Annotated in this window: 95 protein-coding genes and 11 pseudogenes (2 of these 106 only partly in view); 57 read left to right on the top strand and 49 right to left on the bottom strand. The window is 63.1% G+C overall.

Features of this window, described 5'->3' with window-relative positions; all coding sequences use genetic code 11:
• Both exaA and AB4N42_RS17460 read left to right on the top strand, forming a co-directional pair.
• Nucleotides 1-1542, top strand: the 3' portion of a protein-coding gene (gene exaA / locus AB4N42_RS17465) for a quinoprotein ethanol dehydrogenase (protein WP_407684405.1). It extends 315 nt beyond the left edge of the window; 1542 of the gene's 1857 nt are visible here — the last part of the coding sequence; its start codon lies off the left edge, out of view; the stop codon is at nucleotides 1540-1542.
• A 149-nt stretch (nucleotides 1543-1691) separates the two neighbouring features.
• A complete protein-coding gene (locus AB4N42_RS17460) occupies nucleotides 1692-2336 on the top strand; it encodes a pentapeptide repeat-containing protein (protein ID WP_258647092.1) in 645 nt (214 codons plus the stop codon).
• Between the two features lie 146 nt (nucleotides 2337-2482).
• Here AB4N42_RS17460 and AB4N42_RS17455 read toward each other — a convergent pair whose 3' ends face one another.
• Both AB4N42_RS17455 and AB4N42_RS17450 read right to left on the bottom strand, forming a co-directional pair.
• Nucleotides 2483-3121 (bottom strand): response regulator, encoded by a 639-nt coding sequence (locus AB4N42_RS17455; protein WP_030140753.1) that lies wholly within the window; start codon nucleotides 3119-3121, stop codon nucleotides 2483-2485.
• The gene (locus AB4N42_RS17450) at nucleotides 3118-4374 is read right to left on the bottom strand and encodes a HAMP domain-containing sensor histidine kinase (protein ID WP_030140752.1); all 1257 of its coding nucleotides are present in this window, start codon (nucleotides 4372-4374) and stop codon (nucleotides 3118-3120) included. The genes AB4N42_RS17455 and AB4N42_RS17450 overlap by 4 nt, the downstream gene beginning before the upstream one ends.
• Before the next feature lie 362 nt (nucleotides 4375-4736).
• Here AB4N42_RS17450 and AB4N42_RS17445 point away from each other — a divergent pair, with 362 nt between their 5' ends.
• The 6 genes from AB4N42_RS17445 to AB4N42_RS17420 all read left to right on the top strand — a co-directional run bounded on the left by AB4N42_RS17445 (nucleotide 4737) and on the right by AB4N42_RS17420 (nucleotide 9923).
• Entirely contained in the window at nucleotides 4737-5903 is a 1167-nt protein-coding gene (locus tag AB4N42_RS17445; protein WP_030140750.1) for an ABC transporter substrate-binding protein, read from the top strand.
• 26 nt (nucleotides 5904-5929) lie between these two features.
• On the top strand, nucleotides 5930-6919 hold the full coding sequence (locus AB4N42_RS17440; RefSeq protein ID WP_249874727.1) for a YVTN family beta-propeller repeat protein: 990 nt from the start codon (nucleotides 5930-5932) through the stop codon (nucleotides 6917-6919).
• Complete coding sequence (locus AB4N42_RS17435) at nucleotides 6916-7647, top strand: ABC transporter ATP-binding protein (protein WP_460115054.1); 732 nt, start codon at nucleotides 6916-6918, stop codon at nucleotides 7645-7647. Before AB4N42_RS17440 ends, AB4N42_RS17435 begins: the two co-directional genes overlap by 4 nt.
• The gene (locus tag AB4N42_RS17430) at nucleotides 7644-8435 is read left to right on the top strand and encodes an ABC transporter permease (protein ID WP_460115053.1); all 792 of its coding nucleotides are present in this window, start codon (nucleotides 7644-7646) and stop codon (nucleotides 8433-8435) included. The genes AB4N42_RS17435 and AB4N42_RS17430 overlap by 4 nt, the downstream gene beginning before the upstream one ends.
• 234 nt (nucleotides 8436-8669) lie before the next feature.
• On the top strand, nucleotides 8670-9203 hold the full coding sequence (locus AB4N42_RS17425; protein WP_431145470.1) for a PQQ-dependent catabolism-associated CXXCW motif protein: 534 nt from the start codon (nucleotides 8670-8672) through the stop codon (nucleotides 9201-9203).
• A 54-nt stretch (nucleotides 9204-9257) separates the two neighbouring features.
• Nucleotides 9258-9923: a response regulator transcription factor gene (locus tag AB4N42_RS17420; RefSeq protein ID WP_039588789.1), complete on the top strand. Its 666-nt coding sequence runs from the start codon at nucleotides 9258-9260 to the stop codon at nucleotides 9921-9923.
• Nucleotides 9924-10093: 170 nt separating this feature from the next.
• Here AB4N42_RS17420 and nahK read toward each other — a convergent pair.
• From nahK to AB4N42_RS17400, 4 genes and pseudogenes are all read right to left on the bottom strand, one after another.
• Nucleotides 10094-12737, bottom strand: a pseudogene (nahK, locus tag AB4N42_RS17415) (hybrid sensor histidine kinase/response regulator NahK/ErcS').
• Nucleotides 12667-13830 (bottom strand): nitric oxide-sensing protein NosP, encoded by a 1164-nt coding sequence (gene nosP / locus AB4N42_RS17410; protein WP_030140744.1) that lies wholly within the window; start codon nucleotides 13828-13830, stop codon nucleotides 12667-12669. Before nosP ends, nahK begins: the two are co-directional and overlap by 71 nt.
• Nucleotides 13831-14167: 337 nt before the next feature.
• On the bottom strand, nucleotides 14168-15352 hold the full coding sequence (locus tag AB4N42_RS17405) for a porin (protein ID WP_030140743.1): 1185 nt from the start codon (nucleotides 15350-15352) through the stop codon (nucleotides 14168-14170).
• 365 nt (nucleotides 15353-15717) lie between these two features.
• Nucleotides 15718-16992 (bottom strand): glucarate dehydratase family protein, encoded by a 1275-nt coding sequence (locus AB4N42_RS17400; protein WP_431145468.1) that lies wholly within the window; start codon nucleotides 16990-16992, stop codon nucleotides 15718-15720.
• Nucleotides 16993-17088: 96 nt separating this feature from the next.
• Here AB4N42_RS17400 and AB4N42_RS17395 point away from each other — a divergent pair, with 96 nt between their 5' ends.
• A complete protein-coding gene (locus tag AB4N42_RS17395) occupies nucleotides 17089-17985 on the top strand; it encodes a LysR family transcriptional regulator (protein ID WP_407684411.1) in 897 nt (298 codons plus the stop codon).
• 65 nt (nucleotides 17986-18050) lie between these two features.
• Here the strand turns inward: AB4N42_RS17395 and AB4N42_RS17390 are convergent, their stop codons facing one another.
• Nucleotides 18051-18953, bottom strand: a complete 903-nt coding sequence (locus tag AB4N42_RS17390) for an ADP-ribosylglycohydrolase family protein (RefSeq protein WP_030140740.1) — start codon at nucleotides 18951-18953, stop codon at nucleotides 18051-18053.
• Between the two features lie 218 nt (nucleotides 18954-19171).
• Between AB4N42_RS17390 and AB4N42_RS17385 the strand changes: the two genes are divergently transcribed.
• Nucleotides 19172-19606, top strand: coding sequence for a nuclear transport factor 2 family protein (locus AB4N42_RS17385; RefSeq protein ID WP_217859520.1), 435 nt, complete (start codon nucleotides 19172-19174; stop codon nucleotides 19604-19606).
• Between the two features lie 207 nt (nucleotides 19607-19813).
• Here AB4N42_RS17385 and AB4N42_RS17380 read toward each other — a convergent pair whose 3' ends face one another.
• Nucleotides 19814-20737 (bottom strand): LysR family transcriptional regulator, encoded by a 924-nt coding sequence (locus AB4N42_RS17380; RefSeq protein ID WP_460115052.1) that lies wholly within the window; start codon nucleotides 20735-20737, stop codon nucleotides 19814-19816.
• Nucleotides 20738-20863: 126 nt separating this feature from the next.
• Between AB4N42_RS17380 and AB4N42_RS17375 the strand changes: the two genes are divergently transcribed.
• Together AB4N42_RS17375 and AB4N42_RS17370 are read left to right on the top strand one after the other, a co-directional pair.
• Complete coding sequence (locus AB4N42_RS17375; RefSeq protein ID WP_030140737.1) at nucleotides 20864-21070, top strand: tautomerase family protein; 207 nt, start codon at nucleotides 20864-20866, stop codon at nucleotides 21068-21070.
• A 309-nt stretch (nucleotides 21071-21379) separates the two neighbouring features.
• Nucleotides 21380-22114, top strand: coding sequence for an SDR family NAD(P)-dependent oxidoreductase (locus tag AB4N42_RS17370; RefSeq protein WP_460115051.1), 735 nt, complete (start codon nucleotides 21380-21382; stop codon nucleotides 22112-22114).
• Nucleotides 22115-22166: 52 nt separating this feature from the next.
• Here AB4N42_RS17370 and AB4N42_RS17365 read toward each other — a convergent pair whose 3' ends face one another.
• On the bottom strand, nucleotides 22167-24308 hold the full coding sequence (locus AB4N42_RS17365; protein ID WP_460115050.1) for a TonB-dependent siderophore receptor: 2142 nt from the start codon (nucleotides 24306-24308) through the stop codon (nucleotides 22167-22169).
• 78 nt (nucleotides 24309-24386) lie between these two features.
• Nucleotides 24387-25799, bottom strand: a complete 1413-nt coding sequence (locus tag AB4N42_RS17360) for an aminotransferase-like domain-containing protein (protein WP_460115049.1) — start codon at nucleotides 25797-25799, stop codon at nucleotides 24387-24389.
• 134 nt (nucleotides 25800-25933) lie between these two features.
• Between AB4N42_RS17360 and AB4N42_RS17355 the strand changes: the two genes are divergently transcribed.
• The 15 genes and pseudogenes from AB4N42_RS17355 to AB4N42_RS17285 all read left to right on the top strand — a co-directional run bounded on the left by AB4N42_RS17355 (nucleotide 25934) and on the right by AB4N42_RS17285 (nucleotide 40833).
• Nucleotides 25934-27100: an MFS transporter gene (locus AB4N42_RS17355; protein ID WP_198796443.1), complete on the top strand. Its 1167-nt coding sequence runs from the start codon at nucleotides 25934-25936 to the stop codon at nucleotides 27098-27100.
• Between the two features lie 215 nt (nucleotides 27101-27315).
• Nucleotides 27316-27987, top strand: coding sequence for a GntR family transcriptional regulator (locus AB4N42_RS17350; protein WP_030140732.1), 672 nt, complete (start codon nucleotides 27316-27318; stop codon nucleotides 27985-27987).
• Between the two features lie 108 nt (nucleotides 27988-28095).
• Nucleotides 28096-29028 (top strand): 4-hydroxyproline epimerase, encoded by a 933-nt coding sequence (locus AB4N42_RS17345; RefSeq protein ID WP_030140731.1) that lies wholly within the window; start codon nucleotides 28096-28098, stop codon nucleotides 29026-29028.
• The gene (locus tag AB4N42_RS17340) at nucleotides 29025-30140 is read left to right on the top strand and encodes an NAD(P)/FAD-dependent oxidoreductase (RefSeq protein ID WP_258647127.1); all 1116 of its coding nucleotides are present in this window, start codon (nucleotides 29025-29027) and stop codon (nucleotides 30138-30140) included. Before AB4N42_RS17345 ends, AB4N42_RS17340 begins: the two co-directional genes overlap by 4 nt.
• Before the next feature lie 158 nt (nucleotides 30141-30298).
• Complete coding sequence (locus AB4N42_RS17335; protein WP_407684415.1) at nucleotides 30299-30535, top strand: 2Fe-2S iron-sulfur cluster-binding protein; 237 nt, start codon at nucleotides 30299-30301, stop codon at nucleotides 30533-30535.
• Complete coding sequence (locus tag AB4N42_RS17330) at nucleotides 30532-31788, top strand: FAD-dependent oxidoreductase (protein WP_460115048.1); 1257 nt, start codon at nucleotides 30532-30534, stop codon at nucleotides 31786-31788. Before AB4N42_RS17335 ends, AB4N42_RS17330 begins: the two co-directional genes overlap by 4 nt.
• Before the next feature lie 384 nt (nucleotides 31789-32172).
• Nucleotides 32173-32922 carry an AraC family transcriptional regulator gene (locus AB4N42_RS17325; RefSeq protein WP_460115047.1) on the top strand — a complete coding sequence of 250 codons (750 nt, stop codon included), beginning with the start codon at nucleotides 32173-32175 and terminating at the stop codon, nucleotides 32920-32922.
• A gap of 230 nt (nucleotides 32923-33152) precedes the next feature.
• Nucleotides 33153-33971, top strand: coding sequence for an ABC transporter substrate-binding protein (locus AB4N42_RS17320; protein ID WP_030140726.1), 819 nt, complete (start codon nucleotides 33153-33155; stop codon nucleotides 33969-33971).
• A gap of 10 nt (nucleotides 33972-33981) precedes the next feature.
• Nucleotides 33982-35760 carry a cis-3-hydroxy-L-proline dehydratase gene (gene lhpI / locus AB4N42_RS17315; RefSeq protein WP_460115046.1) on the top strand — a complete coding sequence of 593 codons (1779 nt, stop codon included), beginning with the start codon at nucleotides 33982-33984 and terminating at the stop codon, nucleotides 35758-35760.
• A pseudogene (locus AB4N42_RS17310) lies at nucleotides 35753-36420 on the top strand (amino acid ABC transporter permease). Before lhpI ends, AB4N42_RS17310 begins: the two are co-directional and overlap by 8 nt.
• 12 nt (nucleotides 36421-36432) lie before the next feature.
• Entirely contained in the window at nucleotides 36433-37083 is a 651-nt protein-coding gene (locus tag AB4N42_RS17305) for an amino acid ABC transporter permease (RefSeq protein ID WP_217859530.1), read from the top strand.
• Nucleotides 37076-37798 carry an amino acid ABC transporter ATP-binding protein gene (locus AB4N42_RS17300; protein WP_030140722.1) on the top strand — a complete coding sequence of 241 codons (723 nt, stop codon included), beginning with the start codon at nucleotides 37076-37078 and terminating at the stop codon, nucleotides 37796-37798. The genes AB4N42_RS17305 and AB4N42_RS17300 overlap by 8 nt, the downstream gene beginning before the upstream one ends.
• Nucleotides 37799-37931: 133 nt before the next feature.
• Entirely contained in the window at nucleotides 37932-38960 is a 1029-nt protein-coding gene (locus AB4N42_RS17295; protein WP_198796434.1) for a trans-3-hydroxy-L-proline dehydratase, read from the top strand.
• 171 nt (nucleotides 38961-39131) lie between these two features.
• Complete coding sequence (locus AB4N42_RS17290) at nucleotides 39132-40049, top strand: dihydrodipicolinate synthase family protein (RefSeq protein WP_030140720.1); 918 nt, start codon at nucleotides 39132-39134, stop codon at nucleotides 40047-40049.
• Between the two features lie 229 nt (nucleotides 40050-40278).
• Entirely contained in the window at nucleotides 40279-40833 is a 555-nt protein-coding gene (locus AB4N42_RS17285) for a DinB family protein (protein ID WP_030140719.1), read from the top strand.
• Between the two features lie 61 nt (nucleotides 40834-40894).
• Here the strand turns inward: AB4N42_RS17285 and AB4N42_RS17280 are convergent, their stop codons facing one another.
• The 5 genes from AB4N42_RS17280 to AB4N42_RS17260 form a co-directional block, all read right to left on the bottom strand.
• Nucleotides 40895-41959: a 2,3-butanediol dehydrogenase gene (locus AB4N42_RS17280; protein WP_236010302.1), complete on the bottom strand. Its 1065-nt coding sequence runs from the start codon at nucleotides 41957-41959 to the stop codon at nucleotides 40895-40897.
• Between the two features lie 84 nt (nucleotides 41960-42043).
• On the bottom strand, nucleotides 42044-43156 hold the full coding sequence (locus AB4N42_RS17275; protein WP_460115045.1) for an acetoin dehydrogenase dihydrolipoyllysine-residue acetyltransferase subunit: 1113 nt from the start codon (nucleotides 43154-43156) through the stop codon (nucleotides 42044-42046).
• Complete coding sequence (locus tag AB4N42_RS17270) at nucleotides 43156-44172, bottom strand: alpha-ketoacid dehydrogenase subunit beta (protein WP_039588736.1); 1017 nt, start codon at nucleotides 44170-44172, stop codon at nucleotides 43156-43158. Before AB4N42_RS17270 ends, AB4N42_RS17275 begins: the two co-directional genes overlap by 1 nt.
• Nucleotides 44173-44206: 34 nt before the next feature.
• Entirely contained in the window at nucleotides 44207-45184 is a 978-nt protein-coding gene (locus AB4N42_RS17265; protein WP_030140715.1) for a thiamine pyrophosphate-dependent dehydrogenase E1 component subunit alpha, read from the bottom strand.
• A 2-nt stretch (nucleotides 45185-45186) separates the two neighbouring features.
• A complete protein-coding gene (locus tag AB4N42_RS17260) occupies nucleotides 45187-46260 on the bottom strand; it encodes an ATP-NAD kinase family protein (protein WP_198796432.1) in 1074 nt (357 codons plus the stop codon).
• A gap of 342 nt (nucleotides 46261-46602) precedes the next feature.
• Between AB4N42_RS17260 and AB4N42_RS17255 the strand changes: the two genes are divergently transcribed.
• Complete coding sequence (locus AB4N42_RS17255) at nucleotides 46603-48468, top strand: sigma-54-dependent Fis family transcriptional regulator (protein ID WP_407683291.1); 1866 nt, start codon at nucleotides 46603-46605, stop codon at nucleotides 48466-48468.
• 4 nt (nucleotides 48469-48472) lie between these two features.
• On the opposite strand, the gene AB4N42_RS17250 is transcribed toward AB4N42_RS17255, so the two are convergent.
• From AB4N42_RS17250 to AB4N42_RS17240, 3 genes and pseudogenes are all read right to left on the bottom strand, one after another.
• Nucleotides 48473-48766, bottom strand: a complete 294-nt coding sequence (locus tag AB4N42_RS17250) for a hypothetical protein (RefSeq protein ID WP_407683303.1) — start codon at nucleotides 48764-48766, stop codon at nucleotides 48473-48475.
• A 441-nt stretch (nucleotides 48767-49207) separates the two neighbouring features.
• A pseudogene (locus AB4N42_RS17245) lies at nucleotides 49208-50420 on the bottom strand (cytochrome c biogenesis protein DipZ).
• Between the two features lie 167 nt (nucleotides 50421-50587).
• The gene (locus tag AB4N42_RS17240; protein WP_030140710.1) at nucleotides 50588-50851 is read right to left on the bottom strand and encodes a DUF2790 domain-containing protein; all 264 of its coding nucleotides are present in this window, start codon (nucleotides 50849-50851) and stop codon (nucleotides 50588-50590) included.
• 225 nt (nucleotides 50852-51076) lie between these two features.
• Between AB4N42_RS17240 and AB4N42_RS17235 the strand changes: the two genes are divergently transcribed.
• The 8 genes and pseudogenes from AB4N42_RS17235 to AB4N42_RS17200 form a co-directional block, all read left to right on the top strand.
• Complete coding sequence (locus AB4N42_RS17235; protein ID WP_030140709.1) at nucleotides 51077-51817, top strand: response regulator; 741 nt, start codon at nucleotides 51077-51079, stop codon at nucleotides 51815-51817.
• Nucleotides 51814-53130: an ATP-binding protein gene (locus tag AB4N42_RS17230; RefSeq protein ID WP_030140708.1), complete on the top strand. Its 1317-nt coding sequence runs from the start codon at nucleotides 51814-51816 to the stop codon at nucleotides 53128-53130. The genes AB4N42_RS17235 and AB4N42_RS17230 overlap by 4 nt, the downstream gene beginning before the upstream one ends.
• Nucleotides 53131-53405: 275 nt before the next feature.
• The gene (locus tag AB4N42_RS17225; protein ID WP_030140707.1) at nucleotides 53406-54044 is read left to right on the top strand and encodes a ferric reductase-like transmembrane domain-containing protein; all 639 of its coding nucleotides are present in this window, start codon (nucleotides 53406-53408) and stop codon (nucleotides 54042-54044) included.
• Nucleotides 54045-54060: 16 nt separating this feature from the next.
• Nucleotides 54061-54579: an HvfX family Cu-binding RiPP maturation protein gene (locus tag AB4N42_RS17220; protein WP_030140706.1), complete on the top strand. Its 519-nt coding sequence runs from the start codon at nucleotides 54061-54063 to the stop codon at nucleotides 54577-54579.
• Nucleotides 54580-54680: 101 nt separating this feature from the next.
• The gene (locus AB4N42_RS17215; protein WP_460115044.1) at nucleotides 54681-56480 is read left to right on the top strand and encodes a thiamine pyrophosphate-requiring protein; all 1800 of its coding nucleotides are present in this window, start codon (nucleotides 54681-54683) and stop codon (nucleotides 56478-56480) included.
• A gap of 2 nt (nucleotides 56481-56482) precedes the next feature.
• Complete coding sequence (locus tag AB4N42_RS17210) at nucleotides 56483-57157, top strand: DUF2238 domain-containing protein (protein ID WP_030140704.1); 675 nt, start codon at nucleotides 56483-56485, stop codon at nucleotides 57155-57157.
• 126 nt (nucleotides 57158-57283) lie between these two features.
• Entirely contained in the window at nucleotides 57284-59857 is a 2574-nt protein-coding gene (locus AB4N42_RS17205; RefSeq protein WP_460115043.1) for a bifunctional diguanylate cyclase/phosphodiesterase, read from the top strand.
• A 703-nt stretch (nucleotides 59858-60560) separates the two neighbouring features.
• Nucleotides 60561-60687: pseudogene (locus AB4N42_RS17200) on the top strand (DUF6124 family protein); the annotation flags it as partial.
• 393 nt (nucleotides 60688-61080) lie between these two features.
• Here AB4N42_RS17200 and AB4N42_RS17195 read toward each other — a convergent pair.
• On the bottom strand, nucleotides 61081-61521 hold the full coding sequence (locus tag AB4N42_RS17195) for a carboxymuconolactone decarboxylase family protein (protein WP_198796426.1): 441 nt from the start codon (nucleotides 61519-61521) through the stop codon (nucleotides 61081-61083).
• 166 nt (nucleotides 61522-61687) lie between these two features.
• Between AB4N42_RS17195 and pdxR the strand changes: the two are divergent.
• From pdxR to AB4N42_RS17180, 3 genes and pseudogenes are all read left to right on the top strand, one after another.
• A pseudogene (gene pdxR / locus AB4N42_RS17190) lies at nucleotides 61688-63123 on the top strand (MocR-like pyridoxine biosynthesis transcription factor PdxR).
• 112 nt (nucleotides 63124-63235) lie between these two features.
• Nucleotides 63236-63529, top strand: a complete 294-nt coding sequence (locus AB4N42_RS17185) for a putative quinol monooxygenase (RefSeq protein WP_030140700.1) — start codon at nucleotides 63236-63238, stop codon at nucleotides 63527-63529.
• Between the two features lie 143 nt (nucleotides 63530-63672).
• The gene (locus tag AB4N42_RS17180; protein ID WP_030140699.1) at nucleotides 63673-64077 is read left to right on the top strand and encodes a cupin domain-containing protein; all 405 of its coding nucleotides are present in this window, start codon (nucleotides 63673-63675) and stop codon (nucleotides 64075-64077) included.
• Nucleotides 64078-64215: 138 nt separating this feature from the next.
• Here AB4N42_RS17180 and AB4N42_RS17175 read toward each other — a convergent pair.
• The 5 genes and pseudogenes from AB4N42_RS17175 to AB4N42_RS17155 all read right to left on the bottom strand — a co-directional run bounded on the left by AB4N42_RS17175 (nucleotide 64216) and on the right by AB4N42_RS17155 (nucleotide 70028).
• Nucleotides 64216-65674 (bottom strand): annotated as a pseudogene (locus tag AB4N42_RS17175) (amidase).
• A gap of 17 nt (nucleotides 65675-65691) precedes the next feature.
• Entirely contained in the window at nucleotides 65692-66945 is a 1254-nt protein-coding gene (locus tag AB4N42_RS17170; protein WP_460115042.1) for an MFS transporter, read from the bottom strand.
• A 10-nt stretch (nucleotides 66946-66955) separates the two neighbouring features.
• Nucleotides 66956-67889, bottom strand: a pseudogene (locus AB4N42_RS17165) (SphA family protein).
• Between the two features lie 71 nt (nucleotides 67890-67960).
• A complete protein-coding gene (locus tag AB4N42_RS17160; protein ID WP_431145456.1) occupies nucleotides 67961-68926 on the bottom strand; it encodes a helix-turn-helix domain-containing protein in 966 nt (321 codons plus the stop codon).
• 99 nt (nucleotides 68927-69025) lie between these two features.
• A pseudogene (locus AB4N42_RS17155) lies at nucleotides 69026-70028 on the bottom strand (ABC transporter substrate-binding protein).
• Between the two features lie 210 nt (nucleotides 70029-70238).
• Between AB4N42_RS17155 and AB4N42_RS17150 the strand changes: the two are divergent.
• On the top strand, nucleotides 70239-71258 hold the full coding sequence (locus AB4N42_RS17150; protein WP_407683302.1) for a GlxA family transcriptional regulator: 1020 nt from the start codon (nucleotides 70239-70241) through the stop codon (nucleotides 71256-71258).
• A gap of 19 nt (nucleotides 71259-71277) precedes the next feature.
• On the opposite strand, the gene AB4N42_RS17145 is transcribed toward AB4N42_RS17150, so the two are convergent.
• The gene (locus tag AB4N42_RS17145) at nucleotides 71278-72219 is read right to left on the bottom strand and encodes a LysR family transcriptional regulator (RefSeq protein ID WP_407683278.1); all 942 of its coding nucleotides are present in this window, start codon (nucleotides 72217-72219) and stop codon (nucleotides 71278-71280) included.
• A gap of 324 nt (nucleotides 72220-72543) precedes the next feature.
• Between AB4N42_RS17145 and AB4N42_RS17140 the strand changes: the two are divergent.
• The 4 genes and pseudogenes from AB4N42_RS17140 to AB4N42_RS17125 all read left to right on the top strand — a co-directional run.
• Nucleotides 72544-73146 (top strand): annotated as a pseudogene (locus tag AB4N42_RS17140) (histidine kinase dimerization/phospho-acceptor domain-containing protein); the annotation flags it as partial.
• A 62-nt stretch (nucleotides 73147-73208) separates the two neighbouring features.
• Nucleotides 73209-73682 carry a sensor histidine kinase gene (locus AB4N42_RS17135; RefSeq protein ID WP_460116403.1) on the top strand — a complete coding sequence of 158 codons (474 nt, stop codon included), beginning with the start codon at nucleotides 73209-73211 and terminating at the stop codon, nucleotides 73680-73682.
• 19 nt (nucleotides 73683-73701) lie between these two features.
• Nucleotides 73702-74352 carry a response regulator transcription factor gene (locus AB4N42_RS17130; protein ID WP_217859543.1) on the top strand — a complete coding sequence of 217 codons (651 nt, stop codon included), beginning with the start codon at nucleotides 73702-73704 and terminating at the stop codon, nucleotides 74350-74352.
• A 100-nt stretch (nucleotides 74353-74452) separates the two neighbouring features.
• Complete coding sequence (locus AB4N42_RS17125) at nucleotides 74453-74827, top strand: response regulator transcription factor (protein WP_198796420.1); 375 nt, start codon at nucleotides 74453-74455, stop codon at nucleotides 74825-74827.
• Nucleotides 74828-75013: 186 nt separating this feature from the next.
• On the opposite strand, the pseudogene AB4N42_RS17120 reads toward AB4N42_RS17125, so the two are convergent.
• The 4 genes and pseudogenes from AB4N42_RS17120 to AB4N42_RS17105 all read right to left on the bottom strand — a co-directional run bounded on the left by AB4N42_RS17120 (nucleotide 75014) and on the right by AB4N42_RS17105 (nucleotide 79624).
• Nucleotides 75014-77453, bottom strand: a pseudogene (locus AB4N42_RS17120) (TonB-dependent siderophore receptor).
• Between the two features lie 68 nt (nucleotides 77454-77521).
• Nucleotides 77522-78469: a FecR domain-containing protein gene (locus tag AB4N42_RS17115; RefSeq protein WP_198796418.1), complete on the bottom strand. Its 948-nt coding sequence runs from the start codon at nucleotides 78467-78469 to the stop codon at nucleotides 77522-77524.
• The gene (locus tag AB4N42_RS17110; protein ID WP_030140686.1) at nucleotides 78466-78975 is read right to left on the bottom strand and encodes a sigma-70 family RNA polymerase sigma factor; all 510 of its coding nucleotides are present in this window, start codon (nucleotides 78973-78975) and stop codon (nucleotides 78466-78468) included. Before AB4N42_RS17110 ends, AB4N42_RS17115 begins: the two co-directional genes overlap by 4 nt.
• 127 nt (nucleotides 78976-79102) lie before the next feature.
• Nucleotides 79103-79624 carry an SgcJ/EcaC family oxidoreductase gene (locus AB4N42_RS17105; RefSeq protein WP_030140685.1) on the bottom strand — a complete coding sequence of 174 codons (522 nt, stop codon included), beginning with the start codon at nucleotides 79622-79624 and terminating at the stop codon, nucleotides 79103-79105.
• A 172-nt stretch (nucleotides 79625-79796) separates the two neighbouring features.
• Here AB4N42_RS17105 and AB4N42_RS17100 point away from each other — a divergent pair, with 172 nt between their 5' ends.
• The 4 genes from AB4N42_RS17100 to AB4N42_RS17085 are packed head-to-tail and all read left to right on the top strand — an operon-like array spanning nucleotide 79797 to nucleotide 84428.
• Nucleotides 79797-80981 carry a sensor histidine kinase gene (locus AB4N42_RS17100; protein WP_431145454.1) on the top strand — a complete coding sequence of 395 codons (1185 nt, stop codon included), beginning with the start codon at nucleotides 79797-79799 and terminating at the stop codon, nucleotides 80979-80981.
• Entirely contained in the window at nucleotides 80978-81646 is a 669-nt protein-coding gene (locus AB4N42_RS17095) for a response regulator (RefSeq protein ID WP_198796416.1), read from the top strand. Before AB4N42_RS17100 ends, AB4N42_RS17095 begins: the two co-directional genes overlap by 4 nt.
• Nucleotides 81643-83955: an ATP-binding protein gene (locus AB4N42_RS17090; protein WP_217859548.1), complete on the top strand. Its 2313-nt coding sequence runs from the start codon at nucleotides 81643-81645 to the stop codon at nucleotides 83953-83955. The genes AB4N42_RS17095 and AB4N42_RS17090 overlap by 4 nt, the downstream gene beginning before the upstream one ends.
• Entirely contained in the window at nucleotides 83952-84428 is a 477-nt protein-coding gene (locus AB4N42_RS17085; RefSeq protein WP_030140681.1) for a response regulator, read from the top strand. Before AB4N42_RS17090 ends, AB4N42_RS17085 begins: the two co-directional genes overlap by 4 nt.
• Here AB4N42_RS17085 and AB4N42_RS17080 read toward each other — a convergent pair.
• The 5 genes from AB4N42_RS17080 to AB4N42_RS17060 all read right to left on the bottom strand — a co-directional run bounded on the left by AB4N42_RS17080 (nucleotide 84421) and on the right by AB4N42_RS17060 (nucleotide 90972).
• Nucleotides 84421-85245, bottom strand: a complete 825-nt coding sequence (locus tag AB4N42_RS17080; RefSeq protein WP_198796415.1) for an energy transducer TonB — start codon at nucleotides 85243-85245, stop codon at nucleotides 84421-84423. The two genes, AB4N42_RS17085 and AB4N42_RS17080, sit on opposite strands and share 8 nt — an antisense overlap.
• Nucleotides 85242-85688 carry a protein TolR gene (gene tolR, locus AB4N42_RS17075; RefSeq protein WP_460115041.1) on the bottom strand — a complete coding sequence of 149 codons (447 nt, stop codon included), beginning with the start codon at nucleotides 85686-85688 and terminating at the stop codon, nucleotides 85242-85244. The genes AB4N42_RS17080 and tolR overlap by 4 nt, the downstream gene beginning before the upstream one ends.
• Nucleotides 85689-85701: 13 nt before the next feature.
• Nucleotides 85702-86409, bottom strand: a complete 708-nt coding sequence (gene tolQ, locus AB4N42_RS17070) for a protein TolQ (protein ID WP_431145452.1) — start codon at nucleotides 86407-86409, stop codon at nucleotides 85702-85704.
• A gap of 64 nt (nucleotides 86410-86473) precedes the next feature.
• Nucleotides 86474-88327 (bottom strand): phytase, encoded by a 1854-nt coding sequence (locus AB4N42_RS17065; RefSeq protein ID WP_258650991.1) that lies wholly within the window; start codon nucleotides 88325-88327, stop codon nucleotides 86474-86476.
• A gap of 122 nt (nucleotides 88328-88449) precedes the next feature.
• Nucleotides 88450-90972 carry a TonB-dependent receptor gene (locus AB4N42_RS17060; RefSeq protein WP_460115040.1) on the bottom strand — a complete coding sequence of 841 codons (2523 nt, stop codon included), beginning with the start codon at nucleotides 90970-90972 and terminating at the stop codon, nucleotides 88450-88452.
• A 444-nt stretch (nucleotides 90973-91416) separates the two neighbouring features.
• On the opposite strand from AB4N42_RS17060, the gene AB4N42_RS17055 reads away from it, so the two are divergent.
• Nucleotides 91417-92331 (top strand): GGDEF domain-containing protein, encoded by a 915-nt coding sequence (locus AB4N42_RS17055; RefSeq protein WP_460115039.1) that lies wholly within the window; start codon nucleotides 91417-91419, stop codon nucleotides 92329-92331.
• Nucleotides 92332-92340: 9 nt separating this feature from the next.
• Entirely contained in the window at nucleotides 92341-93378 is a 1038-nt protein-coding gene (locus AB4N42_RS17050) for an AraC family transcriptional regulator ligand-binding domain-containing protein (protein WP_460115038.1), read from the top strand.
• A gap of 167 nt (nucleotides 93379-93545) precedes the next feature.
• On the opposite strand, the gene AB4N42_RS17045 is transcribed toward AB4N42_RS17050, so the two are convergent.
• From AB4N42_RS17045 to nirB, 3 genes are all read right to left on the bottom strand, one after another.
• Nucleotides 93546-93986 carry a CBS domain-containing protein gene (locus tag AB4N42_RS17045; protein WP_407683268.1) on the bottom strand — a complete coding sequence of 147 codons (441 nt, stop codon included), beginning with the start codon at nucleotides 93984-93986 and terminating at the stop codon, nucleotides 93546-93548.
• 158 nt (nucleotides 93987-94144) lie between these two features.
• A complete protein-coding gene (gene nirD / locus AB4N42_RS17040) occupies nucleotides 94145-94516 on the bottom strand; it encodes a nitrite reductase small subunit NirD (protein WP_030140672.1) in 372 nt (123 codons plus the stop codon).
• On the bottom strand, nucleotides 94516-97077 hold the full coding sequence (gene nirB / locus AB4N42_RS17035; protein WP_323155519.1) for a nitrite reductase large subunit NirB: 2562 nt from the start codon (nucleotides 97075-97077) through the stop codon (nucleotides 94516-94518). Before nirB ends, nirD begins: the two co-directional genes overlap by 1 nt.
• A gap of 560 nt (nucleotides 97078-97637) precedes the next feature.
• Between nirB and AB4N42_RS17030 the strand changes: the two genes are divergently transcribed.
• A complete protein-coding gene (locus tag AB4N42_RS17030; protein ID WP_030140670.1) occupies nucleotides 97638-98051 on the top strand; it encodes a CBS domain-containing protein in 414 nt (137 codons plus the stop codon).
• A gap of 29 nt (nucleotides 98052-98080) precedes the next feature.
• Nucleotides 98081-99064 carry an SDR family oxidoreductase gene (locus tag AB4N42_RS17025; protein ID WP_460115037.1) on the top strand — a complete coding sequence of 328 codons (984 nt, stop codon included), beginning with the start codon at nucleotides 98081-98083 and terminating at the stop codon, nucleotides 99062-99064.
• On the opposite strand, the gene AB4N42_RS17020 is transcribed toward AB4N42_RS17025, so the two are convergent.
• From AB4N42_RS17020 to AB4N42_RS17010, 3 genes are all read right to left on the bottom strand, one after another.
• Nucleotides 99053-100654 (bottom strand): alpha-amylase family protein, encoded by a 1602-nt coding sequence (locus AB4N42_RS17020; protein ID WP_460115036.1) that lies wholly within the window; start codon nucleotides 100652-100654, stop codon nucleotides 99053-99055. The genes AB4N42_RS17025 and AB4N42_RS17020 overlap by 12 nt on opposite strands.
• Before the next feature lie 10 nt (nucleotides 100655-100664).
• Nucleotides 100665-102191 (bottom strand): alpha-amylase family glycosyl hydrolase, encoded by a 1527-nt coding sequence (locus AB4N42_RS17015; RefSeq protein ID WP_460115035.1) that lies wholly within the window; start codon nucleotides 102189-102191, stop codon nucleotides 100665-100667.
• A 254-nt stretch (nucleotides 102192-102445) separates the two neighbouring features.
• Nucleotides 102446-103075 (bottom strand): TetR/AcrR family transcriptional regulator, encoded by a 630-nt coding sequence (locus tag AB4N42_RS17010; protein ID WP_030140667.1) that lies wholly within the window; start codon nucleotides 103073-103075, stop codon nucleotides 102446-102448.
• A gap of 86 nt (nucleotides 103076-103161) precedes the next feature.
• Here AB4N42_RS17010 and AB4N42_RS17005 point away from each other — a divergent pair, with 86 nt between their 5' ends.
• Complete coding sequence (locus AB4N42_RS17005; protein WP_198796406.1) at nucleotides 103162-103794, top strand: NAD(P)H-dependent oxidoreductase; 633 nt, start codon at nucleotides 103162-103164, stop codon at nucleotides 103792-103794.
• On the opposite strand, the gene AB4N42_RS17000 is transcribed toward AB4N42_RS17005, so the two are convergent.
• A complete protein-coding gene (locus tag AB4N42_RS17000) occupies nucleotides 103795-105357 on the bottom strand; it encodes a L,D-transpeptidase family protein (RefSeq protein WP_460115034.1) in 1563 nt (520 codons plus the stop codon).
• Nucleotides 105358-105519: 162 nt separating this feature from the next.
• On the opposite strand from AB4N42_RS17000, the gene AB4N42_RS16995 reads away from it, so the two are divergent.
• The 4 genes from AB4N42_RS16995 to AB4N42_RS16980 all read left to right on the top strand — a co-directional run bounded on the left by AB4N42_RS16995 (nucleotide 105520) and on the right by AB4N42_RS16980 (nucleotide 108900).
• On the top strand, nucleotides 105520-106200 hold the full coding sequence (locus tag AB4N42_RS16995; protein ID WP_198796539.1) for a murein L,D-transpeptidase catalytic domain family protein: 681 nt from the start codon (nucleotides 105520-105522) through the stop codon (nucleotides 106198-106200).
• A gap of 103 nt (nucleotides 106201-106303) precedes the next feature.
• Entirely contained in the window at nucleotides 106304-107257 is a 954-nt protein-coding gene (locus AB4N42_RS16990; protein WP_460115033.1) for a class I SAM-dependent methyltransferase, read from the top strand.
• A gap of 139 nt (nucleotides 107258-107396) precedes the next feature.
• Nucleotides 107397-108071, top strand: coding sequence for an MFS transporter (locus AB4N42_RS16985; protein ID WP_460115032.1), 675 nt, complete (start codon nucleotides 107397-107399; stop codon nucleotides 108069-108071).
• Nucleotides 108001-108900, top strand: a complete 900-nt coding sequence (locus tag AB4N42_RS16980; protein ID WP_460115031.1) for an MFS transporter — start codon at nucleotides 108001-108003, stop codon at nucleotides 108898-108900. The genes AB4N42_RS16985 and AB4N42_RS16980 overlap by 71 nt, the downstream gene beginning before the upstream one ends.
• Nucleotides 108901-109035: 135 nt before the next feature.
• On the opposite strand, the pseudogene AB4N42_RS16975 reads toward AB4N42_RS16980, so the two are convergent.
• From AB4N42_RS16975 to AB4N42_RS16940, 8 genes and pseudogenes are all read right to left on the bottom strand, one after another.
• Nucleotides 109036-109637 (bottom strand): annotated as a pseudogene (locus AB4N42_RS16975) (LysE family translocator).
• A 54-nt stretch (nucleotides 109638-109691) separates the two neighbouring features.
• Nucleotides 109692-110528, bottom strand: coding sequence for an AraC family transcriptional regulator (locus AB4N42_RS16970; RefSeq protein ID WP_030140659.1), 837 nt, complete (start codon nucleotides 110526-110528; stop codon nucleotides 109692-109694).
• 132 nt (nucleotides 110529-110660) lie between these two features.
• Complete coding sequence (locus tag AB4N42_RS16965; protein WP_198796400.1) at nucleotides 110661-111086, bottom strand: GlcG/HbpS family heme-binding protein; 426 nt, start codon at nucleotides 111084-111086, stop codon at nucleotides 110661-110663.
• A gap of 67 nt (nucleotides 111087-111153) precedes the next feature.
• Complete coding sequence (locus tag AB4N42_RS16960; RefSeq protein ID WP_437127683.1) at nucleotides 111154-111930, bottom strand: ABC transporter substrate-binding protein; 777 nt, start codon at nucleotides 111928-111930, stop codon at nucleotides 111154-111156.
• Between the two features lie 147 nt (nucleotides 111931-112077).
• The gene (locus AB4N42_RS16955) at nucleotides 112078-112428 is read right to left on the bottom strand and encodes a RidA family protein (RefSeq protein ID WP_198796398.1); all 351 of its coding nucleotides are present in this window, start codon (nucleotides 112426-112428) and stop codon (nucleotides 112078-112080) included.
• Nucleotides 112425-113798 carry an FAD/NAD(P)-dependent oxidoreductase gene (locus tag AB4N42_RS16950; protein ID WP_198796397.1) on the bottom strand — a complete coding sequence of 458 codons (1374 nt, stop codon included), beginning with the start codon at nucleotides 113796-113798 and terminating at the stop codon, nucleotides 112425-112427. Before AB4N42_RS16950 ends, AB4N42_RS16955 begins: the two co-directional genes overlap by 4 nt.
• A complete protein-coding gene (locus AB4N42_RS16945) occupies nucleotides 113791-114120 on the bottom strand; it encodes a (2Fe-2S)-binding protein (RefSeq protein ID WP_334597717.1) in 330 nt (109 codons plus the stop codon). The genes AB4N42_RS16950 and AB4N42_RS16945 overlap by 8 nt, the downstream gene beginning before the upstream one ends.
• On the bottom strand, nucleotides 114110-114190 hold the end of the coding sequence (locus AB4N42_RS16940; RefSeq protein ID WP_460115030.1) for an NAD(P)/FAD-dependent oxidoreductase. It continues 1044 nt past the right edge of the window; the window shows 81 of its 1125 coding nt (coding positions 1045-1125); the start codon falls outside the window, past its right edge; its stop codon occupies nucleotides 114110-114112. Before AB4N42_RS16940 ends, AB4N42_RS16945 begins: the two co-directional genes overlap by 11 nt.

Here is a 114190-nt window from a genome sequence, read left to right as displayed (position 1 = left end):
TATTCGCGGGTGTTCGCGCTGGATGCCAAGACCGGCAAGCGCCTGTGGACCTACAACCACCGCCTGCCGGACAACATCCGCCCGTGCTGCGACGTGGTCAACCGCGGCGCGGCCATCTATGGCGACAAGATCTACTTCGGCACCTTGGATGCCCGCGTCGTCGCCTTGGACAAGAACACCGGCAAGGTGGTGTGGAACAAGAAGTTCGGCGACCACGCCGGCGGCTACACCATGACCGGCGCCCCGGTGCTGATCAAGGACAAGACCAGCGGCAAGGTCCTGCTGATCCACGGCAGTTCCGGCGATGAGTTCGGCGTGGTTGGGCAACTGTTCGCCCGTGATCCGGACACTGGCGAAGAAGTCTGGATGCGCCCGTTTGTCGAAGGCCACATGGGCCGCCTCAACGGCAAGGACAGCACCCCGACCGGCGACGTGAAGGCGCCGTCCTGGCCTGACGACAAGACCACCGAGACCGGCAAGGTCGAAGCCTGGAGCCACGGCGGTGGCGCACCTTGGCAGAGCGCCAGTTTCGATGCCGAGACCAACACCATCATCGTCGGCGCGGGCAACCCCGGCCCTTGGAACACCTGGGCGCGCACGGCCAAGGACGGCAATCCGCATGACTACGACAGCCTCTACACCTCCGGCCAGGTGGGTGTCGATCCAAGCACCGGTGAAGTGAAATGGTTCTACCAGCACACGCCGAACGACGCCTGGGACTTCTCCGGCAACAACGAGCTGGTGCTGTTCGACTACAAGGACAAGGACGGCAAGGTGGTCAAGGCCACCGCCCACGCCGACCGCAACGGCTTCTTCTATGTGGTGGATCGCAATAACGGCAAGTTGCAGAACGCCTTCCCCTTCGTCGACAACATCACCTGGGCCAGCCACATCGACCTGAAGACCGGTCGGCCGGTGGAAAATCCCGGCCAGCGCCCAGCCAAGCCGCTGCCGGGAGAAACCAAGGGCAAGCCGGTGGAAGTCTCGCCGCCGTTCCTCGGCGGCAAGAACTGGAACCCCATGGCCTACAGCCAGGACACCGGCCTGTTCTACGTACCGGGCAACCAATGGAAAGAGGAGTACTGGACCGAGGAAGTCAGCTATAAAAAAGGCTCCGCCTACCTGGGCATGGGTTTCCGGATCAAGCGCATGTATGACGATCACGTCGGCAGCCTGCGAGCCATGAATCCCACCACCGGCAAGGTGGTGTGGGAGCACAAGGAGCCGCTGCCGCTGTGGGCCGGCGTGCTGGCAACCAAGGGCAACCTGGTGTTCACCGGCACCGGCGACGGTTTCTTCAAGGCCTTCGATGCGAAAACCGGCAAGGAGCTGTGGAAGTTCCAGACCGGCAGCGGCATCGTCTCCCCGCCCATCACCTGGGAGCAGGACGGCGAGCAGTACATCGGCGTGACCGTCGGCTACGGCGGCGCCGTGCCGTTGTGGGGCGGCGACATGGCCGAACTGACCAAGCCCGTGGCCCAGGGTGGTTCGTTCTGGGTGTTCAAGATTCCGAGTTGGGATAAGGCCACGGCGCAGAAATAACCCTGACCCACCTGGGCCCCAACCCACACCACCACCCCATGTGGGAGCGAGCTTGCTCGCGATAGCGCAATGTCAGTCAACATCAATGCCGGCTGGACCACCGCCATCGCGAGCAAGCTCGCTCCCACAGTTAACACCGAGTTCCTGCCATGAAATTTTTGCCATTACTGCTTCTGTTCATCGGCGCCGTTGCCCATGCCGATGACCCCGACACCGCTCTGACAATCAACGGCTGCACCATCGCCGAATCCAGCCAATGCCCCGGCGCCAACCTGCGGGGCGCCAAGCTCGCCAACCAGGACCTGCGCAAGATGAACCTCGCCGGCGCAGACCTGCGCGATGCCGACCTGCGCCACGCGCGGCTGGACCTGGCCAATCTCGAGAAAGCGCAGCTACAGGGCGCCAATCTCAATCGAGCCAGCCTGCAACAAAGCAATCTGCGCCTGGCGGACTTCAGCGGTGCCACGCTGAAGGCTATCCAGGGCTGGGGCCTGTTTGCCCAGGGTGCGCAGTTCCAGCAGGCCGACCTGACGGCGGCCTATCTTCAGTTCGCGCGGTTGTCCGGCGCCCGACTGCACGACGCCAACCTGCAGGCCGCCGACCTGGAAATGGCCTGGCTGAGCAAGGCCGACCTCAAGGGCGCTGATCTGCGCGATGCCAATCTGCAAGAGGTCAAGCTGGGTGAAAGTAATCTGGAGCAGGCCAACCTGATGGGCTCGCGGCAGCACTATGGGAATTTCCAGGATGCGAATATGCAGGGGTGTGTCGGGTGCCCGACTTCTTGGGAGCGCTGAACGCCCCGTGGCGAGGGGATTTATCCCCGCTGGGCTGCGAAGCAGCCCTAAAACCCGACAACTCGGTATGCCAGGTAGATCTAGGGGCCGCTTCGCGCCCCAGCGGGGATAAATCCCCTCGCCACAATTATCTTCATCGCCTGCTTTCACCCCGCCACCCGCACCACCCCCATATCAATCCCCAGATGCACCAACTCAGCATGGGAACTGACCTGCAACTTGCTCTTGAGCAACGTCAGGTGGTTGGAAACGGTCTTGGCGCTGATGCACAGCCGTTCGGCAATGGTTCGCGCGGGGGTGCCCTTGGCGAGCATGACGAAAATCTCCAGCTCGCGTTGGGTCATCGATTGCAGGCGCGGATCGCTGTCGTGGCGGGTGGTCGCGCAAGCCAATTGCGTCGCCAGGGCCTGTTCGATATAGGCATGACCGGCCAACACCCGCCGCACCGCTTCCACCAATACTTGCGGTGCCGAATTCTTCGTCAGGTAACCTGCCGCGCCGGCCTCCAGCGCCTGGCGAACCAATGGCAATTCATCGTGCATGCTGAAAAACAACACCCGCAGTTGCGGCAGGCGCTGCCGCAGGCGCCGGGTGGTTTCCAGCCCGCTGATGCCCGGCAGCCCGAAGTCCATGATCACCAGGTTCGGTACCTGCTCCTGCACCTGGCTCAACGCCTCTTCACCCGAAGCGGCTTCGCGAACCTGCAGCTCCGGCATCATTGCTCGCAACAGGCTGGCGTAGCCTTGCCGGACCACGGCGTGGTCATCCACCAACAAAATGTTCATGACGCCTCCAGGGGAATGTTCAAGTCCAGCGCCCAACCCGCGCCGGGCCGGCTCATGACCCGCAGCTCACCGCCGAGGCTGCGGGCCCGTTCGGCCATCGAATGCAAGCCCACGCCGGCCCGGGCGGGCTGCTGGGCACCGCAACCGTTATCGCGCACCCATAGCCGCAGGCGACCGGCGCGGTGCTGCATGCGGATGCGTACCTGGCTGGCGTCGGCATGCCGGGCGATGTTGGTCAGCGCCTCCTGCAACAGGCGGTACAGGTGGGCTTTGTCCGGCCCGGCCAATGCCGGTAGCGCGCCATCGACCCGCAACTGACAGGCGATGCCGTGGTTGTCCTGCCATTGCCGGGCCAACAGCTCGATGGCCTCGCCCAGCGGCAGATGCTGGAGCACGACGGGGTACAAATCGTTGACCAAGGCGCGAAAACCTTGCTGCAAATGATCGCAGTGTTCTTCCAGTTCGCTGGCGGTCTGCTCCAGCGCAGGCGGCTGGTGGATCACCAGCCGCAGCAGGCAGGCCCGCGCTCGAATGCCTGCCACGTACTGGCCCAAATCGTCGTGCAGGGTTTGCGCGAGGGACCTGCGCTCCTGCTCTTGCACAGCCAGCAATGCCTGGGTCAGCCGAGCATTGTCCGCCCGGGTCTGGGCCAGGGCGGCAGTCATCCGATTGAAATGCTCCGCCAACCGCTGGGCCTCCGAAATGCCTGCTGCCCGCAGGTTCACCTGCAGATCCCCGGCGGACACCTGATGCAGCGCCTGCAGCAATTCGTCCAGCAAGCGCATGCCCCGGCGCACCGCCCAACGAATCGCCAGCAAGCTGAGCAGCAAGGCCATCGCGCAAACGCCGAGCAGTTGCACCAGGGAATCGAGGATCTCATCCACTTCATCCACGGGGTCAACGGCGATCCAGGCCCGACGTCCGTCCTGCAATTCAACGACCTGGGCGGCAGGACCATCGGCCAACAGTCGACGCCCCAACCAAGCGTTCAAGCCAGGCTCTTGCGCTGGCGAATTTTCCCCGGGTGCCGACCAGCGCACCCGTACATGACGCAGGCTGCCAGTCAGCCTCGATTGGAGGCTGGCCGGGTCGCGCTGGGCGGTCTCGCGCAGGTAATGCACCACCGACTCGGCCGATTGCAGTTCCCGTCGCACATCCGCCGTGGCCTGGTGCAACAGCAGGGTTGCACAGGCCAGGGTGACCAGGGCGAAGAACGCCGTGACCCAGAGGTTGATTCGCCAGAGGGCTGACATGGCTAGTGCTCCGCCCCCTGACTCACGCCGATCCCCCGTGGGAGCGAGCTTGCTCGCGATAGCGGTGGGTCAGCCGGCCTCAATATTGAATGTGCCGCCATCATCGCGAGCAAGCTCGCTCCCACAGGGGTCGGGGCACGCCAATCCACTCCGATCAAACTCAGGATCAGTAACAACGGCAACAGCAGCGTCTTGAAAACTCGCATGCCTGTCCGCTCCCTGATGAATGACGATACAGGGCATCCTAAAACCCCGGCGCCTGGGGCGAGCTACTACCTTGGTACTGCCCCGGCGGTACTTTCTGCATATTTCCCCGGGACCACGGCCTTCCTATGCTGGCGCTACCTGCAATGGAGGACGTCATGCGCCGGCTTGTCAGTTACGCCCTGGTTTACCTGTTGGCTGCGGCGACCGCCCAGGCAGGCGACGCCGTGCCGTTGCAGGTGCGCATCGGCTACCTCGGCTACCGGCCCGACCCTGGCCCGCTGTTGTCCAACGTCATCGCCGAACCCTCCGATGCCGGGCTGCGCGGCGCCGAACTGGCGATCATCGACAGCAACAGCACCGGACGATTTCTCAAGCACGACTACCGCCTCGAAAGTGCCAACGTCGACAGCCCCCAGGCATTGCTGGAGGCCGCCCGTGCCCAGCATGCGCAAGGCCTGCGTCTGTTCGTGGTGAATGCGCCGGGCGAAAGCCTGCGCCAGCTCAGTGCCGCCCTCCCCGACAGCCTGCTTTTCAACGCTGGCAGCCCTGATGACAGCCTGCGCACCACCGAATGCCCGGGCAACGTCTTGCACACCCTGCCCGACCGCTCGACCCTCGCCGATGCCCTGATCCAATTCAGTGTCGTGCGCAAATGGCAGCGGGCCTTGCTGATCGTCGGCCAGACACCCGAAGACCAGGCCTACGCCGCCGCATTGCGCCGGGCCATGAAGCGCTTCGGCATGAAGATCGTCGCCGAGAAGGCCTGGCAGTTCGACAACGACCAGCGCCGCAGCGCCCAGGCCGACATGCCGCTGTTCACCCAGACCGCGGAATACGACGTGGTGCTGGTGGCCGACGAGCGCGGCGACTTCGGCGAATACGTGCCCTACCAGACCTGGTATCCGCGCCCGGTGGCCGGCACCCAAGGGCTGACGCCCACCGGTTGGCACAAGACGGTCGAGACCTACGGCGCGGCGCAACTGCAAAAACGCTTCGAAGCCTTGGCCGGGCGCTGGATGAACGACCGCGACTTCGCCGCCTGGATCGCCGTGCGCAGCATCGCCGCCGCCGTCAGCAAGTTGCGCCAGGACGACCCGTTCGCGATTCGCCAACTGGCCCTCGGCGATCAGTTGCCGCTGGATGGATTCAAGGGCCGCAAGCTCAGCTATCGCCCCTGGAACGGCCAGTTGCGCCAACCGATTCCCCTGGTTCAGCCGCGAGCCTTGGTCAGCACCTCGCCCCAGGACGGTTTCCTGCATCCGTCCAACGAAATGGACAGCCTGGGCTTCGACCAACCCGAAGTGAGCTGTCGCTACCCCTGATCGATAACAACAATAAGGAAAACGCCATGCGCCGCCCCCTGCTCAACCCGGCTCTGCTTTGCCAAGCCCTCGCCCTGGGCGCCTCGCTGCTCCTTGCCGGTCCCGCTGCGGCCAGCATTGCCTGGGTCTCCAATGAAAAAGACAACAGCCTCAGCCTGATCGATCTGCAGAGCCTTGAAGTCGTCGAAACCTTGCCGGTCGGCCAACGCCCCCGGGGCCTGTTGCTGTCCCATGACAACCGCCTGTTGTACATCTGCGCCAGCGATTCGGACCGGGTCCAGGTGATGGACGTCGCCACCCGCAAGATCATCAAGGAGCTGCCGTCCGGCAAGGACCCGGAACAATTCGCCCTGCACCCCAACGATCGCTGGCTCTATGTTTCCAACGAAGACGATGCCCTGGTCACGGTGATCGACACCCAGACCTCCGAAGTGCTGGGCCAGATTGGCGTGGGCGTCGAGCCCGAAGGCATGGCCGTCAGCCCCGACGGCAAGTGGGCGGTCAACACCAGCGAGACCACCAACATGCTGCACTGGATCGACACCAGCACCCAAACGTTGGCGGACAACACCTTGGTCGATCAACGGCCGCGCTTCGTCGAGTTCAATCGCGACGGCACGCAGCTCTGGGCCTCGGCGGAAATCGGCGGCACCTTGACTATCCTCGACGTTGCCACGCGCCAAGTCCTGAAAACCCTGACCTTCCAGATCAAGGGCGTGCATCCGGACAAGGTACAACCGGTGGGCATCAAGCTCAGCGCCGACGGCAAGCTGGCGTTCGTCGCCCTGGGCCCGGCCAACCATGTCGCGGTGATCGACGCGAAGACCTTCGAAGTGCTGGATTACCTGTTGGTGGGCCGGCGCGTCTGGCAACTGGCGTTCACCCCGGACCAGAAGCAATTGCTGGCGACCAATGGCGTCAGCGGCGATGTCTCGGTCATCGACGTCCAGAGCCGCAAGGTGCTCAAGTCGGTGAAAGTCGGACGCTATCCCTGGGGCGTGGTGGTGACGCCATGAACGCCTTGGAGGTCAGCGACCTGGGCTTCGCCTACGGCGCCCGGGAGGCCTTGCGCCAGATCCATTTCAGCGTGCCCGCCGGACACTTCGCCGCGCTCCTCGGGCCCAACGGCGCGGGGAAGTCGACGCTGATAGCCCTGCTGACGCGCCTGTATGACGTGCAGCGCGGCGAGATCCGGGTCGGCGGCCATTCGCTGCGCACGTCACCGCGCCAGGCCTTGCGCCAGCTGGGCGTAGTGTTCCAGCAAAGCACGCTGGACCTGGACCTGAGCGTCGAACAGAACCTGCGCTATCACCTCGCGCTGCACGGTGTGTCACGCCGCCAGGGCTGCGCGCGGGTCGACGCCGAGCTGGCCCGCCAACAATTGACGGAACGGCGCCACGAGCGCGTGCGCAACCTCAACGGCGGGCATCGGCGCCGGGTGGAAATCGCCCGCGCCCTGCTCCACGAGCCGCGCCTGTTGTTGCTGGACGAGCCGAGCGTCGGCCTTGATCCCGCCAGCCGCCAGGCCCTGGGGCAGCATATTCGCCAGTTGTGCAACGAACACGGCATCAGCGTGCTCTGGACCACTCACTTGCTCGACGAAGTGCAGCCCAGCGATGACCTGCTGATCGTGCATCAGGGCCGGCTCGTCGCCAGCGGTCGGGCCGAGGACGTGAGCGAGGAACACGGCGGCAGCCTCGGCTCGGCGTTCCATCGTTTGACCGCCTCGGGAGTCGCCGCATGAATGCTTATTGGCAATGTTTCAGTGGCATCGTGATGCGCGAATGGCTGCGCTTCGTCTTGCAGCGCACGCGGTTGCTCAGTGCACTGGTGCGACCGTTGTTGTGGCTGCTGGTGTTTGCCGCCGGCTTTCGGGCGGCGCTGGGCATCGCCATCATCGCGCCCTACGACACCTACATCCCCTACGAGGTATACATCGTGCCGGGGCTGGCCTGCATGATCCTGCTGTTCAATGGCATGCAGGGTTCGCTGTCGATGGTGTACGACCGGGAAATGGGCAGCATGCGCGTGTTGCTGACCAGCCCCCTGCCCCGGGCCTTTCTACTGGCGAGCAAGTTGCTCGCGACCTCGCTGATTTCCTTGTTGCAGGTCTACGCCTTCCTCGCCATTGCCTGGCTCTACGGCGTCCAGCCTCCGGCGATGGGCCTGCTGCTGGTATTGCCGGCCCTGTTGTTGGTGGCGCTGATGCTCAGCGCCCTGGGCCTGTTGTTGTCCAATGCGATCCGGCAACTGGAGAATTTCGCCGGGGTGATGAATTTCGTCATCTTCCCGATGTTTTTCCTGTCTTCGGCGCTGTATCCGCTGTGGAAAATGCTCGAGGCCAGCCCGTGGTTGTACTGGTTGTGCGCGGTGAACCCCTTCACCCATGGCGTGGAACTGGTGCGGTTCGCCTTGTACGGGCAATTCAACCTGCTGGCGATGACCGTGTGTGTGGGGTTGACGCTGGTGTTCGCGCTGCTGGCGGTGTGGACGTTCAATCCGCAGCATGCGGCGTTGCGCAAGGCTAGCTGAACGGTCCAGCACACAGGGCCCCTGTGGGAGCGAGCTTGCTCGCGATAGCGGTGGACCAGACACATCAATGCTGACTGAACCACCGCTATCGCGAGCAAGCTCGCTCCCACACGGCAATGTGCGGGTCTTCAGGCCGGAAATTACTACTTTAGTACCGGTTTTCCTGTCTATGGTCGCATTCACAAGACCTCGACCCTGGCATGTAATGGGCGCATAACAAAAAGGATAAATCCCATGCCCCGTTTGCTGGCGATCGTCTTGCTGGGCCTGGCGCTGAATGTCGCTCAGGCCGACACCGCGCTGTTTTCCCCACAGGGTTATCGCATTACCCAATACCGCAGCCCGACGCCCGCCTCCGCCGACGGCGCGCAAACCCTCGACACCGAATCCTTGCAGCGCCTGCTCGGGCAAACACCCGCCCCGGTGTTGATCGACGTCTACCGACGTCCCTGGGTCCAGGGGCGTTTCATCGACACCGAGCCCCACGCCAACCTTCCCGGCAGCCTGTGGCTGGCCAACACGGGCGATGGCGAACTGGATGCAACCTGGCAGGACTACTTCAGTTTCCACCTGCGCAAGGCCACCGCCGGACGCATGGATCAACCACTGGTCTTTTACTGCCGCTCCGATTGCTGGTTGAGCTGGAACGCGGTAAAACGCGCCGCGACCATGGGCTATAAACATTTGTACTGGTACCGCGACGGCCTCGACGCCTGGGAGGCGGCCAACCTGCCCCTGCAAGCCGCCCGCCCCGAACCTTTTCCCTGATGTGAGCGACCTGCGTGCAACTGCCCCAACACGACAATAACGAGGTGAATGGCCATGTATAAAATCCTGATAGCCGACGATCACCCACTGTTTCGCGAAGCCATCCACAACGTCATCAGCGACGGTTTTGCCGGCAGCGAGGTGATGGAAACCGCCGACCTGGACAGCGCCCTGGCGCTGACCCGCGAACACGACGACCTGGACCTGATCCTGCTGGACCTGAACATGCCCGGCATGCACGGCCTCAATGGCCTGATCAACCTGCGCAACGAGGCGCCGACCATCCCGGTGGTGATCGTTTCCGCCGAGCAGGACAAGCAGATCGTCCTGCAGGCCATTACCTATGGCGCGGTGGGCTTCATCACCAAGTCTTCGCCGCGCTCACAAATGACCGACGCCATCGAGCAGATCCTCAATGGCAACGTGTACCTGCCGCCTGACATCATCCGCACCCAGAAGAGCCCGACGGGCCGGCGCCTGAACGAAACCCCGGCGTTCCCGCCCGAACTGCTCCAGGCCCTGACGCGCAAGCAATTGCTGGTGCTCGAACGCATGACCAAGGGCGAATCGAACAAGCAGATCGCCTACACGCTGGACATCGCCGAAACCACGGTCAAGGCCCACGTCTCGGCGATCCTGCGCAAGCTCAACGTGCATAACCGGGTGCAGGCGATTCTCAGTGCGGGGGATATCGATTTCGGGGCGTACTTGCGCCGGTAGCTGGCTACCCGCGCTCCGTGGCGAAAAGAGATCAACTGTGGCGAGGGGATTTATCCCCGCTGGGCTGCGAAGCAGCCCCCTGGATCTTTCTGTGGAACCGAGTAATCCGGAATTAGGGCCGCTTCGCGCCCCAGCGGGGATGAATCCCCTCGCCACAAAAGCGGTTCGACTCATCGGCTGGTTGTTTGGCCCAGCAAGTGACTCATCGCAATCTTCAACTTCATTGGCCGTACCGGCTTGTGCATCAGCGTGTGGCCAAGCTCGCGGATCTGCTGCTTGAGTTCGTTGCTGTAATTGGCCGTGATCATCATCGCGGGAATCGGTGAGGTTCGGCAGGCGTTGATCCGCGCCACGGCATCGACGCCGTTCTGGTCGTGATCCAGGTGGTAGTCGGCAATCAACAGGTCCGCGTCGGCACGATAATCGTCCACCTGCCGCGCGAGGTCCTGTTCCGACAATGCCGTCACCACCCGGCAGCCCCAACCTTCCAGCAAAGTGCGCATGCCGGCGCAGATCGCCGCGTCGTTGTCCAGTACCCAGATCCGCGCCCCACGCAGGCGTTCGAGCATCGGCTCGCTCATGTCCAGGCACGGCAGTGGCTTGGGCGCGGTGGCGCTGAGGGGGACTTCGATGGCGAATACCGAGCCTTTGCCCGGCCATGAACGAACCTGGATGCGATGCCCGAGGATCCCGGCGATCTTCTCGACAATCGCCAACCCCAGGCCCAAGCCACGATCCTGGTCCGGACGCTGGACGTCACCGCGCTTGAACTCTTGGAAAATCTCCTCCAGGCGATCCTGGGCGATGCCGATGCCGGAGTCCCAGACTTCGATCGACACACGATTGCCGTGGCGCCGGCATCCCAACAGTACTCGCCCGTTCGGGGTGTAGCGCAGCGCGTTGCTCAGCAGGTTGCGCAGGATCCGCGCCAACAGTTGGATATCGCTGCGCACCAGCACCGAGCAAGGTATGAATCGCAACTCCAGACCCTCGCTGCGAGCCACTTGGCGATATTCGGCTGCCAGGTTGTCGAGCAATTCGCACAACGCGAACGGCGCTACATCGGCCTTGATCACACCGGCATCGAGCTTGGAAATATCCACCAGCGTGCCCAACAGATTTTCCACGTCCTGCAGGGAATTGCTGACGTTGCGCACCAGTTGCGCGTTCGCCACCGGCTCGCGGCGTTCGAGCAAGGCGCTGGTGAACAGCCGCGCCGCGTTCAATGGTTGCAACAGGTCATGGCTGACCGCCGCGAGGAATTTGGTTTTCGACAGGTTGGCCCGCTCGGCTTCACGCTTGGCTTCGCGCAGGCGCAGTTCCACCCGGCTGCGCTCGTCGATTTCCCGTAGCAACTGGTCGTTGAGGGTGGTCAGTTCTGCGGTGCGCTCCTGCACCCGCTGTTCCAGGTTCTGATAAGCCTGGTGCAACGCCTCGGCGGTGCGACGGCGCTCGGTGATGTCGCGGATCAGCACAAAGATGCCCACCACCTCGCCGTTGGCCAGCCGGTTGGGCACGTAGGAGCGCAGCATGTAGCGCTCCTGGTTGTTGATGTTGGTCTCGGCGAATTCGAAGGTCACACTCTCGCCAGCCAACGCCCGGGCCACGTAGGCCTCCAGGCGCTGGTAATGCTGTTCGCTGTGGGCTTCGCGCAGGCTCTGGCCGAGCATCACGCCGCGGGGCCAGCAATACCACTGCTCGTAGACCTTGTTGGTGAATTCATAGACCAGATCGGCATTGAGGTAGGCGATCAGCGCCGAGCACGTGGTCGGTGATCAGGCGGATCCAGCGCTCGCTCTCGCTCAACGCCTCGGCGTGCTGGTAACGCTCGGTGATGTCGGTGAAGGTGTTGACGTAGCCACCGGTGGGCAGCGGATGGGTGCGGATCTCCAGGACGCGGCCATCAGAGAGGCGCTGCTCGCATTCCTGGATCAGCCGGCCATTGCCGTCGCGACTGGCCGGCGTCAGCAGTTGCAATTCACTGTCGCCGATCACCTCGTTGAACGGTCGATGGGCCGCCACCGGCGCCAGGCCGCTGAGCTCCAGGAAGCGCCGGTTCCACAGCTCCAGGACGCCTTGGGCGTTGACCATCGCCACGCCCTGGGACAGGTTGTCCACGGCGCGTTGCAACAGATGGGATTTCTGCGCGACGGCCTGTTCGCGGCGCACGGTTTCGCTGAGTTTGACGTCGGTGATGTCGGTGAACAGGATCACACGCCCGCCTTCCTGGGTCGGCCGTTCGCTGACCTGCAGCCAGCGCCCGTTCTGCAAGCGATACAGCACCGGCTCGTCTGGCTGGCCGCGGGTTTCTTCGCTGAACAAACCATTGGCGGTCATCAACCGCTTGACCTCGCCAAGGCGCATCCCCGCAATGATCCGCACGCGGCTGTGGGCCCAGAACGCCTTGAAACGGCTGTTGAACAGAACGATGCGTTGCTGCTCGTCGAACAGCACGAATGCATCGGAAATGCTTTCGATCGCATCGATCAGGTGCCGATGGGCCGTTTCCGCCCGCAACCGTGCTTCGCCGAGCAAATGATTGCCGGCCTTGAGCTCGGCCATGGCCTGGTTCAACGCATCGGTACGTTCACGCACCTGCTCGGCCAGCACCACCGAATGCTGGAACGCGGCATACGGGTCGCTGCCGCGGGTCACGCCGGATTCCACCCGTTCGATCAGTGCGTCGTTGATGCGCCGCAGTTTGTGGTTTTCATGCTGCAGGGCGGCGAGCTGCGCCTGCAGCTCAGCGATGGCCGGGGACGCGATGGCGGGCAATGGCAACTCCGGTGAACGTCTGGTTGATGTGCATGCCATTGAACTGTTCTCCATAGGTGTTGAACCCCATCACCCGATGTTCACGCAAAAATTGGCCGATCTGCTCCAGGCCGTCGCGCCCTTCCAACTCCAGGCGCCGCAGGAAACAGTCGCAGCCGATGGTCAGCAACAGATCGCCGAGGCGCGCCTGCAAGCCGTCGAACAGGTCTTGCAGGTTGTGCAGCAACGGCCCCGGATCCATGGCGGTCAGGACGATGCCGTTCTCCACCGCACAATAAAAACTCAGGCTCAGGTCCGGATGGACCTGCTGGATCGCTCGGACGTAGTACTGGTCGTTGATCCGCACCGCCAAGGGGTGCGCGGCGAATACCCGATAGTCCAGGGCACTCACCGGGACGCCGATGTGCCGCGCGTATTCCTCCGCGGCAGGCTCGGCGTTGAGTTCGTAGACCCGCCGCGAGGCGCTGTCGGCGCCGGTCACCACCAGTTTCTCTTGCCGGGGCAGGATGTGGTGGGTGGTGAACACCTCGAATTCCAGCCAGGTATTGATCAGCACTACCACCGCTGCGCCGCTGTGGAACTGGCCTTCAAAGTAAACGTGGGTGTGGGTCAGGTAGTTGTCATCGCCGGCCGAACCGCCGAAATGCGGGATGTCCCCCAGGGCGGCGCTCAAGGCTGCCAGCACCATTTCCTCACGGCTGGACAGGCCGTCCAGCAGGGTCAAGGCGAAACTGTGACCCTTGATTGGCGCCAAGGCGTTGCTGCGACAACCGCTCGCCAGCCGCTCGACCATCTGCTGGGCGTCGATCAGGCTGAAGTGCTCCATCTCGCCGATCAGTTCGGCGGCGATGGAGAAATGCCGGTGGTCGAAACCCACCGCCGTCACGCAATTGCGGCCGTAGCCTTGCGGGGTGATTTCCCCGGCGCTGGTGCAGCCCACCAGGCGAATCCCGCCAAAGCTCCGGGCCAACGCCTGGGCGAGGTCTGGCAAATGGTATTCGGCGGAACAGAAAAACAGCACGAACCCCAGGTACGGGTGCAACAACTGTCGCGCCAGTTCCTGGGCCACTTGTTCGACGTCCGTTGCCTGGGACATGGCGCTGACCACACCCTCGCTCTGGGCCTGCTGCATCTGCGCCTCCGACGGTGCGTGATAGAGCCTTGAGTGTACGAATCCGCGCCCTGCCCACGAATGCTACTTGGGTAGCGGGTGGGCACTTCCATGGGAGGAGAACCGTGACGGCCCCGGCCGCGATGCGCACGGTCGGGGCCGCCACGAAAACCTAAGACATGTTCGAGACCGCTTTTGTGGCGAGGGGATTTATCCCCGCTGGGCTGCGCAGCAGCCCCCGGACCTTTGTGTGGAACCGAGTAATCAGGGATTAGGGCCGCTTCGCGCCCCAGCGGGGCGGTGCGACGTTTCGCTAAATCCCCTCGCCACAGGGGTCATTGCAACCCGATCGATCGGATTACCAGGTCAACACCGCCCCCACCGCAAAGGTGTCGGTGTCTTCGTTCTGCGCGCTGGTGTCATGGCCATCGATTTCGAACTGGTTGTATTCGGCCACGAGCTTGAGGTTGTCGTTGATGTCATGGAACAACGCGATACCGCGTGTCTCGTAATCGGCGCCGCTGCCGACCACGCCGTTGCCGTCGTCCTCGGTCTTGCCGTAGGACAACGCCAAACGATTTTTGCCCAGTTTGTAGGAGCCCTGCAGCAGGTAGCCCTTGCTGTCGACATTGCGCAAGGTGGCTTCGCCGGCATTGTTGGTGAAGAACGGGTTGATGCCCTTGGCCTGGAACCCCGAGCCGGTGAGCGACAGCCCGCCCATCTTCGCCTGCACCCCATAACCCAGGCCTTTGGACGTCACCGACTCGACGTTGGAATCGGTGTTGTCGGAGGTCTGGTAGCTGCCGTTGAGCCAGCTGTAGATCTTCGCCCCGGCCAAGTCGAATTGGTAAGTGATCTCGCTCTCGGTGCGTGGGTTTTCCTGATAGGCCTTGCCGGTGGCGCTGCTGTCGTTGGTGTCCACCGGGTCCATGATACCCACCGCCACGCGCAGCCCTTCCATCACCGGGGTGCGATAGGTGATCTGTGACGTCGGGAACGGGTACGGATAACCGCTGCCGATATTGCCGAACGACACGCCGCCACCGTCCACCAGGCCCAGGGTGTCGCTGACCTGGCCGTAACCGGCGAGCAGCTCGTCAAGCAGGATGTTGGAACGGGCGAACAGGCCAAAGTCCTTGCCGATCAGCACCTCGCCCCACTCCGGGTTGGCGACGGTGCCGTAGAACTGCCGCACATCGATGGCGGTGTCGGTGCCGTTGGTTTCACTGTCGTTGATGGTCACCCAGAACGAGGCACGGGCGCCGAGCTTCAGGTCATCGACCTGCTTGCCCATGTTGAAGCCCAGGTAGTTGGGCAAGAAACCCATCTTGACCCGTGCCTGACGCCGGTCGAACTGATCCCCGGCGCGGTCCACGTCGCTGTTGACGTAGAAGGCGTTGATGTAGCCGTCGGTGGAAAAGGTCGTCTGGTCCTTGTCGTACAGCATGATTTCGGCGTGGGCCCAGGGCATCGAGCCGAGGGTCGAGAGGCCGGCGATGACCGCAGGCAAAAAACGCAGGCAGGTATTTTTATTGTTGTGCATGGCGCGCTCCGCAACAGGGGACGGGATGTCGGAGGCGATTATCGAAAGGCGCCAGGGCGCGTCATACGCTGCCTTGGGGGTGATTGGCGGCTGCTTTGGCAGCGCAGGCCCGGCGCGGCAGTTTTGGCGTAAGACCCCGATGCCGCCGGGCGCGGTACTTTGGGTGTGGGCCGGTGGGTGGGTTGGGGATGGTGCTGAGTATGACCAACTTGTGGCGAGGGGATTTAGCGAAACGTCGCACCGCCCCGCTGGGGCGCGAAGCGGCCCTAAAACCTGACAACTCGGTACATCAGGACAATCCAAGGGGCTGCTGCGCAGCCCAGCGGGGATAAATCCCCTCGCCACAACGGCCCCTCGCCTTCGGATCAGAACCTCGGCTTGACTGTCTTCCAATCCGGCCGATAGCGCCGCATCTGCCGCACGTCATCACGCTGGCGAATGCCGCAACTGAGGAACTGCTCATGCAGCTTGCCCAGTTGATCCCGGTCCAATTCCAGGCCAAGGCCCGGCGCCCGGGTGATCTTCACGCAGCCGTCGACAAATGGCAGCTTGCCACCCTTGATCACCTCTTCATCCGGTTCCTGCCACGGGTAATGGGTGTCGCAGGCGTAATCCAGGTTCGGCACCGATGCCGCCACGTGCGCCATGGCCATGAGGCTGATGCCCAGGTGCGAATTGGAGTGCATCGATACGCCGAGGCCAAAGGTGTCGCACATTTTCGCCAGCACCTGGGTGTCCCGCAGCCCGCCCCAATAATGATGGTCGGCCAGGACAATCTGCACGCTGTCCTGGGCCACGCTGCGGCGGAACTCGTCGAAATCGGTGACCACCATGTTGGTCGCCAGCGGCAGCCCCGTACGCTTGTGCAGCTCGGCCATGCCCTCCAGCCCAGGTGTCGGGTCTTCGTAGTACTGCAAGTCGTCCCCCAGCAACTCGGCCATGCGGATTGACGTCTCCAGCGACCAGTTGCCATTGGGGTCGATGCGCAGCGGCAGCCCGGGGAACGCCTGTTTCAGCGCCTTGATGCAAGCGACTTCATGCTCCGGCTCCAGGGCGCCGGCCTTGAGCTTGATGCTCTTGAACCCGTACTCCTCGATCATCCGCCGCGCCTGGGCGACGATCTGCTGCTCGTTCAGCGCTTCCCCCCAACTGTCCGCCGGGTACGGCGAATCGATGTGCTCGGCGTACTTGAAAAACAGATAGGCACTGAACGGCACCTCATCGCGAATCGCACCGCCCAGCAGATCCACCAGCGGCACGTTCAGGTAATGCGCTTGCAGGTCCAGGCAGGCCACCTCGAACGCCGAATAGGCATTACTGACGGCTTTACTCGCATGGGAGCCCGGCGCCAATTCCGCCCCGGCAACGCTGGCCGGTTTATGGGCCGCAACGGTGGCCTGGACGATGGCCCGCAATTGGTTGAGGTTGAACGGATCCATGCCGATCAATTGGTTCTGGACCTGCTGCTGGATCGCCAGGGCCGGCGCATCGCCGTAGCTCTCGCCGAGGCCGATGTAGCCGTTGTCGCTTTCAATCTCGATGATCGAGCGCAGCGCAAAGGGTTCATGGATGCCACTGGCGTTGAGCAACGGTGGGTCGCGAAAGGCAATGGGGGTCACGGTGACGCGTTTGATTTTCATGCACGGGCTCCGGAAGGTCTCCACGCCGATGATGGACGCCGCCGATTGTTCCCGTCTAATCTAACTTGGCACTTGATTGATACCGGAATTGAATCAATGTTTGAATTGGCCCAACTGCGTTGCTTCACCACCGTAGCGACGGAACTCAACTTCCGCCGCGCCGCCGAACGCCTGAACATGACCCAGCCACCCTTGAGCCGGCAGATCCAATTGCTGGAGCATCACTTGGGTGTCGAACTGTTCACCCGCAGCACCCGCAGCGTCGCCCTTACTGCCGCCGGGCGGGCGTTTTTCATCGAGGCGCAGAACCTGCTGCAACAGGCGCAGCAGGCCGCCGTGGCCGCCAAGCGCTTTGCCCAGGGCGATATCGGCTCCGTCACCATCAGCTTCGTCGGCAGCGCGGTGTATGAATTCCTGCCCAAGGTCATCGCCGAGGCGCGGCTCAAGCAACCGCAGGTAAAGATTGTCCTGTCGGAGATGAATACCTACCAGCAACACGAAGCCCTGCGCGCCCGGCGCATCGACCTGGGCGTCGTCCGCTCGCCCCTGCTGGAAACCGGCTACGCCACCGAATGCCTGGTGCGCGAACCGTTTGTCCTGGCGGTGCCTGCCGGTCATCCACTGGCCGACGCCGAGACCGTCAGCGTGCAGGACCTGGATGGACAGCCGTTCCTGATGTACTCCCATTCCGCCTACCCACCTTTCAACGAACTGCTCACCGGCATGCTCCGCTCGGCCCGGGTCGCCCCGCAGTTCGTGCAATGGCTCGGCTCCTCGCTGACCATCCTGGCGCTGGTCAACGCCGGCATGGGCCTGGCGCTGGTGCCGCGTTGCGCAACCAGCGTTGTGTTCCGGCAGGTGGTGTTTCGTGAGATCGATTTGGGTGAAGGGGTGCAGAGCGAGTTGCACCTGGTGTGGCGGGAGGACAATGACAATCCGGCGTTTACGATGTTGCTGGAGGGGATTCGCGGGGCGGTTCGGGAAGGAATGTGAAAGCGGAGCCAGGTGCTTGCGCTACCGGCTGACTCCGCACCAGGTCCATGGACTCGAAATGAAGCTCAAGCCTTGTGGTGAAGCGCATCGGCCATGGTTTCAATCTCCTGTCGCATCCACAGCTTCTGCAACCAATCGGAGGGAATAGCCTGTATTCCATAAAAAGCCCCGGCCAACTGCCCGACGATGGCTGCGGTGGTATCCGCGTCATCGCCCAGGTTCGCAGCTGCCAGCACTGCCTCAGCGAAACTGTCCGTGTGGTAAAAGCACCACAACGCCGCTTCCAGGGAAGCGACCGAGTAGCCAGTGCCTGACACTTCACTGCGAGCCTTTCCCCGATACGTCCCTTGAGCGAGCGCAATCACCTTGGCCTCGGTCAGATGTTCGGACGACACTCGCAACACATCCGTCTTTGAATCACCGCTCAATGCGTTGCCGATGACGTCCGCCAGCACTTGGCAACACTCCACCGCCTCTGCCGCCCCATGAGTGGTACGCGAACTCAGCGCGGCGAATTCGCGGATACGGTTGCGATCCGGATAAAAGAACAGCACAACCGGTGCCAGGCGCATGAGCGAGCCATTACCAGCCGTTTGAGGATCGGTGTTGCCCGCGAATGGGTCGCGATAGGACTGATAGTGCTCCAGTGCGTCGCGAACGGTCATGCCGATGTCAAAGCACGCGCCCGTCGAACTCAGGTAACCCCAATGCCACCAGTTGAGGTATCGCCCCATCTGGTCAGCCGCATCAAAACCACGCTTTTGCAGCAGACTTTCCGCCAGACACAGCGCCATGGAGGTGTCATCGGTCCATTGGCCAGGCTGGAGATTGAAAGGACCGCCACCGACCATGTCGGTTACCGGTGGAAAGGTATTTCGTGGCTTGAACTCAACAGTCGTGCCAACGGCGTCGCCACATGCCAAGCCCAGCAGGCATCCGCGATAGCGGTCTGAAAGTGTCGGGGCCATTCTGATTCCTTCCGTTTCGATTTTGTCCGCGTCCAAACAGCGCACAGTCGGCGGAATGATAACGGCTGGGCGCGTTCAGGAAACCTGGTCGCAATCTTCTCTATCAAATTTGTGCCCCGCTTCCACTTGGCTATTCCCGCGCATCACTACAAGTTGTACGATGACCGACGAGCCTAGGTGCTCGAACTCCTGATACTTACAAAAACAAGGAAAGACCCATGAAAAAAGCATCATTGCTGATCGGTTTCGTTTGCCTGTTCAGCGGCTACGTAGCCGCCGCGCCCGCATCGGCTGAGAAGGAAGTGGCCGAAGCTGTCGACCACCTGACCCAGGCCATGCTGCACAAGGACATCCCCCAGCTCCAGGCCTTGGCCGCCGAGAACCTGACCTACGGCCACTCCAGCGGCAACATCCAGGACAAGAAAGCCTTCATCAACGACATCGAGACCGGCAAGAGCGCATTCAAGACCCTTGAAATGCAGAACCAGAAAATCACCGTCTCAGGCGACGTAGCCATGGTTCGCAACCACTTCTCCGCCCAGGCGCTCAAGGGCACCGAGGTGGTCCCGACCGAAATCGAGAACTTCCAGATCTGGCAGAAGCAGAAGAATGGCAAGTGGCTGCTGATTGGTCGGCAGGCGTTTCGGTTTTGACCTGAGAATCTCCATGGGCACTCAGCTGACGTGAGGTCGCTGGGATTCATTGTGGCGAGGGGATTTAGCGAAACGTCGCACCGCCCCGCTGGGCTGCGCAGCAGCCCTGGAAATGACAGCTCGATATGCCGGATGAACGCATAGCTGCTGTTAGGGCCGCTTCGCAGCCCAGCGGGGATAAATCCCCTCGCCACAGATTTGAATCAGTCAATCCGCCGCCCACTGTTGCCGATGTTCCAACAGGAAATCCACAAACGCCCGCACCCGCTGCGGCACGTACCGGCCGTGGGGATATAGCAATGTGAACGGCCGCGAGCGCCCTGCGAACGGCGCGAGCACTTCCACTAGTCGCCCGTCCGCCAATTCCTGTTCGACGATAAATCGGTAGGTCTGGAACAGCCCAGCGCCATGCTTGGCCAGCGTCACCCCGCCCAGCACATCGTCGGAGCAGCAATACCCGCCCTGCCCGAACACTTCCTTCTCCTTGCCCTCGACATTGAACAACCAGGAAATCCGACGACCACTGCTGGGCAGTTCGAACTGGATGCACTCGTGCAGGTCCAGGTCTTCCAGCGTTTGCGGTGTGCCGACCCTGCGCAGGTAATCCGGGGACGCGACCACCGCCAGCTTCGCGTCTTCCAGCAACCGGGCAATCATCGAGGAATCCGGCTGGGCCCGCACCCGTATCGCCAAGTCATAGCCCTCAGCAACGAAATCGATATTACGGTTGCTCAGGTGAACGTCCACGCTGACCTGCGGATAAAGCGCGCGAAATGCTGGCAGCAACGGCAGGATCCGGTGATGGCCGTAGGTGGTGGGCACACTGATGCGCAGTTGCCCGGACGGCACCGATTGCGCGCCCATGACTTCCTGCTGCGCTTCGACCAGTTGCGTCAGCGCCTGGCGACATTGCTCGAAAAAGGTCCGGCCGGCATCGGTCAGGCGAATGCTGCGGGTGGTGCGCACGAAAAGCCGCGACCCCAGGCGTTCCTCCAAGCGAAAGATCGAACGGCTGACCGCTGCCGGAGTGACACCCGCTACCTGGGCCGCCGCCGTGAAACTGCCCGCCTCGGCCGCCAGGCAGAACAGTTCGATACTGCCTAACTGCAAGTCTTCAAAGTGACGCTTCATGATTCATTACACCGCGTATTAACTGAAGATTCCCGATGCCTGTTTATCAGGCCGTGGCGTATAAATACAGTGGCCCTCGATTGCGCGGAGTCTTTCCTGCGCACATTTCGTCAACTGGAGTGCAACATGCCTTTCGTCAATGTTCGTATCACCCGCGACGGCGTCACCCGCGAGCAGAAAGCCCAAGTCATTTCCGAAATCACCGAAACCCTGCAACGCGTGCTGGGCAAGGACCCGCACCTGACCCATATCGTGATCGAGGAAGTCGACACGGATAACTGGGGGTATGCGGGCATGACGACGACGGAGTACCGAAGTAAACCCAAGGAGTGACACTTCGCCTTGCCGAGCCCGGTCCGAATGACCGGGCTTTTTTCTGCCTGCCAACCTGCGGCCTCTGTGGGAGCGAGCTTGCTCGCGATAGCGGCAGGTCAGCCGGCTCACATATGGCTGATTAAATGCCATCGCGAGCAAGCTCGCTCCCACAAGGAGTTGTGTGGATTCGATGGATTGATTACACCAAGTATCAACTCAAGTACCAGAACCCCCATTTATCAAACCCAGGCGCATCAATAACCTGATCACAACCAACGCCCAGACAGGCGCAGCGGTTCCAACTCAACGTGATCAGGAGTCAACATTATGAGCAATCAGAAAACCGTCATCATCACCGGCGCTTCCAGCGGCATCGGCCTTGGCCTGGTCAAGGCGTTCCTGGCCCGCGGCTACAACGTGGTGGGCAATGCCCGCTCCCAGTCCGGCCTGGACGATGCAGCTGGCCAGCTCGGTCATCCGGCGAGCTTCGTCGGCGTGGCCGGTGACATTGCCGATCCGGCGACGTCGACCGCCCTTGTCGGCAAAGCCATCGAGGCGTTCGGCGCGGTGGATGGGCTGGTCAACAACGCCGGTTTCTTCCTGCCCAAACCCTTCGTCGAATACAGCCCCCAGGACCTGGAATCGCTGCTCGACACCAACCTCAAGGGCCTCGTCTACGCCAGCCAGGCCGCTGCCGCGCACATGATCAGCCGCCAACAGGGATTCATCATCAACATCTCCGCCTCGGTGGCCCTGCAACCGAACATCCAGGTGCCGGCAGCGCTGCCCGTGCTGATCAAGGGCGGCGTCAACCAGATGACCCGCGCCCTGGCGCTGGAATTGTCGCCCCATAACATCAAGGTCAACGCCGTGGCGCCCGGCATCATCGACACGCCGATGCATGACCCGGCACACCGGGACTTCCTCAACAACCTGGCACCTGCCGGCCGGGTGGGCACCATCGACGAGATCGCCGAAGCCGTGTTGTACCTGGCGGGTGCCGATTTCACGACTGGGGCGATCCTGCCGGTGGACGGCGGCATGAGCACCGGCAAGTGGTAAAAAACAAAACCCCGAAGGCAGGACCTTCGGGGTTTTTCATGCAGCCTTGAATCTACAGCGTGTAGGAGATGCCTGCCTGCACCGTCCGCGGAGCGCCCGGGTAGGCGTAGACGCCACCAAACGCGCCCTCTTCGTAATCGGCGTCGAACAGGTTCTTCAGGTCGAGGTTGAGGCGGATGCGCTCGTTGACCTTGTAGTAACCGAGCAGGTCGACGACGGTGTAGTCGTCCATGGTGAAGGTCGTCGCCGCCGTGTTGCCAGCCCGCTCATCGACATATTTCGCACCGAGTCCCACGCCTAGCCCTTTCAAACCGCCATCCTGGAACTCATAGACGTTCAACAGGCTGAAGCTGTTCCTCGGCACGTTGAGCAAGCGAGTGCCGGTGGGGATGTTGACGTCCTTGGTCACTTCGGCGTCCACATAGGCGTAGCCACCGATGACGCGCCACTCCGGCGTCAGGTTGCCCGCCACGTTCAAGTCGAAACCACGGCTGCGCACTTCGCCAGCGGCGACGTTGAAGGTCGAGTCCAGCGGATCGGGTGTCAGCACGTTGCGTTTTTCGATCTGGTACACCGCCGCATCGACGCTCAGCTGACGATCCAGGGCTTCCCACTTGACGCCCATTTCGTAGGACTTGCCTTCTTCCGGCTTGAATCCACCCCCCTCGCGGCGGGCGCCGTTATTGGGTTTGAACGAGCGGGCGGTGTTGGCGTAGACGGCCACCGTGTCGGTCAGGTCGTAGATCACGCCCAGGCGCGGGGTGACCGCGTTGTCGGTGACTTCCCAGTTCCGGCTGCCGGGGCGTGCCTGAGGCACAAAACTTTCATACTCATGCTCGAACCGCTCGAAACGCGCACCGGCCAGCACCTTCAAACGCTCGGTCAGCGCCACCTGGTCCTGGACGAATACACCGAAGGTCTTGAGATTTTCCTCGTCATCGGTCGGCGTGCGGGTCAACGCCGGGCGCGGCTGGCCATACACCGGATCGAAGATGTCGATCGGATAGGCGCCGGTGCCGGCGGCGGAGCGTCGGATGATCGACTTGTAGTCGTAGTCTTCGTACTCGACCCCGGTCAGCAGGGTGTGCTCGAACCCACCCGTGGAAAAATGCCCGGTGAGGTTGAGCTGGGTATCACGGTCGGTCCATTCCAGCTTGCGGTAGTTGAAGTTGCGGCCCAGGGTGCGCCCGTCGGCGGCGATGCCGTTGCCCTCCACCGCGTTGCCCTGCAAGGTGCCGTCTAGCCACTGGGTGCCACCGGCCAGGGTCCAGTCGTCGTTGAGCATGTGCTCGAAACGCACCTGCAGCATGTTGTTGTCGTTGTGCAGCTTGCCGGCGTCTTTTTCACCGAAGAACGTATCGCGGGACGCGGTGCCGCGCTGGCCGGCGTAATGCGTCAGCCCACGGTCCAGCGGCGCATTGTTGCGCATGAAGTCGCCTTCGAACGTCAGGCGCGTGGTGTCGTTGACCTGCCAACTGAGCACGGGAGCGACGCCATAACGCTCGGTCTCGACGTGATCGCGGAACGTATCGCCGCCCTCGCCCACCACATTCAGGCGATACGCCAGGCGGCCTTCTTCATCCAGCGGACCCGACGTATCCAGGGTGCCGCGGCGCATGCCCTGGTCGCTGACCTGGCTGCCCAAGGTCACCGTGCGTTCGGCCAACGGTTGCTTGGACACCACGTTGAACGTGCCGCCCGGGTCGCCACGGCCATAAAGCATGGTCGCCGGGCCACGCAGCACTTCCAGGCGCTCGATGGTGTTGGCATCGGGCATGTTCGGGTAACCCCGGTTGATCGGGAAACCGTTGCGGTAGAACTCACCCGTGGTAAAGCCGCGCACGGTAAACGTGGTCAGGCCCTGGCCGCCGAAATTGTTACCCCGGCCGACGCCGCCGGCGTAATCGAGAGCGTCTTGCAGGCGCGTGGCGCTGAGGTCTTCGACGACGTCGCGGGACACGACCGAAATCGACTGCGGGGTTTCATGGATCGCGGTGTCGGTACGCGTGGCGCTGGCCGAACGGGTCGCGTGATAGCCCTTCACGGGGCCCTGTGCAGTTTCGAAGTCCGAGCTGCCGACGATGTCGGTGGCCTGCAACTCCAGTGGCGCCCTGGCCGCCGTGCCGGGTTCTTCTGCCCAAGTGGAAATGGAATAAGCCTGGAGCACACACAATGAAACGAGTATCCGACGCATCGACACACAATCCTGACGAAAGAACGCCGGCCCCCGGGGCCGGCAAGAATGTGTCGCGAAAGATACAGTAACTCATTTCTATTTGATATCTATTCCCATTAGCACCGCCGTTCCAACTGTGGACTCTTGGCCGATCTGCCTGAAAAATGCCTGGGCCCGCACGTCCTGGGTAAACGCGACGTTGAGCCGCAGCCAGTCACACGCCTGCCCTTCCGGCAGGAATGTGGAACCCTGGGACAGTTGGATCTGCAACTGCTCGGCAATTTGCCGCACCCGTTCGGCCGGCACATGCCGGGGCCGGGCCCAGACGAAGAGTCCTCCACTCGGCTCGGCAAACACCTCCCAGTGAGCCGGATCAAGCAGGCGCAACGTGCTCGCCATCTGCTTGTTCAAGCGCACGCGCAAGCGCTGGAGCAGCTTGCGGTAGGCACCGTTGGCCAGCAGCGTCGCCACGACGTTTTCCGCCAGCAATGAACAGCCGATGCCGGTCACCATCTTGACTTCAGCCAGGCGCTTGATGACTTCGGGCTGCGCGACCACGTAGCCGATGCGCAACGAGCTGGACAAGGTCTTGGAAAAACTCGCCAGGTAGATCACCCGGTCCAAGGCGTCGAGGGATGCCAGGCGCGACGTCGGGCCGTTCTGGAAATCGGCGTAGATGTCATCCTCGATGAGCCGGAAGTCATGCAGCGTCGCCAGTTGCAACAGGCGATAGGCAACGCTGGGGGCGAGGCTGGTGCCGGTGGGGTTCTGGTACATGCTGTTGATGAAGAAATAGGCCGGTTTGTGTACGCCGAGCAAGCGTTCCAGGCTGGCGATATCAGGGCCTTGTGCGGTCCTGGGCACCGCCAGGGTCTTGACCCCGTGCAGCTTCAGCAGGTTGAACAGGTTGTAGTAACCGGGGCTTTCCACCAGCACCAGGTCGCCAGGCTTGAGGAGCGTGCGTACCAACAGGTCCAGGCCGTGGCTCGCGCCCTGGGTGGTGAGGATCTGCAGCGGGTCGACGTGAATGTCGATCAGGCCCAGGCGCTTCTGGATGTGCAGGCGCAGGTGAGCCGAACCCAGCGGCGTGCTGTAGTTGAACAGTGCCTGATTGTCGCTGCGCACCACTTGGCGGATCGCCTGGCCCAGGTCGGTGTCGTCGCGCCATGCGTCCGGCAACCAGCCACACCCCAGCTTGAGGTGCGTCGATTCGTTATCGAACAACCGCCAGCCTACCGCGTCGTCGATGTCCGGCGCCGAAGCCACGGGCATCTGCTGGGCCACGAAAAATCCCGAACCATGCCGGGACTCCAAGACGCCGCTGGCGACCAATTGGTCGTAGGCCTTGATCACGCTCGACAGGCTCAAGCCGTTTTCAGTCGCCAGTTGGCGGATCGACGGCATGCGGGCACCCGGGCGGATGCCATGGGTGTTTATCCACTCCGTCAGACTGGCAACCAGTTGCCGGACCAACGAACCCGTGGCGTTGCGATCGATGTTCAGGTCCATGGCGCGGGCTCTCGGCTAAGTGTTTTCGAATTTTCGGCGAACAGTTAACCATAAAAGCCCCGCGTCTGTTCCTTGTTTGCTCTCGGCCCCACCGGGATAGTCCATCCAGACTCCACACCCTCAAGGAACCCCTCTTGGACATACAGCAACGACACTCATGGGGATTGGCGTTCGGTCTTTGCCTGATCACCCTTGCCGTCAATCTCCAGGCGCCGCTGTATACCACCTATGCGCAGCTTTCCGGTTACGGCGCGGGCGCCACCGCAGTGGCATTTTCCGGTTATGTATTGGGCGTGTTGCCCGTGCTGCTGGCGTTCGGCGGACTGGCCGACCGGGTGGGCCGCAAACCCTTGATCGTGACGGCGCTCTGCCTGTCGATGCTGGCGACGTTGATCACGGTGATCTGGCCGAACCTGATCGCACTGGGCGTGGCGCGCCTGATGATGGGCATCGGCACCGGCTTGGCTTCGGCGACGTCCACCGCCTACATGGTGGAACTGATGCCGACATGCGATGCCAGGTCACCGGCCAACCGGGTCACGGCCAGCACCTCCCTGGGTTTCGGCCTGGGCGCGGCGTTGACCAGCCTCTTCCTGTTCCTCCACCACAGCGTCACGCCGGGCAGTTTCTGGTTGCAGTTGGCGTTGGCTGCCCTGGCGATCATCGTGGTTGCGCGACTGCCGGACCCCGCCCCCAGAATCAAGCACGCAGCGATGTTGCGCCTGCCGTTGTTCCCGGCCGGCAGCCTGCCCTACAGTTTTTCCATGCTGCTGGCCTGGGCGACTTCCGGGCTGGTGATCGCCATCCTGCCATCGGTGCTTGCCGCCCATGACTTGCAACGCTGGTCCGGCCTGTCGACCTTTACCGTCATCAGTTGTGGGCTGATCTTCCAGCCTTGGGTGAAACGCATGCAACCGGCCAGGGCCACGGGATTGGGGTTGTTGGTCTTGCCATTGAGCTACGCGCTGCTTGCCTGGGGCGCGAGCCAGGGTTCGCTGGCCGCCGTGTTGCTCGGTGCGCTGGGCGCCAGCAGTGCGTGCTACGGCTTTTTGTACCTGGGTGGATTGTCGGCGATCACCGCCATGGCCGGTGCGCAAAAAGCCCGGGTCAGCGCGGGATTCTTCCTGTTTGCCTATGTCGGGTTCAGTATCCCGGTCGTGGTGACCGGGTGGCTGGTCGACCGTTTCGGCGCTGACGTGGCGCTCGCGGTGTTTGGCCTGGCACTGCTGGCAGGCGCAACGATCACCGGGCTGCGCATCGTCCGGACAGAGGCCTTTGTCGCCCAACCTTCCCCCAGCTGACAAAGTACCTTGTGGCGAGGGGATTTATCCCCGCTGGGGCTGCGGAGCGGCCCCCAACCAGACAACTCCATATGCCAATAAGGCTGAGGTCGGTGCTTTTGGGGCTGCTGCGCAGCCCAGCGGGGATAAATCCCCTCGCCACAACGGCATGTCACTCGACATCGCGATAGCCGGGTCGTATACCATATCCCCATCTCAGCCAAACGACCGCCGCCGTGACCTTATCCAAGTTCAACCTGCCCGACCTGGGCAACACCCCGTCCACTTCGGAAATCATCACCCGTCACCTGCGCGACGCCATCGTGGCCGGGCATTTCGCCGAGGACGAGCCGATTCGCCAGGATGACATCGCCCGCCAGTTCAACGTCAGCAAGATCCCTGTGCGCGAAGCGCTCAAGCGCCTGGAAGCCGAGGGCTTGGTGATGTTCCAGCGCAATCGCGGGGCGATGGTCACGCGGATTTCCGAGGCGGAACTGGCGCAGATGTTCGAGGTGCGGATGCTGCTGGAGGACAAGGTATTGCGCTTGGCGATTCCCAACATGACCGAAGCCACCTTCGCCCGTGCCGAAAGCATCTGCCAGGAGTTCATCGGCGAGGACGACGTCGGTCGCTGGGCCGAGCTGAACTGGCAATTGCACGCCTGTCTCTATGAGCCCGCGCAACGGCCGTTCATGGTGAGCCTGATCCGCTCGGTCCACGACAAGCTCGAGCGTTACCTGCGTATGCAGATGAGCCTGTCCGCCGGCAAGGAGCGCGCCGACCATGAACACCGCGAGATTCTCGACGCCTGCCGCGCCAGGGATGTGGAGCGCGCGGTGAAATTGCTGGACGAACACATTGCCGGCGTCTGCAAGACCCTGTTCGAGTATTTGCCGTCGAGCCGGTGATTTCTTGGGACTGTGCTGATTTCGTCATCACCGACGGATAAATCCATCAAGCCGCCGGCCCCGGCGCGCGCCACGCTTGTGTCCACTTATCTGAATGGACGTGGCGCCATGAAACGTATCACCGTGATCGACTCCCACACCGGCGGCGAACCGACCCGACTGGTGACCGATGGCTTTCCCGACCTGGGCCAGGGCAGCATGGCCGAGCGCAGGCAGCGCCTGGCCGAGCAGCACGACGCCTGGCGCACCGCGTGCGTGTTGGAACCCCGCGGCAGCGATGTGCTGGTGGGCGCGTTGCTGTGCGAACCGGTGGATCCGGCCGCCTGTGCCGGCGTGATTTTCTTCAACAACAGCGGCTACCTGGGCATGTGCGGCCACGGCACCATCGGCCTGGTCGCCTCGTTGGCCCATCTGGGCCGGATCGGCCCCGGCGTGCACAGCATCGAGACGCCGGTGGGCACGGTGCAAGCGACATTGCATGAGGATCGCTCGGTCAGCGTGCGCAACGTGCCTTCCTATCGCTATCGCAAGGCCCTGCGCCTCGAAGTGCCGGGCATCGAGCCGGTGACCGGCGATGTGGCGTGGGGCGGCAATTGGTTCTTCCTGATCGCCGATCATGGCCAGCGTGTGGCGGGCGACAACCTCGACGCACTCACCGCCTACACCTTCGCCGTGCAACAGGCCTTGGAACAACAGGGTTTTCGCGGCGAGGATGGCGGGCTGATCGATCATATCGAGCTGTTCGCCGACGATCCCCAGGCCGACAGCCGCAATTTCGTGCTCTGCCCTGGCAAGGCCTACGACCGTTCTCCCTGCGGCACCGGCACCAGCGCCAAACTGGCGTGCCTGGCGGCCGACGGTAAACTGCAACCCGGACAGATCTGGCGCCAGGCCAGTGTCATCGGCAGCGAATTCGAAGGGTCGTACGAGCGTTCGGGCGAGCGCATCGTGCCGACCATTCGCGGCCGGGCCTACATCAGCGCTGAAAGCACATTGATTATCGAGCCGGACGATCCCTTCGCCTGGGGCATCCGTCCGTGAGCGAAGGCCATGTCGCAGACGTGATCGTCATTGGCGCCGGTATCATCGGCGCGGCCTGCGCCCGCAGCCTGGCTCAGCGCGGTTTGCAGGTGCTGGTGCTGGACGCTGGCTGGCACGGTGCAACGGCGGCCGGCATGGGCCACCTGCTGGTGCTTGATGACAACCCGGCGGAGCTGGCCTTGAGTCAATATTCCCTGCGACGCTGGCGAGAGTTGGCGCCTGCGCTGCCCGATGCCTGTGCCTGGCGCAACAACGGCACTTTATGGCTGGCGGCCAATGCCGAGGAAATGGCCGTCGCCCACAGCAAATACCTGAACCTGATGGCCCATGGCGAGGCCTGTGAACTGATTGGCCGCGCCACCTTGCAGCAGCGCGAACCGGAACTGCGGGCGGGCCTGGAAGGGGGGCTGCTGATCAAGGGCGACGGCATTCTCTACGCCCCCGCCGCCGCCCGCTGGATGCTCGATCACGTCAATATCAGCCAGCAACGCGCCGAGGCCAGCGAAGTGGACGGCCGCCGCGTGCGCCTCGCCGACGGGCGTTGGCTCAGCGCCGAAGCCGTCGTGCTTGCCAACGGCATCCAGGCCACCGAGCTGTGCCCGGAACTGCCGATCGAGCCCAAGAAGGGCCATCTGTTGATCACCGATCGCTACCCCGCCACCGTCACGCACACCCTGGTTGAGCTGGGTTATGTCACCAGTGCCCACAACGCCAGCGGGCCGTCGGTGGCATGCAACATCCAACCGCGCCCGACCGGACAACTGTTCATCGGCGCTTCGCGGCAGTTCGGCAGCGTCGATCCAGCGGTGGAAGGCTGGATGCTGGCGAAGATGCTCAAGCGCGCCGTGGACTACATGCCTGGCCTGGCGCACCTCAACGGCATCCGCGCCTGGACCGGTTTTCGCGCGGCGAGCCCCGACGGCTTGCCGCTGGTGGGGCAACACCCGCAGCGCAAAGGCCTGTGGCTTGCGGTGGGCCATGAAGGGCTCGGCGTCACGACCGCACCGGCCACCGCTGACCTGCTGGTTGCCCAGCTCTTCAATGAAACGGCACCGCTGGCCGCGCAACCTTACCTGCCGCAGCGCTTCTTGGGAGAACCGGCCCATGCCTGAAGCCCTGCATATATCCCCTGTGGCGAGGGAGCTTGCTCCCGCTGGTCTGCGCAGCAGACCCAAAACAGGGCCGCTTCGCGCCCCAGCGGGAGCAAGCTCCCTCGCCACGGGATCGGTGCATCTTCTTGAGATCCGCTTGGCCAGGGAGTATCAGCCCCATGCCTGACGTATTCCTGGATGGCCGCCAGCTCTCGGTGGCCGATGGCACCACCGTTGCAGCCGCGTTAGCGTTGGGCGCCGACGGTTGCAGCCGCACCTCGGTCAGCGGCCAACGCAGGGCTCCGCTGTGCGGCATGGGTATCTGCCAGGAATGCCGGGTGATGATCGACGGCCGCCTCCGCCTGGCCTGCCAGACCTTGTGCCGCGACGGCATGCACGTGGACACCCGACCATGACCGAATTTGCCGGCATCCTTATTATCGGCGCCGGGCCCGCCGGCATGGCTGCGGCCCTGGCCGCAGCCAGCAGCGGCGCACGCATCGTGCTGCTGGACGACAATCCGAACCCTGGCGGACAGATCTGGCGCGATGGACCCCACGCCCACTTGCCGGCCGAGGCGCGACACATGCGAGAGCGCTTGCGCGCCTGCGCCAACGTGCACTGCCACGCAGAGACCCGGGTCATTGCGATCGCCGGCGACAAGACCTTGCTGGTGGAAAATGCCGAGCAGGGTTGGCTGATCGCTTATGACCGCCTGATCCTGTGCACCGGTGCCCGGGAATTGCTGCTGCCCTTCCCCGGCTGGACGCTGCCCGGTGTAACCGGTGCCGGCGGCTTGCAAGCACTGATCAAGGGCGGCCTGCCGGTGAGCAACGAGCGACTGGTGATTGTCGGCAGCGGTCCACTGTTGTTGGCGAGCGCAGCCACGGCAAGACGTCACGGGGCCCAAGTGCTGCGGATCGCCGAGCAGGCCAGCCGCACCGCAGTTGCCGGATTCGCTGCGCAACTGCCCCGCTGGCCGGGCAAGTTATGGCAATCCTTCGGCCTGCTCGATGCTCACTACCGCACCGGCAGCCATGTGCTGGAAGCCTTGGGAGGGGACAAGCTCGAAGGCGTGCGTCTGCTGCAACAAGGCAAGACGGTGGAGTTGGCCTGCGACCGTTTGGCCTGTGGGTTCGGGCTGATCCCCAATACCCAGCTGGGTCAGGCGCTGGGGTGCGCGCTCGACGGACAGGCGCTTGCGGTTGATGAACGCCAGGCCACCACGCGGGACGACCATTACGCCGCTGGCGAATGCACCGGTTTTGGCGGCAGTGAACTGGCCTTGGTTGAAGGCGCCATTGCTGGTCATGCCGCCGTGGGGAATACCGCTGCAGCCGAGCGCCTTTGGCCTGGCCGTGCGCGATGGCAGGGTTTCGCGCGGGCATTGAACAAGGCCTTCGCCCTGGACGGCCGTTTGAAAAGCATGGCGCGGAGCGATACGTTGGTCTGTCGCTGTGAGGATGTTCCTTACGGCGCCTTGGCCGGCCACGGAAACTGGCGTGAAGCCAAACTGGCCAGCCGCTGCGGCATGGGCGCCTGCCAGGGCCGGGTGTGCGGCGCCGCCCTGCAATACCTGCTCGGCTGGACACCACCCACACCCCGCCCGCCCTTCAGCCCGGCGCGAATCGAAACCTTGCTGAACCTGGAAGAAACCCCGCCGGCTTGAATCCACAGAGGCTTTTCTGTGGGAGCGGGCTTGCTCGCGAAAGCGTCGGCACATCCAGCATCGATGCAAGCTGACCCACCACTTTCGCGAGCAGGCTCGCTCCCACAGGGATTTGAGGCGGACTTTTGAACTTTGCAGGCATCGCAGACCCCATGTGGGAGCGAGCTTGCTCGCGAATGCGTCGGCACATCTGGCATTGATGCAAGCTGACCCACCACTTTCGCGAGCAGGCTCGCTCCCACAGGGATTTGAGGCGGACTTTTGAACTTTGCAGGCACCGCAGACCCCATGTGGGAGCGAGCTTGCTCGCGATGGCGGCGTGACAGACAGCACATTTTCGACTGACACTGCGCCATCGCTCCCACACAAAAGACGACGCCGGCCATGCACCCCTCGCTCACCTCCCTCGCCCCCTGCGACATGGACACCCTGCTACGCAGCCTGCAAGCCATCGCGCCGTTGCTCGATACCCTCTCCGACACCGTGTTTTTCATCAAGGACAACCAAGCCCGCTACGCCTTCGTCAACCAGACCCTCGCCCGGCGTTGCGGCTTCAAGCACTGCGGTGACCTTGTGGGCCTCACCGCCGAGCAGGTATTCCCCGAACGCTTCGGCCCGCTGTACACCGAACAGGATCGACGCGTGCTCGCCAGCGGACGGGAGCTGGCCGATCAGCTCGAATTGCACCTTTATTACGGCAACCAGCCGGTGTGGTGCCTGACCCACAAGCTCGCCTTGCGCGAGCCATCGGGCCGGATCGTTGGCCTGGCCGGGATCTCCCGTGATTTGCAATCGCCACAAGCCAGCCATCCAGCCTTCCAGAAACTGGCGGCGGTGGATGCGCATATCAAGCTGCACTTCGCCCGTCCCATCAGCCTGGCGGAACTCACCGCCATTGCCGGCTTGTCGGTGGCGCAATTGGAGCGGCACTGCAAGCGCATCTTCCAACTCACACCCCGCCAGATGATTCACAAGGCGCGCCTGGAGGAAGCCTCGCGACTGTTACTGGAGCAGGATTTACCCATCACCGAAATTGCCCTGCGCTGCGGCTACACCGATCACAGTGCGTTTAGCCGCCAGTTCCGCGCGCTGACGAGCCTTTCCCCCAGCCAGTACCGAGAAAACCAGCGCTGACGTTGTTCCTTTACAGGGCAGCCTCCCACTCACTGCTCCCATCTGTAACACCGTCATTCAGCCCCGCTCGCCTGGCACCACGGGCGCAGTTCCAACAATCGCCCAAATATCAAAGCCTTACCTGAAACCGAGCTTGCAACATAAAACAGGCACGTCGATTGCTTATCTAATATCGTATACGAAATCCTCAATACGATATCTCACCGCATTTATTCGACAGCGAGGCCTTTATGAAAAACCGTGCATTAGCCGCAGCCCTCAGCGTTGTCCTCTTTCCCCTGATTGCCCTTCCCGCCCATGCCGACAAGCTCGACGACATCATCGGCTCGGGCAAGCTGCGTTGCGCCGTCACACTGGATTTTCCGCCCATGGGCTTTCGTGATGAAAGCAACAAGCCGGCGGGGTTCGACGTCGACTATTGCAACGACCTGGCGAAAATCCTTGGCGTAGACGCCGAAGTGGTGGAAACACCGTTCTCCGACCGCATCCCCGCGCTGCTTTCCGGCCGCGCCGATGTCATCGTTGCCTCCACGTCCGACACCCTGGAGCGGGCCAAGACCGTCGGCCTGACCGTGCCCTACTTCGCCTTCCAGATGGTGGTATTGACCCGCGACGACACCGGCATCAACAGCTACGCCGACCTCAAGGGCAAGAAACTCGGCAACACCAGCAGCACCTACGAAGCGATCGCCCTGGAGAAGGACCAGAAGAGTTGGGGCAGCGGCAGTTTCCGTGCCTACCAATCCCAGAACGACACACTGCTGGCCGTGGCCCAAGGGCACATCGATGCCACCGTGGTCACCAACACCGTCGCCGCCGCCACCATCAAGTCGGGCAAATACAAGGGGCTGAAAATCGCCGGTAATGCACCTTACGTCATCGACTACGTGTCCCTCGGCGCCAAGCGCAGCGAGTATGGCCTCATCAACTACCTCAACCTGTTCGTCAACCAGCAAGTGCGCACCGGTCGGTACAACGAGCTGTTCGTCAAATGGGTCGGCACGGAAATCCCACCGGCCAACCTCACCGTGCCGCAGGTCTACTACTGAGGAGCGCGGTATGCCAAGCACGCCTATCTGCTTGCAAGGTCGTAGCCTGGTGGAGGGTGCCGCCCAGGGCACCCTGCTGTTCGCCGACGTTGGCCTGAGCTTTTGGGGCGGAGTCGATCCGGCCTCGGGCGAAGTCATCGATCGCCATCACCCCCTCAGCGGCCAGCGCCTTTCGGGTCGGGTGTTGGCGATTCCCAGCGGACGCGGTTCCTGCACCGGCAGCAGCGTGCTGATGGAGCTCATCAGCAACGGCCATGCGCCCGCCGCCCTGGTGCTGGCCGAGGCCGATGAAATCCTTGTTCTAGGCGTGCTGGTGGCCGAGGTGATTTTCCAACGCTCGCTGCCAGTGTTGTGCATCGGCCGCGAGGCATTCGAGGGCTTGCGAGGTCAAGGATTCGCGCGCATCGAGGGAAGCTGCCTGACGTTGTCCGGGCGCCGGCCCAACGATCAATGGTACGCGGCGGATATCCCCTCGCAACCGCTCGCACCCTCCACCGTCCGTCTGAACGAACGGGACCAGGCGTTGCTGGACGGTGCGTACGGCAAGGCTGCAAAAGTGGCAATGGGAATCGTCCTGCGCATGGCCGAGATTCAGGGCGCCGATGAACTGCTGGACATCACCCAGGCGCACATCGACGGCTGCATCTATACCGGCCCGGCCAGCCTGCGGTTTGCCGAACAGTTGGTGCAGTGGGGGGCGAAAGTGAGCGTGCCCACGACACTCAATTCGATTTCCGTGGACCAACGTCGCTGGCGCGAATTGGGTGTCGACCCGGCATTGGGCGAACCCGCCAGCGCCCTGGGCGACGCTTATATGGCCATGGGCGCGCAGTTGAGCTTCACCTGCGCGCCCTACCTGCTGGACACCGCACCCACCGTCGGCGAGCAGATCGTCTGGGCCGAATCCAACGCAGTGGTCTACGCCAACAGCGTGCTAGGTGCCCGAACGCAGAAGTACCCGGATTTTCTCGACATCTGCATCGCCCTGTGTGGCCGCGCGCCGTTGGCCGGTTGTCATCTCGATGATCAGCGCAAGGCCGGGCTGATCGTCAAAGTCCCCAGGCTCGATTCAATGGATGACAGCTTCTACCCGCTGCTGGGCTATCACATCGGCAGCCTGACGGGCCGACGCATCCCGCTGATCCAGGGGCTGGAAAACACCACGCCCAACCTCGACGACCTGAAGGCTTTTGGCGCGGCGTTCGCCACCACCAGCGCGGCGCCGCTGTTCCACATCGCCGGGGTGACGCCGGAGGCCATGGACCCGGCCGCGGTGCTGGATCGCGACGCCGTGTTACCCACGGAAACCGTCGACATGGCGGGATTGCTCGCCAGCTGGCGCGAGCTCAACAGCGCCCGGCACAGGCACGTGGACGTGGTGTCCCTGGGCAATCCGCACTTTTCCCTCAGTGAATTCGCCGCCTTGGCAGGATTGTGTGCGGGACGGATCAAACACCCCGACGTGGTCCTCGCGATCACCTGCGGCCGGGCCGTGCTGGAGCAGGCGTGCCAGGCCGGGTACCTGGAGGCGATCCAGGCCTTCGGCGCAACGCTGGTTACCGACACCTGCTGGTGCATGCTGGGCGAGCCGGTGATCCCGCCGGCCGCTACCACCTTGATGACCAACTCCGGCAAATACGCGCACTACGCACCAGGCCTGGTGGGACGTGGCGTGCATTTTGCCAGTTTGGCCGAATGCGTCGAGGCCGCCTGCACCGCCACGGCCAGCGGCGAGCCACCGCAATGGCTGCAACCCTCCGCGGCCAAGGGGAACCCGAGCCATGTTTGACTACACGTTCCAATGGCGCCCGGCGCTACGCGCCCTGCCCGATATGCTCGCTGCGGCGCCTGGGTCACTTTCGAGACCGCCGCGTTGTCGATGATCTTCGGCGTGCTGATCGCCCTGGTCCTGACGGTGATGCGCCAGGCACGTCATCCGCTGCTACGCGGTGTCGGCAACGGCTGGGTATCGATCGCCCGTAACACGCCATCGTTGTTCCAGATCTACATCCTCTACTTCGGCCTCGGCTCCCTCGGGCTGCACGTCAGTTCATGGTTCGCCCTGCTGGCCGGCATTACCTTCAACAACGCCGGCTACCTGGCGGAGAACTTTCGCGGCGGCCTCAAGGCCGTGCCGGGCACGCAGATGCGCGCCGCTCGCTCCTTGGGCATGAGCGCGTTCCAGGCCTACCGGATGATCATCGTCCCGCAACTGCTGCGCATCGTTTTCTACCCGCTGACCAACCAGATGGTCTGGGCGGTGCTGATGACGTCCCTCGGCGTGGTGGTCGGCCTGAACAACGACCTCACCGGGGTGACGCAGGAATACAACGTCAAGACATTCCGCACCTTCGAATATTTCGCCCTCGCGGCGGTGCTCTATTACCTGATCGCCAAGCTGATCGTCGGGCTGGCCCGACTGTTGTCCTGGCGCTTGTTTCGTTATTGAGGAGGGCTGGTCATGTTTTCTACAAGCCTTACCGTCAACGACCTGTTGTATCTGCTCGAAGGTGCCTGGGTCACGGTGCAGTTGACCGCCTGGTCGATCCTGCTCGGCACCCTCGCCGGCTTGCTGTTCGGCCTGTTGCGGGCGCTGTTGCCCCGGGCGAGCCTGCCGCTCGCGTGGGTGTTGGATGCGTTTCGCAGCGTGCCGCTGCTGATCCAGTTCGTGCTGTTCAACTCCCTGAAGAGCATCGTCGGCCTGGACCTCAGTGCCTTTGCCGTCGGTTGCATCGTGCTCGGCGTCTACGCCGCCGCGTATTTCACCGAGATCGTCCGGGGTGGCGTGCTGGCGGTGCCGCTGAGCACCCGGCGGGCCAGCCGGTCATTGGGACTGAGCTATTTGCAGGACCTGCGTTTCATCGTCCTGCCGATTGCCACCCGCGTTGCCTTTCCCGGTTGGCTGAACCTGGTCCTCGGGGTGATGAAAGACACCGCGCTGGTGATGTGGATCGGCATCGTCGAGCTGCTGCGGGCTTCGCAAACCATCGTCACGCGTATTCAGGAACCCCTGCTGGTGCTGTGCATCGCGGGCCTCATCTACTACGTCATGAGCCTGGTGGTCGCCCGCCTCGGCGCTAGCCTGGAAAGAAGGTGGCAGGAAAATGATTGAGATCGAAAACGTGCATAAATCCTTCGGCAACCTCGAAGTGGTCAAGGGCGTCAGCCTGACGGTGGACAAGGGCGAGGTCGTGTCGATCATCGGTGGCTCCGGTTCCGGTAAATCGACCCTGCTGATGTGCATCAACGGCCTGGAGCCGATCCAGAAAGGCAGCATCCGCGTAGACGGCGTGGAGGTCCACGACAGCGCCACCGACCTCAACCGGCTGCGGCAGAAAATCGGCATCGTCTTCCAGCAATGGAACGCCTTCCCCCACCTGACCGTGCTGGAAAACGTCATGCTGGCGCCGCGCAAGGTGCTGGGCAAGAGCAAGCAGGACGCCGAGGCGCTGGCGGTCAGGCAGCTCGAGCACGTGGGCCTCGGGGACAAGCTCAAGGCCTTCCCCGGCAAGCTCTCCGGCGGACAGCAGCAGCGCATGGCCATCGCCCGGGCGCTGGCGATGTCGCCGGACTACATGCTGTTCGACGAAGCCACCTCGGCCCTCGATCCGCAACTGGTCGGCGAAGTGCTCGACACCATGCGCATGCTCGCCGAAGACGGCATGACCATGGTCCTGGTGACCCACGAGATCCGCTTCGCCCGGGACGTGTCCGACCGGGTGGCGTTCTTCTGCAATGGGCGGGTCCATGAGATCGGGCCGCCGGACCAAGTGATTGGCAATCCGGTGCAGCCGGAGACGGCGGTGTTCCTTAAATCGGTGAAATAGCCGATGGCCTCATCGCGAGCAAGCTCGCTCCCACACTGTTTCGTGTGCACCACAAAACCCTTTGTGGGAGCGAGCTTGCTCCGGGCGGCGATCCGACGATGAGGCCCAACCAGACAACACAAGGATTTGACCCATGCGCTCATCCAGAATCATCCACATAGTCAGCTGCCACGCCGAAGGCGAAGTCGGCGATGTCATCGTCGGCGGCGTCGCCCCGCCACCCGGTGATACGGTCTGGGACCAGTCCCGCTGGATCGCCCAGGACCAGACCCTGCGCAACTTCGTCCTCAACGAACCCCGGGGCGGGGTGTTCCGTCACGTCAACCTGCTGGTGCCGGCCAAGGACCCGCGGGCACAGATGGCCTGGATCATCATGGAGCCCGCCGACACCCCACCGATGTCCGGCTCCAACTCGCTGTGCGTCGCCACCGTGCTGCTGGACAGCGGCATCCTGCCGATGACCGAACCGCAGACGCGATTGGTCCTGGAGGCACCGGGCGGCTTGATCGAAGCCGTGGCCGACTGCCGCGACGGCAAGGTGCAACGGGTCGAGATCAAGAACGTCCCGTCGTTTGCCGACCGCCTCGATGCCTGGATCGAAGTCGAGGGCCTGGGCTCGCTGCAAGTGGACACCGCCTATGGTGGCGACAGTTTTGTCATCGTCGACGCCCAGCGCCTGGGCTTTGCCATTCGCCCTGACGAAGCCGCCGACCTGGTGGCCTTGGGACTGAAAATCACCCGGGCCGCCAACGAACAACTGGGCTTCGTTCATCCGCTGAATCCCGACTGGTCGCACATCTCGTTCTGCCAGGTCGCCGCGCCCATTGTCCGGGAGAACGGCATCGCCACCGGGGCCAACGCTGTCGTCATCCAGCCCGGCAAGATCGACCGTTCCCCCACTGGCACCGGTTGCTCGGCACGCATGGCGGTACTGCACGCCAAGGGCCTGATGCAGGTGGGCGAGCGTTTTGTCGGCCGCTCGATCATTGGCTCCGAATTCCACTGCCGGATCGACTCACTGACCGACGTGGCCGGCCGCCCGGCGATCTACCCGTGCATCGCCGGGCGAGCGTGGATCACCGGCACGCACCAATTGCTGCTCGACCCGGCCGATCCATGGCCCCAGGGCTATCGGCTCTCGGATACCTGGCCCGGCGCATGACTTTTACCCACAACCCTCCGTGGCGAGGGGATTTATCCCCGCTGGGCTGCGCAGCAGCCCCCTGGCCCTGACTGACACACCTAATTGCCTATACCGGGGCCGCTTCGCGCCCCAACGGGGCGATGTGACGTTTCGCTAAATCCCCTCGCCACAAACCAAAAGGAGACACCCATGAGCAAACGCATCAACTGGAGCGGCGTATTCCCCGCCGTCACTACCCAATTCAACGATGACTTTTCCATCAACCTGGAAAAAACCCACCAAGTCATTTCCAACGTCATTCGCGATGGCGTGTCGGGCCTGGTGGTCTGCGGCTCGGTGGGGGAAAACACCTCCCTGAGCGCCGAGGAAAAAATCGCCGTGACCGAAGTCGCGGTGGACGCCTCCCGGGGCCGGGTGCCGGTGATCTGCGGCGTGGCCGAGTTCACCAGTGTGCAAGCCGCCAAGGTTGCCAACGCCGTGCGCAAGGTCGGTGTCGACGGCGTGATGCTGATGCCGGCGCTGGTCTACGGCTCCAAGCCGTTCGAGACCGCCGAGCATTTCCGCTACGTCGCCCGGCATGCCGACGTGCCGCTGATGGTCTACAACAACCCGCCGATCTACAAGAACGACGTCACCCCGGACATTCTCATCTCGCTGGCCGACTGCGATAACGTGGTGTGTTTCAAGGATTCGTCCGGCGACACCCGCCGATTTATCGACGTGCGCAATGAAGTCGGCGATCGCTTCGTGCTGTTCGCCGGTCTTGACGATGTGGTGCTCGAAAGCCTGGCCGTGGGCGCCGAAGGTTGGGTGTCTGGCATGTCCAACGTGTTCCCCAAGGAAGGTGAAACCATCTTCCGCCTGGCCCACGCCGGACGTTTCGCCGAAGCCATGCCGATCTACGAATGGCTGATGCCAATCCTGCACCTCGACGCCCGCGCCGACCTGGTGCAGTGCATCAAGCTGTGCGAAGCCATCGCCGGCCGCGGCAGCGCCCTCACCCGCCCACCGCGCCTGGCCCTGCCGGAAGAAGACCGGGTGTATGTGGAGCAGATCATGGCCAAGGCGCTGGCCAACCGGCCGATGCTGCCGGATGTGGGGCTTTAAGCTCGGGCGCAGAGGTTCGGGCATGTAAGAAATCCTGTGGAAGCGAGCTTGCTCGCGATAGCGGTTGTCCAGCTTGCATCCCTATTGGATGTCCCGACGCTATCGCGAGCAAGCTCGCTCCCACATGGGGTTGTGGTGCAAACGCGGGACCAACCGACCAGCAACACGGCGCCATCGCCAGTCTTTGCTACGCTTCCCCCGGCGAAACGACGCGCACGGGAGGCGTCCCATGAATTATTTCCTGGCCCAGGCCCTGAACAACCAATGGGCCAACCACAGGCTGCTGGACGCCTGCGCGCAGTTGAATACGGTGGAATACGAGGCCTACCGCACCAGTTTCTTTCCCTCCATCCAGGCCACGTTGTGCCATATCCTCGAAGTCGACCGTTATTACCTCACCGCCCTGGAAGGTGACGTGGCGGGTCAGGAACAGGATTTTTCCGCGACGCTCGCATTCGCCCAACTCAGGGAAAGCCAGGACCGCACCGACCGGCAGCTGGCGACATTCTGCGAAAACCTGAGGCACGAGGACCTCGCCCGTGCCGTTGATCTGCTGCGCGCCGACGGCCGGGTTCGCGAACGGATCGACCGTTTGCTGCTGCACCTGTTCGAGCACCAGATCCATCACCGCGGCCAGGTCCACACCATGCTCAGCGCCACCCACATCGACCCGCCGCAGCTCGACGAGTTTTTTCTCGATTGCGATCGAGCGTTTCGTCGACAAGAGGAAGCGCTGCTGCAGCTGGATGAAACCCGCGTCTGGCGGGACTATCGAGCCGACTGAAAAAACGAAAAAATGCGATGGTCGCTGCCGACCATCGCCAAATCGCCCACCTCAGGCGCTCTCAGATCCGTGCGGGTGACACGATGATCTTCACGTTGTGTTCCTTGTTGTTCACCAACTCCTCGAAGCCCTGCCCGACGATCTCTTCCAACTGGATACGCCCGGTCACCAGCGGCGAGATGTCCAGGCGTCCATCAGCGATGAAGGCAATCACGTCGGCGAACTCACCGTTGTAGGCCAGCGCGCCAAGCACTTGCTTCTCGGTGGAAACCAGCTCGAAGAAGTTGAATTCGCTGGGCTCTTCGAAGATGCCCACCAACACGCATTTGCCGGCCTTGCGGATTAGGTCGATGGCGAACTTGGCGGTGTGCTTGTTGCCGATGCACTCGAAGCTGACATCGGCGCCCAGACCACCGGTCAGGCGCCGAACCTCAGCCAGGGCGTCACATTCATTCGGATCGAGCACATGGCTGGCCCCGACTTCCAGGGCCTTGGCCTTGCGTGCGCCGGACATCTCCAGAGCAATGACCTGGGCCGCGCCGGCCGCCTTGGCGCACATGATCGTGCACAGGCCGATGGTCCCGGCCCCCACCACGACGACGTTCTGGCCCAACAGGCTGCCCGCTTTTTTCACCGCGTGCATGCCCACCGCCAGCGGTTCGATCAACGCGCCAGCCTCGGCGGGAAAATTGGCTGGCAGTTTGTAGAGCAAATTCGCCGGGACGTTGACCAACTCGGCGAACGCGCCGTTGTTCATCAGCCCGGTAAAGGCCAGGTTCTCGCAAATGTTGTAGAGCCCATGGGTGCAGTAATAGCAGGTGCCGCAATGTTGACAGGCATCGGCGGCCACCGGCTCGCCGACGCTGAAGCCTTCGACGCCCTCGCCCAGCTCGACGATTTCGCCGCAGAACTCATGGCCGAGGATGCACTGGCCCTTGATCCCGGTCAGCGGGTGTGGCGCCTCCACCGGGATGAACACCGGCCCGGCCACGTATTCGTGCAGGTCGGAGCCGCAGATGCCGCACCATTGCACGCGGATCTGCACCCAACCGGCGGGCGGCGATACCGGCAGCGGCACGTCTTCGACGCGGATGTCGTTGCGGCCGTGCCAGACGGCGGCGCGCATGCTGCGGGTCGGCTTGATTGAAACGTTCATAGCGTTGCCTCCAGATATTTTTGTAGGGCGACGGTTCAATCGCCGCCCGCTGGGTCAGTGGTGTCCGATGAATTCAAGGATCAATCGATTGACCTGCTCGGCCGCTTCCATCTGCACCATGTGGCCCTGGCCAGGCAGCACTTCGACCTGGGCACTCAACCCTTCGGCGTGGGCCGCCGGGATGATCGCGTCGTCGCTACCCCAGATGACCAGCGTCGGGACGTGACCGGCCTGCACGACTTCGCGCAGGTCCGCCTGCTGGCGGCCGTCCTTGAACAGGCTCCCTGCCAGTTGGCGCAGGGCCGCGTCCACGCCTTCCAGGCGCTTGTACTTGAGCATGTCGTCGAGCATTTGCCGGTTGACCAGCTCGGCATTCGAGAACAGTTGCACCAGCTGCGGCTTGAGCGCATTGCGGTTGGCCGCGTCGACGAAACCTTGCAAGTAGCTGCCGTTGATCTCCGCACCGAGGCCGGCGCTGCCAATCAAAGTCAGGGAGCGGAACCGTTGCGGCATCAAGCGCGCGGCATTCAGCGACACCGCCCCGCCCATGGAATGCCCCACCACATGAGCCGTGTTGACGTCCAGGTGATCGAGCAACGCCAGCACCACGCCGCTCAGCTCGTCCAGGTCGCCGCGCTGCAGGGCCTTCGACGATTCGCCATGGCCCGGCAGGTCCAGGGCAATCACCCGACGCCCGGCGGCCAGCGCTTCGTGGTTGAACAGCCAGTTGTTCAGGTCACCGCCAAAACCGTGCACCAGCACCAGCGGCGTACCGCCCTCGCCGCGCTCGAAATAGCGGATCACCCGGCCGTCCACCTCGACTTTCTGTGGTTTCGGGCCACTGTCCTCATCAGCCGCGTCGCCGGGCACGAAGCTGGATTGGAACTGCTCGATGACCGCGTCGATCTCGGCATCGCTGGCCTCGCCTTCGACGACGATGCCGAGCAAGGCGCCAACCGCCAGGGTTTCATCCTGGCGAGCCACTTGCCGGCGCAACACACCGGAAAACGGCGCCTCGACGCTGCTGGAGATCTTGTCGGTCTCGACGTCCATCACCTCATCACCCTTGGTGATGGCCTGGCCCTCCTCCTTGAGCCAGGCATCGACCCGGCCCTCGGTCATCGACAAGCCCCACTTGGGCATGGTCAGGGTAAAAATCTGGCTCATCAGCGCTTGCTCCACTCGATCACGTTGAGCACGGCTTGTTCGATTTTGGCCGCGTCAGGGATGTACAGGTCTTCCAGGGAATCGGAGAACGGCACCGGCGTGTGCGGCGCGGTCACCATTTCGATCGGTGCCTTGAGCGCGCCGAAGGCTTTTTGCGCCACCAGCGCCGAGATGTCGGTGGCCATGGAACAGCGCGGGTTGGCCTCGTCGATCACCACCAGGCGTCCGGTCTTCTCGACACTTTCCAGGATGCTGTCCTCGTCCAGCGGACTGGTGGTGCGCAGGTCGATGACTTCACAATCGATGCCACGTCCGGCCAGGTTGCGCGCCGCATCCATCGCCGTATTGACCAGTCGCCCGTAGGACACCAGGGTCACGTCCTTGCCATCGCGCAGGAAGTTGGCCTCGCCGAACGGCACGGTGTAGAGCTCTTCCGGCACCTCGCCCTGCATGCTGTAGAGCAATTTGTGCTCGCAGAAGATCACCGGGTCGTTGTCGCGGATCGCCTGGATCAACAGGCCCTTGGCGTCGTAGGGCGATGACGGGCAGACCACTTTCAAGCCCGGGATATGCGTCCACAACGAGGTGAGCATTTGTGAATGCTGGGCCGCGGCGCGCAGGCCGGCGCCGACCATGGTGCGGATGACCAGGGGCGTGGAGGCCTTGCCGCCGAACATGTAGCGGAATTTCGCCGCCTGGTTGAGGATCTGGTCCAGGCAGCAGCCGGCGAAGTCGACGAACATCAGTTCGCACACTGGCCGCACGCCGCAGGTGGCGGCGCCGACCGCTGCGCCGACATAACCGATTTCCGACAACGGCGTGTCCAGCACGCGCCCCGGGAATTGATCGTAAAGTCCCTTGGTGACGCCGAGCACGCCGCCCCAGGCATCGTTCTCACCGGGTGCGCCAGCGCCACCGGCCACGTCTTCGCCCATGATGAACACGCTGGAGTCGCGACGCATTTCCTGGGCCAGGGCTTCGTTGATTGCCTGCTGATAGCTGATTTTTCTCGCCATGATGGGATTCTCTCTTGTTGTTTTATAGGGGCGTTCAGGGGTAGCTGACGTAGACATCGGTCAGCAGGTCGGACGCCGCCGGCTTGGGATCGGACTTGGCCTTGTACACGGCGTTTTCAATCAGCATCTCCACTTCCTTGTCGATCTGGTCCAGCTGCTCGACCGTGAGCAGCCCGGCCCGGGTGGTACGGTCGCGGAACTGCATCAGGCAGTCCTGGTTTTCGCGGAAATGCTTGACCTCGTCGGGTGCGCGATACGTCTGGGCGTCGCCCTCGAAATGGCCGTAGTAACGGGTCAGCTTGACCTCGATCAGTGACGGTCCTTCCCCGGCACGGGCGCGTTCGACGGCAGCCCCGGCGGCTTCATGGACGGCGAAGAAGTCGAAGCCATCGACGGTTACGCCGGGCATGCCGAAGCCGGCGGCGCGGTCGGCGATGTGGTCGCAGGCCACCGACCAATTGGAGGCAGTGGCCTCTGCGTAACCATTGTTTTCGGCGATGAACAGGCACGGCAGGTTCCACACCGAGGCCATGTTCATGGCTTCGAACACCGCGCCCTCGTTGGAGCCGCCGTCGCCGAAAAACACCACGGCGACGCTGTCGGTGCCCTTGAGCCGCGCCGCGAGGGCTGCGCCGACCACTAGTGGCGCACCGGCGCCGACGATGCCGTTGGCGCCGAGCATGCCTTTCTCGAAATCGGCGATGTGCATCGAGCCGCCCTTGCCTTGGCAGACCCCGGTTTTCTTGCCGTAGATCTCGGCCATCATCCCGTACACATCCACGCCCTTGGCGATGCAATGACCGTGGCCACGGTGGTTGGAGGCGATGCAATCGTCGTCCCCGAGGTGCGCCATGACGCCGGCGGCCGAGGCTTCTTCGCCGGCATACAAGTGGACGAAACCAGGGATTTCGCCTGTGGCGAACTCCACGTGCAGGCGCTCTTCGAAGGCGCGGATGGTGCGCATGACCTGATAGGCGTGCAGCAATTGATCATGGGTGAGCGATGTCGACATTTTTATTCTCCAGGCGTGTCTTCTTGAAGGTTCAAGGGGTGTTGCGGGTGCTCGCGGCCAATGGCCAACAAGCGTTGTTGCGCGGCGTAGGTGAGCACCGCGTTGACGTCGATGCTCAGCGGGCCGCCGGCATCGAGGGTGACCGTGAGCCGGTCATGGGCGTTGAATTCGATTTCCCGCTCGCCATCCAGGGCCAACGTGCCGGCGGACAGCGACAGACCGTGGGCGACGCCGGGTTCCAAAGGACCGGCGGCGAGCACGCCGCAGCCTTGCAGCAAGCCTGGTGCGAGCGGCACCAGCAGCGCCTCGGGAGAGTGCGGGTCCAGGCGCATCCAGGCACCGCCTGGCGCCTGGCGTGACACCGGGAACCACAAGCCGCACAGGGCCGACAAACCGATGGATTGCGGTTCGGCGAAGGTCACGAAGACTTCGGCGAGGTCCTGGGCCCGACTGATCGCCCGGGCACCGACGAAACGCAGCGGCGACACGGCAACGTCCACCAGGGCCACTTCACGCAAGCCACGTGCGGCATCGCAGACCAGCAAGCGCTTGTTGCGGCGCAAACCGATTTCGTCCGGGATGCGGCCGCAGGCGTACAACCCGCCGGCCAGCCCGGCACTGGTGGCTTCGCGTAGCTCGGGGAAGGCATTGTTGGTGCCGGTGGAAAGGGTCAAGAGAGGAATGTCGCCGACTTCGGCGGCGACCGCCTTGTGGGTGCCGTCGCCGCCGAGCACGGCGATCAACGCCACCTCGCGCTCGGCCATCAGCCGGGCGGCGCGGCGGGTGTCTTCGACGGTCTGGCGCAGGGTCAGGTCGAGAAACTCCAGGGCCGGCCAGTGGCTGCTGCGGGCCTGGCGGCTGTGGCTGTTCTTCAGCACAGCGGCGGCCATGCCGATCATGTCGGTGGGCATCAGCACCTGTTCGATGCCGGTGGCGCCGAACGCGGCCAACAGGCGCTGGATCACCGAGACCTTGTCGGTGCTGGAAAACAATCCGGCATTGGCGGTCAGGCGCCGCACGTCACGACCCGACGCAGGGTTGGCAATGATGCCGACGGTGAGCGGACGGCGGCTCATGGCGCCACCGTGGCGGGAACGATCAACGGGCTTGGCGGGCAAGTCATAGGCACCTCTTTTTATTATTGGAAGCCCAACGGGATGGGTCCAAGGCCTAGAGCAAGGCCGGTGCCAATTACCGGAAAGTCGACGCAAAGCCGCGAGTCAGAGCGCTCGCCGCGGTCCATTGGAAGCCTTGCCCACGAGCCCGGTGAGACGCCACATGCCAGCCTGCACGACGAAACCGCGAGACGCTGAGACGTCGCGTCTCACTTCCAGGCCTGCGCTCCGCCGGGCTTGTCTGCGCCCGGCGATCAGCGCTTAATGTGCCGACAACGACAAGAAGCTGAACCGGAGGCCCCTATGCTTTCCGCTCACTCCCGGGCGCATGTGGATTGCGTCAGCCGCGTGCTGAAGAACGCCGCCCGACTGCCGCAATTGCCGGTGCCGGATCTGATCCTCGACTCCTGGCGCCGGTCCATGGAGCAACATCACCTGGACCCCGGCTCGCTGCAGGGCCCGCGGATCCTGTCCCACGACGTGCTCAAGCAGTGCCGCGAGCGTTCGGAACTGTTTCTCAATATCGCCAGCGACGAAGTGGCGCGCCTGCATGGCCGGGTGCGCGACGCCGACTATTGCGTGCTGCTGACCGATGCCCAGGGCCAGACCATCGACTACCGGGTGGAAACCACCCTTCGCAATGACTGCCGCAAGGCCGGGCTCTACCTGGGCACGTGCTGGTCGGAAGGCGAAGAAGGCACTTGCGGCGTTGCGGCGGTGCTCACGGCCAAGACGGCGGTGACGGTGCACAAGCGCGATCACTTCCGCGCGGCATTCATTGGCCTGACCTGCTCCGCCGCGCCGGTCTTCGATCCACAAGGGGAATTGCTCGGGGTGCTGGACGTCTCGGCGGTGCGTTCGCCGGATGATCGCCGCTCCCAGCACCTGATCCGGCAAATGGTGGTGCAGAGCGCCCGGGAAATCGAACAGGCATTTTTCATGAGCAGCGCCCAGGGTTACTGGGTGCTTCGGGCCCATCGCAACGCCGGGTACGTCGACAGCCAGCCGGATTTCCTGCTGGCCTGGGACGACGATGGCTGCCTGCAAGCCCTGAACCCGGCGGCGCGCCAGTTCTTGATGCAGCGTTACGGCCAGTTGCCTCAGCACATCAGCCAGATCTTCGACGCCCAATTGCTGCACCGCGCCCGTGACGAAAGCCTCTATCCGCTCGATGTCGATTTGCATGGGCGCTTGAGCGCGCCACGGCGCCGGGCCACGCCTCGCCAGCGCGCCGCGATGACGCCGACCGAACTCGATCCACGCCTCGCCGACAGCCTGACCCTGGCGGTGCGGGTCAAGGATCGCAACCTGCCGGTGCTGATCCAGGGCGAGACCGGTTCCGGCAAGGAAGTCTTTGCCCGCCAGTTGCACCAGGGCAGCCAGCGCCGCGACCGGCCTTTCGTGGCCTTGAACTGCGCGGCCATACCGGAAAGCCTGATCGAGAGCGAGTTGTTCGGTTATGTGGCCGGTGCCTTTACCGGCGCTTCGGCCAAGGGTATGCAGGGCCTGTTGCAGCAGGCCGATGGCGGCACGCTGTTCCTCGACGAAATCGGTGACATGCCCCTGGCCTTGCAAACCCGCCTGTTGCGAGTACTCGCCGAAGGCGAAGTGGCGCCGTTGGGGGCCTCACGGCGCAAGGCCGTGGACATCCAGGTGATCTGCGCGACCCACCGCGACCTGGAAACCCTGGTGGCCGCCGGCGAGTTTCGCGAGGACCTGTACTTCCGCCTCGGCGGCGCCCGTTTCCAACTGCCACCCCTGCGCGAACGCACCGACCGATTGGCGTTGATCAATCGCATTCTGGAAGAAGAGTCAGCACTGTGCGGCGGTGCGGTGCACCTGAGCGGCACGGCGCTGGAATGCCTGCTGGGTTATCACTGGCCGGGCAATGTCCGCCAGTTGCGGCATGTGCTGCGCTATGCCTGCGCGGTCTGCGAGGCCAGCGTCATCCAGCTCAGCCACTTGCCCGAGTCATTGCACAGCGCGACTACCGTCGATCATGGGCCGGAGCCCAGCGCCAGTCCTGAACGCCAGGCGTTGCTGGACGCCCTGGTGCGCCATCGCTGGAAACCCACCCCGGCGGCGCGAGCCCTGGGCATTTCCCGGGCAACACTGTATCGACGGGTGCATCAGCATGGCATCGAAATGCCCGGCCGGAGTCCGGGCTGAAGGCTTATCGTCGCGCCAGCTCATGGCGCACGCATTGCTCGTAGTAGGTCTGCTTGACCGCCACCGGCTTTAGCCGCGAAGTGCTGTTGTAGGTCTGTTCGGTAATGCCCAGGGCGGTCATGCGCATCCAGGGCCGCGGAAACTTGCGCACCTGCAACTTCTTGCGTGCCCCGTACAGGCTGACCCCGGACAGCTTCGACGCCTGGGCGCCCGCCGCAATGTCCGAACCCCAGCGACACACCGACTGCTGGTTGGCCGTCAGCGCCCTGGCTTGGGCTTCAAGCGAAACGGCGGCCATGAGCATGGCCGCCGCGATCCAGATAGAAACACGCATAGGTTTGTCGTCCAACTTTCTGAAATGAAAGGAGTTTGACGCCAGTATTAGGAGCAAGGGGCCAGCATTTCCATGCCATTCATCAGCTCATGCGCTTATCTAGAAACGCTTTCACATATATGCATTAACATCATGAAAATTAAGAGTTTCATACAGTCGGTAGGAGCTGGCGAAGCCTGCGATCTTTTGATCTTTCGCTTGGGACTCAAGTGTCTGGAGAAAGATCGCAGCCTCGTTTCACGCCATCTTTTGTGGCGAGGGGATTTAGCGAAACGTCGCACCGCCCCGCTGGGCTGCGCCGCAGCCCCTGGATCCATGGATACACCGAGTTGTCAGGTTTAGGGCCGCTTCGCGACCCAGCGGGGATAAATCCCCTCGCCACAGCAAGCTCCCCTCGCCACGGGATCATTGGGCGGATTTTGCTTCTTGCAGCAATTGCTGGATCACCTGCTCCTGCTCGCCATACCGCCCTTCGCCAAAATGGCTGTAGCGCACTTGCCCCTTGGCATCGACGAAGTAATGGGCCGGCCAGTACTGGTTGTTGAAAGCGCGCCAGATTGCATATTGGTTGTCGATGGCCACCGGGTACTGGATGTCCAACTTGCGCACCTGCTCGCGCACGTTGTCGATGATCTTCTCGTAGCCGTATTCCGGGGTGTGGACGCCGATGACCACCAGACCGTCCTTCGCGTATTTCTTCGCCCACTCGTTCACATACGGCAGCGTGTGCTGGCAGTTGATGCAGTCGTAGGTCCAGAAATCCACCAGCACCACCTTGCCCCGCAACGACTCGCTGCTCAGCGGCGGCGAGTTGAGCCATTGCACCGCGCCGTCCAGCGCAGGCATGGCGCCTTGGGATTCGAGCGTTGGCATAGTGCTCGCGCCGGCCTTGCTCACTACATAGTCGATGGCCTTGGGCACGTTCTCCAGCAGGCTTTTTTCCAGGCTGGCCGACTGTTGCGACGACGTCGCGGCCAGTAACCGGTCATCCGCCCCGGTGCCAATTGCCACGGCGGCCAGCAACACCAGCGCCCCGGTGGCGCGGCGCAGCCAGGCGGTGATCGGCAGCGAGAGTTTCAATCGACCGACCAAGCCGCGGCCGGCGAGGATCAAGGTTCCCAGTGACAAGGCACTGCCCAGGCCGTAGGCGAGCAACAAAAGGCTGGTCTGGGCGCTGGCGCCTTGCAGCATCGCCCCGGTCAGGATCACGCCAAGGACAGGGCCGGCGCACGGCGCCCAGAGCAATCCGGTGGCGACGCCGATCAACACCGACGCCACAGGCCCACTCATCCGCCCGGCGCCGAGCATCAAGACGATTGCCCAGGCTGACCAGCGGCCGCGCCAACCAAGTGCCCACCCGGCTGAACATCAGCGACAAGGCAAACAGCACCATCACCACCAGGGCGACTTGTCGTCCGGCAACGCTGGCACGCAGCACCCATTCGCTGCTGACCACAGCCAGGCTGGACACGGCGGCGAAGGTCAATACCATGCCTCCCAGCGTCAACAACACCGAGCTGCGCGATTGATTGGCCCGGGCGAACAGGAACGGCACCACGGGAAGAATACAAGGGCTGAGGATCGTCAGGATCCCGCCGAGAAATGCGATCAGAAGCATGGCAACACCTCAAATTAAAGGCTGGCGGAGAACCCGTGGCGAGGGAGCTTGCTCCCGCTGGGCGCGGAGCGCCCCCTTCGTATCTGCCTGACACACCGAATGGTCAGTGCTTTCTTGGAGCCGCTCCGCGACCTAGCGGGAGCAAGCTCCCTCGCCACGAGAAAAGGTCAATTCTGGTTGCTGCAGTTATCTGAAAACTTGCGGTAGTCCAGCTCCTGTTCATGCCCCGCCGAATCCAGGTAGGTCATGCGGGCATTCACTACGCCACAGGCCGGTTGCGGGTCTTCGCTCAGGGACAGCACTTTGCGTACATCCAGGTGGGTGCCATAGCTGTAGGTGTGCGGCTGGACGGTGCTTTCGGCCCGGGCCGACAGGGTGCAGACGTTCAGTGCGGCGAACAGGCAGGCGGCGTAGATGGCTTTGGTGTTCATGGCGGTGTCCTCGATTCAATGGATGTTTGTTCAGAGGCAGGTCGTGTTGCCTCGATGGATGCCATTGAATGCCGCCCAGGTATCACGCCTGTATCGAACCGAGTGGCTTTTTGCATCGCTGTGTATCCGCCGCGCGCCAGATACACTGCAATACAAACCGTCCCAGGCCAGGCCGGCTGCTGGCTGTAGACTCACCCACAACAAAACGCCAAGGGGCAGAACACCATGGATCATGTCGATCATGTGTTAATCGTGGATGACGATCGCGAGATCAGGGAACTGGTAGGCAACTACCTGAAAAAGAACGGCCTGCGCACCACCGTCGTGGCGGATGGCCGGCAAATGCGTGCATTCCTGGACACCACTCCGGTGGACCTGATCGTGCTGGACATCATGATGCCCGGCGACGATGGCCTGGTGTTGTGCCGCGAATTGCGCGCCGGCAAGCACAAGGCCACGCCGGTCTTGATGCTGACCGCTCGCAACGACGAGACCGACCGCATCATCGGCCTGGAAATGGGCGCCGACGATTACCTGGTCAAGCCCTTCGCCGCCCGCGAATTGCTGGCCCGGATCAACGCCGTGCTGCGGCGCACGCGCATGTTGCCGCCCAACCTGGTGGTTACCGAGAGCGGGCGCCTGCTGGCGTTTGGCCGCTGGCGGCTGGATACCACGGCCCGGCACCTGCTGGACAGCGATGGAACCATGGTGGCCTTGAGCGGCGCCGAGTACCGGTTGTTGCGGGTATTCCTCGACCATCCGCAGCGGGTGCTCAACCGCGACCAGTTGCTGAACCTGACCCAGGGCCGCGACGCCGACCTGTTCGACCGCTCCATCGACTTGCTGGTGAGTCGCCTGCGCCAGCGCCTGTTGGACGATGCTCGCGAGCCGGCGTACATCAAGACCGTGCGCAGCGAAGGTTATGTGTTCTCGCTGCCGGTGGAGATCCTCGAGGCCTCGGTATGAGTTTGCCCCTGCGTTGGCCGCGCACCCTCGCCTCGCGCCTGTCGCTGATCTTCCTGATCGGCCTGGTCCTGGCCCAGGGTTTGTCGTTCGGCGTCCAGTACTACGAACGCTACGAAAGCGCCAAGAACACCATGCTCGGCAACCTGGAGACCGACGTCTCGACATCGGTGGCGATCCTTGATCGCCTGCCTGCCGCGGAACGCCCCGCGTGGCTGCCAAAGCTTGCGCGGCGCAACTACGGCTACGTGCTCGACGAAGGCCAGCCTGGCGTGCCGATGCTTCCCGACAACGCGCCGATATCGGTCAGTTCGCTCCAGGAAGCCTTGGGCGAATCCTATGCGCTGACCTTCAACCAGATCCCAGGCCCAAAGATGCACTACCAGGCGCACCTGCGCCTGAAGGACGGCAACCCGCTGACCATCGACGTGCGTCCTGCCATGGCGCCGCTTTCACCTTGGCTGCCGATGGTCTTGCTCGGGCAACTGGCGCTGTTGATCGGCTGCACCTGGCTGGCCGTGCGCATCGCCGTCAGCCCCCTCACCCGACTGGCGCAGGCGGTGGAAACCCTCGACCCCAACGCACATGGCGTACGCCTGGACGAAAAAGGCCCGACCGAAGTGGTGCACGCGGCCAAGGCCTTCAATGCCATGCAGGACCGCATCGCCGCCTATCTGAAGGAGCGCATGCACCTGTTGGCCGCGATTTCCCATGATTTACAGACGCCCATCACCCGCATGAAGCTGCGGGCCGAGTTCATGGACGATGGAATAGAAAAAGACAAGCTCTACAGCGACCTGGGCGAAATGGAGCATCTGGTGCGTGAAGGCGTGGCCTACGCCCGCAGTATCCACGGTGCCACCGAAGCCAGTTGCCGGATCAGCTTGGATGCGTTCCTTGACAGCCTGGTGTTCGACTATCAGGACACCGGGCAGGATGTGCAATTGTCTGGCAAGAACGCCGCCGTCATCGACACCCGTCCCCATGCGTTGCGTCGGGTGCTGGTCAACCTGGTGGACAACGCCTTGAAGTTTGGTGGCGCAGCGCAGATCCAGGTCCAGCCCGCCGCCAACGGGCAATTGGCGATCCAGGTATTGGACCGAGGCCCCGGCATCAGCGAGCCGGAACTGGCCGAAGTGCTCAAGCCGTTCTACCGGGTGGAGAGCTCGCGCAACCGGGAAACCGGCGGCACGGGCCTGGGCCTGGCGATCGCCCAGCAACTGGCGAACGCCATGGGTGGGTCGCTGACCTTGAGCAATCGCGAGGGTGGCGGGTTGTGCGCTGAGTTGCGCTTGGGTTGCGATACGTCCGCCTGAAGCCCACCGAATCCCTTGTGGGAGCGAGCTTGCTCGCGATAGCGGTGGGTCAGACAACATCAATCGACTGACCTGACGCTATCGCGAGCAAGCTCGCTCCCACAGGGTCTTGTGCAAAGGCTCGGTATCGGGTTTGTATATCAGTGTGTCAACCGCCACAGCGCATACACAAACTTGCACACCGCCCCCTTCCGGACACACCCTGCTTACACCCACTTGAAAGACTCCTCCTATCCCCGGCCACCACGATGCCGGGCCATCCAAGGAGCTTTCCCATGCCTAACGCCACCGCAACGCCGCCTGCTTTCCGTTACCAGGGCTGGTCGCTGTTCAGCCTGCTTGCCGCCCTGGTGCTGCTGATGACCGTAATGATCCTGATCATCAACCCCGACCTGACCGAAGGCGTGCGCAGCGCCATCCGCGCCACTGCCCGTTCATCCTTCGCCCTGTTCCTGCTGGCTTTCACGGCCTCGGCGTTTGCCGTGCTGGTGCCCTCGCCCCTGAGCAAATCCCTGGTGCGCGAGCGGCGCTTCATCGGGTTGGCCTTTGCCTTTTCCCATCTGATCCATGCGGTGCTCATCTACTGGTACGGCCAACTCAACACCGAGTTCTGGCCCGGGCGCACTGCCCTGGGCAACGTGCCCGGCACCGTGGGTTATGTATTTGTCCTGCTACTGGCCCTGACCTCGTTCAAAAGCACTACGCGGCTGATCGGCGCCACGGCCTGGAAGCGCCTGCACACGACCGGCATGTGGGTATTGGCGGCGATCTTTGCCTACTCGAACTTCAAGCGTATTCCAATGAGTGACTGGTACGTGCTGCCGTTCGGCCTGATCTGCGCCGCCACCGCAATCCGCCTGATGGGCAAGCTGGCCCAGGCCAACAAACGCCAATCCCTGCAACGCGCGGCCTGAGCGAAGGAGAACGATCATGTACACGACTGTCTCGAAAACCTTGAACAGCCTGCACCTCAACCTCGATCACGCCGGCTCGTGGCTCGCACCGCTGGGGCTGCGCCTGTTGCTGGCCTGGGAGTTCTTCGAATCCGGCCTGGAAAAATGGAACGGCGAGAACTGGTTCGCCGAGATCCAGTCGGCCTTTCCCTTCCCGTTCAACCATGTGCCGGCCAGTTGGAACTGGGAACTGTCGATGTGGGCGGAACTGATCTGCGCCATCGCCCTGTTGATCGGCCTGGGCACGCGCGCCTCGGCGCTGGTGTTGATGGTCGTTACCGTGGTCGCCACCGCAGCCGTGCATTGGCCGGCGGACTGGTCGAGCCTGAGCGAGCTGGCCCAAGGGTACGCGATCACCAACAAGGGTTATGGCAACTTCAAGTTGCCGTTGATTTACCTGGTCGCATTGCTGCCGTTGCTGTTGCAGGGTGCCGGCCAGTTGAGCGTGGATGCGCTGCTCAAGTCGCTGCTCTGGACAAAAAAATCGAAACCTTGAAGGACTCGCGTCGGTCCAGTCCTGTATGAGCCAACGCGCTGCGTATCGCTGTCATGGCGGTCGCAGCGCATCAAGACAGCCCATCAGGACGAGGAACAGACATGAGCATGACCGTCGGTGATTTTCTGGTTGAGCGCCTTTATGAATGGGGCGTACGTCGCATCTACGGCTATCCGGGCGACGGCATCAACGGTGTATTCGGGGCCTTGAATCGGGCCAAGGGCAAGATCCGGTTCATCCAGGCCCGTCACGAAGAAATGGCCGCGTTCATGGCCTGCGCCCATGCCAAGTTCACCGGCGAGCTGGGAGTGTGTATCGCGACGTCTGGCCCTGGGGCGTCGCACCTGATCACCGGCCTGTATGACGCACGCATGGACCACATGCCCGTCCTCGCAATCAGCGGCCAGCAGGCGCGCAACGCGTTGGGTGGGCATTACCAGCAGGAATTGGACCTGGTGAGCCTGTTCAAGGACGTTGCCGGCGCGTTCGTCCAGCAAGCCAGCGCCCCAGCCCAGGTCCGCCACCTGCTCGACCGCGCGGTACGCACGGCGGTGGGCGAGCGCCGAGTCACTGCGCTGATCCTGCCCAACGATCTCCAGGACCTGGAATACACGCCGCCGCCCCACAAGCACGGCACGCTGCACTCAGGCGTCGGCTACCGCAAACCCAAGGTCGTGCCCTACGAGGAAGACCTGCGCCGGGCCGCCGACGTGCTCAATGCCGGCAAGAAAGTCGCCATCCTGGTGGGTGCCGGGGCCCTGCACGCCACGGACGAGGTGATTGCCATCGCCGAAAAACTCGGCGCCGGCGTCGCCAAGGCCTTGCTCGGCAAAGCCGTGGTGCCCGACGAATTGCCCTGGGTCACCGGCTCCATCGGCCTGCTGGGCACCGAGCCCAGCGACAACCTCATGGCCGGTTGCGACACCCTGCTGATGATCGGCTCCGGCTTCCCCTATGCCGAATTCCTGCCCGGCGAGGGCCAGGCGCGTGGTGTGCAGATCGACCTACAGCCCGACATGCTCAGCCTGCGCTACCCCATGGAGGTCAATCTGCAAGGCGACAGCGCCGACACCCTGCGGGCCTTGCTGCCGTTGATCGAAGAAAAGACCGACCGCGCCTGGCGCAAGAAAATCGAAGGCTGGCGGGCGGACTGGGACAAGACCCTGGAAAAACGCGCCCTGGTGTCGGCCAAGCCGATCAATCCGCAACGCGTCACCTACGAGCTGTCCCCCCGACTGCCGGACCGCGCCATCATCACCAGCGACTCCGGTTCGTGCGCCAACTGGTATGCGCGGGACGTCCAGATCCGTCGCGGCATGATGTGCTCGCTTTCCGGCGGACTCGCCTCCATGGGCGCCGCCGTGCCCTACGCCATCGCCGCCAAGTTCTGCCACCCGGATCGTCCGGTCATCGCGCTGGTGGGCGATGGCGCGATGCAAATGAACAACATGGCCGAGCTGATCACCGTCGCCAAGTATTGGCGCACCTGGACCAACACCACCTGGATCTGCGCGGTATTCAACAACCAGGACCTGAACCAGGTGACCTGGGAACAGCGGGTCATGGAAGGCGACCCGAAATTCGAGGCGTCCCAGGACATTCCCGACGTGCCGTATCATCTCTTCGCCGAGTCCATTGGCTTGAAGGGCATCCTCGTCGATCAGGAAAGCGACGTGGCTGGCGCCTGGGAACAGGCCTTCGCCGCCGAACGCCCGGTGCTGATCGAGTTCCGCACCGACCCCGACGTGCCACCCTTGCCGCCGCATATCAAGTTGGAACAGGCGAAGAAATTTGCCTCCACCCTGCTCCATGGCGATCCGAACGAGGGTGGCATTGTCGTCGAGACGGCCAAGCAGGTGCTCGGCGCGTTGCTGCCGGGCCATCGCAAGGACAAAGAGTGATCATGCAGACCCGAGCGAGCCGTTATGAGCTGATATTGCTGGGAAGCTTCATCGCCCTGTGGGCGTGGCTGGCCATCGCCCCGATGAAACGCAGCGACTGGCTGGCGGAGAACCTGCTGGTCGTCGCGCTGCTGGTGGTTCTGGTGGCGGTCCATCGCCGGTTCAGCTTCTCCCGGCTGTCCGCCTCGCTGGTGTTCGTGTTCCTCTGCATCCACGAGGTCGGTGCCCACTACACCTACGCCAAAGTCCCTTACAACGAATGGTGGCAGGCCCTGACCGGCGGCCCGGCGCTGGACCAACTCCTGGGTTTCCAGCGCAACCAGTTCGACCGGCTGGTGCACTTCAGCTATGGCCTGCTGCTGGCCTACCCGGTGCGCGAGGCGCTGTTGCGGGTCATCCCCGCCCGGGGATTCACCGGTTACTTCCTGGCCTGGAACCTGATCCTGTCGTCCTCGGCCATTTATGAGCTGATCGAATGGATCGGCGGCGCCTACATGGGCGGCGATACCGCCAAGGCATTCGTCGGCGCACAACAAGACCCGTGGGATTCGCAAAAGGACATGGCCCTGGCGGCATTGGCAGCGGGCGTGGCGTTGGTTGCAGCCGCCGGGGTCAATTATTTCCAACAGCGGGACTTTGCCTTGGAATGGGCCCGGCGCGGCAAAGCCAGCACATGAGGGTGATCGCCGGCAAAAAAATGGTGCAACTGGTCAGCAAATTTCTACTTTTATTAAGCTAATCAGACAGTCAGCCGATACAAGGTGAGTGCGGGGTATCTCGCGTTCAGCTGATGGCTTGTTTTTATGATTGAAGATGCTGGCAATGGCTCCACGGTGGCTTCCGGCGAGCGACCAACCCGAAGTTTCACCCGCCGCACCTTTCCGGCCATCATGCTGTTGCTGTTCATCATGTCTGCGCTGGCCATCGCGGTGCTGCTCAACATCACCCAGACCCAGGACGAACAGGCCCGTGAACAGAGCCTGTTCTTTGCCCAGCGGGCCATCGACGGCATGCGTACCGGCATCGGCCGCGACCTGAGCGATTACTCGAAATGGAGCGACGCCTACCGCCACCTGCACGTGGAAGTCGATAAAGACTGGGCCTATGACCAGGAAAACGTCGGCAGCAGCGTGTTCTCGCTTTATGGCTACCAGGCGGTGTTCGTCATTTCCCCTGCTGGCAAGACGGTTTACTCGGTGATCAATGGCGAAATGAGCGAAGTGGCCGCCGACACCTGGCTCACCGGCGACTTGCGGGCAATCGCCAAGAAGGCCAGGGCCGCGGAAAATCGTGACGAGGTGATCGTCGAACTGCTGCATCACGAGGACGCGCCGGCCTTCGTCGCCGTCTCGGCGATTACCACCGGCACCGACAATAGCGTGCGCGAGATTCCCGGCCCGTCCAGCCTGATGCTGTTTGTCAAAGTCCTCGACGCCGGTGCGCTGCAGAACCTGTCCCGGGACTTCGCCCTGCCCGGTGCGCATATCGCCCACACGCCCGGCCCGAAAGACACCGCCCAGGTATTGCTCGACAGCCTGACACGCGAAGCCTTGGCCTGGCACCCTGCTACCCCCGGCAAGGATTTGCGCAAGGTCCTGCTGCCCTTGCTCGGATTGGCATTGTTGGTCCTCGCGATCATGGCCCTGGCGGTGTTGCGCCATGCGCTGATCATGCTCCGCGCCCAGGAGCGCCAGTACGTCAGTCTCCTGGCCCATCGCAAAGCGCTGGAACGCAGCGAAGAACGTTTCCGGGACATTGCCGAGGTATCGTCCGACTGGCTGTGGGAAGTCGACTCGAACGGAACATTGACCTATTTGTCCGAGCGCTTCGAACAGGTCACCGGGTTCAGCCCCTCCGAGTGGCTGGGCAAACCGCTGCACAGGCTGTTGCACCCTCACAACGGCTCGATCTCGATTGCCCATTGGCTGCTCGGCGGCGCCAACAGTGCATGCGCTACGCCGCTCCTGTGCGAATACACCGCCCGCAACCAACGCATACGCACCTGCAAGCTTTCAGTACGAGCCATCGAGGCCGGCGCGCAGGGCTTTCGCGGCACCGCCACCGATATCACCGAAGAGCTGCGGGCGCTGGCGCAGATCAAGCACCTCTCCCTGCACGACCCCCTCACCGGCCTGGCCAACCGCAACCGCTTGTTCGATTGCCTCAGCGAGCACCTGGACCAAGCGCACGGAACGCCGCTGGCGGTCCTGAACCTGGACATGGATAGATTCAAGCCGGTCAACGACTCCCTCGGCCATGCCGTGGGCGACAAGGTGCTGAAGGAAGTTGCCCATATCCTCCAGCAGAACGTGCGCGGCACTGACCTGGTGGCCCGCCTCGGTGGCGATGAATTTGTCATCGTCATGCCCAACCCGGGTGGCGCGAGCGATCTCGACCAACTGTGCGGGCGCCTGATCGAATGCATGCAGCGCCCGATGCACCTGGACGGCAATACGCTGTACCTGGGCATGAGTATCGGCGTCGCCTGGTCGCACCCCGCTGAACAGCGTGCCGAAGAGCTGTTGCGCCAGGCAGACATCGCCTTGTACGCGGCCAAGGCCGCCGGTCGCAATACCTGGCGCGTCTACGAAGAAGCCATGGGCAACGTGGCCCGCGACCGCCGACGCTATGAGCAGCAATTGCGCGATGCAATGCAACAAGACCAGCTTGAATTGCGCTACCTGCCGCGTTTCGACGTGAATGCCGAACAGTTGCATGGCTTCGAAGCCCAGGCCTTCTGGCACCATCCCGAGCGAGGTGAGCTGGGTGGCATTGATTTCATTCCGGTCGCCGAAGCGTCCGGTCAACTGGAAGAACTTGGCAGTTGGATGTTGATCCACGCCTGCGAAGAGGCAACGACCTGGCCCAACGCCCTGAACGTGTCCGTCGCGGTATCGCCGCGCTGGTTCAGCAGCAGTTTCCTCTTCAACCAGGTGCACAAAGCCCTGGAAACGAGCGGCCTGCCTGCCCAGCGCCTGACGCTGGAAGTGGCCGAAGGGGTGCTGCTGACCGATCACAAGACCCTTGCCAATACGTTGCATGCGCTCAAGGCCTTGGGTGTGCGGATCAATATCGACAAGTTCGGTACCAATATTGCGTCTCTGCGGGAAGTCCTTGACCAGCCGTTCGACGGCATTCGCTTTGATCGCAATATCCTTGCACAGTTGGGCCTGGAGCATGATCAGGAGGGTGTGCTGGCGATGATTCGGTTGAGCCGTAGCGTCGGGCTGATGGTGACGGCCGAGGGTATCGAGAATGCGCTGCAGTTCAGTCAATTGCGCAGTGTGGCGTGTGATCAGGTGCAAGGGCCGTACTTCGGCGCGGCGTTGGCTCGCTCGGAAATGGCTTCGTTCTTTACCACGCCGCGGTGGCTTTAGCCCTCATTGCTTTTTTGTGGGAGCGGGCTTGCTCGCGATGGCGGTCTGATTGGGTACATATCCATTTCTGCGGTCACGGCCACTATTGGTTTCGCCCTTACGGCGAGTCACTTTCGAAAGGCGCGAAAGTAACCAAAGCGCCTCTGCCCCACCACTCGGTGCCTCGCCTAGGCTCGGCATGCCTGAACGAAGGCCTTGCTCCGTGGGCCGCCGCGATGGGCCATCCATGGCCCCTGCGCGGCTACCTCGGCATCCATGCCGAGGTGCCCACTGCGCAAGGCCTGCGTTCAGCCATCGTGGTTAACGGGGCGCTGAAATCCACGTCCACCGCGAGGCGGCCTTAGGGCCGACCTGTCTCTTGTTGATAGCGTTTTTCCTGTGGGAGCGAGCCTGCTCGCGAAGACGTTGGCACATTTAACAGAGATGCAAGCTGCCCCACCGCTATCGCGAGCAAGCTCGCTCCCACAGGGGATCGGCGGTGGACGCAGATCTTATAAACGACCGAAACCTCTGTGGGAGCGAGCCTGCTCGCGAAGACGGCCTGATGGCCGATTGGTTTTGTGGGAATGGTCGGACAAGTTTTGCGATTGACGCAGACTTTTCCGACGAGTCCTGGCGGTTGCCGGGTGGGAAGCGCTGTCGTTAAGCTTTTCCCGTCGCTGCAAATTCAGCGGCCGGGCTTGGAAACCCGCTTGAGTAAACCATGCTCAGCGATCTTGCCTTCGATCTGGAAGGCTCGCGCCGAGCACTTTGCCTTGGGTGTCCAGCAAATGATCGAGCTCAGTGAGATGCTGGCAAACCGAGCGTTGGATATCGTTGAGTTGCGATAGCTGTCGCCATCCATTGTGGGAGCGGGCTTGCTCGCGAAGAGGCCGGTACATCCAACATTCTCATCGACTGTGCCATCGCCTTCGCGAGCAAGCCCGCTCCCACTGGAGGAACGCGGTCGGACGAGAACCAGGTCGGCCCGAAGGCCGCCTCGTGGCGGACGTTGATCTCGGCGCCCCGTTAACCACGATGGCCGGAGTGAGGGCATGCCGAGCCTAGGCGAGGCACCGAGTGGTGGGGCAGGAGCGTTTTGGTTACTTTTGACTGGGCCGGCTTCCGGGCTGTTCAAAAGTGACCCGCTGTAAGAGCGGAACCATTAGCGGCCGTTACCGCAGAAATGGATATGTACTCGACAGCAACATCCAGGTCGGCTGCCAGGCCGCCTCATAAGCCCCCTACCCCCCCGGACTCTGCCGAAAACTCACCGCCAACCGATTCCAGCTATTGATAGTGCTGATCGCCATAGTCAGGTCCACCAGTTCCTCTTCACTAAAACTGCCACAGGCCAACGTATAGACGTCATCCGGCACCTGGCTCTCAGCCAACAGCGTGACGGCTTCAGTCCAGGCCAGCGCGGCCCGTTCGCGCTCGCTGAAAAAGCCACTGTCGCGCCACACCGCCACCGCAAACAGACGCCGCTCCGTCTCGCCCTGGCGGCGCGCATCCACCGAGTGCATGTCGGTACAAAAGGCGCAGCCGTTGAGTTGCGAGGCGCGGATCCTGATCAGGTTCAGCAATGCCGGCTCGATGCTCAGGCGACTGGTCAGCGCCTCCAGACCGATCATCGCCCGCATCGCCCCCGGGGATGCGCTGTAGTAATCGAGACGCGGGCTCATGGCGGGCTCCGTAGTGGTTGATAAATCCACGGTAAAACCTTGAGGCCACCCGCGACAGATCCAATCCGTCGATAAACGCCCACGCAACTTCTCTGCTCCGGCGCATTGCGGGTAATCTTGCGGCCTCGGCCCTTGCCGCAATCGATCATCCCAGGAGCCCGCAGGTATGGAACTTCATGTCGTCATCAACGGCCGCAAGGACCTGACGGGCCAGTTGTATCGACAATTGCGCAGCGCCATCGAAAGCGGTCGACTGGCCGCCTGGCACGCAACTGCCGCCCAGTCGCCTGCTGGCCGAGCAGTTGGGCATATCGCGCAAGACCGTTTCCGACACCTACGCGCAACTGACCTACGAAAACCTCCTCACCGGCGTCATCGGCAAGGGCACCTATGTCAATGCGCGCCCGGCCAGCATCGTGCGCAAGCAAAGCCATCGCGAGCTCGCCGGCGCCGATGTGGTCGAGACCTGGCGCAACATGCCGGACTTGCTGCGCCATCCTCCACCCGAGAGCGCGCTGCGCTATGACTTCATCGGCGGCGCGACCGGCAAGGGCCAGTTTCCGCTGGATGACTGGCGTCGCTGCACCGCCCATGCCCTGCGCCAGATCGCCAATGCCAAGGGTTTCTACAGCCAGCCCGAGGGCTTGCCGGCTGCTGCGCAACGCCATCGCCCGGCACATCGCGTTTTCCCGCGGGGTCAACTGCCAGGACGACGACGTGGTGGTGTGCAACGGGGCGCAACAGGCCCTTGATCTGATTTCCCGGGTACTGACCCGCCCCGGCAGCCTGGTCGCCATGGAAGACCCCGGCTATCCGCCGGCACGCCTGCTGTTCGGTTCCCATGGCGCGACGGTGGCCGGAGTGCCGGTGGATGAGCAAGGCATGTGCGTCGACTTGATTCCGGACGGCACACGGCTGATCTACGTGACGCCGTCACATCAGTTCCCCTTGGGCATGCCCATGAGCCAGCCCCGGCGCGAGGCCCTGCTGGCGCGAGCCTATGAACTCGGGGCGATCATTATCGAAGACGACTATGACAGTGAGTTCCGCTATGAAGGCCGACCCGCCGACTCGTTGCAGAGCATGGACGAGCGCGGGATCGTGGCGTACGTAGGGACCTTTTCCAAGACCTTGCTGCCGGAACTGCGCCTCGGCTACGCGATCCTGCCACCGGCGATTCTCGAGGCGGTGATCCTGGCCAAGCGCCTTACCGACCAGCACACCTCCACCCTGCCCCAATGGGCGCTGGCGAAATTCATTGCCGAGGGCTGCCTGCTCAAGCACATCCGCCGCTGCCACGCGCTGTATGCCGGCCGGCGCGAGCGAATCCTGGCGCGCATGGGCGATGACCTGTCACCCTGGTTCGAGGCCGTGCCCACCACGGCGGGTTTCCATATGGCTGTGCTGTGCAAGGTACCGTTCGACCTGCCTTTGGTGATCGAATTGGCGAAGAAAGCCGAAGTCGGGCTCTACAGCCTCGACGGCTTCTTTAACGAGGCGCCGGTGCGTCCAGGCCTGATCCTGGGTTTTGGCGCCATTGAACTGCTCGACATCGATATCGCCCTGGACCGTCTGCGAGACATCCTGCAGCAGGTTGCCTGACCGATTGGACTGGGCGTTTATCCGCCCATTGGCTGTTTTAGCCTTGTCCCGTCGGGCCTATCCTGCTTGGGTGTGATCAGATCCCGTTCGACTTGATTCAGGAGCCAGGACAATGTCTCGCCAAGTGATCAACACCGTTCAAGTGCAGGCCGCCGCCGGGCGCTCGGAAGAGCTGGGCCGGCAGTTGCAGCAAATCGTCGAAACCCTGCGAGCCTTGCCAGGCTGCGACGCCTACATGGTCGACCGCTGCCCTGAAGACAATGAGCGCTGGAACGTCAGCGCCCGCTGGCGATCGGAAGCGGACATGCAGGCCCACTTCAACTGCCCCGAAGTGCAGGGCTTCATCAGCTTGCTGGAAAGCCGCCTGGCTCGAAGCGTGGACTTCAACAGCTTTCCGGTGATGTGAGTGAGCTCTTCTTTTGCGTGGCGAGGGAGCTTGCTCCCTCGCCACGGTGGTCTACCCATCTTTCAAAAAATTGGACGTTTGTCCCCGGTACCTTGGGGCTTAGGGTGAAGGCGAACTCACTCCACGCCACAAAGGTCCCCCCCATGAAAACCCTCTACCTGATCGCCGCCCTGAGCCTGCTTCCCATTGCCCCGCTCTACGCCCACGAAACCGGGCCGTCGGAGAAGGTCCAGGTGCTGCAAGAGAAGCTGCTGAAAAACCTGCCCGGCAAAAAGGCCATGATGCTGACCGTCGATTATGCGCCGGGCCAGTCGTCCATCGCCCACAAGCACGACGGCACCGCAATGGCCTACGTGCTCGAAGGCGCTATCACATCCCAGGTCAAGGGCGAACCCGCGATCACCTACAAGGCTGGCGAGTTCTGGTACGAAGCCGCCGGTTCCGAGCACCTGGTGTCGAAGAACGCCAGCGCCACCCAACCGGCCAAGCTGCTGGTGTTCATGGTGATGGGCGAGGATGAAGCGGTGTTGATTCCGCTCAAGAACTGACCTTCTTTAGTGGGCTCACAGCAGCAGATTTGTGGGAGCGGGCTTGCTCGCGAAAGCGGACGGTCAGTCAAAAACGATGCTGAACCTAATGACGCCTTCGCGAGCAAGCTCGCTCCCACAGGAGGTGAGCTGCGCGCTTTAGCTGCGGCGGGCATTGACCGCAGGTACCCGCTCCCGCCAAGGCTGGGCCCTTTCCAGTTGGGCGGCCAGGGCGAGCAAGGTGCTTTCCTCGCCGAACCGGCCAGCGAAATGCGCCCCCACCGGCAGGCCGTTGGCGCTCCAGGCCAGCGGTACGGACATCGCCGGTTGCCCGCTGGCATTGAACAGCGCGGTGAATGGCGAATAACTGTGGACGCGCTCGATGAGCTGTTCGAGGCTCATGCAAACGTCGTGCACCTCCAACTCACCAATTAGCACTGGCTCCCGAGTCAGGACCGGGCTGAGGATTACATCGTAGTCCTGCATGAACATCGCGAACCGGCGACCCAAGGCATGGATCCATTCCACGGCGCCGGCATACTGCGCGCCACTGACGTTGCCCTTGTCCCGCAGGATGATCCGGGTGCGCACTTCCAGTTCCTCCGCCTGCACCGCAGCCCCACGCATCTGGCCCAGCACATCGACGTAATGCCGCGTGCTGGCGCCAATGATGGTGAAGACCTGGTCGAGAAATTCCGGCAACGCCACCGGCAGGTTCACCGGCTCGACGCGGTGCCCCAGGCTTTCACACAAGCGGGCGGCCTCGCCCACTGCCTGCAAGCTTGGCGCCGACGTGGCCCAGGGGGCTGACGTGCTCGACCAGGGCGATGCGCAGCGGCTTCGGATCACGCTGCACGGCCGTCACATACGCCAGCGCCTGGACCGGCGCGGCATAGGGCGCGCCCAAGTCGATCCCGGCGGTAGCGTCCAGCAGCGCGGCGCTGTCGCGCACCGACAGGGTGATGGCGTGGGGCGTGCCCATACCGGCCCAACCCTCGCCAATCATCGGGCCCGACGGCAGCAGTCCACGGCTGGGCTTGAACCCGAACACGCCACAACACGACGCTGGCACCCGCAACGAACCGCCGCCATCGTTGCCATGGGCGAACGGCACCACCCTGGCCGCCACCAGCGCGGCCGCACCACCGCTGGAACCGCCGGCGCTGCGCTCGGTATTCCACGGGTTGCGCGTAGCGCCAAAACGCACGGACTCGGTGGAATAGGAGGTGCCGAACTCCGGCGACGTGCTGGTGCCCATCACCTGGCAGCCGGCCCGCCTCAACCGCGTGACCAATTCCGATTCAAAATCCGCGCGACAGTCCCCCAGCGAACGGGAACCATTGGTCATCGCCGCGCCCTGGACCGGCGAAAACAGATCCTTGATCAACGTTGGCACGCCAGCGAACAACCCTTGCCCGGCCTCAGGCGAACGCGCCGCCTCCCGTGCCGAATCGTACAGCCGCTCCGCCACTGCATTGAGTTGTGGTTCAACCCGTTCCAGGCGTTCGATGGCGGTCTCCAGCAATTCGCCCGGCTGGACCTCACCGCGCCTGACCCACTCGGCCAGCCCGGTCGCATCTTCTATGTCCATCAATGAGTGAATGTCTTGCAGGCTCATGTTTCAGTTTCCTTGCTTCAGGACGATTGACGAGATTGGGCGATGCGCGCCTGGCCATTACCCCGCGCGCGCAAACCGACAGCCACCCACAGCAGCGCAGCGGCAAGACCGGCGAAGGCCAGCCATTGGATCGATTGACGCAAGTCACCGGCATAGGCACCGACGAACGCCACCACCAACGGACTGATGAACTGGCCGATATAGAGGAACGAGGTGAACCCACCCAGGCCACGCCCACGGGTGCGGGCGGTCAGGGCATTCATGACGGGCGCAATCACGTTGGGCACCAGCAGCCCGGCTCCCAAGCCTTGGATGAACACCGCCAGCAGCACGGCGTTGTAGCTTTGCGCTCGCACCAACAGGCAGAGACCGAGCCCCATCAGTGCCAACAACAGCGCATTGCAACCGGCGATCCCGAAGCGCCGACGCAACAACGGCCAGCTCAAGGAACCGCCAAGGGTTGCCAGCAGGCTCAAGCCCGCCGACAGTCCGATCATTGTGCTGGACGTCACGCCCAGGCCGACCAGCAGCGTCGGCGCCTGGATCGGCATCACAAACGTCAGGACCATGCCCCACACGATCATCAGGTAGCCCACCAGCAATTGCAGAACCGCGACCTTGGTCGGCGCTGAATCGTCAGCCTGCGGCTCAGTGACCTGCCGCCTCGTCACGGGCGGTTCCCAGAGAATTTTCAGCATGGCGGGCACCAACAGCAACGGCAGCAGATACAGGAGAAACGGCGAGCGCCAGGAGTGTTCCCCCAGTGCCCCGCCGACGACAAAAAACAGCGCCCCGACCAGACCGATCGTCACCACCTGCCGGTTGACGTAGCGCAAGCGTTCCTCGCCGTGCCAATAGTCGGCAATCAACGTGGCGCAACAGGTCATCACCGCCGCCTCGGCACAGCCAAACAGCAACCGCGCGATGACAATGCCGTGCAGGTTGTCGAGCAGCGCGGGCAACGCGCCGAGCAGGGCGTAGAGCAACGTGGCGATCACCAGCAGTGCCTTGCGCCCGATCCGGTCGGCCAACCAGCCGGCAAGCGGCGCGCAAAGGGCAATCGCCAACGCCGGCCCGGTGATCGCCAACGGCACCAGCAGATCGGCGCGAGGCTCAAGGGGGCCGAACTCGGCGCCCAACCGGGGAAGAATGGGCGTGACCATCACCGAACCCATGATCGTCAGGCTGCTGCCCAGCATCAGCACCCACCCTTCACGCCGGCCAACCGCCTGGCGCGGCGCAGCCGTTGAAACGGAACTTGATTGCTTCATGGCGAGCCCCTTAGAAACTGTGGGAAATGCGCAACGCGGTGGTGTAGCCTTCGGCGCGGTTTCGCGCATCGAACTCCTTGTACACATGCAGCCAGACCGGCGGCATGCCCGGCTTGAAGTAGCCCACCGCAGGACCTGCCGCCATCACCCGTGCCCGATTGCCCGCCTCCAGGCCCGGGGCATCGTCGTCGGTGAACTGGCGGTAGTAGTAGCCGCCCACACCCAGCGTCCAGGGGCCGACATGCTGGCCCACGGCAAATTCGTGGCGGTACTCGACGCCGTTCTTGTAGTCGGTCGCGTGGTTGCGCGTGTTGACGTCGACTTCGAAACTGGAAGACACCTCGAAGCCCGTGTCAGAGAGATAGGTCGCGTTGAGAATCGGCGAGAAGGTCCAATGATTGAGACCCGGCGAGATCAGCCGATCCTCGTCGTAATCACCGGTCGCCGCCTGGATCTGCAACTGGGCGTTGACGAACAGGTTCGGCGACAGCGTCCACTGCAGGATCACCGGCAATACTTGAATGTCCGCCAGGCGAAACGGATCGGCCTCCAGGTCCAGCGGCCCCACCGGAGTCTGTACCCGCACCGAAGCATCCATCTTGAAGAACGGCACCACCGCGCCATAGCCGTACTTGGCGCCAAGCACGGTGTAATCGGTCATGTGCAGGTAGGCGGCGGCGATGGACAGCACGTCGAGGGAGAGATTGTTGTCCCGCGAGCGGCCGTGGCGATCCTTTTGCACATTGGCCGAATAGAACGCCGTGCGCAGCCCGACTGTCCCGAAGGGTGTGGCGGGCGGCATCATGCCGGCTGCCGAAATCGTAGACCCCGATCGCGGTGGTCGGCGCGCCGTTTTCGGTGCCGTTGGCCACGGCGCTGGCGCCGATCAGTCCCAAGGCGAACCACGCAAGGCGCTGCTGATTGTTGTTTTTTTTCTGATTCATCGAATGCCCCATCCCATCTGTGTGGTGTTGGGGTCATCCTAGGGAGCGGGTGCGCCAGCCGTTATCCGTTTTCAGCACAGATGCGTGCGACGCAGGGTTTGCGAAGGGGTTTCGCCAAACAGGGTGCGATAGTCACTGGCGAATCGGCTCAGGTGCCAGAAGCCCCAGCGCGTCGCCACTTCTTGCACGCCTTGGGTGCCGAGGCGCAGTTCGCGGCGCACGGCATTGAGGCGCAGCGCACGCAAATAGGCCACCGGGTTGATGCCGAGGGTTTCCTGGAAGCAATACTGCAATTTGCGGCGGCTGGCACCGATGTGGTTGCACAGGTCCAGGATCGACAGCGGCTCGTCGACATGGGCCAGGGCATATTCCCGAGCCCGGTCGACCATGCGCTTGCGGGCCGTCGGGGGCAGCGGCGGTGCCTCGTCCGGCGCCACCAGTTCGAGGAAATGCAGCATCACCGTGTCGCGCAGGCCACGACGGATCGACTCGTGGCCCAACAATGACGCACGTCCCTGCCCGCCCCCTTCCAGCTCATCGAACAAGGCGGCCAGTTCAGCCGGCAAGGTTGAATCGCCGAGACGGTAACACTTGGGAAGATCGGTAATTCGAAAGGCGCTGCCCTGGCGTTCCAGCAGGTGCTCCAACGCCTGCTCTTCGACCGCGACACCGAGCAGGTCCAGATGCTGCGGCGTACGCAGGTCCGGCAGGTTCCGGCCGCACGCGACCATCAGGCTGGGCTCGACAATCGGGTGTCCGGAACAGAACACCGGGCCGTCGGCGCTCAGCGGCACGCTGAAAGTGATCGCACCCTCCCACGCCATGCCACGCTTGGTCATGGCCTGGTTAGAGCGGTCGCGCACCAACTGCATCCACTCCGAGCGAAACTCGATCAGTTCGCCCTCGAAGTGTCCCGGCGTCAACTGGTCGTAGCTGACTTGCCATCCGCCCATGTTCCGCGCGTGTTCGTCGATGTCACCGGTGCGAAACCGATTGATCGGCTGCGTCGGCAGTGCATCCGCCATATCGTCGTTCATTAACCCGACCTTCGAGATTTCCAGGGTTCATGATCGAAGATCAGGCAAGTTCCATTCCGCCCGGCAGGCCGCTTGCTCGATTGTGCCGAAAACGGCTAATCAACTGCCGGCGCCGCCGTGGGCCTCTTCGAAGAAATAGTCCTTCCAGCTGCCGGCCTTGTTTTTCAGCACACCCAATTCCTGCAGCTTCTCGGCATAGATGTAGGTGCGTTGCGGCACGACGGTAAAGTCGATTTCCGGGTCGTTGACGATGCTCTCCACCAGGGGCAGCGGCAGCTTGGATTGCTCGACCCGGATGTAGGTCTGGGCGGCAGCGGCTTTATCAGTCTTGATGAGGGTTTGTGCTTCGACAAGCGCGTCATAGAACGCCTTGTAGGTCTTCGGATTTTCGTCGTGGAATTTTTCCGTGGTGTAGAGCACGTTGAACGTCGCCGGCCCGCCGAGCACGTCATAGGAACTGAGGACTTTGTGCACGTTGGGGCTCTGCAGCGCCTGGTACTGGAACGGCGGGCTGGAAAAGTGCGAATTGATTTCCGACTGGCCCGCGATCAGCGCGGCCGTGGCGTCCGGATGCGGGAGGCTGACCGAGATGTCGTCGAATTTCTTGTAGTGGTCGTTGCCGAATGCCTTGGCCGTCTCGATCTGCAACGTGCGCGACTGGAACCCGACCCCGGCTGCCGAGCACCGCGATCCGGTCCTTGTCGGTGAAGTCCTTGAGCGTCTTGATCGCCGGGTTGTTGGTCAGCAGGTAGTTGGGCATCGAGCCCAGCGAGGCGATGGCCTTGACGTTCTGCTTGCCCCGGGTCCGATCCCAGATCGTCAGCATCGGCGGCACCCCCGCCGACACCACGTCGAGGGCGCCGGTGAGCAGGGCCTCGTTCATCGCGGTCGCACCGGAAATGCTGTTCCAGTCCACCTTGATCTCTATGCCCTGGGCCTTGCCTTGTTTCTCGATGAGCTGCTGGTCGCGCACGACGTCGAGGATCAAATAACCGATGCCGAATTGCTGGGCGATGCTGATCTTGCCTTCCGCGTGGGCCAAGGGCCCCGTCAGCAAGCTTGCCGCCAAGGAAACAAGTAATACGGGACGCTTGAACACCATGACCGGGGCCTCTTGAGAATGAAGTCTGGCGCCAACTCTAAAGCTATAAAAAACAATATTTAAATACCTATATAGCATATGCATATCACTCGCAGATGCAGTGCGACCAACTTGACAATAGGCAGGCAGAGGATTAATCAGCCAGAGGCACCCGGCGCTGCGATGCGCACCGCCTCCCTTCTATTGCGCCAGAACCGAGCCGACGCGACCATGAACGAAATGACCCATGACATTCGCATCGCCGCCGAGCCGATGTCCCAACCTCGCGCGCTGGTCTTCCTCGCTTATCCGCAGATGGGACTGCTCGACCTGACTGGCGCCCAGACGGTTTTCTGGGCGGCCACCAAAGCCATGGCTGAACGCGGCCTGCCTGGTTATCGAATGCACACCGCGAGCCTGGACGGCGGGCTGATGCCCACCGCCGAAGGCCTGGTCGTTGCCACCTCTTCCCTGCGCGAGTTCGACGACGTCAGCGTCGACACGCTGATCGTGCCGGGCGCCCCGGACATCCGTCAGGCAATGATTGATTGTGTCGAGCTGGTGGACTGGCTGCGCGCCGCCTCGACCAAGGCCCGGCGCACGGCATCGGTGTGCAGCGGGACTTTCCTCATGGCCCAGGCCGGTTTGCTGGATGGTCGCCGCGCCGCCACGCACTGGGCCATGTGCGAGATGCTCAAGAGCGGCTTCCCGTTGATCGAAGTCGACCTCGACGCCATTTTCATCCAGCAGGACAAAGTCTGGACCTCGGCGGGCGTCAGCGCTGGCATCGACATGGCCCTGGCGCTGGTCGAAGCCGACTGCGGCCGCGACGTTGCGCTGCAAGTGGCGCGGGAACTGGTGGTGTTTCTCAAGCGACCTGGTGGGCAAGCGCAGTTCAGCCAGTTGTTGTTGGCGCAGACCCAGGACAGCGCCGGGTTCGATGAATTGCACGGGTGGCTCGCCGATCACCTGGACGAGGCCGACCTGACCATCGAGCGACTGGCTCGCCAGGCGCGCATGAGCCCGCGCAACTTTGCCCGGGTCTACAAGCGCCAGACCGGAAGAACCCCAGCCAAGGCCATCGAGATGTTCCGCCTGGAAGCCGCGCGAAGAATGCTGGAGGACTCCGAGCGCAACATCGACCAGATCGCCCGTACCTGCGGCTTTGGTGATGAAGAACGGATGCGCCATACGTTCCAGCGCCACCTGTCGATTTCACCCCGCGAGTACCGCAACCGTTTTTCCCGTTGAGGCGGACGGCGCCGTCCCTTCACGCCACGCGTCGTGCTTGAGGGCGTGAGTCGGACACCTCGGCAAGAAACGCGCAGCACCGGGAGCGCAACCAACGCTCCCCCGGATCATTATGGGAAGTGCCGCGCCAGACCATCGTCAGCTCACGTTCTGGCAGCTGAAATGGCGCCGCCTCCGCCCGCAAGCCCGTCGCCATCGCCATGGCCCGGGCGACATAGTCCGGCACGATGGCGATCATGTCGCTGCCGGCCAGCAACCTCGGCAACGCGCTGAACTGTGGCACCGTCAGTACCACCCGCCGATGCCGACCCGCCAGGCTCAACGCCCGGTCCGAATCATCGATCACGTGCCCCATGGACGAAACCACCGCGTGGGGCCGGCGGCAGAACTCATCCAAGGACAATTCGCCGGGAAGCGAATCGGCCCGCAACAGCATGGGCCGGATCGGTCGCAAAGCCTTGCGCCGGGCGTTGGCCGGCAGTTCCAGGGTGTGGCTGATCCCGACGGTGATCTCGCCGCACGCCAGCAACTGGCACATCTGCCATTGATCGGCGCGGCGCACCACCAGCGTCGTGCCGGGCGCTTCGATACGCAGGCGGTGCAACAGGTCTGGGAGCAAGGCGTATTCGACGTCATCGGACAGGCCAATGTGGAACGTGGCGTCGCTAGTGGCGGGGTCGAACGCCTGGCAGCGACTCAACGCGGCGGCGATTCCGTCCAGCGCCGGGGACAGGTTGGAAAAGATTTCCTCTGCCCGCGAGGTCGGCTCCATGACCCGGCCCGCGCGGATGAACAGGGGGTCATCGAACATCAGGCGCAAACGCGCCAGGGCGGCACTGATGGTCGGTTGACCGAGGAACAGTTTCTCGCTGACTCGGGTGACGTTTCGCTCGTGCATCATGGTTTCGAAGACAACCAGCAGATTGATGTCAGCACGACGCAGGTCATTTCTGTTCATCATGGTAGCCATTCCAGGCACAAGGCCAATGATTCAAGGAAAGTCGCACCCGGGACGTCTTGCAGGGCCGACGGCGGCAGAGTGCTTGAAGGTTACGCCAGGGCCCAGCGCGCGTCTGTTGTACCGGAGGACGCCCCACCCACGCTTTGGGTCGAGTCATCGATACCTGGGTATGTGGGGATGACTGCCAGGGTTGGCAGGATTTCAGGGTTTTATGTCCTACCCCAGGCCGAGGGCAACTTTTAAGATCAGGACCGATGCCCTGTTTCCTCCGTCGCCGGGGGTTGGATCAGCCAAAAAAAGGCCTGCAGCGTGCCCACACCCGCCATGATGTTCAAGAACGTCTACCAAAGCCTGCGGCACAACCCTTGCCCGAAGACGTCGACGCCCTCGATGGGCATCAGCACCCACCCGCTGGTCAATGCCCTGGGCTGGGCCGTCGGCCTGGTGGTGGCCTGCGGGATTGTCATCATCAACTCCGAAACCCATTCCGACCTGGCGCCGACGCTGCTCTACATCACCTTGCTGCTGATGGCGGCGAATCTTTTTTCCATCAACCTGGTGATCACTGTCGCCCTGATGTGCATGTTCCTGCTGACGGCGATGTTCCTGTACAACGGCGGCTATCACCGCTGGGACTCAACCACGGGTTTCTTTCGCTGCCTGACGGCCCTGTCGGCCATCGCGTTCCTGGCACTGCGCAGCAAGCAGGCCTCGGACAGCCTGCGGCATCACCAGGCGTACCTGATCGAGGCCCAGGCCCAACTGGCCCACGCCACCCGGTTGACCTCCCTGGGCGAAATGGCCGCCTCCATCGCCCATGAAGTGAACCAGCCGCTGACGGCCATCACCAGCAGCGGCGAGGCCTGTCGCCGCTGGCTGGAACGCCCGGTTCCCGACCTCAAGGAAGCCCTCGACTCGCTGGACCGGATCGTCGCCAACGCCCGCCGTGCCAGCGAGGTCATCAATCGTACCCGGGCGATGGCCCGCAAATGCGACCCCCTGCGCCGGCCCGAGTGCCTGGAGCCGATCGTCAGGGAATCGCTGGACCTGGTGCGCCACCAGTTGGCCCAGCACAAAGTCAGCGTGAAGCTGGAACTCGCGACGACGCCCAGCCACGTCAGCGTCGACCGGGTGCAGTTGCAGCAGGTGATCATCAACCTGATCAGCAATGCGTGCCACGCCATGGAGACGGTCCAGGTGCGGGAGCGGATCCTTTTGTGCGCACCTGGACCCAAGGGCGCGAGGTGCTGCTGGAGGTGGTGGACCAAGGCATTGGCATCACCGCCGAGGCGCTGCCGTCATTGTTCAATCCCTTTTTCACCACCAAGGCAAACGGCTTGGGCATCGGCCTGTCCATCTGCCGCTCCATCATCGACTTCCATGACGGCAGGATCTGGGCCACCAGCGAGGCAGGCCGAGGCACTTCCTTCAGGTTTTCGCTGCCATTGATTTCCAACGCCTGACTTGTCACGGAAGCCGCCCATGAACCCAAGCCACGCCACTCACCCTGCCCCCGCGCATGACCCCATCGTCTACGTGGTCGATGACGATGCCTCGCTGCGCGACGCCCTTCGAAGCCTGCTGCGTTCCATTGGCCTGCGTGTCGAGCTGTTCGACTCGGTGGCGGAGTTCATGGGCCATCCGCGTCTCGACACGCCCAGTTGCCTGTTGCTCGACGTGCGCCTGCGCGGCACCAGCGGGCTGGATTTCCAGCAACAGTTGGCGAGCGCCGACATTCATTTGCCGATCGTATTCATGACCGGCTATGGCGACATCGCCATGACGGTACGGGCGATGAAGGCCGGCGCGGTGGATTTCCTGACCAAGCCGTTTCGCGAACAGGACCTGATCGATGCGGTGTCCCTCGCCCACCAGCGTGACCGGCTGCGCCGGGAAACCGAGCGCAACCAGCAAGCGCTCCATGAACGCCACGCCACCCTCACCGCCCGGGAACGCCAGGTGATGCAACTGGCCGCGTCGGGGCTGATGAACAAGCAGATCGCCGGGCAGATCGGCTTGAGCGAGATCACCGTCAAGATCCACCGTGGCCAGGCCATGCGCAAAATGGGCGCGCGTTCATTTGCCGACCTGGTGCGCATGGCCCAGGCCCTGGAACCTGTCGGCGACCGTTGAACGTTCATACCCACGTATACTAGCCGCGGCTTTTGGACAGCGTATCGTGCAGTGACTAGGTCGCCTTCATGGCCACCTGACATTACTGCCAGGTTTCGAAATGTCCGACACCGCAATTGTTTCAGTTATCGATGACGATGAATCGGTTCGAGTTGCATTGGATGGTTTGCTGCGCTCCCACGGTTATCACGTCAAGACTTACCCCAGCGCCGTGGATTTCTTGTCTTCGGCTGGATTTGAAAATACGGCGTGCTTGCTGTCGGACATTCAAATGCCGGGGATGACCGGAATCCAACTGTGCGATGAACTCTGTGCCCGCGGCATCGAGATTCCGCTTATCTTCATCACGGGTTTGCCCGCTGTGCCGCCGCTGGCCAGGCCGGGTTCCTGCGGTCCGGTGGCGGTGTTTCCGAAGCCGTTCGATTGTGGGGAGTTGATGGCTTGTATTGAATCGGTAATGCAAGGGTTGGCGTGAGGACTGCCTTTGTGGGAGCGAGCTTGCTCGCGAAGAGGCCGGCACATCCAACATCTCTATCGGCTGTAAAACCGCCATCGCGAGCAAGCTCGCTCCCACATTTGGATTTTTTGTAGCCAAAGCAGTGATGTACACAACAGCCCTATGTGGGAGCGGGCTTGCTCGCGAAGAGGCCAGTGCGTGCAACTAAAAATCCACGGTAGCCGAAACCAGATAAGTCCGAGGCGTCGCCAAGGTCAGCCCCGGTTCACTGTCATCCGAAGCCCCCGCCGAACTCCAATATCGCTTGTCCGCAACGTTCTCGATATTCGCCCGCAAGGTGATCTTCTTCTCATCCACCTTGAAGGCATACCGCGCCCCAACGTCGAAACGCTCCCAGGAATCGATCTCCTTGGTATTGGATGGGTCCAGGTACTGCGAACTGGAATAGATCCCTCGGCTGGTCAATGTCAGCCCCTGCACCGTCGGCACATCCCACTCCGCGCCGAGGTTGACGTTGTATTCCGGCGTCGCCGGCGCCCGGTTGCCGTCGAAGGCGGGGTTGGTGGTGTCGGTCAGTTCGCTGTCGATGTACATCACGCCGCCAAGCAGTCGCACGCCTTTGAGCGGTTCACCGAATACGCTCAGTTCCACGCCGGTGTTCTCACGCTTGCCGTTCGGGCCGAAGTCATTGGTCGTGGCGTCCGTGGCATAGGCCGGCTGTTTGATGCGAAACACCGCGGCGGTGACGGCGAGCGCGCCGGCATCGTACTTGGCGCCGACTTCGACCTGGCGGCTGATGAACGGCGGGAAGATCTCGTCACGGTTATCGGCAGACGTCGGCGCGATCTTGCCCTGGCTCAGGCCTTCCATGTAATTGGCATAAAGGGACAATCTGTCGGTCGCCTTGAACAGGATCCCACCCGACGGCGAGACCTTTTCTTCGTCATAGGCCGTGCGGCCTTTGATGCCATCGGACCAGTCGTCCACCTCCACGCGCTGCCAGCGGGCGCCGAGGGTCAGCAGCAGGCGGTCATCGAAGAAACCCAGGGTGTCAGACAGCGCGACGCCGCTGAAGTGGTTCTCGGTATAGACCTTCGGATCGGGACGTGTGGGGACGTTTGGCGTCGGTGTCTGCACCGGGTTGTACAGGTTGCTTCGGCCATTGGCGTAACGGGCGCCGCCGTTTTCGAAATCCATGTAGAAATAGCTGGCGGCCAGGTTGAGCTCATGGCTCACCGGCCCGGTGTGGAACCAGTTGCGCACGCCAGTGTTGGCGGTGCGGACATTCTCATCGCGGGTAAAGTCGCGAGGCGACACGGTGAAGTCGCCAGCGGCGTTGCTGACCAACACGTTGTGCCGCAGGAAATCATGATTGCTTTTTCGGGCTCCCGCGCCGCCGTAGAGCATGACGGAATCGTTGACGTCGAACTCGGCATTCACCGCGCCGAAGGTGTCTTCGGTACGCGCCTTGGTCCAGTGCTGGGCGTAGTTGCGACGCACGTCGCTGGCGTGGGGAATCTGCGCCGCGGCCGCCACCTGGACGCGCTCCTGGGGCGCATCGGTATCACGTTCGGTGTGGCCGATGTCGGTCGAAAGGCGCAAGCGCTCACCACGGAAATCCAGGCCCAGCACCGCCATCTCGCGATCGACGCTTTGATGATCCCAGTCGGTATCGCCGGACTGTTTCACCCCGTTGAAACGGACACCGAACTGGTTGTCCTCGCCGAAACGACGACCAACGTCCACGGCAGCGCCGGGTTGGCTGTCAGAGGCGTAGCTGCCCGTGATAGAGGTGATCGGCTGGTCGGTGGCGCGCTTGGGCACCACGTTGATCCCGCCGCCGACGCTGCCACGCGGCGAGATTCCGTTGATGAGCTGGGTCGGCCCCTTGAGGATGTCGACGCGATCGGCCATTTCCATGTCGATCGTGTAGGTCGGCAAGATGCCGTAGAGGCCGTTGTAGGCGACGTCGCTGTTGAAGAGGCTCAACCCACGGATGGTGAATTGTTCATAGCGGCCACCCGCCGGGTTGGTGGCGCGCACCGAAGGATCGCTGGCGACCAAGTCGCCCAAGGTCCGGGCCTGCAAGTTCTTCACCGTCTCGCCGGTGTAGGTGGTCATGCTGAACGGCGTTTCCATGAAGTCCCGCGAACCGAGCAACCCCTGTGAACCACGACGGGCGACCTGACCGCCGCGCGTAGGGTTCGTCGCTCGCCGAACCGCTGGTGCCGAGAATCGAGGTAGGAGCCAGTTGCAGGCTGCTGCCTTCGGGCGCCGGGACCAGGATGTAGGCCTGCTCCCCGACGGCCTGCAATTGCAGGCCAGAACCTTGCAGCAACCGCGCAAAGCCCTCCTGCACGGCAAAATCGCCAGCAAGCCCGGCGCTGTCGCGACCGCTGACCAGGGCTGGATCCACCGACAGGTTGACCCCCGCCAACCCGGCGAAACGAGTCAAAGCAGCACCGAGGCTGCCGGCCGGCACCTGATAGCTGCGCCGGGCGCTTTCTTCTGCCTGGCTGGGCGAGATGAATAACGGACTGGTACTCAGGCTCAGCAGCAAGCCCAGCTTCAACAAGGGATGGCCCAACAGCGGACGCCAGCCAGCAACGGCCGGGCGCAAGTGCAAAGGTGTGACTGCGGACATGGGAGAACGCTCTCGTTTTCTGTTCAGTTGCCAGGAATGACAAGCGAGACAAAAAAAGGGGACAGGCTTCAGGCGATGTTTTTTCGCCGCATCAAGGTGACCCAGTAGCGGGTGCGCATCTGCACCTCCAGGGGCAGGCTGGCCGAAAGCAACGCGAGAATGCGATCGGTGTTGTCCAGGCGGAAGCTGCCGGTGACACGAAGCGATTCCAGGGTTTCGTCCCAGCGCAACACGCCCGGACGATAACGGTCCAGTTCACGGAGGAAATCCCCAAGGGGCTGGTCTTGCGCCACGAGCAAACCCTCACGCCAACCCAACTGTGCGACGTCGAACCTGTCGACTGGCCCCGCGCCAGAGGCTTGCAGGTCGATTTGCTGCCCCGCTTCCAGCGTCACCGCTGGGCCGCGTAACGGTTGTAGCAATACCGAGCCGCTGAGCACCGAGGCATGACAGCTGCGCTCATCCAGGCGGATACACGCTTCGCTTCGATCGATCGTGATGACGCCGTACGGCCCTTGCACCGCCAAAGGCGTGGTTCCGCTGACCCTGAGGGAAATCTCTCCGCGCACCAGCACCAGGCGACGGGCCTTGAGGTCCAGGTCCACGGCGCTGTCGGTGTTCAACTGCAAGCTGCTGCCATCGGCCAAGGTCCAACGGCGTTGCTCACCGGTGGCGGTGTGCAGGTCGGCGCGCCAGACGTCCAGTGGCAATTCGCGGCCCAACAGCCAGGCCGTTGGCACCAGGGCGGCGACGCCCAGTGCGCGCTTGAGCACGGCGCGGCGGGCCAGCGCCGGACGATCAAGGGTGGCCATGCCCAACGAAGGCGGCACCCCGGCGAATCGCTGGCGCAGTTGCTGGGCTTTCTGCCACGCGGCCTCGTGCTCCGCGTTGCTGTCGCGCCAGCGTTGCAGCGCGACGTGGTCGACGCCCTCCTCGCCGGATTCGATCATCGCCAGCCACCGGGCTGCCGCACGGGCCACTTCGCGGGCCTCGGGCGTCGGCGCCTGGCGAGTCAAAGGTCCACCAGCAGGCAATGCTCATAAGCCTGGGCCATGTAGCGCTTGACGGTGCGCTCGGACACCTGCAGGCGCTCGGCGATGTCCCGGTAGCCCAGCCCTTCGAGCTGGCTCCACAGGAATGCCCTGCGCACCAGCGGCGGCAGGCCGTCGAGCAGTTCATCCAGGGCGTGCAGGGTTTCGAGCAGCAGCCAACGTTGTTCCGGCGACGGTGCACAGGCTTCAGGCAGGTTCGCCAACGCGTCGAGATAGGCTTGTTCCAGGTTGCGGCGGGTATAGAAGTTGCTCAACAGCCGCTTCCCCACCGTCAGCAGGTACGCGCGCGGCTCTTGCAGGTCGGCCAATGGCTGGGCACTGGACAACACACGCAGGAACGTATCCTGGCGCAGGTCGGCGGCATCCCAGGCGTTTCCCATGCGACGCCGCAGCCAACCTTCGAGCCATCCGCCGTGATCGCGGTATAACGCATGCAGGGCGTGCTCCGCCGGCTTTGCTGCATCAAGCATGTGAGGAAGCCCTGGACTAGAATGTCGTGAATGAGACTGATTCTAATTAATATCCGCGGGCTATTCCAAGGCTTTAATACGGGAATGTATGAAACCGGCGCCCTGGATCACCAGGGCGCCGCCGATCTCAATGGCTGGCGTGGAGTGTCTTCGGCACTTCAGGCATGGCCGACGAGTGATGGTTGATGATCTTCCATTGCCCGTCGAGTCGCTCGTAGAGGAAGGTGTAGCGCGCCTGGACTTCGCGCTTGGTACCGTCCGCCTGGGTCAGGGTGAAGGTATAGACTCCGCTGTCCATCGCAGCGTCCGGCCCAAGGTGACGGATTTCCCGGTAATTGATCACGCCCACCGGCTTGCCGGTCAGGAAGTGCGCAAAGTAATCCTGGATCTGCTCAGGTGTGCTGCGCACCTTGTTGGACACAGTCGGTTGCAATATCGCGTCCGGCGCGTAGAGCGCTGTCACGGCACTGGCGCTGCCGGTTTGCAGTGCCGCGTTCCAACGGTCGAACAACCCGGCAATCTCCCGGTCGGTTTGCTTCTGCGGTTGCTCGGCGACGGTGCGGTATACGAACGGCACTGTTTCCACGGCCTGGACAAATGGCGCGGCCAGCAGGAAAAAAGCGGCGATGGCACAGGTTTTCATTTTCATCGTTGTGGTCCTTTGGGTTTCAATGGCCACACTTTGCCGATTCACCCGGCGCTCGCCATCGGCCAACCGGTGCTGATCGCCTATGCCATTCGGCAGATAGGCTGAGTGCCGATCGCAAGGTCTAATGACGCCATCCGAACCAGGCCACTTCCCGTCCATGCTGGAGTTTCTCATGCAAAGCCCACCCCACGACCCCGGCAGTGCCCTGGCGATCCGTAGCCAATACCGCCAGTCGCAAAGTCGCGCGGCACGCCTGGGCCTGTTGTTGGGCACCGGCCATGAGTTGACCCGCCTGCCATTGGTGCAGATGCGCCAGCGGGCGGTGCAGCGAGCGTGCGCATTCGTCGCCATGGACCATGGCCTGTTGCTGGAGTGGACGCCGGAATCCACGCTGCAAACCGTTGCCAGCCACGGTAGTGCCGAGGGGCTCGGCCTGCTCGCGAACCTGGCGCAGCCCTCGGCGCCCGAACCGCAATGGTTGGACTGCCCCGGCAAAGCCCTGGCGCAGGTCTTGCGCGTGCCGTTGCGAGGGGCCGACGGCATCGTGTTTGGTGCCCTGCTGCTGGGCAACAGCGTGCCCTTGGGCGCCCCCGACAACGAAGACATCGAATCCCTGCAATTGCTCGCGACGCTGCTGGCGGCACACCTGGAGAACAGCCGCCTGCTCCAGGCGCTGCAAGCCCGGGAGCGGACGATGTCCGAGCTGGTCCATCGACTGTTCAGCGCCCAGGAAGACGAACGCAAGCGCGTGGCGTATGACCTTCATGACGGCCTGGCGCAGAACCTCGCCGGGCTGCACCAGCGTCTGCAAGGCTTCGCCGGGCGCTGCCCGCCAATGCCGTCGGCGCTGGACAACGAGCTCCAGGCCATCCTCGACCTGGCCCAGCGCTGCGTCGGCGAGAGTCGGCAATTGATTGGCGGCCTTCGCCCCCATGTGCTGGACGATTTCGGCTTGTACAGCGCCATCGACAAGGAAGCCGATCGCCTGCGCGAGGCCGGGCTAATGGTGGACTGGGCCGAGCACAATGCCGTGCGACTGCCGGCAAACATTGAGATCGCCCTGTTCCGCATCGCCCAGGAAGGCATCAACAACATCCTCAAGCATGCCCGAGCCCGGCAGGTATGCCTGGGCTTGGCGGTGCATGACAGGCGGGCCACGTTGCGGGTCGAGGACGATGGCCGTGGCTTTGCCCTCGAACTGCCCATCGAAAGCCGTGGCTCCAGCCACCTGGGCCTGGCGGCGATGCAGGAACGCGCCAGCCTGCTCGGTGGCCATCTGGACTGTCGCAGCGAACCCGATGGCGGCACTCGTTTGTCGGCCAGCGTGCCGCTGCCCACCCAAGGAGCACATTCATGAACCGTCCCCTGCGCCTGCTATTGGCCGATGATCACGAAGTCACCCGCACCGGTTTCATTTCCATGCTGGCCGGCATCGAGGGGTTCGAAGTGGTCGGCCAGGCCTGCGACGGCCAGGAGGCACTCGACCTGTGCGAGCGGTTGCAACCGGACATCGCCATCCTCGATATTCGCATGCCGGTGCTCAACGGCCTCGGTGCGGCGCGCATCCTCAAGCAACGCCAGCCACAGATCAAAGTGATCGTCTTCACCATGGACGACAGCCCCGACCACCTCGAGGCCGCCATCGCAGCGGGAGCCGTCGGCTATTTGCTCAAGGATGCCAGCCGTGCAGAGATGCTCGATGCGCTGAAACGGGTCGCCCAGGGCGAGGAGGCCCTGAACAGCGCAGTCAGCGCCCGCCTCTTGCGGCGCATGGCCGAGCGCGGCGCCAGCGGTGCGCCACAGGTCCAGGCCCTGACGACACGGGAGCGACAAGTGCTCGGCCTGGTCGCCAGTGGGTTCAGCAACCGTGAGATTGGTGAAAAACTCGGCATCGCCCCCGGCACTGCGAAAGCCCACGTGGAGCGGGTCATCGGCAAGCTTGGCGCCGCCGACCGGACCCAGGCCGCGGTACGCGGTGTCGCCCTTGGGCTGGTCGCGCAGCCTTCCGGACAATGGCCATGAGGTTTCTCGCCGCCCGCCGTTGGGCCAACCTGCCCTTGCGCGGCAAGGCCTTGGTGGTGATCTCCCTGCCGCTGGTGGTCTTGCTGCTGTCCCTGGTGCTGATCTACATCACCGAGCGCCAGACCGCCCGCGCCGAAGAAGATGTACGACGGGTGCTGCTGGTACAGGGCGACATCCAGGCAGTGCACACCTTGCTGGCCGAAGCGGCCGCCAGCGTGCGTGGCTATCTGCTGACCCGCCGCGAAGATTTCCTGCCCGGCTATGAACAGGCCACGCCCAAGATCCAGGCCGCGCTGCAACGCCTGGACCACAATATCCGCGACGCCAGGATGCGCGAGCACCTCAAGACCATCACGCCGCTGATCGCCGAGAAACTCAAGGGGCTGGTTGCCCTGCGCACGGGCAAGGGCGATGACACCGCAACCATCACCGCGATCCTGATCGAAAACAAACAGGTCCTCGACGTGTTGCGCGAACAGATCAGCGCCATGCGCATACGCGAGGACGCCCTGCTTGCCGAACGCAGCGCCGCTGCCTCGGCCACGCGCATGCGCCTGCTGTTCGCAACCCTGCTGGCCGCGGTGTGCGGACTGTTTGGCGCCATCGTCGCGGTGCTGTTCCTGTCTAAGGGCATCGTTGCCCGGGTCCAGAAGGTACAAGGCAATGCCCAGCGCCTGGCGTTGGGCCAACCGCTGCTGCCACAACCGCCGGAGCGGGATGAAATCGGCCAACTGGGTACCCGCCTGGTGGAGGCCGGGCAGTTGCTCGCCGAGCGCGAGCGCGCCTTGCGCGATAACGAAGAACGCCTGCGGCTGATCATCGACGGCGTGAAGGACTATGGGATTTTCGCCCTGGACGCCCAGGGCCACGTCATCACGTGGAATGTCGGCGCCGAACGGATCAAGGGCTATACCGAGCAGGAAGTACTCGGCCGGCATTTCTCGCTGTTCTACCTGGCCGAAGAATGCCCGGCGCACCCGGACATGGCGTTACTCGAGGCCACCCGCGACGGCCATTACATGGAAGAAGGCTGGCGATGCCGCAAGGACGGCAGTCGCTTCTGGGCCAGCGTGGTGATCACCGCGCAATACGACAGCACCGGCGCCCTGCGCGGCTTCTCGAAAATCACCCGCGACATTACCGACCGGCGTGCCGCCGAGATCGCCCTGCGCACGGCCCGTGAAGAAGCCGAGAGCGCCAGTCGCGCCAAGAGTGAATTCCTGTCGCGCATGAGCCATGAACTGCGCACGCCGTTGAATTCCATCCTGGGTTTCGCGCAACTGCTGGACATGGATTCCGTTGCCGGCCAGCGTCCCCACGTCAGTCATATCCTGCGGGCCGGCCAGCATTTGCTGGCGTTGATCAACGAAGTGCTCGACATCGCCCGGATCGAAGCGGGCCGCTTGCCGCTGAACATCGAACCGATCGGATTGCCGGCGGTGCTGCACGAGGCGTTGACCCTGGTGTCGCCAATGGCCGCCGACGCCGGCATCCACCTGGCCGAGCTCCCCTTGCTGCCCGACGGCAGCGGCGTGCTTGCCGACCGCCAGCGCCTGGTCCAGGTGCTGCTGAACTTATTGTCCAACGCCATCAAGTACAACCAACCGGGCGGCGAGGTGCGCATCGAGGTCCTCATCGAAGCCCCCCAGGTCAGCATCGCCATCAGCGACACCGGGCAAGGCATCGCCCCCGAGCTGTTGGACCAGCTGTTCAAGCCATTCGAACGCCTCGGCGCCGATCCCCAGGTCGAAGGCACCGGACTCGGACTCTCCCTGAGCAAGAGCCTGCTGGAGATGATGCAAGGCAGCCTGCAAGTGCGCAGCGATCCGGGACAAGGCTGCTGCTTCACCCTGCAACTGCCCTGCGCCCATGTGTCCGGCTCTCAACTGCCACCCATGGTTGCGCTGGAAGTGGCGCGACCGCGTACCGAATTCGATGGCAAGGTGTTGTGCATCGAAGACAACCTGTCGAGCCTGGCCCTGATCGAAACCTTGATGCAGCGCCGTCCGGGGATCCAGTTGTTGTCGAGCATGCAAGGCCAGATGGGCCTCGACCTGGCTCGCCAGCACACGCCGCAGTTGATCTTGCTGGACGTGACATTGCCTGACCTGGATGGCCTGGAAGTGCTGCGCCGCCTGCGCCAATCCTCGACCACCGCGTCGACGCCGGTGCTGATGATCACCGCCGACGCCAGCGACCTGACCCACCGCGCCTTGCACGATGCGGGGGCGACGGCGATCCTGACCAAACCCATTCATATCCAGGCCTTCCTCGGCCATCTCGAACGCTATCTACCGGAGTCCGCATGAATCGCGATTTGCGCATCCTGATCATTGACGATCAGCGCCCCAACCTGGACCTGATGGAGCAGTTGCTGGCCCGTGAGGGGCTGCACAATGTGCTGAGCAGCACCGAGCCGTTGCGCACCCTCGACCTGTTCAACAGTTTCGAGCCGGACCTGGTTATCCTCGACTTGCATATGCCCGCATTCGACGGCTTCGCCGTGCTGGAGCAACTCAACCGGCGGATCCCGGCCAATGACTATTTGCCGATCCTGGTACTGACCGCCGACGCCACCCGCGACACTCGCTTGCGCGCGTTGGCGCTGGGCGCGCGGGACTTCATCAGCAAACCCCTCGATGCGCTGGAAACCATGCTGCGCGTGTGGAACCTGCTGGAAACCCGGGCGCTTTATAAATCGTTGCGCACCTTGGTCCCCGCCCAACAAATCGAATTGCTGCGTCAGCACCGGCCCACCACCGAGGCCCACCAGACTATTTGATTCGGTAGTGAAACGTATTCCTGACCGCCGGCACCGGGACCGCCCTGCCATCAACGATCCGCGGCTGGTATCGGAATGTCTGGGCGGCCGCCAGGGACGGTCGGATGAACAATGGGTGACAGCCATCGAGCACCCTCGGGTTTTCGATCTTCCCTTCCGGCGTCACGCTGTATTCCACGGTGCAATCACCTTCCAACCCTTTGTCCAGTGCCCGTTGCGGATAGTCCGGGGCCTCTTTGCTCAGGGGCAGATAGCTGCGGCTGTCGGCGGCCAGGCGCGCCTGTTCGGCACGACGTTGCTGGGCGAGCGCTTCGGCCTGTTGGGCCTGGCGTTGTTGCTCGACAGCCTGTTGCCGGGCAGTCTGCTGCTCGGCTTCGTGCCGACGACGTTCGCTTTCCTGGCGCTGCCGTTGCTCATCGGCCTGTTGCTCGCGCTTGCGTTCCTCGACCCGCTTGCGAGCTACAGCTGCCTGCTCCAGCTTCTTTGCCTGGAGCTGCGGATCAGGCGTTGTCTCGACCGGCTTGGGACGTGGCGCTTCGACCGGTGGCGCAGGCGCTTCGATTGATGGCGGCGCGGCAACTGCCACGGGCGCGGGCGCCTCAGGAATCGGCGCCGGTGGCAGGATAACCAGTTGCGTACGCAACACCCGAGGCGCCTCCACTAGCGGTTTCTCCACTGTCCAACCCGCCGCCAGCATGACGACAACGGCGGCGTGCAACGCCACGGCACCGCCTGCCGCCAAGCCGTTTCTCCAAAAACCGTCACGCTCCAGCGCGGGCCAACCCGTGGACGAACCGTGCATGATCATCGCCGTCATCGTTCAGCCTCGGTCACCAGTCCCAGGTTGCTTACCCCGCCTTGCTGCAGGGCCGCCATGGCGGCGACGACCCGGGCGTAATCGGCGTGGCCATCGGCCCGGATATAGACCTGGGTATCGTTGTGCTCGGCCACGACCTGCGCCACCTTCATGCGCAGTTGCTCCAGGTCCACCGCGCTGTCGGTCTGCTGGTGGGTGTCCAGCTCACCGCCGAGGTTCCAGTAGTAACCGCCCTCGGCTTTCACCGACAACGTCAGGATCCGCTGGCGGCTGTCGTTGGCCAAGGCTTCGCTGGCAACCTTGGGCAGCTCGATCTTCACACCTTGGGTCAGCATCGGCGCGGTGACCATGAAGATCACCAGCAACACCAGCATGACATCGATGTAAGGCACCACATTCATTTCGGCCTTGGGCCCGTGCTTGCGTTGCGGCTTGACTAACATCTGCCCTCTCCCTTCACGCGGCCGTCGCCAGGTTTACCGAGGCGCCGTGCAACTTGTGGTGCAAGCGCGCCTGCAATTCGTTGCCGAAGGCGTAATAACGGGTCAGCAGCGTCTGCCCGCGCGCAGCCAGTCGGTTATACGCAACCACCGCCGGAATCGCGGCAAACAGGCCGATGGCCGTGGCGATCAAGGCTTCGGCGATGCCCGGCGCCACGGTGGAAAGGCTGGCCTGTTGCACCTGGGACAATCCCAGGAAGGCATTCATGATTCCCCAGACGGTACCGAACAGGCCGATGTAAGGGCTGACCGAGCCGACGGTGGCGAGAAACTGCAGGCCCTTTTCCAGCTGGATCTCCTGTTCGCTGATCGCCACGTGCAGCGAGCGTTCGACGCCTTCGAGCACCACGGCAGGGCTGCCCGAAGGCAGGCTCAACTGGGTGAACGCTTTGTAACCAGCGTGGAAAACCGGCAACACGCCGCCGTCCTCCGCTCGGGCCTGGGCCGTTTCGCGGTACAGCGGCAGCAGATCGGCACTGCTGCGAAAGCGCTGGAGGAAACCGTTGAATTGGCGCTCGCTGCGCTGCAGCACGCTGCTGCGCTGGATGATCAGGTACCAGCTCAGCAACGAAGCCAATAACAATGTGAGCATGACCGCCTTGACCAGCAGGCTCGCGTCGCTGATCAAGCCCCAGATCGTCATGTGTTCCAGTGTGGCTTGCATGGGTTGAACTCCTATCGGGCTGCTATTGCATGAAATGTTCGTGACCGGTTGATGACGGCGCCGCTCAAGGCAGGCCTAGCGCTTTCGCCACGTCGGCCCAAGGCACGAACTTGAAGTTCTGGGCTTGCTCAGGCATGCGCTTGCGCCCGTCCTGGACCACCAGCAGGCCTCGGCTCCAAGCCCCCCCGAGGTTGGCCGAAACCACCTCCAGGCCGTCGGTTTCCGAAGCACCGTCGATTCGCGCCGCGGCGTTCAACCCGACCCTGAAGGTTCCACGCACGGCATAGGGCGGCTGGGCATCGAGCACCACGTAGCTGTCGTTGCCCTGGCTGGAGATCACCAGGTAGTCGTGGCCGGCGCTTTGGTACAAGGCGATGCCTTCGACGTCAGCGTGCAGTTGCGCGCCGACCTTGATCACGCTGCCCAGGGTTGCCGGTTGGTCGGCACGGGCATCCATTGTCCAGACGCCGACGTCTTCCTCGCCGAGAAACAACCGTTGGCGCAGGTCGTCGGCCACGCAGCCTTCGGGTTGGCTGTCGACGCTGAACTGGCGCACCAACTCGCCCTTGATCGAGCCATCCGCAGCGTGCAAGCGGTATTGCAGGTATTGCCCATCCTTGCCATTGGCGAAGGCATACAGCTCGCCGCTTTCGGGCTGGAACAGGCAGATCCCGTAGATTTCCTTGAGCGGCGTCGGGACTTCGCCAGCTTCACGCAACTCACCGCTGGCGCGATCGATGCTGAACAGGCTCAGGCTGTTGCGGTCACGGTTGCTGGCGACGGCCAGGTCGACAGTCTGCGAGCCCAACTTGAAGCCGCTGCGCACATCGACATTGTTGAGGCGACCCACCGGCAGCTCTTGCAACAACTTGCCTTGCAGGTCGTAAGCCAACAGGCCTTGCTTCTTGTTGGTGCCCAGCACTCGACTCAGGGCGGGTGTGGTCGGGTGGACCCAGATCGCCGGGTCATCCGCCGCATCACCTTGGCGGGCGACCGGCTCGCTCTGGGCGATGGCGGCCACGTTGGGCAACCTCGGTGCCAATGGCACCGGGGTGGGCTGCCAATCGATGTCGCCTTGGTAGAGGCGGCCATTGTCATCGTCACGCAGCAACAGCTCGACGCCACGTTTCGTCATCCGCACCGCGAGGCTTTCCGGCTCTTTCAGGCCCAGTAGCGGAAGACCGGCCTTGGAGACCCATGCCTGGCCTTGCTGCTGATACACATTCAACTGCGCCGCTTGCGGGTCCAACCCGAGCATGCCCCCGGGCAGCGCGGCCATGGCACCGGCCACTTGGCGGATATCACCGAACGGTGCCCGCATCGCCACGGGCGCCCGCACGGACTCGGCCTCGGAGGACGCCGGATAAGCCCACCATCCCACCCGCTCTTCATTGACGAACAATTGGTTGGCGTCGTCCTGTACCTGGCACGTCGTGGCATCCGGCGGCAACGGCAGGCCACGCACCCGTTGCGCGGGCTCGCTGAGCTGCTCGCCATGGCCCACCAGCCACTGCTCGCCCCGGCCTTCTTCACCCACCAGGAACACGAACAGATTGCTCGCCTCGTCGCGGTACAGGCACAGGCCGTTCACCGGAAAATCCCGCGCTGGCAGATAAAGCGGTGTGCCCCACTGGCGCTTCTGCGGATCAAGGCTGACCAGCAGCGCTTGCTGGCGGTCGCTGTCGAGGCTGGTCACCAGCACGTTTGCGCCAAGGGCGCGGGTATCCAGGCTATCGAACGCGCCGTTGAAGCGGCTCAGTTCACGCCCTTGGTCATCGAGCAGCAACAACCCATCGCGTCCGGCCAACAACCGCCCGGTGGCGGCCTCGCCAGGCAGGAACGCCACCGCGTTCGCCGACAGGTCCTGGGCCCAGGGTTGCAGCTTCAGGCTTGGAGCGGCCTGTGCGTGGCTGGTCATCAGGCAGGCGATCAACGCCAGCAGGTAATGCTTGGGTAAAGACAGCTTTGTATTCAACGGAAAAATCCTTGTCATGGAGCCAAACTTGAACGGCTCCCTCGCCACAGCGGATGGGGGTCTATTCAAAAATGGGTAAACGTCAGCCCCAGCTTGTAGGTCGGTCCGTATTCCTCGTACTGGCCGTTGTAGGAACGGTGGCCGGTGTAGACGAAATACGGCTCGTCAGTGAGGTTCTGGGCTTCCAGGCTGACTTGAAGATTCTTGGTCAGCGAATAGCGGGCACTGAAATCGACGAAGGTCTGGGCATCGACATACAGGTCATGGTCGCGGTCGCTGATGGAGGCCAGCTCATACAGGTAGGCCGATTTGTAGTTGGCAGAGAGGCGCAGGCTGAGTTTGTCGTTTTCCCAACCCAGCATCAGGTTGCCGACCGTGTCCGACTGGTTTGGCAGGTCGATGCTGCGCTTGCGCTGGGTGCCGCTGGCCTGGTCGAACCCTTCGATTTGCGCATCGGATCGACTGAACGTCGCGTTGCCGCCCAGCAGCAGGCCGTTCCATGGCGCTGGCAGCCAATCGAATTTTTGCGAGTAAGCCAGTTCCAGGCCATAGAGCTTGGCGCTGTCGCCGTTGGCGAAACTGTGGGCTTCGGCGAAATCGGTCCAGGCGCCAGTGCCGGCCAGGTCGGTGTTGTAGACGAAGTTCTGGATGTCCTTGTAGAACACGAACGCCGAGACGGTGCCGGCGCGGCCCATGAAGTGTTCGATGCCCAGGTCCAGGTTGCTCGATTCCAGCGGCTTGAGGTCCGGGTTGCCGAAGGTGGCCTCGTCATCGTCGATGACAAAGCCCGGCGCCAATTGGCCGAAGGTTGGCCGTACCACGGACTTGGTCCAGGCCGCGCGCACCTGGGTGTTCTTGTCCAGCTGATACCGCGCGTGCAGGCCTGGCAGCCAATGGTGATATCGGCGGCGGGTATCGGTGTCGGTAAAGACCCCGTCGGTGACGCCGGTGCCCTTGGCCTCGAACTCGGTGCCCTCGTAGCGCATGCCGGCGATGAAGCGCCAATCGTCAACATCGACGGTGTTCATCAGGTAGGCGGCGTTGATGTCTTCGCTCATCTTGAAGTCGTTGACCCGCGACTCCTGCTCATCGAAGAAAGCATCGCGATCGAGACCTCCCAGCAGTTGCTTGATCGCGTCGGCGCTGATACCCGGACCGAACCGGCCGAGGCGGTAATCCACGGTGCCCTTTTGGAACTGGCCAAGATTGAGTTGCTCGTCGGTGAAGCCCAGGTCATCGAAATCCTCGTAGACCCAGGCGTCGAGATCGTTGTCCTTGTCGCGCCGGCTGACCTTGCCGCCGAACTTCACCTGGGACGCGTAGCCTTTCAAGTCATAATCGCGGGCCAGATCCAGGCGCAGGTTCTTCTCGGTGTCGGTGGTTTTCTGTTGCTCCCACTCCACCTTGTCGAGGCTGAGTTTGTTGGGATCGTAGAAGCCTGGGCCAACGATCGGCCGCGGCTTGTCGCTGTCGTAGAAACCGCCGTCAAAGCCATCGATGCCCTTGAACGTTGCGCCGGCAATATGGCCGGGGCTGTCCTCGCTGGACTCGCTGTAGCCGGCCTGGCCACTCAAGGTCCAGAGACCGAACAGGCGCTCGCCGCCGAGGACATAGGATTGGATTTCCTGGGTCTCTTCACGCTGCTTGAGCTTGCGTTCGCCCTCGGCAGGCCCGATTTCGCCCGGTGCCTGCGGGTTGTCGAAGGCAATGCTGGCGGCGTTGCGGGTTTCGGTGTCTTTGTAGCGGCTGTAGAGCGTGCGCAGGTAATAGCTGCTGAAATCGTCGGGCTTGTAGTCGAAATTCAGCCCGCCACCGGCGCGCTCGCGGCGGATGTCGTAGTCGCGCTGTTCGAACTCTTCGAGCCGTGAGCCTTGCTCGAAATCCCAGGCACCGCCGGTTTCGACGTTGTCCGAACCGAAGTCACGCTTCTGCCAGCTCAGCGCGGCAGCGACGCCGAAGTTGTCGATGCCGTCGCCCAGGCTGAAACGATCGCTGATGGCGCCGGAAAATTTCGGGCTGGTCTGGGCGGTGTTCTTGTCATAGCTGGCTTCGCTGCTGCCGGTGTAGAACAGGCCATCATGGTCGAAAGCCGAGAGGCTCTTGACGTCCACCGTGCCACCCAGGGAGTTGGCGTCCATGTCCGGCGTCAGGGTCTTGATCACCGACAGCGACTGCACCAGCTCCGAGGGCAGCACGTCGAGGGCGACCGCGCGACGCTCGCTCTCCGGGGCCGGCACCAGCGTGCCATTGATGGTCACGCTGTTGAGGTCCGGCCCCAGCCCACGCACGCTGACGAAGCGACCTTCGCCCTGGTCGCGTTCGACGCTGATGCCCGGCAGGCGCTGCACCGCTTCGGCGACGTTCTCATCCGGCAACTGCGCCACGCCGTCGGCATGCACCACGCTCTTGATGCTGTCGGCGCTGCGTTGCTCCTTGAGGGCCTGGTCGATACTGGCGGCCTGGCCGACCACCTCGACGTGCTCGGTGGCCGATGGCTCGGCAGCGCTCAATCGCTCGCTGGCCACGGCCATGGCCAAGGCGGTAAACGTAAAACCGACGAGCCCGGCGGTGCTGGTGCGGTGCTGCATGGTGGTCCTCCCCCAGGAATCCGAATATCCGCCAGGCAACGGCCCGGCAACTGGGAGGGCACGCTAGGGGTGGGGAATGACGGTTCTGTGACAGGGCTTGGCTGGAGGGGCTGCAATCAGCTTATTTAGGGGGGCTGGCGAGCCTGAATGAGCTGAAATGACCTACTGGAACCGCGCTCGGAAACTCCGTGGCGAGGGAGCTTGCTCCCGCTGGGGTGCGCAGCGCCCCCAAAACCAAGCACCACGGTCCTGGCAGACCATCTGCGCCTGCTGCGCAGTCGAGCGGGAGCAAGCTCCCTCGCCACGGGGCGGTGTTGCCGCAAAAAATCCGAATAACCGATGAGCTGATTCGACCTCCCCCACCCCATCACCCACCGTCACCGCCCTGTCACATTCATCTGCTGTGCTGGGCCGCATTCCGCTTCTGGCAAAGGATTCCAGCCCATGTTTTCCACGCTACGCCCGCATCGCCTCAAACTCGCCCTGCTACTGCTGGCGGCGAACCTCGGGCTGATCCTGCATCTGGCCAACGGTTCGATCAAACCCGTGGAGCAATGGATCTGGCTGGACATTCTCGGCGAGGGTGGCTCGGCGCTGCTGGCGCTGGTGTGGCTGGGCCTGGTCCTGAAAAGCCGCCCCGCCGGGCGGGTGACCAACTACCTGGTCCTGGGCCTGGGCTGCATTTTCTTTTCCTGGTGGATCGACAGCCTCGACGAGTTCATCCATCTGCCCGACACCATCACCTGGGATCATTGGCTCGAATCAGGACCGATGCCGGTGGGCATGATCCTGCTGACGCTGGGCATTTACCATTGGCACCGCGAGCAACTGGCGATCAACGGGCAGATGGAGAAGCGCGAGCGGCTGTTTCGCGAGCACCGTCTGTTCGACAAACTCACGCCTTTGGGCGGCGCGGACTTTCTCAAGCATGAACTGACCGCCAGCCTGGAGGACAGCCGGCGCCGGCAGCAGCCCCTGTCGCTGTTGGCCCTGGACCTCGACAACTTCTCCGCGATCAACCAGCGTTTCGGTCACAGCGAAGGCGACGCCGTGTTGCAAGCCGTCAGCCAACTGCTGGTGATGAACCTGCGGCGCCAGGACCTGGTATGCCGCCTCGCCGGTGACCGCTTCGTCGTGCTGCTGCCCGACACGGGTGAAAGTCAGGGCCTGCGCCAGGCCAAGGAGCTGGAACAGGCGGTTCGCAGCCTCGCCCACAAGACCCGGCAACACGGCGAGCGCTTGCAACTGGCGGCCAGCACGGCGGTGGTGATGGCGTTCGACGAAACCCCTGAAGCCTTGCTCAAACGCCTGAACCTGACGCTGGCCCAAACCCGGCACACGCTGGCGAAAAGCGCCTGAGGCTGGCCGATGACACTCAAGACCCATTGGTACGAATCCGACAGCCGCTTCATTGCGGGGCACTATCAACCGGCGACGCTGATCGACCTGGCGCTGTCGCGGGACATCGACAGTCATCGCCTGCTGCGCGGCACCGGCCTGTTCCACGACGATATCCTCGCAGGCCGAAGCCGCATCAGCCCGCAACAGTTTCTCGGCCTGATCGATAACAGCCGACGGCTGCTGGATGCCAACGACAGCAGCTTCCTGTTCGGCCAGCGACTCTTGCCCGGCCACTACGGACCGGCCAGCCATGCCCTGCGTCACGCCCAGAATCTGCATCAGGCGCTGGACACACTGCTCGACTATCAACTGCTGCTCAGCCCGTTGGCCGCACCTCGTTTGTTGCTGGACGAGCATTACGCTTACATCCACTGGCTGGACAGCTGCGGCGCCGATGAGCAGTGGCGCTTCGTGCTTGAAGCCAGCATGACGTCGATGGTCGCGATGAGTGCCTGGCTCAGCGGTGAACGCCTGCCCTGGCAATGCAATTTTCGCCACGACGAACCGCGTTACGTCGAACAATATTGGGTGCACCTGGGCGAGAACAGCCAGTTCAATCGACCGCTGGATATGATGCGCCTGCCCCGTCATTGCCTGGCCCAACCCTGGCCCAACACCTCGGCGACCGCTGGCCAAGTCGCGCGGATCGAAGCCCGGGAGCAGGTCGACCAATTGGGTTTCGCGTCGAGCTTCCTAGACTGCCTCTACGACTATCTGCATGCCCACGTACAGCAAACGCCAAGCCTGGAACAGACCGCACAAGCCTTCGCCATGAGCCCGGCGACGCTCAAGCGCAAGTTGCACAAGCACCACACCGGGTTCCAGCAACAGGTGGACCGGGTGCACACGCACGTGGCGCTGTACCTGTATCAGATCAAGGGGTTCAGCAACGAGGAAGTGGCGCAGTACCTGAGCTTCAACGATACGGCGAACTTCCGCCGGGCATTCAAGCGCTGGACCGGCAGTACGCCGAAGCTGATCCGGCAGTTGCTGGCGTTGGGATAGGAGCAGGCGACCCTCTGGGGGCGATGGGTGTCTGTGGCGAGGAAGCTTGCTCCCGCTGGACCGGTCCGACACCTCGGGTGCAGCAAGCCCGAGATCCTGCGGCCGCTACGCAGCCGAGCGGGAGCAAGCTCCCTCGCCACAAGAGCACTGTTGGAGCCTATGCAGACTCAATGCCCGCGAATGTAATGCTCCAACTGCCGGATCAGGTCCGCTTGCTCGACGAGTGATTCCTTCACCAGATCGCCAATGGACAGCAGTCCGATCAACTCGCCGTTATCCAGCACCGGCAGGTGTCGCAAGTGGCTGTCGGTCATGACTTCCATGCAGCGGTCGATGCTTTGCTGGCTGTCGGCGGTGATCACCGGTGTGCTCATGATGGTGCGCACCGTAGTGCCCACGGATGAGCGGCCCTTGAGCACCATTTTGCGCGCGTAATCCCGCTCGCTGAATACCCCCACCACTTGCCCGCCTTCGATGACCGGCAATGCGCCGACGTTTTTCTCGGCCATGATCTGCAACGCTTCGAGCACGGTCTGCTCCGGTGCGATGCTGTGGACCTGCTGGTTCTGCACGCTCTTGAGTCTTACCAGTTGGGCGGCGGTTTTCATTGTTAATCCCCAGGTTGCGAATAAAACAATAATTCAAGCGAAACCATTCCTATGGCGAGGGGATTGATCCCTGCTCGGTTGCGTAGCGACCGTAAGAATTTGGGGCCGCTGCGCAGCCCAGCGGGGATAAATCCCCTCGCCACAAATGGGTAAGCCAATCAGTCTTCGCCAATCTCCACCACATCACCGTTGAGCCGCACCGGCCACACCCGCAGGCGCTGCTCGGGGTATTCCAGGCAATGGCCGTCTTCCAGGCGGAAATGCTGTTTGTACATCGGCGAGGCAATCACCAGTTCGCCCTTGATGTTGCCCAGCAATCCACGACCGATGACGTTGGCGCCGGACTTCGGGTCGCGGTTGTCGACGGCGTACAACGGCTTGTCCGCATGTTCCGGCAGGTACAGCAGCGCCACTTGGTTGCCGTCATGCCAGGCGACCACGCCGGAGTTCGGTACCAGGTCCTCGCGGCTGCACAGGGCGCGCCATTGCTGGGGTTCTTGAGCGATACGAACGACGTTTGACTGGCTCATCAGAGCACCTCCTCGGTGACGGGAATCAGGTGAAGTTCGCCGGCATGCACCGGCCGGCGCTGGCCGCGCTCGCGGACGAAATGAACGTCCGGATCGCCGCGCTTGTCGTTGACGAAGGTCCGGAAGCGCTTGAGTTTTTCCGGGTCCTTCAAGGCGTTGGCCCACTCGCATTCGTAGCGGTCGACCACCAACTGCATCTGCGCTTCGAGCTCGGCACCCAGGCCCAGGCTGTCGTGGATGATCACGTCCTTGAGGTAGTCCAGGCCACCTTCCAGGCTTTCACGCCAGACCGAGGTGCGTTGCAGCTTGTCGGCGGTGCGGATGTAGAACATCAGGAAGCGGTCGATGTAGCGGATCAGCGTCGCGTCGTCCAGGTCGGTGGCGAACAGCTCGGCGTGGCGCGGACGCATGCCGCCGTTGCCGGCCACATAGAGATTCCAGCCTTTTTCGGTGGCGATGACGCCGACGTCCTTGCTCTGGGCTTCGGCGCATTCACGGGTGCAACCGGACACGGCGAACTTGAGCTTGTGCGGCGAGCGCAGGCCTTTGTAGCGGTCCTCGATGGTCAGGGCCATTTGCACGCTGTCCTGCACGCCGTAGCGGCACCAGGTGCTGCCCACGCAGGACTTCACCGTGCGCGTCGACTTGCCGTAGGCGTGGCCGGTTTCGAAGCCGGCTTCGATCAGTTCGGCCCAGATGTCCGGCAACTGGTGCAACTGCGCGCCGAACAAGTCGATGCGCTGGCCGCCGGTGATCTTGGTGTAGAGGTCGTATTTCTTCGCGACGACGCCGATGGCGATCAGTTTGTCAGCGGTGATTTCCCCACCGGCAATGCGTGGTACCACCGAGTAGGTACCGTTCTTCTGCATGTTCGCCATGAAGGTGTCGTTGGTGTCCTGCAATGGCACCAGGTGCGGATCCATGATCGGCTGGTTCCAGCACGACGCCAGGATCGAACCCACCGCCGGCTTGCACAGGTCGCAACCGGTGTGGCCGCGACCGTGTTTGGCCAACAGCTCTTCGAAACTGATGATCCCTTCCACTCGCACCAGCGCATACAGCTCCTGGCGGGTGTAGGCGAAATGTTCACACAGGCTCTTATCGACGCTGACGCCACGGGCGATCAGTTCGTGCTCAAAGACTTGCTTGACGAGGGCCGCACAACCGCCGCAGCCGGTGCCGGCCTTGGTGTCGCACTTGAGCTGGCCGAGATCGGTGCAGCCGCCGTCGATGGCCGAGCAGATCGAGCCCTTGGTGACGTTGTGGCACGAGCAGATGGTCGCGGCTTCAGGCAACGCCGCCGGGCCGAGTGTCGGGGCGCCTTCGGAGGACGGCAGGATCAGGCTGGCGGCATCCTTGGGCAAGGCGATGCCGTTCTGCATGTACTGCAAGAGCGTGTCGTAGTAGCTGTTGTCGCCGACCAGTACGGCGCCAATCACGCGCTTGCCGTCAGCATCGACCACCAGGCGCCGGTAGCTGGCGCTGGTTCCGTCGATGAACTGGAAGCTGCGCGAACCCGGCGTATGGCCGTGCGCGTCGCCGATGGAGCCGACATCGACGCCCAGCAGCTTGAGCTTGGTGGACATGTCCGCGCCGGTGAAGGCCTCGCCGGCTTCGCCACAAAGGCGCGCGGCGACGTTGCGGGCCATCTGGTAGCCCGGCGCGACCAGCCCGAAGATGCTGCCATTCCACGCCGCGCATTCACCGATGGCGTAGATGTCCGGGTCGCTGCTCTGGCAATGATCGTCGATCACCACGCCACCGCGCGGGCCGATTTGCAGCTCGCATTGGCGGGCCAGGGCGTCCTGGGCGCGGATACCGGCGGAAAACACGATCAGGTCGGTTTCGAGGAAATCGTCGCTGCCGAAGTTCATCCGATAGCGGTATTGCTCACCCGTGCTGATGGATTGGGTGCCCTTGGACAAATGCACGCCGACGCCGAGTTTCTCGATGCGCGCCTTGAGGGCCAGCCCGCCCTGCTCGTCCAGTTGCACCGGCATCAGCCGTGGGGCGAATTCGACGACGTGGGCTTCCAGGCCAAGGGTTTTCAAGGCGTTGGCCGCCTCCAGGCCCAGCAGGCCGCCACCGACCACCACGCCACGACGGGCATTGCTGGCGGCGTTACGGATGGCGTCGAGGTCTTCGAGCGTACGGTAGACCAGGCAGGAATCGCCTTCGGCGCCCTGGATCGGTGGCACGAACGGGTAAGAACCGGTGGCGAGCACCAGCTTGTCGTAGCGGATGCGTTCCCCGGCGGTGACCACTTCGTGCGCCTGACGGTCGATTTCCAGTACCGGCACGCCCAGGTGCAGCGTGACGCCAGGGGTCTGGTACAACGAGGCTTCGCCCAAGGCCAGCGATTCGGCGTCCCGGCCGGAAAAATACTCGGACAGGTGCACGCGGTCGTAGGCACGCATCGGCTCTTCGCTGAAGACATGCACGCGGTAATGGTTGAGGGCGCCGCGCTCGATCAGTTGCTCGACGCAGTGGTGGCCGACCATGCCATTGCCGATCACGATCAGCGTTTGCAGCTTGTTCAGGGAAGCAACGTTGGAATTCATAAAAGCACCCGACAAAAGCCCATCACGGTTTTTTGAAAGCAAAAAAAAGACGCCTGAAACCTTGCGGTTCCAGGCGTCTTTGCCTGTTCTGTGCGGTATCGATCCGGCGACTGCGCCCTGATCTACCGTTATCCCCCGGCCTGCTGGCACTCGATCTTCGTTGACCGACGGGGCTGCCCACTCGATTGTGTTCACGGTGGACCTGGACAACGTCTTGCAGCGAGCGTGCCAAACCTTGCTTGACCAGCCGCGACAACCTCATGGGCATCCCACAATCCCCTGTGGGAGCGGGCTTGCCCGCGAAGAGGCCCGCCCTGCCACCTCAAGCTGACCGGCGCCAGCTACCGTTTCACTAGCACCACCCTCTGCCTTGCGATGGTGCGGCAACCCACCTGCGGCTTCATAAAAGTGCACCCCTTCAAACCCGTCGGCAAAAATCCTGAACCATCGCCAACCCCGATTTTCACAATAAGTGAGGAGCCCGTCCGGTCGCCGCACAAGCGACTCACGACGCCCGGAAAGTGGCTTGTTGTCCACCCCGAAACGAAGGAGATTCAACGATGAAAATCAATGAAATCATGAGTCGGGAAGTCCGCACGATCTCGCCTGATACCCCACTGCGCGAAGTCGCGCTGATCATGCGCCAGGCCGATATCGGCGCGCTGGTGATCAATCAGGACGACCGCATGGCCGGGATGGTGACCGACCGCGACTTGGTGGTTCGAGCCATGGCCGAAGGCATGAACATGGACACCCCGGTCAGTCGGATCATGAGCGATGAGGTGCGCTATTGCTTCGATGACGAAGAGATCGACCACGTCGCCAAGAACATGGCCCAGATCGAAAAACGCCGCCTGCCGGTGGTGAACCGTGACAAGCGCCTGGTGGGCATGGTCTCGCTGGCCAACGTCGCCAGTTGCAACGCCGATAAAGTCAGCGCCAACCTGCTGCGCGGCGTCGCGCGCCCCCACTGACCCTTGGAAGGAGCTGCGGAGCAAGCACAATGGATGAGCGAAACCCACCTGTGGTGGTGATCTGTGGTTCCACCGCCGGCGTCGGGCGCGCCACCGCACACCGATTCGCTGCCGCGGGCTACCGGGTCGGGCTGCTGGCCCGGGGTGAGCAGGCCCTGGCGGCGACGGAAGACGAACTCAAACAACTGGGCGCGAAATGCCTGGGGATCAGCGTCGATGTCGCCGACGCCGAAGCGGTACTCGATGCAGCTCAACGAATGGAACGGGAACTGGGACCGGTCGGCGTGTGGGTCAACTGCGCGATGGTCACGGTGTTTTCGCCCATCCGCCAGTTGAATGCCGAGGAAGTCCGCAGGGTGACCGAGGTGACTTACTTGGGTACCGTCCACGGCACCCTCGCGGCGCTGGACCTCATGGGCCGACGCAATCGTGGGGTGATTATCCAGGTCGGTTCGGCGCTGGCCTATCGCGCCATTCCGTTGCAGGCGGCCTATTGCGGGGCCAAGTTCGCGGTGCGAGGCTTCACTGATTCCTTGCGCTGCGAACTGCTTCACGAGCACAGCGATATCAGGGTCTGCATGGTGCAACTGCCTGCAATCAACACACCGCAGTTCGATTGGGCGCGCAACAAGTTGGGCAAGCGTGTGCAACCCGTGCCGCCGATTCATGACCCGGACGTGGCCGCCCGGGCAATATTCAGCGTGGTCAAGCGTACGCCCAGGGAATTGTGGCTGGGTGCGGCCTCGCTCAAGGCCATCGTCGGCACTTGCCTGATGCCGGGACTGCTCGATCGTTTGCTGGCCCGTAACGCCTATTCAGGACAGATGACCAACGAGGATGACGACCATCAGCGCCCGGATAACCTGTTAGAACCGCAGGAGCCCTTGCATCGTACCCGTGGGCGGTTCAGCGGCCGCTCACGGGACTCCGCGTTGGCCCTGAGTTCGACCCAGGTATCGGCGCTGCTGCTCGCCACCGGCGGTTTGCTGGCAGTCGTGCTGCTATTGTTTTGAGCGGCGGAACCACCGATAACCGTATCCGTGCAAGGTCAGGCCCGATTGTTTCCTGGTCGGGTACGGACTGTCGGACAACACTTCCTCGAAACCCTCCAGGTCCATTTCCCGCAACCGCACCGTGACCGCGTCCTTGCCGAGGTTCGCCAGCATGATCGAGGTGGCCTCGCAGACATGGGCGATGGCGAACACTGCTGGATGGTCGACCGTCAGCAGTTGTGCCTTGCCGTCGCCAACTTCCTTCAGGTCCGCGCGGGCCCGCAACAATTGACGTGCCCGGTGCAACAACGATTCGGGGTCTTTCAGTTGGCCTGCAACATTCAAATGCGTGTAGGCAAACCGTCCTTCATCGATCACCGGGACGGTCGGGCGTCGGGCCGAGGAAAATCCGCCGTTGGCCTGGTCATTCCATTGCATGGGCGTGCGCACCGACAGACGCTCCGGGCGGGACAGGTCGTCGCCCATTCCAATTTCTTCGCCGTAGCGCACGATCGGCGTGCCGGGCAGCGACAGCAACAACGCCTGGGCCAATGCCTGGCGACGCACGTCACCGTCGAGCATTGGCGCCAGGCGTCGGCGAATACCTCGGCCATACAAGCGCATGTCCGGCTCCGGAGCGAAGGCCTGCATCACCTCTTCGCGCTCCTGCTCGCTCAGGCGCTCCAGGTCGAGCTCGTCATGGTTGCGCAGCCACACCGCGTAATTCGCGCCGTCCGGTGGTGCGGGCCGCCGGGTGATCGCCCGTTGCAGGGGTTCGGCTTCGCCGCGGGCCAGGGCCAGGAACAGGTGATTGTTGACCCAGAAATCCAGCACCAGGCCCAGGCGCTCCCCGGTGCCGAAATAATGGCTGTAGCGCTCCGGCTCGACGTCCACTTCGCCCATTAGCACCCCTTCGGGATTGATCTCGGTCATGCACTTGAACAACCGATCCAGCACCCAGACACCCTGCTCTTCATCGCCACCTCCGGCCTGTTCCACCAGATGGGAAGCGGCATCGAGGCGAAAGCCGGCGATACCGAGTTCGAGCCAGTGGACCATGACCCGCTCGATCTCCTCGACGACCCGCGGGTTCGCCAGGTTCAGGTCCGGTTCGTGGCGATAGAACAGATGCCGATAGTACTGCCCTGCCTGCTCGTCCCACTGCCAGATGCTGTCTTCCACCGAGGGAAAGATTGGCTGGTTGCCGTCGTCCACCGGCGTGTCGGACCACAGGTAGTAATCCCGGTAGACGCTGCCCTTGTCCCGTCGTGCCCGGAGGAACCAGGGATGCTGGTCGCTGGTGTGCTGCACGACCAGTTCAAGGATCACGCGGATGCCACGTTCACCGGCCTGCACGATCAACTGGCGCAAATCCTCTTCGCTGCCAAAGCGCGGGTCCAGCGCCATGAAATCGCTGACGTCATAGCCGGCGTCCTTGAACGGTGACCGATACAACGGCATCAGCCAGAGCGCACCGACGCCCAACGCTTGCAGGTAATCGAGTTGCCTGATGATGCCCTTCAAGTCGCCACGGCCGTCGCCGTTGCTGTCGTAGAACAAGGAAGGATCGATTTGATAGATCAAGGTATTGCGGTGCCAGTTGGCTTTCATCGGTCACTCCTTATCGACACAGGACCAATGCCTGCTCGGCGGCCAGTCGACCGCTGAACGGCTGGCCTTCATCCACCCCGTCGCTGGCGACTTCCACGCGCCAGGGGTCGGCCAGGGGAAACGTCTGCTCATGGTCGGCAAAGTTGATGCAGACCAGGCGCTCGTCGCCCTCGCAACGGCGACGATAAGCCAGCACTTGCGGATGCGACGGCAGTTCTTCCCAGCCGCCCAGGCGCAGCGCCAGGCTGTTGCGTCGGCAGGCCAGCAAGCGGCGGTAGAGCGCCAGCACCGAATCGTCGGCACGTTCTTGCGCCTCAACGGACAGTGCGCCTGCATCGGGTGCAAAAGGCAGCCAAGGCGCCTGTCCCGACCAGCCGTGAGGCGCTTGCTGGGTCCAAGGCAGCGGTGCTCGGCTGCCATCGCGTCCACCGGGATCGACGCGGGTCTGGGCGGTCACTTGGGTATCTTCCAATCCCAGTTCTTCGCCCTGATAGATGAATGGCGTGCCGCGCAGCGTCAGCAACATCACCGCCGCCGCCCGGGCCCGGCGCAATGAGCCGCCGTAGCGACTGCGATGACGACTGTTGTCATGATTGGACAGCACCCAGGTGGGCCAGGCCTGCAAGGGGCCGAGGTCGTTTTCCACTTCGCGGATGCACATGCGAAACACCACCGGATCCCAGGGCGCGTCCAGCGGCGGGAAGTTGAAGGACATGTGCAGCTCGTCACTGGCGCCGTAGTAGGCCGCCACCTGCGCCGTGGAGCGGATGTTCACTTCGCCGATCAGCACCCGCTCGCCGGGGTAGCTGTCCACCAGGCGCCGCAGCCCGCGCAGCACTTCATGGCTGTAGGGCTGGTCATTGATCTTGACCATGGTTTCGCCGGCCATGCAGCGCGGGTCGTCGGCGAAGCTCTGGTCCTTGCCGACGCAATGCACCACGTCGACGCGAAACCCATCGACGCCGCGCTCGAGCCAGAAGCGCAACACCTGATGCATGGCGGCGACGACTTCGGGGTTGTGCCAGTTGAGATCCGGTTGTTGCGGCAGGAAGAAATGCAGGTAGTACTGCTGGCTGGTCTCGTCCCAGGTCCAGGCGCTGCCGCCGTCGATCGAGGCCCGCCAATTGTTGGGTTCGTCCCGCCAGATGTACCAGTCGCGCTTGGGGTTGTCGCGGCGGGAACGCGATTCGATGAACCATGGATGTTGGTCGGAGGTGTGGTTGGGCACGAAGTCGAGCAGCACCTTCAAGCCGCGTTCGTGGGCCTGGGCAATCAATGCATCCAGGTCCGCGAGGTTGCCGAACAGCGGGTCGACGTCGATGTAGTCGCAGATATCGTAGCCCGCGTCGCACATCGGCGAGCGGTAGACAGGCGACAACCACAACGCATCGATGCGCAGCCGTTGCAGATGGTCCAGGCGTGCAGTCAATCCGGGGAGATCGCCAATGCCATCGCCGTTGGCATCGGCAAAAGAGCGAGGATAAACCTGGTAGATCACAGCGTTCTTCCACCAGGGCGAATGGAAGGAGTTGGGCATGTCGCCTCCTCTGATCGCAGTGTTTGGTGGGCAAGACCGCGGCCCCGCCTGATGCCCCTGTTATCAGGGGACATCAGTTAAGAACCGGAAAAGGCGCCTGGGGTTCGTTTTTTTTGATGGGGGTGAGTCAGCGGGAGATTGGTTGGATGTGCCGCCGCCTTCGTCGGATCGCCGCCCGGAGCAAGCTCGCTCCCACAGGTCGTGCAAACGACACGAACCCTTGTGGGAGCGAGCTTGCTCGCGAAGACGGTGGGTCAGCTTGAGGAGGTTCCAGCAGCCCGCTCGACCATCGCAACGATGGTCACGAACAACTCCTGCTTGGCCTCGTCCGCGCTGATGTCCCCATTGGCCGCCGCATCGGACAACGCCTCCGCCGCCCCCAGCATCGCCCGCAGGCTCGCTTGGGAAAGACGCCCGTTCCCGGCGAACGGCTCCAGTACCGACCGGCATTTATCCAGGAAGATCCTTTCGTATTCCCGCTTGATGAGCTCCAGCTCCGGTGAACTGCTCAGGGCTGCGCTGACGCCGGGAATTTCCCTACCCTGAAGCAGCACGCACTCGACGAAGGCATCGGCAATCACCTGCGAACGACTTTCCAGAATGGGCTCGCTGGCCTCGAGCGCTGCGTCCATCAGCGCCGTCTGGCGCGCATCGAAATCCTGGTACAGCGCAGCTAAAAGCCCTGATCGAGTGACGAAATGATCGTAGACGATCGGCTTGGTCACGCCAGCCTGTTCCGCGAGCCGGGCGAGCGTCAGTGCTTCGCTGCCCTCCTCGCGCACCAGCCGCCAGGCGACATCCAACAATTGCCGTTGGCGATCCGCGCGGGCCAGGCGTCGACGGGGCGCCGGGGAAGACGATGAATTTTCTTCGGTGCTTGACATGCTAACTTTACCAACCGTAACTTACTGTTCGTAACTTAACCAAGCATACTCGCTTGACGTTGTGTGATGCCAGAAGGAGATTCGCTATGCACGCGCTTATCGTTGTTGCCCACCATGACCCCCGCTCCCTGACCCATGCGCTGGCCCAGGCCATCGGCGACGGGATCGTCCAGGCCAACCGCGCCAATACCTTCGAGATTGCCGACCTGGCCGCCGAAGGTTTCGATCCACGCTTTGGCCTCGCCGACCATGCCGTCCACCGCCGCGAGGCCATGCCACCCGCGGATGTGCTGGCTGAACAAGCGAGAATCGACCGGGCCGACGCGCTCGTGCTGGTTTACCCGATCTACTGGTGGTCGATGCCAGCGCTGCTCAAGGGTTGGATTGATCGAGTGTTTTCCAATGGTTGGGCATTTGATTACAAGCTCGCCGAGTCGTTTACCCAGAAGCTCCAGCGATTGCAGGTCCATCTCGTAGCGCTCGGAGGGGCCGATGCCGACAGTTTCCAACGTCATGGCTACGACCAGGCGATGATCACGCAGATCGACCACGGCATTTTCGATTACTGCGGTGCGCGGGTGATGAGTTCCGAACGCTTGCTGGAATCGGAATCCCTCGATCCGAAAGCCCATTTGCAAGCCGCGCTTGCCCTCGGCCAGCGGCTGTTTCCGAGGGTCGAAGAAATCTCGCACGCGCAGGTCGACGCTGAGTGCGCCTGATCAGAGTGCACGCTGGCCAGCCGTGGACAACGCGACATCCCGTTGATAGATATCCGGGATGTACACGGCCTGCCCCTGGCTGTCCGCCTGCACCGTCCAGTAACCCAGCAGGATCGGCAGGGGCTTGGCCAGCCTGAATTCATGAGTCAGCTCGCTGGCCAGCAACGTATCGGTCCGGGTGCGCTCGGCAGGGGTCACCAACAGGTCCCGCAGGTGCATGACTTGTTCGATGCGCACGCAGCCCGAACTGAACGCCCGTGGGGCCTTGCTGAACAGTGCCTGGCTGGGTGTGTCATGCAGGTACACCGAGAACGGATTGGGAAAGCGGACCACCAATTTTCCGAGCGGGTTTTTCGCACCGGCATCCTGGCGCAGCATCAGGTCGCCAGGATGTTCCCAATCGATATTTTCCACCGCCAGCGGCAAGCCATCCCGATCGAGCACCTTGAGGTTATGCCGGGCGAGAAACTCCGGGTCGCGGCGAATCTCGGGCAGTTTGTCTTCACGCATGATCGTCGGCGGGATGGTCCACGTGGGGTTGAGCGTCAGGCGGGTGATGCGCGATTTGATCAAGGGTGTCTGGCGTTCGGCACGCCCCACCTGGGTGCGGGTTTGCCACACGGGCGCGCCGCCCTGGTAGACCGTCAGTTGCGCCGCCGCCACGTTGACCAGCACGCTGTCGGGCTCCAGGTCCTGGGCCAGCCAACGCATGCGCTCCAGGTTGATGCGCAACTGCTCGCGGCGCATGGCCGGGCTAATATTCAGTTCGGTGACGGTCCAGGGCCCGACGACTCCATCGGCTTGCAGCGAATGATGAAGCTGGAAGCTCTTCATCGCCTCCACGAGGCTCGGGCTGTAATGCTCGTCGGCGTCGAGTGGCGGCACGCTGAGGTAGCCTTCGTTGAACAGGCGCCGGGCCAGCACGGGTACGCGGGCGTCGTGCTTGTCCGGTTGCAACAAGGGGCCGCTGGGCACCGATTGCCAGTCCGCCAGGGGCTGCTGTCGTTGTCTTGCGTAAAGTTCGCGCAAGTCGCGATAAAGCGCCAGGCTCGGCCGCGCCAACTCGAAAGCCTGCGCCGGGTCTTGCAGGCCCGCCACGGCGAAATGCAACACCATGGCCTGCCGGTCCGGCAACTGGGGATTGGCTTTCCAGATCGGCTCCAGGCGATTCTGTGGCAGATGGCCGAAACGCAAGTCATGCAGGGCTTGCAGGTAGCGTTGGCTGATGGCGATGTCGGTACAGGCCACGTTGGTGTAACGGCCCTCGTCCGGCAGGTTGTAACGGGCCGGATCGATTCCGTCATCGGCCAGTTGCTGTAGCTGGACCTGCAACGCCTGCAACCGCCCGTCGTCCGTCCAGATCGCCTGGCCTGCGTTTTGCTGGTAAAGCGCCTGCAGGCTCATCACCGTCGGAAAGTCGACGCCACCGGCCAATTCGGGGCAATTGACCGACAGTTGCGCCAGTGTGGTTTGCGCCTGGGCCGGATCGCCGTCCTCGGCCGTAGCGACCAATGGCGCAACGAGCAATAAAAGGCTCAGGTAACATGCGGACTTTTTGAACAACTGCTTTACTCCAATCCATGGCCGTCTCGTTGACGGTGAATTTTGCGACAGGTACGACCCGCCATCATGCAGACAAACAAAACCGGACGGGATGCCGCAAACGAACGCCACCGCAAGCTGCCTTCACCTGTATCGGCCTTCTTGCGCCGATTCTGCCTGGTCGTGACCGGCCTTGGCATCCTGTGCAGCCCGGTGCTGGCCGAAAAACTCAACGCCCAGCCGCTTTACAACAGCCTCGCCCACGCCGCGCCGGAACTCAATCCCCAAGCGCTGAAAAGTGCCCTGAGTGCGATGCAGTGCGCAGTTGCCAACGGTGCTCGACAGGCTCGCCATCTGGCGGTGATCGACTATTCGCAACCTTCGACGGCTCGGCGCTTGTGGATCTTCGACCTGCGCCAGAAAAAGCTGGTCCTGCGTGATCTCGTGGCCCACGGGCAGAAATCCGGGGAAAACTTCGCCACCCAGTTTTCCAACCGACTGGGCAGCTATCAATCGAGCCTGGGGCTGTTCCGCACCCAGGAAAGCTACCAGGGCACCCACGGCTACTCGCTGCGCATGGATGGCCTGGAACCCGGATTCAATGACCAGGCGCGCGACCGGGCGATCGTCATCCACGCCGCTGATTACGTGAACCCGCTCTGGAGCGTGCGCCAGGGGCGCATCGGCCGCAGCCAGGGCTGTCCCGCCGTGCGTCCGCAAGTGGCGCGCCAAGTGATAGACAAGCTCAAGGGCGGGCAATTCATGTTTTCCTGGTACCCGGACCCGGCGTGGCTCAAGCGCTCGCCCTATCTCAATTGCCAGCCGCAGCAGGTGGCGAGCATCCTCGCGACCAGCGGGGGCTAGCAGCCCTTTGTGGCGAGTGAGCAAGCTCCCTCGCCACAGGGATTGCAGTGCATGGGTTCGTGGTTAAAATGCCGGCCTTTCGAGTCGCTGGCGTTTTTATCTGATGAACCCTCAAGCCCTTCAAACATTGCAGAGCCATTTGCTGACGGCGCTGGAATCGGCGCCCGACGAAACCCGTCGCCTGTTCCATGGCCGCGGACGCTGCTGGCCGGGGCTGGAACAGATCACCGTCGACTGGCTGCAAGGCGTCGTGTTGGTCTCGCTGTTCAAGGAACCCGATCCAGCGCAACTGGAGGACCTGTTCGCCATGCTGCGCACCCTCGCCGCCTCGCCCGCCTGGCAACACAGCGGTGCCCACACCCTCGCGGTGCAACATCGGTACCTGCCCGACAGCCTGACCCAATGGTTGGTGGGCGAACCGATCGATGAATGGACCCTGACCGAAGGCGGCCTGCGTTATCGGATCGACCTGGGCAAGAAGCAGAACAACGGCCTTTTTCTCGATATGCGCCATGGCCGCGACTGGGTGCGCGCCCACGCCCAAGGCAAGCGTGTGCTCAACCTGTTCGCCTATACCTGCGGTTTCTCGGTGGCGGCCATCGCCGGCGGTGCCCGCCACGTGGTCAACCTGGACATGTCCCGCGCAGCCCTGAGCCGTGGTCGCGACAATCATCGCCTGAACGGCCATGACCTGGGCCAAGTGAGCTTTCTGGGGCACGACCTGTTCAAATCCTGGGGCAAGGTGATCAACAGCGGGCCCTATGACCTGGTCATCATCGACCCGCCCACGTTCCAGAAAGGCAGCTTCCTGCTGACCAAGGATTATCAGCGGGTGCTGCGTCGCTTACCGGAGCTGCTGACCGCCGCAGGTACGGTCCTGGCGTGTAGCAACGACCCGGCGACCGGTCCTGACTTCCTCATCGACGGCGTCATGCGTGAAGCGCCCGGCCTGATATTCGAAGAGCGACTGCCAAATCCTCCGGAATTTCCAGATACAGACCCTGCCTGTGGCTTGAAGGCCATGGTGTTCAAGCGTAAGGACCCGGCCATCGACTGAAAACTGTGTCGGGATTACACATTTCCACTATTTGATGGATCTTGCTCGCGACTAGACTGTTTCACGTTGTCTGCAGCGTGAACCGGTCCGGTTGCACCTGCGGCAACCTCGAACCCGGACTGTCAAGGATTGAAGAACCATGTCGCAATCACATCCCTCTGACCCGCGCCAGCGCTGGCGCGCACTGATCGTCTTGTGCCTGGGCGTGCTGATGATCGTGCTCGACGGTACGGTGGTGAACGTCGCCCTGCCCTCGATCAAGGACAACCTGCAATTCAACGACACCGACCTGGCCTGGGTCGTCAATGCCTACTTACTGACCTTTGGCGGCTTCCTGCTGCTCGGCGGTCGCCTCGGCGACCTCTATGGCCACCGCCGGCTGTTTACCCTGGGATTGGCGGCGTTCACCCTCGCGTCGCTGGCCTGCGGACTGGCGCCATCACAGTCATGGTTGATCACTGCCCGTGCGGTTCAAGGCCTCGGCGGTGCGGTGGTCACGGCGGTGGCCTTGTCGTTGATCATGGACTTGTTCACGGAGCCCGGTGAACGCGCGCGGGCGATGGGCGTGTACAGTTTCGTCTGTGCTGCGGGCGGCAGTATTGGTGTGCTGTTGGGTGGTTTGCTGACCGATCTGCTGAGTTGGCATTGGATCTTCCTGGTCAACCTGCCTGTCGGCCTGATCGTCCTGGCCCTGTCTCTCAAGTTGTTGCCCGCCGTGCGTACCGAAGGCAACGGACAACTGGATGTTGCTCGGCGCGGTGACCGCCACCCTGTCGTTGATGATCGCCGTGTACGCCGTGGTCAACGGCAATGAGCGGGGCTGGACCTCCCTCCACACGCTGGGCCTGTTGGCAGCCTCGGCCTTGTTGATGCTGGGCTTCATCCTGCTCGAACGCCGGATTGCGCATCCCTTGATCCCGATGAGCCTGTTTCGCCTGCATAACCTGCGCACCGCCAATCTGCTCGCCGTGCTCTGGGCCGCGTCGATGTTCGCCTGGTTTTTCCTGTCGGCGCTCTACCTGCAATTGGTGCTGGGCTATACGCCGATGCAAGTGGGATTGGCGTTCCTGCCAGCCAACGTGATCATGGCGATTTTTTCCCTGGGTCTGTCCGCGCGGCTGGTGATGCGCTACGGCACACGAACGCCGTTGGCGGCAGGCCTACTGCTCGCCGCCATCGGCCTGGCACTGTTCGCACGGGCACCGCTGGACGGCCAGTTCGTCGGCGATGTTCTGCCGGGCATGTTGCTGCTGGGGTTGGGCGCGGGGATGGCGTTCAATCCGATGTTGCTCGCGGCGATGAGCGACGTGGAACCCAAGGATTCCGGCCTGGCATCAGGCGTCGTCAATACATCGTTCATGATGGGCGGCTCCGTGGGCCTGGCGGTGCTGGCAAGCATTGCCGCGTACCGGACCAAGACGGCCGCGTCCGATCTCGCGCCGCTGGTTGCGCTCAACGACGGGTATCAGATGGCGTTTTTGATCGGCGCAGCGTTCGCGCTGACCGCAGCCGTACTGGCGGGCCTGCTGCTGCGAAGCACCACGACGGGACAGCAGGCGAAGGTCGACGCAGGTCATGGCGCAGGCGAGGCATTCGTCGATGCAGGCTTGATAACGGCTGTTCATGGCACTCTCCTTTTTTGAAGGTCGATTCAAACAATGCATACCGCCTGTTCAGGCAGGTATAAGCGTGCGACTCGGCCCATGAACCGGGGGTTTCAAAAGAAAAATTACATTTTCGTCAGCTGGACCGGCCTGCCGGTCTTCCTGCATCCCGGATCAGACCACCAGCGTCAACCACGCCGACACCAGCAGCAACACCGCCATGACGCGGTTGAACCGCCCCATCGCCACGGCGGAACGGCAGAACCTCGCGGCGCCGCGCCCCAGGTAGGCCCAGGCCGTCATGCAAGGAATGGATATCGCAAAGAACGCCAGGGACAGCCAGAGCACGCGTACGGTACGGTCCGCCTCGGCGCCGGCGAATACGCTGACCACCGCCAACGCCATCATCCAGGTCTTCGGGTTCACCAGTTGCAACCCGGCGGCACCCGCCAGGCCCAGCCGGGGGCCTTCCACCGGTTTGTCGGGGTCAATGGCCTCGGCGGGCGCGCTGAAAATCTGCCAGGCCATCCAGCTCAGCCAGGCGATGCCGGCCCAGGACAACACTGTCTGGATCGTCGCGTGCCGGGCCAGCACGTCCCCAAGCCGGTGCCGACCACCAATACCAGCAACGCAGCGGCAGCACAGGCGCCGAGGATGATCGGCCAGGTGGTCGTCAGGCCAAAGCGAGAACTGTGGCTCAACACCAGGATATTGGTCGGGCCCGGGGTGATGGAGGCGACAAAGGCAAACAAGGCAAACGGCAGCAACTGGTCCATGGAGCAATTTCTCGGTGGATGATCGTAGGGTTGATCATCCCGATGCCGACGTGGTCAGTCTGGAACAATTGAGCAGCGCTTGCGGTAGTCCGCCGGGCTCATGCGATAGGCGCGCTGGAACCAGCGGCCCAAGTGACTCTGGTCGGCGAAGCCGAGCATTGCCGCCACCGCCACGGCGCTTTCACCACGAGCCAGCAACCGCCGCGCCCGCGCCAGGCGCAACTGGATCAGGTAGGCATGGGGCGCCAGGCCGAAAGCGGCCTTGAATGCGCGGCTCAGGCGAAAACGATCGACACCGGTGGCCCGCGCCAGGTCGTCGAGGCCGATGTCTTCGCTCAGGTGGCTATGCAGATAGTCGCGGGCCTGCTGCGCAACCAACGGCAGGCGCGGGTCGGGATTGATCCGTGCGCGCCAGTGCAAGTGTTGGGTAAGGTTCGCCAGCAGCGTGTCGAGGGCGGTCTGGCGGACGATCAGGATGTCTTGCTCGTGCAGGCTCTGGAAAGCCGTGGCGGTGGCGCTCGCCAGACGCGCGTCATCATTCAGGGTGGCGGCAAAGCCCAGCTGGGCATTGTCCGGCGCTTCATCGAACAAGGAGCGCAGCTCGCGCTCGAGCCAGTGCGGTTCGAGGTACAACGTGCGGTAGGTGAAACCGTGTTCGTGGGGTGCGTTTCCGTCATGCAGTTCGCCGGGTTCGAGCAGGAACACTTTGCCCGGTGTGCTGTTGTGTTGCTGCCTTCGGCAATGGAACTGTTGCACGCCCTGCTCCGTCACGCCCACCAGGTAGGCATCGTGCCAATGCGGATCGTAGGCATGCCCCTCGAAATGCGCGCGCACGGTCTCGATGCCGGACGTGGCGTCCTGCTTGAGATCGATCCAGTTGCGCGCGGTCATGGGCTGTCTCGTTTATGTATCGGCTGGCTGAGATTAAACGACTTGGATGGGCTGGTCTGGAAGATTTGTGCAGTTTCACTCCGGCATTGTGTTCGCTCCCACAATGGATTGAGGTGCAGCCCCTCCTAGCCTTCAAGCATCCGGCGTAATTACCGGCAACACGGTCTCCACGGCCAACCGTGCCAGTTCCGCATCCTCTTCGGCCTTCACCCCGGAAACCCCGATGGCACCAATGCACTCGCCATCGTGGCGGATGGTCACGCCACCTTCGAGCATGCCTTGCAAGTGCGGGGCGCTCAGGAAAGCCAGGCGGCCGCCGTTGATCATGTCTTCGAAGGCCTTGCTGTCACGCCGGCCCATGGCGGCGGTGCGGGCTTTTTCGGTGGCGATGTAGGCCGATAAGGGCGAGGCACCGTCCAGGCGCAGCAGCCCCAAGGGATGCCCGCCATCGTCTACCACGCAGACCGATACGGCCCATTGGCGCTGGTGAGCCAGCTCCTTCGCCGCCACCAGCAACTGAGCAACATCCTGCTCGGTGAGTACCGCTTTGGTTTTCATGAATCACTCCGTGCTGTGCGATGAGTCCCGCCGACTAACGCCCGCGGGATCCAGGTCATTGCGATGATTATTCGCCGTAGATATCGAAATCGAAATATTTCTGGCGAATCCGGTCATAGGTGCCATTGGCGCGGATGGTTGCCAGGGCCTGGTTGAAACGGCTCGCCAGCGGATCGTTCTTGCGCACCGCAATGCCAATGCCCGTGCCGAAGTATTGTTCTTCGACGAAATTCGGGCCAACAAATTCAAAATCCTTGCCTTCCGGGCGCTTGAGCAAGCTTTCGTCGATCACCACCGAGCTGGCCATCGTCGCGTCCAGGCGGCCGCCCAGCAGGTCGAGGAAGATTTCGTTCTGCGAACCATAGCGGATTACTTCGGCGCCCGCCGGGGCAAATTTTTCGGTGACGTAACGATCAAAGTTGGTCGCCCGCTGCACGCCGATCCGCTTGCCCTTGAGCTGCGAGGGAATCTCGCTGATGCCGCTGCCCTTGCGAAACACCAGGCGGGCCGGGATGCGGTAGTAACGGTTGGTGAAGTCGACCGATTTCATGCGCTCCGGCGTGATCGACATGGAAGAAATCACCGCGTCGACCTTCTTCACCTTGAGTGCCGGGATCAAGCCGTCGAACTCCTGTTCTATCCAGTCGCAGCGTACCTTCATTTCGGCGCACAGGGCCTGGCCGATGTCGTAGTCAAAACCGACGATGGTGTTGTCCGGGGTTTTCGAGGCGAACGGTGGATAGGCCGCTTCGATGCCGATGCGCAACGAGTTTTCCGCGGCGTTCAGGTTGGCGCCGAACGCCAGCAACGAGACGAGGCCCAGCTTGAGTGCAATGCGTTTGATGTTCATTCATTAGCTCCGGATGCGGTGTTATTGAGTTCGGACGCTCGGCGAAAAGTCGTCCGTTATGGCAGCAGCAACGTGAACAAGCGCGGGCGACGGCTCTGGTGGTCGTCTTGCCCGGTAACGGCATAACAGCGGTCCGGCGTGCTACACCGCTGCGGTGACGATGAGTTCGAGCAGGATCTGCGGGTCATCGAAGGCCACTTGCGCGGTGGCCCGCGCGGGGGTGTTCGCAGCGTCGACCCAGTCGCTCCACAGCGCGTTCATCGCGGCGAAATCGCCGCCCATGTCCTTCATCCAGATCTGCACGCTGAGCAGGCGACGTTTGTCCGTGCCCGACGCGGCGAGCAATTCATCGACCCGTTGCAGCACTTGGCGGGTCTGGCCCTGAATGTCCTGGCTGCAGTCAGCAGCGACGATGCCGCTGAGCCAGGCCACGCCGTTGTGCACGACGCTGCGGCTCAGGCGCGGGTTGCTTTCGATACGTTGGATGGTCATGACAGTTCCTCCAGTGAGTGGCTTTCGCCGGCCAGTTGAGCCAGCGTGATCGGTTTGAGGGGCGGACGAATGCGGTAGTAGCCCACCTCGGCGGGCGGCACGCGACGATGAGCGGCGATGATCTGGGTGACACTCAAGCCGCACTGGCGGCCCTGGCACGGGCCCATGCCGCAACGGCCGAAGGCCTTGGTCTGGTTGGGTCCCAAACAGCCGAGGTCGACATAACGGCGGATATCGCCGGCGCTGACTTCTTCACAGCGACACACCATCACGTCATCGGCCGGCACGCAGCTCCGTGCCGGGGGACGATAAAGTGCGTCGATCAAAGGGCGCGCGGCGCGGGCGCGACCCAAGGCTTTTTGAATCAGGAGCGTTCGGTTGCGCTGCCCGGCAATGGCAGAGGCGACGAGACGCCCTTCGAGCTGCGCAACCTGCGCACCACCGATGGCGCCGCCGTCACCGGCGATATAAATGCCCGCGGCGCTGGTTTCGCCGACGCCATTACGGCGCGGGGCCCAGCACAGCTGCGACTCGCTCCAGTCATGCTCCAGGCGCAGTGACCGGCTGATCTGCGTATGAGGGACCACGCCCTGGTGCAATAAAATCAGTTCGGCGGACACTTGGTGATGCTGCCCGCCACTGACGAAGCTCAAGGCGTTGGCGCGATCATTACCCTCGATGCGCAGGTTACCGGCACCGCGAAAATGGCGGATGCCGGCACGCTTCAGTTCAACCAGCAGCCCCGCGCCCTTGAGCAAGTCGCGCCAACCTCGCATCGCACCTGGAATGGTGCGCCAGGCCTTGAGCAGATCACGTCCCTGGCTGGTATCGACGAGCGCCTCGACAGCAATTCCCGCCCGCAAGTACTGCACCGCCAGCAAATACAACAACGGACCGCAGCCCGCCAGGACCACAGGTCCCGCCGGGACCATGGCCGCGCTCTTGAGCAAAATTTGCCCCGCGCCAGCGGTCATGACGCCGGGCAAGGTCCAGCCGGGGATCGGCATGGGACGTTCGAAGGCGCCCGTGGCGATCAGCAGATGGCGCCCTTGCAGGATTCGCGCACGGCCTTCGACCAAGTAGTGAACCTCACGCTGCGGCGTGACTTGCCAGATCGCCGCGTTGGGCACGTAGCGGGCTCCGCATTGGCTGAACTCGGCCGCCAACTTCGCTCCGGCGCTGTAATCGGCGCCCAGCACCGCACGGCTGCCGGCATCGGCTTGAAGTACCTGGCGATAGATCTGCCCGCCGGGGCTGGCCTGCTCATCCAGCACCGCCACCGACAATCCATGGGCCCGCGCCTCGAGCGCCGCGCTCATGCCGGCCGGTCCGGCACCGATGATGATCAGGTCGATCGCGACATTACTCATCGCTCACCTCCCCAGCCGGCACCAAGGCTGCGGCGCCGCATTGCCGACGCACGCGCATGCCCGCACGCACGGGCACCAGGCAGGATTGGACGTTGGCCTGGCCATCCACCTGCACCAGGCATTCGAAGCACACGCCCATCATGCAATACGGTGCGGCGGGCCTGCCGCTGATCGCGCTTTCGCGGGTGTGACGGATACCGCTGGCGAACAAGGCCGCCGCCAGGGACACCTTGTCCGGCACGCTCAACGGCTGGCCTTCGAATTCGATCGATACGTTCTGCTGCGCGACGGCCAAAGACCGGAAAAGGCTGTCAGCCGACATGGTGCATCTCCATGGATGAATTGAAGCGGTGCAGGCCGAACGGCTTCACGGCGGGGTCATCGAATTCACC

This window comes from Pseudomonas sp. H2_D02, from assembly GCF_054677635.1.
The sequence above is the reverse complement of the archived record's forward strand: the minus strand, read 5'-3'. Positions and strand labels throughout refer to the sequence as shown.

What these genes read in the sequence shown, in the direction of transcription:
- AB4N42_RS17460 (WP_258647092.1), top strand. Translation starts at nt 1,692, where the DNA reads ATGAAATTTTTGCCATTACTGCTTCTGTTCATCGGCGCCGTTGCCCAT.
- AB4N42_RS17455 (WP_030140753.1), bottom strand. Translation starts at nt 3,121, where the DNA reads ATGAACATTTTGTTGGTGGATGACCACGCCGTGGTCCGGCAAGGCTAC.
- AB4N42_RS17450 (WP_030140752.1), bottom strand. Translation starts at nt 4,374, where the DNA reads ATGTCAGCCCTCTGGCGAATCAACCTCTGGGTCACGGCGTTCTTCGCC.
- AB4N42_RS17445 (WP_030140750.1), top strand. Translation starts at nt 4,737, where the DNA reads ATGCGCCGGCTTGTCAGTTACGCCCTGGTTTACCTGTTGGCTGCGGCG.
- AB4N42_RS17440 (WP_249874727.1), top strand. Translation starts at nt 5,930, where the DNA reads ATGCGCCGCCCCCTGCTCAACCCGGCTCTGCTTTGCCAAGCCCTCGCC.
- AB4N42_RS17435 (WP_460115054.1), top strand. Translation starts at nt 6,916, where the DNA reads ATGAACGCCTTGGAGGTCAGCGACCTGGGCTTCGCCTACGGCGCCCGG.
- AB4N42_RS17430 (WP_460115053.1), top strand. Translation starts at nt 7,644, where the DNA reads ATGAATGCTTATTGGCAATGTTTCAGTGGCATCGTGATGCGCGAATGG.
- AB4N42_RS17425 (WP_431145470.1), top strand. Translation starts at nt 8,670, where the DNA reads ATGCCCCGTTTGCTGGCGATCGTCTTGCTGGGCCTGGCGCTGAATGTC.
- AB4N42_RS17420 (WP_039588789.1), top strand. Translation starts at nt 9,258, where the DNA reads ATGTATAAAATCCTGATAGCCGACGATCACCCACTGTTTCGCGAAGCC.
- nosP (WP_030140744.1), bottom strand. Translation starts at nt 13,830, where the DNA reads ATGCAGCAGGCCCAGAGCGAGGGTGTGGTCAGCGCCATGTCCCAGGCA.
- AB4N42_RS17405 (WP_030140743.1), bottom strand. Translation starts at nt 15,352, where the DNA reads ATGCACAACAATAAAAATACCTGCCTGCGTTTTTTGCCTGCGGTCATC.
- AB4N42_RS17400 (WP_431145468.1), bottom strand. Translation starts at nt 16,992, where the DNA reads ATGAAAATCAAACGCGTCACCGTGACCCCCATTGCCTTTCGCGACCCA.
- AB4N42_RS17395 (WP_407684411.1), top strand. Translation starts at nt 17,089, where the DNA reads ATGTTTGAATTGGCCCAACTGCGTTGCTTCACCACCGTAGCGACGGAA.
- AB4N42_RS17390 (WP_030140740.1), bottom strand. Translation starts at nt 18,953, where the DNA reads ATGGCCCCGACACTTTCAGACCGCTATCGCGGATGCCTGCTGGGCTTG.
- AB4N42_RS17385 (WP_217859520.1), top strand. Translation starts at nt 19,172, where the DNA reads ATGAAAAAAGCATCATTGCTGATCGGTTTCGTTTGCCTGTTCAGCGGC.
- AB4N42_RS17380 (WP_460115052.1), bottom strand. Translation starts at nt 20,737, where the DNA reads ATGAAGCGTCACTTTGAAGACTTGCAGTTAGGCAGTATCGAACTGTTC.
- AB4N42_RS17375 (WP_030140737.1), top strand. Translation starts at nt 20,864, where the DNA reads ATGCCTTTCGTCAATGTTCGTATCACCCGCGACGGCGTCACCCGCGAG.
- AB4N42_RS17370 (WP_460115051.1), top strand. Translation starts at nt 21,380, where the DNA reads ATGAGCAATCAGAAAACCGTCATCATCACCGGCGCTTCCAGCGGCATC.
- AB4N42_RS17365 (WP_460115050.1), bottom strand. Translation starts at nt 24,308, where the DNA reads ATGCGTCGGATACTCGTTTCATTGTGTGTGCTCCAGGCTTATTCCATT.
- AB4N42_RS17360 (WP_460115049.1), bottom strand. Translation starts at nt 25,799, where the DNA reads ATGGACCTGAACATCGATCGCAACGCCACGGGTTCGTTGGTCCGGCAA.
- AB4N42_RS17345 (WP_030140731.1), top strand. Translation starts at nt 28,096, where the DNA reads ATGAAACGTATCACCGTGATCGACTCCCACACCGGCGGCGAACCGACC.
- AB4N42_RS17335 (WP_407684415.1), top strand. Translation starts at nt 30,299, where the DNA reads ATGCCTGACGTATTCCTGGATGGCCGCCAGCTCTCGGTGGCCGATGGC.
- AB4N42_RS17330 (WP_460115048.1), top strand. Translation starts at nt 30,532, where the DNA reads ATGACCGAATTTGCCGGCATCCTTATTATCGGCGCCGGGCCCGCCGGC.
- AB4N42_RS17325 (WP_460115047.1), top strand. Translation starts at nt 32,173, where the DNA reads ATGCACCCCTCGCTCACCTCCCTCGCCCCCTGCGACATGGACACCCTG.
- AB4N42_RS17320 (WP_030140726.1), top strand. Translation starts at nt 33,153, where the DNA reads ATGAAAAACCGTGCATTAGCCGCAGCCCTCAGCGTTGTCCTCTTTCCC.
- lhpI (WP_460115046.1), top strand. Translation starts at nt 33,982, where the DNA reads ATGCCAAGCACGCCTATCTGCTTGCAAGGTCGTAGCCTGGTGGAGGGT.
- AB4N42_RS17305 (WP_217859530.1), top strand. Translation starts at nt 36,433, where the DNA reads ATGTTTTCTACAAGCCTTACCGTCAACGACCTGTTGTATCTGCTCGAA.
- AB4N42_RS17300 (WP_030140722.1), top strand. Translation starts at nt 37,076, where the DNA reads ATGATTGAGATCGAAAACGTGCATAAATCCTTCGGCAACCTCGAAGTG.
- AB4N42_RS17295 (WP_198796434.1), top strand. Translation starts at nt 37,932, where the DNA reads ATGCGCTCATCCAGAATCATCCACATAGTCAGCTGCCACGCCGAAGGC.
- AB4N42_RS17290 (WP_030140720.1), top strand. Translation starts at nt 39,132, where the DNA reads ATGAGCAAACGCATCAACTGGAGCGGCGTATTCCCCGCCGTCACTACC.
- AB4N42_RS17285 (WP_030140719.1), top strand. Translation starts at nt 40,279, where the DNA reads ATGAATTATTTCCTGGCCCAGGCCCTGAACAACCAATGGGCCAACCAC.
- AB4N42_RS17280 (WP_236010302.1), bottom strand. Translation starts at nt 41,959, where the DNA reads ATGCGCGCCGCCGTCTGGCACGGCCGCAACGACATCCGCGTCGAAGAC.
- AB4N42_RS17275 (WP_460115045.1), bottom strand. Translation starts at nt 43,156, where the DNA reads ATGAGCCAGATTTTTACCCTGACCATGCCCAAGTGGGGCTTGTCGATG.
- AB4N42_RS17270 (WP_039588736.1), bottom strand. Translation starts at nt 44,172, where the DNA reads ATGGCGAGAAAAATCAGCTATCAGCAGGCAATCAACGAAGCCCTGGCC.
- AB4N42_RS17265 (WP_030140715.1), bottom strand. Translation starts at nt 45,184, where the DNA reads ATGTCGACATCGCTCACCCATGATCAATTGCTGCACGCCTATCAGGTC.
- AB4N42_RS17260 (WP_198796432.1), bottom strand. Translation starts at nt 46,260, where the DNA reads ATGAGCCGCCGTCCGCTCACCGTCGGCATCATTGCCAACCCTGCGTCG.
- AB4N42_RS17255 (WP_407683291.1), top strand. Translation starts at nt 46,603, where the DNA reads ATGCTTTCCGCTCACTCCCGGGCGCATGTGGATTGCGTCAGCCGCGTG.
- AB4N42_RS17250 (WP_407683303.1), bottom strand. Translation starts at nt 48,766, where the DNA reads ATGGCCGCCGTTTCGCTTGAAGCCCAAGCCAGGGCGCTGACGGCCAAC.
- AB4N42_RS17240 (WP_030140710.1), bottom strand. Translation starts at nt 50,851, where the DNA reads ATGAACACCAAAGCCATCTACGCCGCCTGCCTGTTCGCCGCACTGAAC.
- AB4N42_RS17235 (WP_030140709.1), top strand. Translation starts at nt 51,077, where the DNA reads ATGGATCATGTCGATCATGTGTTAATCGTGGATGACGATCGCGAGATC.
- AB4N42_RS17230 (WP_030140708.1), top strand. Translation starts at nt 51,814, where the DNA reads ATGAGTTTGCCCCTGCGTTGGCCGCGCACCCTCGCCTCGCGCCTGTCG.
- AB4N42_RS17225 (WP_030140707.1), top strand. Translation starts at nt 53,406, where the DNA reads ATGCCTAACGCCACCGCAACGCCGCCTGCTTTCCGTTACCAGGGCTGG.
- AB4N42_RS17220 (WP_030140706.1), top strand. Translation starts at nt 54,061, where the DNA reads ATGTACACGACTGTCTCGAAAACCTTGAACAGCCTGCACCTCAACCTC.
- AB4N42_RS17215 (WP_460115044.1), top strand. Translation starts at nt 54,681, where the DNA reads ATGAGCATGACCGTCGGTGATTTTCTGGTTGAGCGCCTTTATGAATGG.
- AB4N42_RS17210 (WP_030140704.1), top strand. Translation starts at nt 56,483, where the DNA reads ATGCAGACCCGAGCGAGCCGTTATGAGCTGATATTGCTGGGAAGCTTC.
- AB4N42_RS17205 (WP_460115043.1), top strand. Translation starts at nt 57,284, where the DNA reads ATGATTGAAGATGCTGGCAATGGCTCCACGGTGGCTTCCGGCGAGCGA.
- AB4N42_RS17195 (WP_198796426.1), bottom strand. Translation starts at nt 61,521, where the DNA reads ATGAGCCCGCGTCTCGATTACTACAGCGCATCCCCGGGGGCGATGCGG.
- AB4N42_RS17185 (WP_030140700.1), top strand. Translation starts at nt 63,236, where the DNA reads ATGTCTCGCCAAGTGATCAACACCGTTCAAGTGCAGGCCGCCGCCGGG.
- AB4N42_RS17180 (WP_030140699.1), top strand. Translation starts at nt 63,673, where the DNA reads ATGAAAACCCTCTACCTGATCGCCGCCCTGAGCCTGCTTCCCATTGCC.
- AB4N42_RS17170 (WP_460115042.1), bottom strand. Translation starts at nt 66,945, where the DNA reads ATGAAGCAATCAAGTTCCGTTTCAACGGCTGCGCCGCGCCAGGCGGTT.
- AB4N42_RS17160 (WP_431145456.1), bottom strand. Translation starts at nt 68,926, where the DNA reads ATGAACGACGATATGGCGGATGCACTGCCGACGCAGCCGATCAATCGG.
- AB4N42_RS17150 (WP_407683302.1), top strand. Translation starts at nt 70,239, where the DNA reads ATGAACGAAATGACCCATGACATTCGCATCGCCGCCGAGCCGATGTCC.
- AB4N42_RS17145 (WP_407683278.1), bottom strand. Translation starts at nt 72,219, where the DNA reads ATGATGAACAGAAATGACCTGCGTCGTGCTGACATCAATCTGCTGGTT.
- AB4N42_RS17135 (WP_460116403.1), top strand. Translation starts at nt 73,209, where the DNA reads ATGCGACCCCCTGCGCCGGCCCGAGTGCCTGGAGCCGATCGTCAGGGA.
- AB4N42_RS17130 (WP_217859543.1), top strand. Translation starts at nt 73,702, where the DNA reads ATGAACCCAAGCCACGCCACTCACCCTGCCCCCGCGCATGACCCCATC.
- AB4N42_RS17125 (WP_198796420.1), top strand. Translation starts at nt 74,453, where the DNA reads ATGTCCGACACCGCAATTGTTTCAGTTATCGATGACGATGAATCGGTT.
- AB4N42_RS17110 (WP_030140686.1), bottom strand. Translation starts at nt 78,975, where the DNA reads ATGCTTGATGCAGCAAAGCCGGCGGAGCACGCCCTGCATGCGTTATAC.
- AB4N42_RS17105 (WP_030140685.1), bottom strand. Translation starts at nt 79,624, where the DNA reads ATGAAAATGAAAACCTGTGCCATCGCCGCTTTTTTCCTGCTGGCCGCG.
- AB4N42_RS17100 (WP_431145454.1), top strand. Translation starts at nt 79,797, where the DNA reads ATGCAAAGCCCACCCCACGACCCCGGCAGTGCCCTGGCGATCCGTAGC.
- AB4N42_RS17095 (WP_198796416.1), top strand. Translation starts at nt 80,978, where the DNA reads ATGAACCGTCCCCTGCGCCTGCTATTGGCCGATGATCACGAAGTCACC.
- AB4N42_RS17090 (WP_217859548.1), top strand. Translation starts at nt 81,643, where the DNA reads ATGAGGTTTCTCGCCGCCCGCCGTTGGGCCAACCTGCCCTTGCGCGGC.
- AB4N42_RS17085 (WP_030140681.1), top strand. Translation starts at nt 83,952, where the DNA reads ATGAATCGCGATTTGCGCATCCTGATCATTGACGATCAGCGCCCCAAC.
- AB4N42_RS17080 (WP_198796415.1), bottom strand. Translation starts at nt 85,245, where the DNA reads ATGACGGCGATGATCATGCACGGTTCGTCCACGGGTTGGCCCGCGCTG.
- tolR (WP_460115041.1), bottom strand. Translation starts at nt 85,688, where the DNA reads ATGTTAGTCAAGCCGCAACGCAAGCACGGGCCCAAGGCCGAAATGAAT.
- tolQ (WP_431145452.1), bottom strand. Translation starts at nt 86,409, where the DNA reads ATGCAAGCCACACTGGAACACATGACGATCTGGGGCTTGATCAGCGAC.
- AB4N42_RS17065 (WP_258650991.1), bottom strand. Translation starts at nt 88,327, where the DNA reads ATGACCAGCCACGCACAGGCCGCTCCAAGCCTGAAGCTGCAACCCTGG.
- AB4N42_RS17060 (WP_460115040.1), bottom strand. Translation starts at nt 90,972, where the DNA reads ATGCAGCACCGCACCAGCACCGCCGGGCTCGTCGGTTTTACGTTTACC.
- AB4N42_RS17055 (WP_460115039.1), top strand. Translation starts at nt 91,417, where the DNA reads ATGTTTTCCACGCTACGCCCGCATCGCCTCAAACTCGCCCTGCTACTG.
- AB4N42_RS17050 (WP_460115038.1), top strand. Translation starts at nt 92,341, where the DNA reads ATGACACTCAAGACCCATTGGTACGAATCCGACAGCCGCTTCATTGCG.
- AB4N42_RS17045 (WP_407683268.1), bottom strand. Translation starts at nt 93,986, where the DNA reads ATGAAAACCGCCGCCCAACTGGTAAGACTCAAGAGCGTGCAGAACCAG.
- nirD (WP_030140672.1), bottom strand. Translation starts at nt 94,516, where the DNA reads ATGAGCCAGTCAAACGTCGTTCGTATCGCTCAAGAACCCCAGCAATGG.
- nirB (WP_323155519.1), bottom strand. Translation starts at nt 97,077, where the DNA reads ATGAATTCCAACGTTGCTTCCCTGAACAAGCTGCAAACGCTGATCGTG.
- AB4N42_RS17030 (WP_030140670.1), top strand. Translation starts at nt 97,638, where the DNA reads ATGAAAATCAATGAAATCATGAGTCGGGAAGTCCGCACGATCTCGCCT.
- AB4N42_RS17025 (WP_460115037.1), top strand. Translation starts at nt 98,081, where the DNA reads ATGGATGAGCGAAACCCACCTGTGGTGGTGATCTGTGGTTCCACCGCC.
- AB4N42_RS17020 (WP_460115036.1), bottom strand. Translation starts at nt 100,654, where the DNA reads ATGAAAGCCAACTGGCACCGCAATACCTTGATCTATCAAATCGATCCT.
- AB4N42_RS17015 (WP_460115035.1), bottom strand. Translation starts at nt 102,191, where the DNA reads ATGCCCAACTCCTTCCATTCGCCCTGGTGGAAGAACGCTGTGATCTAC.
- AB4N42_RS17010 (WP_030140667.1), bottom strand. Translation starts at nt 103,075, where the DNA reads ATGTCAAGCACCGAAGAAAATTCATCGTCTTCCCCGGCGCCCCGTCGA.
- AB4N42_RS17005 (WP_198796406.1), top strand. Translation starts at nt 103,162, where the DNA reads ATGCACGCGCTTATCGTTGTTGCCCACCATGACCCCCGCTCCCTGACC.
- AB4N42_RS16990 (WP_460115033.1), top strand. Translation starts at nt 106,304, where the DNA reads ATGAACCCTCAAGCCCTTCAAACATTGCAGAGCCATTTGCTGACGGCG.
- AB4N42_RS16985 (WP_460115032.1), top strand. Translation starts at nt 107,397, where the DNA reads ATGTCGCAATCACATCCCTCTGACCCGCGCCAGCGCTGGCGCGCACTG.
- AB4N42_RS16980 (WP_460115031.1), top strand. Translation starts at nt 108,001, where the DNA reads ATGTTGCTCGGCGCGGTGACCGCCACCCTGTCGTTGATGATCGCCGTG.
- AB4N42_RS16970 (WP_030140659.1), bottom strand. Translation starts at nt 110,528, where the DNA reads ATGACCGCGCGCAACTGGATCGATCTCAAGCAGGACGCCACGTCCGGC.
- AB4N42_RS16965 (WP_198796400.1), bottom strand. Translation starts at nt 111,086, where the DNA reads ATGAAAACCAAAGCGGTACTCACCGAGCAGGATGTTGCTCAGTTGCTG.
- AB4N42_RS16955 (WP_198796398.1), bottom strand. Translation starts at nt 112,428, where the DNA reads ATGACCATCCAACGTATCGAAAGCAACCCGCGCCTGAGCCGCAGCGTC.
- AB4N42_RS16950 (WP_198796397.1), bottom strand. Translation starts at nt 113,798, where the DNA reads ATGAGTAATGTCGCGATCGACCTGATCATCATCGGTGCCGGACCGGCC.
- AB4N42_RS16945 (WP_334597717.1), bottom strand. Translation starts at nt 114,120, where the DNA reads ATGTCGGCTGACAGCCTTTTCCGGTCTTTGGCCGTCGCGCAGCAGAAC.